Source organism: Microvirga subterranea (assembly GCF_003350535.1).
GTDB classification, from domain to species: domain Bacteria; phylum Pseudomonadota; class Alphaproteobacteria; order Rhizobiales; family Beijerinckiaceae; genus Microvirga; species Microvirga subterranea.
Window position 1 is genome coordinate 55395 of sequence record NZ_QQBB01000004.1, and the last position, 109902, is coordinate 165296.

The following is a 109902-nucleotide window of genomic DNA, read 5'->3' on the forward strand; positions in this document are numbered from 1 at the left end:
CCTGTTCATCTTCCCGGTCGTCCTCACGGCCGCGTGGCTCCTGACGATCTTCGGGCACACCACCCTGCGCCAGCTCCGGATGCTCCGGAACCAGACGGTCGAATTCGCCGTCGCGGGCGCCGTCTCCTTCGTGGTGTTCTACCTCTCCATCGACCGCGCCGTCGCGGCGATGCTCATCGGCCAGTAACTTCGCAACATCAATCAATCCGCCCGTCCTAGGGTCTGGCTACGGAGTGATCCATGCCAAAGACCAAGACGACGACGCGGATTGATTATGGCCGCCGGGTGGCCCGGGTGATGGCCTACATCGCCGACCACCTGGACGACGACCTGTCCCTCGAAACGCTGGCGGAGGTCGCCTGCTTCTCGCCCTGCCACTTCCACCGGATCTACCGGGGAATCGCGGGCGAGACGGCGAGCGACACCATCCGGCGCCTGCGCCTCCACCGGGCCGCGAACGAGCTCGCCCGGTCGGAAAGGCCGATCGAACGCATCGCCCGCCGGGCCGGGTACGGCTCGGTCGAGGCGTTCACGAGGGCCTTCGGGGCCGATCACGGTCTTCCGCCCGCCGCCTACCGGGCAAGGCTCACTCCGTTCCACGTGCCTCTGAACGGAGACGATTCCATGAACCCCGTGACCATCAAGACCTTCCCGGGCGCCCATGTGGCGGCCCTCGATCACCGCGGCGACTATCAGGCCATCGGCCGCCGCTTCGACGAACTCGCCGCCTGGGCGGCCGGCCGCGGCCTGCTGGAGACGCCGCGCCGCTGGTTCGGCATCTATTACGATGATCCGGCGAGCGTGCCTGTGGCCGAGCTTCGCTCGGAAGCCACGATTGAGGTCGATCCGGACACGCCACTCGGCGACGGCATGGTTCGTCGGGAGATTCCGCCGCTGCGTGTGGCGAGCATTCTTCACAAAGGCCCCTATGCGGAGCTGGAGCGCGCCTACCGCCAGCTCTACGGCGAATGGCTCCCGGCGAGCGGCGAGGAGCCGTCCGACCGGCCATGCTTCGAGCACTACATCAACGATGCCCGGACCGTGCCGCCGTCGGAGCTTCTGACCGAGGTGTTCCTGCCCCTGAAGGGCTGAGGATCGTCGCCCCCTTCCGCGTCGTGCGGGAGGGGGCGCCCGCCGTAGCCTGCGCCGAAAGAGCGGCCACGCTCGATCTTTCCGAGTCCCCATGCGTTCTCCCCCGACTTCATTGGAGGACGAGAATGGCCCAGGCGAAAGGTTACGGCGCTCCCGGCGAATACAACGCGCCCCTCAAGACGGACACCTACGTGTTCAAGGACAACGGGCTCATCCCGAATAACACCCTGCCATTGATCGTGCGCCAGGGAGCCATCCGGCCCTCGAACCCGGATCCGGCCAAGGCCTTCGAGAACACGTTCCAGAAGAATGGCTGGACCAATTCGTGGCGCAACGGCATCCACCAGTATCACCACTACCACTCGACCGCCCACGAGGTGCTCGGCATCGCCATGGGGTCCGCGACCGTCCGCTTCGGCGGCGAGGACGGCGAGCTAGTCGGCCTGACGGCGGGCGACGTGGTGGTTATCCCGGCCGGCGTCGGGCACGCGCTGATCAACAGCAACGGCGACCTCCTGGTCGTCGGCGCCTATGCGGACGGCCGGGACTGGGACGAGATCCGCGACGATCCCCATGCCATCGCGGCGGCCCGCCAGCGCATTGCCCAGGTGCCGCTGCCGGACGCCGATCCGGTCGACGGGCCGACCGGACCTTTGATGAAACTGTGGCGCAACGGGTGATGACGCGCCCCTGACGTTCAGCTAGGAGTCTCGCCATGAACTGGCGAGACTACTGGAACCAAGACACGCCGATCTATGTGAGCGAGCGGCACAAGCTCCTGCATTACCGGCTCGTGGCGAACGACATCATCGGCCTGATCCCCTCGGCCGATGCGGCCGTGCTCGATTACGGCTGCGGCGAAGCTCTGTTCGCCGACCGGATCGCGGCGAAATGCGGCCACCTCTATCTCAGCGACGCCGCGCCCCTCGTGCGGGAGCGGCTCGATGAGCGCTACGGCCGCAACGACAGGATCACCGTCCTGGCCCCGGAGGAGATCGCCGGTCTGCCAGACGCCTCCCTCGACCTGATCGTCGTGAACTCGCTGCTGCAGTATCTGTCCCTGGACGAACTGCGCGGGCTGCTGAAGCTCTGGCACGGGAAGCTGAAAGCCGATGGCCGCCTGATCCTCGCCGACGTGATCCCGCCGGATGTGAGCCCGGTCACGGACGCCAAGGCCCTCCTGTCGCTTGCCTGGCAGGGCGGCTTCCTGAAATCCGCGCTCGTGGGCCTCGGCCGCACCGCCTTCTCCGAATACCGCAAAATCCGCGAGGAGATCGGCCTTGCCCAGTACACGGAGGAGGACCTGGCCGACATCGCCGGCGAGGCGGGCTTCGGGATTGAGCGCATGCCCCGCAACCTGGGGCACAACCCAGCCCGCATGACCTTCGAGGCGCGGCCGCTGCGGGAGGACTAGGCGCGCGACCGCCGCTCGCTCGCGACGGACAGAGCCAGGACGCCGAGGCCGCCGACCGCCAGGATCGCACCGACCCAACCGGTCGAGGCGAAGCCGTAGCCCCAGGCGATCGCGAGGCCGCCGAGCCAGGCGCCGAGCGCATTGGCAACGTTGAAGGCGGAGTGGTTGAGCGCCGCCGCCAGGGTTTGGGCGTCGGCCGCTACATCCATCAGGCGGGTCTGGAGGGCGGGCCCGATGGCCACGCTGCAGCCCACGAGGAACACGCAGACCGACAGCAGATAAGGGTTCTCCGCCGTCAGCGAGAGCACCGACATGACGACGACGCTGCCGACGAGGGTGCCGGCGATCGTGCCGATCAGGTTCCGGTCGGCGAACCACGCGCCGACTAGGTTGCCGATGATCATGCCCGAGCCGAACAGGGCCATCATGGCCGGAACGGCGCTTTCCGGCATGCCGGCCACCTGTGTGGCGGTGGAAGCGATGTAGGAGAAGACCGAGAACAGGCCGCCGAAGCCGACGGCGCCGATGCCCAGCGTGTACCAGACTTGGCGGCGTCTGAAGGCGCCGAGCTCCCGCAAGGGGCTCGCCCCGTCCTGCACCTTGTCCTTCGGCAGAAAGAGCCAGATGAGCGCGACCGTGAGCGCTCCGAGGAAGCCCACGACCCCGAAGGCTATGCGCCAGCTCAGGGCCTGCCCGAACCAAGTCGCGATCGGGGTGCCGACGAGGGTCGCGACGGTCAGGCCCAGCATGACGCGAGCCACCGCCTGGGTGCGCTTCTTCGGCTCGACCAGGGACGCCGCCACCAGGGCCGCGACGCCGAAATAGGCGCCGTGCGGCAGGCCGGTCAGGAAGCGCAGGAGCACGAAGGATTCGAAGCCCGGCGCCACCGCACTGACGGCATTGCCCAGGGCGAAGACCGCCATCAGGGCGAGGAGGAGCGTCTGGCGCGCGAGCTTGGCGGCCGCGACCGCGATGATCGGAGCCCCGACCACGACCCCCAGCGCATAGGCGCTGATGGCATAGCCGGCTTGGGGCGTCGTCACCCCGAACTCCTCGGCCACGTTCGGCAGGAGCCCCATGATGGCGAATTCGCCGGTCCCGATCCCGAAGCTGCCGACCGCCAGCGCCAGCTCGATCAGGGCGACCGCAAGACGCGAACGCGGCGCGGCCTTTCTGTCCAGGGCCGACAGGTCGGTCCCTGCCATAGAGATATCGGACATGAAGCCCCCGGCAGTGTGGTTGTTGCGATGCGGTGTTGAAACGGGAATTGGCCCTGGCTCGACCATGGGGGACGAGCGGATGTGACCGGCTTCTATATTGCACTGCAGAAGCCGCCTGAGCACTCCGCCTGGGCGCAGGCCAGGGCTGCACTGAAAACCTGAGCTGCTTAAACTTTTCCGTTGTTGCTTTCCGCTTAGGCAAAGAGCCACGCTTCTTGATCAAGAAGACTCCTTGCCGTCATGATTCCAGTCGCAACAGGTTGCGCCGAAAGACACGGTATCCCGATCGCAACCTGGAGCATCAGCGGGCCCGGATGATCTTCGTGACGGCCGCCAGCCTCCGGAACAAGCGACAGGCTGCGGCCTTATCAGCAGGACAACGGCAAGGCAGCCTCATGCCCCTTCCTTCTGCGGACAAGCCCTCCGAAGACCCTCGACGCGACAGCTTCAACCCTGCCGAAAAGATCCCGGACCTCTCCCCGAAGGAGAAGAAGGCCGTCGAGGGGCAAAGCCGGCCCAATGCGGCCCTGATCCACGAAACCATCCGGGCCGAAGGCGAGAGCGAGCTGGACCGGACGGCCTCCGCCCTGCTCCTGTCTGGCCTCGCCGCCGGCCTGTCCATGGGCTTTTCGCTCGTGGTGGAAGGCGTGCTGCATGCCCATCTGCCCGATGCATCGTGGAAGCCCCTGGTGGCCAGCCTCGGCTATACGATCGGCTTTCTCATCGTCGTGCTCGGACGGCAGCAGCTCTTCACCGAGAACACTCTCACGCCCATCCTGCCCTTGCTGCACAACCGGAACGGACAGACGTTCCTGCGGGTCCTCAAGCTCTGGACCATCGTGCTTGTCGCCAACGTGGCCGCGACCTGGGCCTTCGCGGCCGTCATCGCGCATACGTCCGTCTTTGCCCCCGAGGTGAAGCAGGCCTTCGCGGAAATCAGCCACAAGGCGATTGCGTCGCCGTTCGGCACCACCGTGCTCAAAGCCGTCTTCGCCGGCTGGCTGATCGCCCTCATGGTCTGGCTCCTGCCCGGAGCGGATTCGGCCCGCACGCTCGTAATCCTCATCGTCACCTACGTGGTGGCCATCGGCGGCTTCTCTCATCTGATCGCCGGATCGGTCGACGGTTTCTATCTCGTGGAGACGGGCCAGGCCACCTTGGGCGACTACGGGTTGCGCTTCTTCCTGCCCACCTTCATCGGCAACGTTGTCGGCGGCGTGGCGCTCGTGGCGGTACTGAATTACGGGCAGGTGGTCCCCGAGCTGAGCTGACAGGGCACTTGGCCCGCCTTGCTCAGGCGAAGGTCCACGCCTTGTGGGCGATGAAGCTCCACAGCATCACGATTCCGGTCGTGACGAGCTGGGCCGGCAGGTAGGGCGCGCCGAGCCATTCCACGAAGGCATGCATGAAGATCCAAGTGAGGAAGAACCCGACCAGGGCCACCAGGGCGAAGCGCCAGGTCGCCTCCCGGTGCGGGCGGGTGCTGCGGTACGTGTGGGTCCGGTTGAGCGCGTAGGATACGAGGCCGCCCGCGATGTAGCCGGCGAGCGTCGCCGGGACCGGCGAGGCGAGGCCTCCCTCCACGAGGGCGACGAGGAGACCGTAATGGGCCACGGCCGCGGCGACCCCCACTCCGAAGAAGGCGGCGAACTGCTGAGCGAGGCGCTGGAACGAAGGTATTGCGGTCACAGGCCCTCGATAGCGGCTTCCGGCGCGCCCGTCACCCTCCGCCCTGGAGGAGGCCGGCGATGCGGCGGGTCATGGAGCGGGGGAACACCTTGGCCCCGATGGTGCCGAGAAGGTTCGTCCTTCCGGTGATCACGATGGCCCGACCTCGCTCGTAGCCATCGACGCCGAGCCGCGCCACGTCCGCGGCCGGCATGGCGCCGCCCTTGAAGAGCTTGGAGTTTTCCAGATCCGCCGTGGCCGAGAACTCGCTTTCCGTCGGGCCGGGGCACAGGGCCGTCACCGTGACGCCATGGGGCTTCGCCTCCTCGTGCAGGGCCTCCGACAGGGAGAGCACGAAGGCCTTGGTCGCATAGTAGACAGCCATGTAGGGCCCCGCCTGGAACGCAGCCGTCGAGGCCACGTTGAGGATGCCGCCCCGCCCGCGCTCGATCATGCCCGGCAGCATCAGGCGGCAGAGGGCGGTCAGCGCCGTGACGTTGAGGTCGATCATGGCGATCTGCCGCTCGTGCGGCAGGGTCGCGAAGCGCCCCCGCAGGCCGAAGCCCGCATTGTTGACGAGCGTATGAGGCACGATGCCCCTCTCCCGGAGCATCTCGCAGAGATCCTGCGGCGCCGCGCGGTCCTCCAGGTCGAGGGCCATGACCTCGACCGGAACCCCATGGGCTGCCTGGATCTCCCGAGACAGCGCTTCGAGCCGCTCATGCCGCCTCGCCGCAAGGACGAGAGCAGAGCCACGGGCCGCGAAGGCGCGGGCGAGCTCGGCCCCGATCCCGCTCGAGGCTCCCGTGATCACGGTCCAACGCGGCTCTTTCGTCATGCCATGCTCCCTTCGAAGACCCCGCCGATTCGGCCCGCCCATCATGACGCACGGGCATTCCCCGGTGAAATCGCCGCGCGGGCCTTTGATTTTGCTCAAGCTCCGTGTAAGAGCCTCTCTCAACCTTCAATCTGAACACACGCCAGCTGCGCTCGAAGCGCCGTACCTTTACGGCCGCGCGGCTGGACACGCCTGGGTGGACCTATGCCGAAGCGGACAGACATCTCCTCCATCCTCATCATCGGCGCCGGACCGATCATCATCGGCCAGGCCTGCGAGTTCGACTATTCGGGCACGCAGGCCGTGAAGGCGCTCAAGGAGGAGGGCTACCGAATCGTCCTGGTGAACTCGAACCCGGCGACGATCATGACGGACCCGGATCTCGCCGACGCCACCTATGTGGAGCCGATCACGCCCGAGATCGTCGCCAAGATCATCGAGAAGGAGCGTCCCGACGCGCTTCTGCCGACCATGGGCGGCCAGACGGCCCTGAACTGCGCCCTGTCCTTGAAGAAGATGGGCGTGCTCGAAAAGTTCGGCGTCGAAATGATCGGCGCCACGGCGGAGGCCATCGACAAGGCCGAGGACCGGCAGCTCTTCCGCGAGGCCATGACCAAGATCGGCCTCGACACGCCGAAATCCCGCCTCGCCAACGCGTCCGCCCTCAAGAAGGCCGACCGGGACGCCTATCTCGCCGAGCTCGCCCGCCTGGAGGCCCTCGATCTCCATCCGGGCGACAAGAAGCGGATGGTCGCGGCCTACGAGCTCAAGTGGAACGCGGCCGAGAACGACCGGCGCAAGCGCTACCAGGAGCACGCCATGGGCGAGGCCCTGCTGGCCCTCGCCGAGGTGGGGCTGCCGGCCATCATCCGGCCGTCCTTCACCATGGGCGGCACCGGCGGCGGCATCGCCTACAACCGCGAGGAGTTTCTCGACATCGTCGAGCGCGGCCTCGACGCCTCGCCCACCAACGAGGTGCTGATCGAGGAGAGCGTGCTCGGCTGGAAGGAGTACGAGATGGAGGTCGTCCGCGACAAGGCGGACAACTGCATCATCGTCTGCTCGATCGAGAACATCGACCCGATGGGCGTCCACACGGGCGACTCGATCACGGTCGCACCGGCCCTGACGCTCACCGACAAGGAATACCAGATCATGCGCGACGCCTCCCTGGCGGTCCTGCGCGAGATCGGCGTCGAAACCGGCGGTTCGAACGTGCAGTTCGCGGTCAACCCCGAGAACGGCCGCATGATCGTGATCGAGATGAACCCGCGCGTGTCGCGCTCGTCGGCGCTGGCCTCCAAGGCGACGGGCTTCCCGATCGCCAAGGTCGCGGCGAAGCTCGCCGTGGGCTACACCCTCGACGAGATCGCCAACGACATCACCGGCGGCGCGACCCCGGCCTCCTTCGAGCCGACCATCGACTACGTGGTCACCAAGATCCCGCGCTTCGCCTTCGAGAAGTTCCCCGGCGCCGAGCCGACCCTCACCACCGCCATGAAGTCGGTGGGCGAGGCCATGGCCATCGGCCGCACCCTGCCGGAATCGCTCCAGAAGGCCCTGCGCTCCCTCGAGACCGGCCTCACGGGCCTCGACGAGATCGAGATCGAGGGCCTCGGCAAGGGCGACGACCGGAACGCCATCAAGGCGGCGCTCGGCACCCCGACCCCGGACCGGCTCCTCAAGGTCGCCCAGGCGCTTCGCCTCGGCATCAGCCACGACGAGGTCTACGAGTCCTGCAAGATCGACCGCTGGTTCCTGGAGCAGCTCCAGGCCGTCGTCGACATGGAGGCGAAGGTGAAGGCGCATGGGCTGCCCCGGACCCCGGGCGCCTTCCGCCAGCTGAAGGCGCTCGGCTTCTCCGATGCCCGCCTCGCCGTGCTCTCGGGCCAGACCGAGGCCGAGGTGCGCAAGCTCCGCCGTTCCCTGGATGTGCGGCCGGTCTTCAAGCGCATCGACACCTGCGCGGCCGAGTTCGCCTCGCCGACCGCCTACATGTACTCGACCTATGCGGCCCCCTTCGCGGGCCAGCCGGCGGACGAGGCCCAGCCGTCCGACGCCAAGAAGGTGATCATCCTCGGCGGCGGGCCTAACCGGATCGGCCAGGGCATCGAGTTCGACTATTGCTGCTGCCACGCCTGCTTCGCCCTGAAGGATGCGGGCTACGAGACCATCATGGTCAACTGCAACCCGGAGACGGTTTCGACCGACTACGACACCTCGGACCGGCTCTATTTCGAGCCGCTGACCCAGGAGGACGTGCTCGAGATCATCGAGACCGAGCGCTCCAAGGGGACGCTGCACGGCGTCATCGTCCAGTTCGGCGGCCAGACGCCGCTCAAGCTGGCGCGCGCGCTGGAAGAGGCCGAGGTTCCGATCCTCGGCACCTCGCCGGACGCCATTGACCTCGCGGAGGACCGGGACCGGTTCAAGCGCCTCCTCGACAAGCTGCATCTGAAGCAGCCGAAGAACGGCATCGCCTATTCGGTGGAGCAGGCCCGTCTGATCGCCGCCGATCTCGGCCTGCCCTTCGTGGTGCGCCCGTCCTACGTGCTGGGCGGCCGCGCCATGGCGATCATCCGCGACGAGGCCCAGTTCGAGGACTACCTCCTCGGCACCCTGCCGAGCCTGATCCCGTCCGACGTGAAGGCGCGCTATCCCAACGACAAGACCGGCCAGATCAACACGGTCCTGGGCCAGAACCCTCTCCTCTTCGACCGCTACCTGTCGGACGCGATCGAGGTGGACGTGGACTGCCTGGCGGACGGCAAGGACGTGTTCATCGCCGGCATCATGGAGCATATCGAGGAGGCGGGCATCCATTCGGGCGATTCCGCCTGCTCCCTGCCGCCGCGCTCGCTGGCGCCGGAGATCCTCGCGGAGCTGGAGCGCCAGACCAAGGCCCTGGCCCTGGCTCTCGACGTGGGCGGCCTGATGAACGTCCAGTACGCCATCAAGGACGGCGTCATCTACGTCCTGGAGGTGAATCCCCGCGCCTCGCGCACCATTCCCTTCGTGGCCAAGGTGATCGGCGAGCCCATCGCCAAGATCGCCGCCCGGGTCATGGCGGGCGAGAGCCTCGCCCAGTTCGACCTGACCCCTAAGGAGCTGCCCCATATCGGCGTCAAGGAGGCGGTGTTCCCCTTCGCCCGGTTCCCAGGCGTGGACGTGCTGCTCGGGCCGGAGATGCGCTCGACCGGCGAGGTCATCGGCCTCGACCGGGGCTTCGGGGTCGCCTTCGCCAAGAGCCAGCTCGGCGCCGGCAGCCAGGTGCCGAAGACCGGCACCGTGTTCGTCTCGGTGCGTGACTCGGACAAGCAGCGCATCCTCCCCACGGTCAAGATGCTGGAGGAGATCGGCTTCCGGATCGTCGCCACGGGGGGCACCCAGAAGTTTCTGGTGGAGAACGGCGTCAAGGCGACGCGGCTCAACAAGGTGCTCGAAGGCCGTCCGCACGTGGTGGATGCCATCAAGAACGGCGATATCCAGCTGGTCTTCAACACCACCGAGGGGGCGGGCGCCCTGTCGGATTCTCGCTCGCTACGACAAGCTGCCCTCTTGCATAAGATACCTTACTACACCACTCTTGCAGGAGCGATCGCCGCGGCCGAGGGCATCAAGGCCTATCTGGGCGGCGATCTCGAGGTCCGGGCCCTTCAGGACTATTTCGCCTGAAGCCCGGGCTACAATCGGAACTGCGAAGCTTCACGGAAGTTTTCGTTGACATGCGAGGGCGCTGGAAACGGCGGCCTCGTACCTCTTTTTGGAAGAGACGAATGATGGACAAGGTCCCTCTGACGATCAAAGGTTTCGCGGCGCTCGAGGAGGAGCTCAAGCACCGTCAACAGGTTGAGCGCCCCCGGATCATCCAGGCGATCTCGGAAGCGCGCGCCCTGGGCGACCTGTCGGAGAACGCGGAATATCATGCCGCCAAGGAAGCCCAGTCCCTCAACGAGGGCCGGATCCTGGAGCTGGAGAGCCTGATTTCCCGCGCCGAAATCATCGACATCACGAAGCTGTCGGGCGACCGGATCAAGTTCGGCGCGACCGTGAAGCTGGTCGACGAGGATACGGAAGAGGAAAAGACCTACCAGATCGTTGGCGAGCCGGAGGCCGACGTGCGCTCCGGCCGCGTCTCGGTGTCGTCGCCCATCGCCCGTGCCCTCATGGGCAAGACCATCGGCGACACGGTCGAGGTTGTCACCCCGGGCGGCGGCAAATCCTACGAAGTCGTGGGCGTCCAGTTCGGCTGATCGGCAGAGGGGGCAACGATGAGAGATCAGACCATGTCCCCCCTGACCCGCCGCTCATTCCTGACGGGCCTCGCCTGCTCCGGCCTTGCCGGCGCGGGCTCCAGGCCTGCCCGGGCGCAGGCCTTTCCCCAATACTTCTCGTCCTTTGCGGTCGACGTGAGCGTCCTCAAGGCGAAAGGGCTCGGCCCCTTCGCCGATCTCGTCGCGGCCGCGACCCTGGACGAGTTGCGCCGTTCGTTCGCCGACCGGGTCGACCCGCGCGGGCCGCGCCTCGTCGTGCGTCTCACCGGGATCTTCCTGACGCCCTTCCCCGATGGAGGCGGCGGCGGGGACGACTGGCGGCGCGGAGGCGGCGGAAGTTCCGATTCCCTTGAAGGCGAAGCCCTGGCGGTCGGCCGACGCGGCGAGATCATCGCCCGCCATCCGCAGCTGGCGGTGCTGGACGTGCGCACCAGCATCCTGACGCCGGACGAGCCCGGCCGCGCCGCGGCCGTAGCCCGACACTACGTTCTCTGGCTGAGACGTCAGCTGATCTCTTGATTAAGCCGTTACTTCCGGAACGTCCTCGATCGGCACCAGCGGATCGTCCTTGATGAGGTCGAGGGTCAGCGCCGTGCGCACGTTGCGCACGTTCGGCAGTGAGGTGAGTTCCGAGACGAGCCCCTGGAAGGCCGCGAGATTCGGGGCGACGCATTTCATGATGAAATCGATGTCGCCCGACAGGGTCCAGCATTCGCGGACCATGGACCAGCCCTTGATCAGGTCCTCGAACTCCTTGAGCTCCTTCTTGCCCTGGACGTCGAGCTGCACCATGGCGAAGCAGACGATCTCGAAGCCGAGGCCCTTGGGATCCAGCATGGCTCGATAAGCCTTGATGATCCCGGCACTCTCCAGCGCCCTGACACGACGCAGGCATGGGGGGGCCGACAAGCCGACACGACGGGCCAGCTCCACATTCGTGATGCTGCCGTCGGCTTGCAGTTCCTTCAGAATGGCCCAGTCAATAGAATCGAGGCGTCCGCGCACGTTAACTCCGGGAAAGGCTCGTCTCGGCTGAGTAGACGGTGTAGAGGGTCTGCACAAGAAGGCCGGGCGATTAAGTCGCAACGATCCTTATGCATTCCACAGGCTCATTGATCAAATGTTGCGCAACAACTCAAGCCTGCCCGAACCCGAGGGCCTCACCGCCTGGGTCCTGAGCGACGGCAAGGCGGGAGACGAGTTGCAGGCGCTGAGCGTCGCCGAGGCCTTAGGGGTCGAGCCGGAGATCCGTCGCATCAAGCCGCGGGCGCCCTTCACCTGGGCCATGCCCTGGGGTCCCATCGACCCGCGCGAGCGGCCCGGCGCCCACAACAGCCCGCTAGTCCCGCCCTTTCCGGACCTCCTCATCGCCTCGGGCCGCCGGGCGGTCCCCTATCTTCGTTTCGTGAAGAAGGCCTCGGGCGGGCGCACCTTCACGGCCTTTCTCAAGGACCCCCGCACTGGGCCGGCCACGGCCGACTTCATCTGGTCGCCGTCCTACGACCGCCTGCGGGGCCCGAACGTCCTCAACACGCTCACGCCGCCCCACCGCATCTCGTCCCGGCGCCTGGAAGCGGCCCGCGTCCATCCGGATCCGCGGCTCGCCTCCGTAGCGTCTCCAAGGGTCGCGGTGCTGGCCGGCGGCGACAGCCGCCATCATCGCTTCGCGGCAGACGACGTCGCCCGCTTCGCGGATCGGCTGACGGTCCTTGCGGAGACCGGTGCGGGCCTGATGATCACCGCCTCGCGCCGCACCCCTGCGGCCCTCAGGGATGCCCTCGTGGAGCTGGCCAGGCGCTCCGGCGGCTTCTTCTGGGACGGAAGCGGCGACAATCCCTATATCAGCCTTTTGGCCCTGGCGGATGCGATCGTCGTGACGGCGGATTCCTTCAACATGATCGGCGAAGCGGCCGTGACGGGCGTGCCCATCCTGGTCTTCGAGCCGACCGGCGGGCACCCGAAGCTCAAGGTCTTCCTGGACGAGATGCGGGCCCTCGGGGCTGTGCATCCTTTCCGGGGGCGACTTGAAGGCCAAGCCTATCCGCCTGTAAATTCCACCCCTCGGATCGCGCGCGCCATTGCCGAAGGCCTGAGGCGCCACCGCCGCGTTCTGGGACTTCCCGACGCGGCCCTTTCACTGGAGACTTCCTGATGGCCCAAACCCACGCCAAGCTCATCATCATCGGCTCTGGGCCGGCCGGCTACACGGCGGCGATCTACGCCGCGCGCGCCATGCTGGAGCCTGTCCTGATCTCCGGCTTCCAGCCCGGCGGACAGCTCATGATCACCACCGACGTGGAGAACTATCCGGGCTTCGCCGACGTGATCCAGGGGCCGTGGCTCATGGAGCAGATGCGCCTGCAGGCGGAGCATGTGGGCACCAAGATGGTCTCCGACCACATCGTCAAGGTCGACCTGAACCAGCGCCCGTTCCGCATCGAGGGCGATTCCGGCGACGTCTACACCTGCGACTCCCTAATCGTCGCGACGGGCGCCCAGGCGAAATGGCTCGGCCTGCCCTCCGAGGCCATGTTCCAGGGCTTCGGCGTTTCGGCCTGCGCCACCTGCGACGGCTTCTTCTTCCGGGGCAAGGAGGTCGTGGTGGTGGGCGGCGGCAACACCGCCGTCGAGGAGGCGCTCTACCTTGCCCACCTCGCCTCGAAGGTCACCCTGGTCCATCGCCGGGATTCCTTACGCGCCGAGCGCATCCTGCAGGACCGCCTGCTCAAGCACCCGAAGGTCGAGGTGGTCTGGAACTCCGCCGTCGAGGAGATTTGCGGCAGCCAGAGCCCGACCTCGGTCACGCATGTGCGGCTGAAGAACCTCGTCTCCGGCCAGGTCTCCGAGCTCAAGACCGACGGCGTCTTCATCGCCATCGGCCACAAGCCCTCCACCGACCTCTTCGCCGGCCAGCTCGACATGAAGCCCGGCGGGTACCTGCAGACGAAGCCCGGCACCACCGAGACGAACATCCCGGGCGTCTTCGCGGCCGGCGACGTGGCCGACGACGTGTACCGGCAGGCGGTGACCGCCGCCGGCATGGGCTGCATGGCGGCGCTCGAGACCGAGCGCTATCTGGCCGCGCTGGAGGTCACCCAGCAGGCTGCCGAGTGAAATTATAAACAATTGGTTAGCCTTCGGCTCGGATTCCTATTGCCTCGGACCGACGGCTCATCGGAGATAGGACGACCCGCCAGCAGAGGGAGGCGGATCGTCAGGGGAACGCCGTGGACTGGGACAAAATCCGGATTTTCTATACGGTCGCGGAGGCTGGCAGCTTCACGCGCGCCGGTGACGATCTCGGGTTGAGCCAGTCGGCGGTCAGCCGCCAGATCAGCGCGCTCGAACGGGAGCTGAAGGCCCCCCTCTTCCACCGGCATGCCCGCGGGTTGATCCTGACCGAGCAGGGCGACCTGCTGTTCCGGGCCGCGCGCGACATGCGCATGCGGCTGGAGACCACCAAGGCGCGACTGGTGGAAACGAGCGAGCGTCCTTCGGGCGAGCTGAAGGTGACGACCACGGTCGGCCTGGGCTCCATCTGGCTCGCGCAGCGCATCGCCGAATTCCTCGACCTCTACCCGGACGTGCGGGTCCAGCTCATCCTCAGCAACGAGGAACTCGACCTCGCCATGCGCGAGGCCGACGTGGCGATCCGCCTGCGCCGCCCGGCCCAGCCGGACCTGATCCAGCGGCGCCTCTTCACGGTGCATTTCCACGTCTATGCGTCGAGCGAATATCTCAAGCGCTTCGGCGAGCCCAAGACCCTGGAGGAGCTGGACGAGCACCGGATCGTCTCCTTCGGAGGCGACCAGCCCTCTTACCTGATGGCGGTGCACTGGCTCTCGACTGCCGGCCGGGAGGGGCGCGAACCGCGCCAGTACCATTACGTGGTCAACAACATCACGGCCCTGAAGATCGCCGTCGAAACCGGAGCGGGCATCGCCGTGCTGCCCGACTACACGGTCGTGGGCAATGCGAATCTGGTCCAGATCCTGCGGGACGTGGAGATGCCGTCCCTCGACAGCTATCTCGTCTATGCCGAGGAAATGCGCTCGGTGGCCCGCGTCCAGGCCTTCCGGGACTTCCTCATCACCAAGGCCCAGCGCTGGACCTTCTGAGAACGCCCCTCAAGCCCTCGCTTCGTCTCAGGCCACATCTCGCACATGCGGCATCGCAGTCGCTCGGCCGAAATCCGCACGTTTTCAGCAGCTTGGGCGCCAAAGCTTGACAGTTTCGGAAGATCTTGACGGCTTTGCGACGACAGCCATGCAGTTCGCGCAGCCCTTTCATGAGGCATGTTGCATTGCAAACGAGCGGATTGCCTTCAATATAAGCCTCGGCTGATTTCAACGCGGCATCGCTTTCTTCCTCCCGGCGATGTCGTGTCGGCCGTTCCCTCTGGAAGGTTTTGACGTTTTTGTCGGACCTCTACTTTAGCCGGGCTTCGAGCCCGGCTTTTTTTTGCCTCATGTAGATCGGGCGCGGCACAAAGCGTCAGTGAGGCTGGGTCACCTCGTCCTTCAGCACGCGCCGCAGGACCTTGCCCACGTTGGTCTTCGGCAGCGTCTCGCGGAACTCGATCCGCCGCGGCACCTTGTAGCCGGTGAGCGCCTCGCGGCAGAACTCGCGGAGCTCCTCCTGGGTCAGATTGGGGTCCTTGCGCACCACGTAGGCCACCACGGTCTCGCCGGCATTCGGGTCCGGCAGGCCGATTACGGCCGCCTCGGTCACGCCCGGATGTGTCACGAGCACGTCCTCGACCTCGTTCGGATAGACGTTGAATCCCGACACGAGGATCATGTCCTTCATCCGGTCCACAATCTTCACCTCGCCGTGCGGCAGGACGACCGCCACGTCGCCGGTGCGGAAGAAGCCGTCCGCCGTCATGACCTTCGCGGTCTCGTCCGGACGCTGCCAGTAGCCGGCCATCACCTGCGGGCCCTTCACGCAGAGCTCGCCTCTCTCGCCGAAGGGCAGGACAGCGCCGTCCTGGGCCCGGATCGACACATCGGTCGAGGGCAGCGGATAACCGATCGTGCCGGTGAACTCCTCGATGTCGAGCCGGTTGGCGCAGACCACCGGCGAGGTTTCCGAAAGGCCGTAGCCCTCCACGATCGGCTGCCCGGTGACGGCCTTCCACTTCTTCGCCACCACCGCCTGGGTCGCCATGCCGCCGGAGACGGCGAAGACGAGCTGGGAGAAGTCCACCTCCTCGATGCCGGGCGCGTTGGCGAGCGCGTTGTAGAGCGTGTTGACGCCCGACATGAGGGTGATGCGGCTCTTCTTGAGAATCTTCACGAAGCCCGGAATGTCGCGCGGATTCGCGATGAGAAGCTGGCAGCCGCCGATGCGGGTCATGAGCAGGGCGCAGACCGTCAGCCCGAAGATGTGGTAGAGCGGCAGCGCCGTCACCATCACGTGGTCCGTCCGCTCGCCGAAGAACGGACGCATCCAGGCCTCGCACTGGATCACGTTCGCGGCGACGTTCCGGTGCAGCAGGACCGCGCCCTTGGAGACGCCGGTGGTGCCGCCCGTATATTGCAGGAAGGCGACGTCGTCCGGCGAGACCGCCACCGGTTTAGGGGCCTGCCTTGCCCCTTCCGCGATCACGGACTTGAAGCCGACGGCCCCGGGAAGGCTGTAGGGCTTCACCGCCTTCTTCACGTGCCGGGACACGATGTTGATGACGGAGCCCTTCAGGCCGAGCAGGTCGCCGGGCTTCACCACCACCACCCGGTCGAGCTTCAGGTCGGGCAGCGCCTCCTCGACGGTGCTGCCGAAGTTCTCCAGCACGAATAGGGCGCGGGCGCCGGCATCCTGGAGCTGATGGGTGAGCTCGCGCGGCGTGTAGAGCGGATTGACGTTCACCACCGTGCAGCCGGCGGCGAGAATCCCGAACAGCACGGCCGGATAGGCCATCACGTTCGGCATCATGATGGCGACCCGGTCGCCCTTCCGGAACCCCTGCGACTGGAGCCAGGACGCGACGGCGTCGGCATGGCGGCCCAGCTCCGCATACGTCATCCGCTTGCCGAAGCTCTCCGCGGCGTTGCGCGCTCCATAGGACGTGACGCCCTCGCGGAACATGTCGACCAGCGTGCCGATCCTCTCGACGTTGATCGTCTTCGGCACCTGAGAGGGATAGGAGTTCAGCCAGGGGCGGTCCGCATAGGATTGTGCTGCGCCTGCGGACTCGGCCGCCGGGTTGAGGGCGTTCATCGTTTTCCTCCGCTTCATGGCGAGGTTGCTTTGGGAGATGGCGTCTCCGTCAAAGCTTAACTTGGCGCGGAAGATCACATTTGTCGATGGGATAGTTTAGACCTGAACGATCCGGCCCGATGCGGATCGTCCAGGTCCTTTGGCGTCAATGCGTCTTGTGCAGGATGTGCTCGGCCGGCTTGCCGCTGAGCTCGGCCATGTGGTCGAACCGGGTCGAGAAGGTGCCGACGCCGGCCGTGACGGAGCGAAGCTCCACGATGAGGTCGCCGATCTCGGCTTCCGGGATCGTGGCGCTGATCACGTCCCATCCGTCCCAGCCGGGACGACCGTTATAGCCGAGGATCTGGCCGCGCCGCGCCGTGACGAGGCCGGTGGCCTTGGACAATGCCTCGGTCGGGATAGTGATCTCGGCCGAGAGCACCGGCTCCAGCAGGACGGGCTTCGCCTTGGGAAGAGCCTCCGCGAGCGCCAGCTTCGCGGCCGCCTGGAAGGCCGCGTCGGAGGAATCCACGGTGTGGTAGGAGCCGTCCGTCAGCGTCACCGCGAGATCGACGACGGGAAAGCCGAGCGGGCCGCACCTGATCGCATCCCGCACCCCGGTCTCCACCGACGGGATGTACTGCCGCGGGACCACGCCGCCCGTGATCTTGTCCTGGAACGCGAACCCCTCCCCGCGCGGCAGCGGTGCAATCTCGATCATCACGTCGCCGAACTGGCCGTGCCCGCCGGTCTGCTTGCGGTGCCGCCCCCGGGCGGAGGCATGCCCGCGGATCGTTTCGCGGTAGGCGACCTGCGGCCTGCCGGTTTCGACCCCCACCTGGAACCGGGAGGCCAGCTTCTCGACGGCGACGCGCAGATGCATCTCGCCCTGGCCGAGGATGCGGATCTCGCCCATGTCGGGCCTGGATTCCACCACCAGGGACGGATCCTCCTCGGTGATCTTCGCCAGCGCGCTCGACAGGCGCACGTCGTCCTTGCGATCCTTCACCTTCAGGGCCAGTGCATAGACCGGCTCCGGCGGCGCCACGGACAGGATGGCCTCGGGTCGGGATTTCCCGGACGCGAAGCAGTCTCCGGTCCCGATGCCTTCGAGCCGGCCGAAGCCGACGGTGTCGCCCGCATTGGCCTCCGCGATGCGCGTGGTGCTGCCGCCCGTGACCGCCAGAAGGCTCCCGACGCGGGACTCGGCGCCGCGCGCCCCGATGACGGGATCGCCCTCGTGGAAGGCTCCGCGCAGGACGCGGGCCAGGGAGAGCTTGCCGCCCTGCCCCATATGCAGGGTCTTCAGCACCTGGGCCAGGGGCGGGCCCTCGGCAGGAATTCCGAGACGCACCCGGGTGTCGTCTAGGGTCGGAGCCTCGTGCCTCAGGGCCTTCAGGAGGCGGGTGACCCCATTGCCGCGCTCGGCCGAGCCGATGAAGGCCGGCACTACATGCCGCTCCTTGAGTTCCTTCGCCAAGTCGTCGAACACCCGATCCTTCGGGGGCTCGATCTCGGAGATGAGGTCCTCCATCAGAGTGTCGTCGTAATCGGCCAGGCGCTCCAGCATGGCGAACCGCGCCTCGCGCTCCTGCAGCGTTTCGCCTTCCGGCAGGTCCACCACCTCGCTCGGGGCATGCTCCCGGTAGATGAAGGCGCGCTCCAGGGCGAGATCGATGAAGCCGACCGCGATGCCGTCCTTCCAGATCGGAATCTGGCGGAGCAGCAGCGGCGTCCGCGAGGCGCGCTGCAGCAGGGACAAGGTCTCCTGGACCCGCCGCGACGCCGTGTCGATCTTGTTGATGAAGAGGAAGCGCGGGATGTCGGCCTCCTCGAGCTCCCTCATGATGATTTCGAGGGCGGGAATCTTGCGCTCGTCCGCCTCGCACACGACGATCGCTGCATCGCAGGCCGGTGCGACGTTGCGCATTTCGTGCATGAATTCCGTGGATCCGGGGCAGTCGACGAAGGTCATCCGCTCGCCGAGGAACTCGACCGTCGCCGCGTTGGGCTCGATGCTCATGCCGTGGCTGCGGGCCTCCGCGCTCGCATCGCCCACCGTATCGCCGTTGGCGACACGGCCCGCCCGGCTGATCGCGCCGGTGCGCTCCAGGATCGCCTCGAGGAGGGTGGTCTTGCCGCTCTGGAAGGGGCCGACGATGGCGATGCATCGCGGGCCCGCGGGTCCTCTGCCGTTGGGTGCCATGAGAGTCTCCTTCCCTGCCCCCTTCAGCGCGCTCTTTCCGGCCGCGTTTTTCGATGCTCTGCCTGTCGAGCAGCTTTGGCAAGTGTCCTCTCGAATGGGAGCCGGCAAAAAGGCACGGCCGGGCTTGAGCCCGGCCGCGATCTTCAAGAGATGAAATGCGCTTCGTCAGCGCGCCGGGCGCAGCTCGAGATCGCCCACGCCTAGGGCGAAGTTCAGGCCCGTCTGGCCGCTGACGGACACGGGCTGGAGCGCGACGGACTGCCGGAAGCCGCCCACCAGCACATTGGCGCCGAGTCCCGCCCCGACGGTCGCCTCGGCCGATCCGCCCACGTAGCTGCCGGCCAGCGAGCCGCGCCGCACGGGTCCGGCGGAGAAGACTGCCCAGGTGATCACGCCGCGACGGGTGGCGCCGATGTCCAGGCCGAAGCGGCGGATGACGCCCACATAGCGCTCGTTGGGGCCGCGCCGTGGGTTGAAGGTGCAGACGGTGCTCTTCTGCGACCCGAGAATGAGCCCGACGCCGCCCGAGACGCTGCAGGTGAGCACGCCGACCCGGACACGGTTTTGCGCCTGCGCCTCCGTGGCGCCCAAGGATGCAATGACAGCGAGAGTGGCAAGGGAAGCGGCGGCGCGGAACATCGCGATCTCCTCAGCTTGGCTTTACGAGGCGATCAACGGCACGAGAGGAATATAGTTCCGCAGCGGATCAGGTTCTTAGGAGGGACGTCCCGGCACCGCGGCGGGCTGCGCATCCTGGTGTTCGCCGCGACGGACGACCGTCATGGCCTCGATGGTGACGGGCCCCGCCCGCAGCAGGTTGAGGGCCGAGACGATCATCTCGGCGAGCCGCTCGGGCGTGACGCTGTCGCCCTCGATGTCGAAGAGAAAATCCTTCGCCTCGATGTGTCCGCCATTGGTGAAGTCGACCCGGAAGTCCGACTTCACCCGGTATGGCGATTTCTGGTTGACGCGGTAGGGCGCCGCCTCGGGATCCGGATGGAAGGTCCGAGGCAGGCCGCTCATCGCAAGGAACCGCAGAAGCGCTGGATGCGGTTGCACGCATCCTCAAGCGCCGCGTTGGACGTGGCGTAGGAGATGCGGAAGTTGGGGCCGAGGCCGAAGGCCGACCCGTGCACCGCCGCGACGCCCTCGGTCTCGAGCAGCTCCGACACGAAGTCTTCGTCGGTCTTGAGGACCTTGCCTGACGGGGTGGTCTTGCCCATGGCCTCGGCGCAGGACGGATAGACGTAGAACGCGCCCTCCGGCATCGGGCACTTCAGGTACTTCGACTGGTTCAGCATCGAGACCACGAGGTCGCGGCGCTCCTCGAACGCCTTCTTGAAGACCTTGAGGTGATCCTGCGGCCCGTCGAGGGCCTCCACGGCGGCCCACTGCGCGATGGAGGAAGCCCCGGAGGTCTGCTGGCCCTGCACGAAGTCCATGGCCTTGATCAGGTGCTCGGGGCCGCCCGCATAGCCGATGCGCCAGCCGGTCATGGCATAGGCCTTGGATACGCCGTTCATGGTGAGCGTGCGGTCATAAAGGCCGGGCTCGACCTGAGCCGGCGTCACGAACTCGAAGTCGCCGTAGGTCAGGTGCTCGTACATGTCGTCGGTGAGCACCCACACGTGCGGGTGGCGCATCAGCACGTCCGTGATCGCCTTCATCTCGGCGCGGGTATAGGCCGCGCCAGTCGGGTTCGAGGGCGAGTTGAGGATGATCCACTTGGTCTTCGGCGTGATGGCGCGCTCGAGCGGCTCCGGCTGGAGCTTGAAGTTGTGATCCATCGTGCAGTCCACGAAGACAGGCGTTCCGCCGCACAGGCCCACCATCTCCGGGTACGACACCCAATAGGGCGCCGGGACGATGACCTCGTCGCCCGGGTTCAGGGTGGCGAGCAGCGCGTTGTAGATGACCTGCTTGCCGCCGGTGGACACGATGGTCTGGGATGGCTTGTAGTCGAGGCCGTTCTCGCGCTTGAACTTGCGGGCGATGGCCTCGCGCAGGGGCACGATGCCGGACACGGGCGTGTACTTGGTCTCGCCGCGCCGGATGGCCGCGATGGCGGCTTCCTTGATGTTGTCGGGCGTGTCGAAATCCGGCTCGCCAACGGAGAGGCTGATCACGTCCCGGCCCTGGGCTTTGAGGTCCCGCGCCTTCTGCGTGATGACGATCGTGGCAGACGGCTTGATGCGGGAAAGGGCGTCAGACAAAAAGCCCATGGGAATCCTCCGGTCGGGGCGTTAGAAGGGACCTGTGACGGCGGCGGACCCTAGTCCGCCCGAGCCGTTCAAGCAAGCAAAACAGCCCGTTCCCGACGGGGTTTTTGAGGAGATGCCTCCCCGATGATCACTTCCGTTACCCGCCGCCTCGCGCTCGGCCTTTTCGCCGGCGCGACCCTCATGGCGACCGCCGTCAGCGCCCAGGACTTTCCGAACCGCGTGATCAAGATGGTGGTCCCCTATCCGGCGGGCGGCCCCACCGACGTCATCGCCCGCATCGTGGCCGAGGAGATGGGCAAGAGCCTTGGTCAGAACGTGATCGTCGAGAACCTCGCCGGCGCCTCGGGTGCGGTCGGCACCCGCACGGTCGCCCGCGCGGAGCCCGACGGCTACACGATCGTGTTCGGCAACAACCAGACCCATGGGAACAATATGTTCCTCCTCAAGGAGCCGGGCTACGACGCGATCAAGGATTTCGCGCCGCTCGCCGGCGCGGGCGCGTTCGAGCACGTTTTCGTGGTGCCGAACTCCCTGCCGGTGAAGTCGATGCAGGAGCTCGTCGCCCTCGCCAAGAAGGATCCCGGCAAGCTCAATTACGGCTCGACGGGCGTCGGCTCCGGCTCGCATCTCGCGACCGAGCTCTTCATGACCCGCACGGGCATCAAGATGACCCACGTGCCGTTCCGCGGCGCCGCCCCGCTGGTGACGGAGCTGATGGCCGGCCGCATCGACGTGTCGAACTCGACCCTGCCGAGCGTGCTCGCGCAGTTCCAGGCCGGCGAGATGCGCGCCATCGGCATCGCGAGCCCGCAGCGCAACCCGCAGGCGCCGGACGTCCCGACTCTGCGCGAACAGGGCATCACCGATGCAGACGCGGAATCCTGGGCTGCCTTCTTCGCGCCGGTGAACACTCCGAAGCCCATCCTCGACAAGCTCTCGGGCACGATCATCACGATCCTGAACAAGCCCGACGTGAAGGAGCGCATCACGAAGCTCGGCTTCACGCTCAACGTGCGCGATCCTGAGGCTTTCAAGCCGTATCTGGCCAAGGAGATCCAGACCTGGGCCGACGTGATCAAGACCGCCAACATCAAGGCGGAGTAAGGCACCGACCGTCATCCCCGGTACGCCGGGGATGACCGCCTCCTGTCGCGCTGACGGAGATTCGGACATGCAGTTCCATCAAGGCCGCCTGATCGACCACGTCCACCTCCGCGTCGCCGACCTGGAGGCGAGCCGCCGCTTCTATCGCGCGGTGCTCGAAGCCATAGGCCTCGCGTTCCGGTCGGAAAGCGCGGAGCACTTCTCATGCGATGAACTCTGGGTCGACCAAGCCGACGGTCCGGTCTCCCGCGTGCACCTCGCCTTCCAGGCGAAGGACCGGGATGCGGTACATGCCTTTCACGCGGCCGCTCTCGCGAATGGCGGCCGCGACAACGGCGGGCCGGGCGAGCGCTCCTATCATCCAGGGTACTATGCGGCTTTCGCCCTCGACCCGGACGGCAACAACATCGAGGCCGTCTTCCATGGCCCGGCCGAACGCTCCGCTGCTTCGGTCGTCGTCGAGTCGAGGCGCTGAGGCCAAGCTGCCCAAATGATTAATAACTAGTTAACACGGGCACTTAGCGACCCTTCTAAAAGCAAACTTTCCACCGACATTTGGAACTTTGCGGATTCAGGACTGTTTTTTCAGTACATCCCGCGTTCCTGGTAGGGAAAGTATCCATGACGACCTCCCGCACGAGACATGATCGCCGCGTCGACGCCCGTGCCCACCGTCTCGATCCCAGGCAGGAGAGCCGGTTCTCCCTGGCCCTGATCCTGCTGATGGGTCTTGCGACGCTCTCCGTCATGGCGACGACCCAGATGCTCACCGAGCAAAATCCGGGGACAACATCCCACATCATCCTGCAGTAACACGTGAGTGATTGCCTGCCCGGTTGACGCCCCGCCCCGACAGGCTAGCTCTCCGTCCGTTCGTTGACGGAGAGACCCATGAGAGTTCCCGCCGCCCTTGCCGCCATCCTGATCCTCGGGTTCGGCCCGGCCGCCCTGGCCCAGGACACGCAGCGCGTCCGCACCGACAAGGTCGAGGTGGTCGTCGAGACCGCGGCGCGGGGCCTGGAGCATCCCTGGGGGCTCACCTTCCTTCCCGATGGCCGCATGCTTGTAACGGAGCGCCCCGGTCGCCTGCGCATTGTCTCGCAAGACGGAGCCCTGTCCGATCCGATCAAAGGCCTTCCGGCCGTCGCCGCGCGACGACAGGGCGGCCTTCTCGACATCGCCCTCGATCCGAGCTTCGCCCAGAACCGTCTCGTGTACTTCACCTTCGCTGAAGACCGCGGCAACGGGCAGGCCGGCACCAGCGTCGCACGCGCCCGCCTGAGCGAAGACGGATCAGCCCTCGAGCAGCTTCAGGTGATTTTCCAGCAGCAGCCGTCCTACACCGGCGGCAACCATTTCGGCTCGCGGCTGGTCTTCGACCGCGAAGGCAATCTCTTCATCACCCTCGGCGACCGCTTCGACCTTCGTGATCAGGCACAGAATCTGACGAGCCATATCGGCAAGGTGCTGCGTATCAAGCCTGAGGGAGGAGCCGCCTCCGGCAATCCCTTCCTGAACCGGGACGGAGCTCGACCGGAGATCTGGTCGATCGGCCACCGCAACATCCAGGCGGCGGCCCTGCACCCGACCACCGGGGCGCTCTGGACCGTCGAGCACGGCGCCCGCGGCGGCGACGAGGTCAACATCCCGGAGAAGGGCAAGAACTACGGCTGGCCCGTCATCTCCTACGGGGTCGATTATTCCGGCGCCAAAATCGGTGAGGGCACCAGGAAGGCCGGCATGGAGCAGCCGGTCTTTTACTGGGACCCGTCCATCGCACCGTCCGGGATGGCGTTCTACACGGGCGACAAGTTCCCGGGCTGGCGCGGCAGCATCCTGGTCGGCGCCCTTTCCGGCAAGCTGGTCTCCCGCCTGGAGACGGAGGGCAACCGGGTGACGGGCGAGGAGCGCATGCTGCAGAACCTGGGCGAGCGCATCCGCGACGTGCGCCAGGGACCCGATGGCCTCGTCTATCTCCTGACGGATTCGCCTCAGGGCCGCATCCTGCGGGTGAGGCCGGCCGACTGAGCCGCCTCTTTCCGAGCATCGTGCTCGTCGAGGAACCGGTAGTCGGTTCTAGCGCCCCTGGAAGATGAATGCCGCTCCGGCGGCGATCAGGGCGAAGCCGATCAGGTGGTTCCAGGTCAGGGACTCCTTGAGGTAGAAGACCGAGAAGGCTGCGAAGACCAGCAGGGTGATCACCTCCTGCATGGTCTTCAGCTCCGCCGCCGAATAGACCTGCGATCCGATGCGGTTGGCGGGAACGGCGAACCAGTACTCGACGAACGCGATGCCCCAGCTGGCGAAGACTGCGATCCAGAGGGGCGCCGCCTTGAACTTCAGGTGTCCGTACCAGGCAAAGGTCATGAACACGTTCGAGGCGACGAGCATGGCAATGGGAGCGACGTGGGGATTCATTGGAAGTCCGAGCCGGGTGACATGAGGGCGCCCTGCCCTATTCTTCTCAGCCCTGAAGTCAAGCGGCGGGTTGGCGCAAGCCGATGGATACATCGAGAGAGATCGCAGCGGGACACACCGCTGCCCGACATGGATTGTGGGGTGGCTGGCAGAACGGCATGGCGCGGCTCTGGCAGACCATGTTCGGATCGCCCGACCTCGGCGCGGTCGACTTCGCGACGCTCGAGCGCCGCAGGACGCCCAACGATAGCTTAGCCTGTCCTGCCGATTTCTGTCCTCGTGCCAAGCCGGACCTCGAGCCGCCCGTCTATTCCGTTTCCGCCGAGCGCCTGCGCAGCATCGCCGCGGAGGCGCTCGCACGGGAGCCGGACACGGCGCTCCTGCACTCCGACCCAAACCAGGACCGTTATCTCGTCCGCACGCGGCTCCTCCGCTTCCCGGACACGGTGAACCTGTCGGTGATCGATCTTGGCGAGGGTCGCTCGACCCTCGCCCTCTACTCGCGGAGCCAGATCGGACGCTCCGATCTCGGCGCCAACCAGAGGCGCCTGAGGCGTTGGGTGGACCGGATCAGCAGGTCCGTTGCGGCTGAACCACGCGGCAGCGGGAGCTGAGGCGCTCCAGGACCTGCGCGCCCCCGGCGATCTGCGGATTGGACGGGTCGAATCCCTCCTGCTCCTCGCGCTTGGTGACGAGCCCGCGTGCGGCCTCGAAGGCCCGGTCGAGCCTGGGCTCGCCCCGTACCGCCTTGTTGAAGAACGCGTCGCCGAAATAGGTCCACGTGGCGCCGTCCCGGCAGCCGAACGAGGGCTTGTCGGAAGCGGCCGCCGTGATGACGAGGGTCCTGTCGTCGGCGAGCTCCTTGGCGAAGACGCCGGAATAGCAGGCCGACACGATCACGACCCGATGCTGCGCCTTCGCCTCGTTCAGCAGGAACCGCACGTCCTGCGGCGTCATGAGCTGTCGGGCGCGCCTGGAGACCACCCCGACCCCGTCCGGGCTGCCGTGGGAGGTGAGCACGAACACCACCATGTCCTCCTGCGGATCGACCACCTGCCCCACTGCCCGGGCCGCCGCCAGCATGGCGGCGGGCGTCGCGTCCGAGACCCGCTTGGAGTTGAAGCGCACGATGGTGCGTCCCTTCGAGCCGAACTGACCCTCGAGGATGCGAGCGGCGCCCTTCGCCTCGCTCTCGAAGACGCTCTGCGGCCCCCAGAGCCCGAAGCTCAGGATGTAGGCGTCCGTCTCCCCGGGCCGCTGCGGCTCGAGCCGGAAGGCCGAGCCGCGCGCGCTCTGGCTGGACGCTTCGAGAGGAAAGCCCGCCGAGAGGGCGAAGCCGACGAGGCAGAAGGCGAGGAACCGGCGCATGTTGTTCTCCTGGCGCCGGACCATATTAACCATAACGGAGTTTCATGGCGAGGATCGCGGCCACGAGCACGAACGTCACGCTGTTGGCGAAGATGATCGGCGCGTTCCCGGCGAGAATTCCATAGATCAGCCAGAGACCGACCCCGAGCGTGAAGGCGCTCTGGGTCAGGAGGGACAGGGACTTGGTGTCCTTCGTCCGGAGGGTCCTGAAGGCCTGCGGCAGCCAGCATACGGTGGTCAGGATGGCGGCAACGAAGCCGAGGATTTCAAGTCCGGACATGGTCGAATCGCGAATGGAGCCGATGCACCCTTATCACGCTCCGTCCGACCTCAGCCATGAAATCCATGCGACCCGCATCGTGCCGCGGCGGCACGACCGCCCCGTCCGGCTCTCAAGCTGAACCGAACGCCGCTTTCGGGGTTTCCCTCTCGCAAACGGCAAAAGAGATTTCTCCGAGAGGACTTCCATGGATATCGCGCTCGACAAGGTCTGCGAACTCATCCTCAGGGCAAGGGCTATTGACGTTAAGGAAGGCCTGACGGACCCGGCGTCGGGCTCGAATCCCATCGACGACGGGAGCATCGACTCCCTCACCTCCGCCCCTGACGACGCCACCGAGGACGAATTCCGCGACGTGATCGCCGGATTGAACGACGACGAGCGCGCCGACCTCCTCGCCCTCGTGTATATCGGCCGCGGCGACATGGAGCCCGAGGAATGGGGTGCGGCAGTCCGCTTGGCGCGGGAGCGCGAAGATGCCAGCTCCCTCTCGACCGCAGACTGGCTGCTCGGAATCCCGAACCTCGCCGACCTCTGGGACGAAGGCCTCAGCGCCATGGGCCAAAGCTGCACCTGATCGCGGTGCATTCCGCAACCCGAGCCGTTGCGCGGATCTCCCCCGTTCCCCTATGAATACGGAGGGCGGCGAATTTTGTCGCGGCCTTGCATCCGGGCAGTGGGTTCGGGTGTAGTGACAGCAGACGCATAGGGAGATCACGCGTGAAGGCAGCGCTCGGGGATGTTGCTCCCCCAGCCTTCGACCTGCCCCACGCCCTCGGCCAGTGCGCCAAGGGCGATCGCCTTGCCCTGCGCGCGATCTATGACAGCGAAGCGCCCCGGATGCTTGGCGTCGCCATGCGGCTTCTGCGCCGGCGGGCTCTCGCCGAGGAGGCCGTGCACGACACCTTCGTGCAGGTCTGGCAGAAGGCCGCGAGCTTCGATCCCGCACGGGGCGAGGCCCGCGCGTGGCTCTATGCCGTCCTGCGCAACCGCGCCCTGAATATCCTGCGCGGGGAATCCCGCACGGACCTCGTCGAGGATTTCGAGCCCATGGGGCTCGTCAGCGACGAGGAGGATGCGGAATCCCTCATGCTGCGCCTGTCGGACGCCGGCAGCCTGAAGCGCTGCCTCGAACGCCTCGAGCCCTCGCGGCGCCAGGCGATCACCCTCGCCTACATCCACGGTCTTAGCCATGGCGAACTGGCGGGACGGCTCGGCGTGCCGCTCGGCACGGTCAAGTCCTGGATCCGCCGCTCCCTCGTGTCGCTTCGGGAGTGCATGACATGAGGCGCGACGACTTCGACCGTCTGGCAGCGGAACACGTTCTCGGCCTGCTCGAAGGCGAGGAGCGCGGGGTGGCGGACAATCTGCTCGCGTCGGACGGAGACTTCCGGAACCTCGTGGAGCTCTGGCGGCAGCGCTTCTCCGCCTGGGACGAGACCGCGGACGAGCTTCCCGCGGGCGACGCCCTCTGGGCAAGGATCGAGAGCAGCGTGAGCGCCGCTCCCGTGGCGGCCCCCAGGGCATCGGCGGCATCGCGGCCCGCATCGCCGGGCGTCCTCGAGCGGATCTGGGAGAGCCTGAGCTTCTGGCGCACGGTGGGCCTCGCCGGCGCGGCGGCCGCCTTGCTGATGGGCCTCGGCATGGGCTTCTTCGCCATCAAGGCCTCGCGCCAGCCGGTCATGATCGCCGTGCTCCTGAACGATGCCAACCAGCCCGGCGCGGTGCTCAGCACCTTCGAGGACGGTCGCATGGAACTCGTGCCGCTCGGCGATATGACGATCCCGCACAATCACTCCGTCCAGGTTTGGACCTTCCCGGATCCGGCGGGGCCGCCGGTCTCCGTCGGCGTGCTGCGGGCCGCCCGCACCGCCCGCATGACGATGGACGATCTTCCTCAGCCGCATTCGAACCAGCTCTTCACGATCTCGGTCGAACCGCTCGCGGGATCGCCCACGGGCCTGCCGACCGGACCGGTCGTGATGAAGGGAACAGCGTCGGCAGCGCTCTGAGGCATCGTCCGATCGGACCTGGAGGTCCGCACGATGCTCCAGGCGAAGGTGCCGCAATTGCGACATGGATCGCGCAGACACTACCCAAAACGAGTCAAGGAGGTACCCATGACCCCGCGACAGCCTCATCCGCCGACGCCGGAGAGCGCTCCTCAGAGCGCCGAAACCGGCGAGACGCAGTCCGCATCTGCCCCGAACGAAAAGCCGGAAACCGTCGAGGAGCCATCGGCTTCCGAGGACGACGATCGCGTCGCCGCCTATCTGCGCGGACCGACGGCCTTCACCGCCTGACGATCGAGCCGCTTCACGGACTCGTGAAGCAAACCTTCCGCATCCACTAGCGAACACCCCGTGTAGCCAACCCTGAAGGGTCAGCCTTCGATCCTCGGCCCCGCGCCGGGATCAATCAGCAACCACTTTAGGGATTGAAACGATGACAGTTCGCATCGCCTGCCTTGCCGTCGCCCTCGCGTTCTCCGCCCCCGCTCTGGCTCAGGATGCCGCCAAGACGGTCGGCGGCGCACCGATGTACGCTTCCAAGACCATCGTCGAGAACGCCGTCAACTCGAAGGACCACACCACGCTCGTCGCCGCCGTAAAGGCTGCCGGCCTCGTCGACACGCTGCAGGGCAGCGGCCCCTTCACGGTGTTCGCGCCCACCAACGCGGCCTTCGCCAAGCTGCCGAACGGCACGGTCGACACGCTCCTGAAGCCGGAGAGCAAGGCAGCGCTCACGGGCGTGCTCACCTATCATGTGGTGCCCGGTCGCCTGACCGCACAGGAACTCGTCGCGAAGGTGAAGGAAGGCGGCGGCATGACCACCCTGAAGACCGTGCAGGGCGAGACCCTCACGGTGATGCAGGCGGGCAACGGGCTCAGCATCAAGGACAAGAAGGGCGGCACCTCGACGGTAACGACCTCCGACGTGATGCAGAAGAACGGCGTCATCCACGTGGTGGATTCGGTGCTGCTTCCGGGCTGATGCCTCCTCAACGGATGACCGAGAAGGCGGCCCGCACGGGCCGCCTTTTTCGTCAGGCGACGGCCTCCGCGTGCGTCACGCTCCGGAACATCTCGATGGGCGCCGGCTGGCCGAAGAGATAGCCCTGCGCCTCCCGGCACCCTTCGGCATTGAGGAAGGCGAGCTCGCCGTTCGTCTCGACGCCTTCCGCGATCACCGGCAGACCGAGACCGCGGCCCAGGCCGAGCACCGCGCGCACGATGGCGGCGGCCTGGATGTTGACGTCGATGGCGCGCACGAAGGAGCGATCGATCTTGATCTTGTCGAACGGGAAGTTCCGCAGGTTCGACAGCGACGAATAACCCGTGCCGAAATCGTCCATGGCGATGCTGACCCCGATGGCCTTGAGCTGCGTGAGCGTCTGGAGCGCGCGCTCGGGATCGCGGATCAGCACGCTTTCGGTGATCTCGAGCTCGAGACGCTCGGGAGCAAGCCCGCTCTCGTCCAGGATGGCCTGCACGAGCGTGACGAAGGTCGGATTGTTCACCTGCAGCGCGGACACGTTGACGGCGATCTTGAGCGGCCGGTCCCAGGACGACGCCTCGCGACAGGCTTCGCGCAACACCCATTCGCCGATCCTGAGGATGATGCCGCTCTCCTCCGCGATCGGGATGAAGACAGCCGGCGACATGTCGCCCCGGACCGGATGGTTCCAGCGGAGGAGCGCCTCGAACCCGGTGATCTCCTGCGTGCCGATGCGGGTCTGCGGCTGGTAGGCGATCGCCATCTCGCCCTTTTCGATCGCCAGGCGCAGATCGTGCTCGATCATGCGCCGCTCGCGCACCTCTTCGCTCATCGCGACCTCGAAGAAGCGGTAGGTGCCCCGTCCCTCCTTCTTGGCCCGGTAGAGCGCCGCATCGGCGTTCGACAGCAGCGCGGTGCGACCGGATGCGTCGTCCGGATAGATCGCGATGCCGATGCTGACGGAGATGAGATCGAAGGGACCGCCGTCCTGCTTGCCTTCGAGCGCCTGCAGGAGGCGCTCCGCGAGGCGTCCGGCCTGGACCGGGTCGCGGAGCCCCGGCATGATGACGGCGAACTCGTCTCCGCCCACGCGGGCGAGCATCTGGTCGTCGTCGAGGGCGGCCTTGAGCTTCTCGGCCGCCTTGCACAGCAGATGGTCTCCAGCCGAGTGGCCGAAGATGTCGTTGATTTCCTTGAACCGGTCGAGGTCGAGGCACAGGACCGCGAAGCGCTCCTGCGTCTTGCGGTGCGTCTCGATGTCGAGATCGAGGCGATGATCGAAGCTCGTCCGGTTGGCGAGACCGGTCAGCGCGTCGTGATGAGCCAGGAAGTGGATGCGCGCCTCGGCCTGCTTGCGGTCGCGCAGGTCGCGCACGGCGATCACGTTGTGCGGCTTGTCCGCATAGGTGACGGTGCGCATGATCAGCTCGACCGGGATGACGCCCCCGCCGCTCTGGCGAAGGTCGGCCTCGACGGCCTGATCGGGACAGGCCAGCAGCCGCGCGATCACGTCGGGAAGCGGCAGAAGCGTGCTCAGGTCCGCGCCGACGATGTCGCCCGGCGAGAAGCCCGTGAGCCCCGTGAAGCTGCTGTTGGCCGACACCACGGTTTCGCCGTCGCAGACGAGAAGCCCCTCCACGGCGGCGTTGGCGAGACTGCGCATGCGCTCGATCTCGAGCCTCGCGCGCCGGCGGTCGCGCAGGTCGAGCGCGAGGCCCGCGAAGCTCAGGACCAGGATCGCGAAGCTCGCGAGCGCCACCGCGACGGCGAGCCATTCGCTCGACAGCGCCACGGCCGAAACCTGCCGCGTGGGATCCGGCGCGATGGTCACGGCGCCCATGGCGGTGAAATGGTGGCCGGCGATCGCAAGCGTCAGAAGCACGGCTCCCGCCAGGGCGGACCGCATCCGCCCGTCACGAAGCCCGACGCGCATGGCCGCTGCCCCGAGCACGATGCCGGCCGCAATCGACGTGGCGACGAGGGATCCGTCCCAGCTCAGGCGTCCCGGCACCTGGAAGGCCGCCATGCCGAGGTAGTGCATGGACGCGATGCCGCCCCCCATAACGGCGCCGCCGAGCCATGCCGACCACCGCGAGGCGCCGAGGAGCGCCACGGTCATGCCCAGCCCCATGATGCAGATCGCCGCGAGGAGCGAGAGCGCCGTCAGGCCGATGTCGTATCCGGTGTTCAGGTCCGGCGAGAAGGCCAGCATGCCGATGAAGTGCGTCGCCCAGGTGCCGAACCCGCCCGCGACGGCCGCCACGTAGATCCACACCTGCCGGCTCGGCCCTTCGGAGCGGCGCACATGATTGAGCAGGTTGAGAACCGTGAAGGATGCAAGCGCACAAACGACCGCCGCCAGTGCGACGAGGCGCAGGTCGTGCCGTGTGACGAGGCAGTCATAGACGGTCAGCATCGAGGGTTCCGTTCGAACGCATTCTTTCGGCCCACAGCCATGAACGCCGGATGCCGCTCCCGGACATGCCCCAGGAGAGCGTCTCTTATGGAGAAACTTCCGCCTGTGGCAAAGCGCGGCGCACCGCCACGCGGGAGCAAAGCGCGCGTATCGTTAAAAAGGGAGCACCTTTCCACGATACACCGTTCGTCGAACCTTAACGCCACAGGCGGGATGCATTATCCCTTTCGGCCGACCGACGTGTTTTCCTTCGGAGCGACCTCATGACCGGCGATTGGCGGCAGGCCAACCTGTCGAGCTGGAACAAGCGGGCGGCGATGCACATGCGCGACGCCACCGGCTTCTACGACATCGACGCGTTCCTGGCCGGGCGCGACACCCTGGGCCCCATCGAGGCCGCGGAGATCGGCGACGTGCGGGGCCGGACGCTCCTGCACCTGCAATGCCATTTCGGCCTCGACACCCTGTCGCTCGCCCGCCGCGGCGCCGTCGTGACCGGCCTCGACTTCTCGTCCGTCGCCATCGAAGGCGCACGGGACCTCGCCGGCAAGGCGGGCCTGCCCGCCACCTTCGTGCAGGCGGACCTCTACGATGCGCGTCAGGCGGTCGGCGAGCGCTTCGACATGGTCTATTCGACCTGGGGCACGATCTGCTGGCTGCCGGACATCCGCGCCTGGGCCCGGGTCGTGGCCGACATGCTGAAGCCCGGCGGCCGGTTCTACTTCGCCGATTCCCACCCCTTCGCCCTCGTGCTCGACGAGCGCGACGGCGTGATCCGCCCGACCTACGGCTGGCGCACCCCGAAGGACGCGCCCGACGCCTTCACGGACCAGAAGTCCTACACCGGCGACGCCTTCGCCGAGCCGGTCACCGACTACAACTGGATCCATCCCCTGTCGGACATCGTCACGGGCCTCATCGAAGCGGGCCTGACCCTGGACTTCCTGCACGAGCACGAAACCCTGCCGTCGAAACTGTTTCCCTCGATGGTCCCGGCGGCCGACCGCATGTTCCGCCTCCCTGACGGCGCCGTGCCGATGCCGCTGGCGGTTTCGTTGCGGGCGGTGAAGCGGAGGTGAGTTCGATCCGGCGCGGTTCATAGAATTGCGCCCGCAGAACTTCCGCAACGGCAAGAAACGAGACAGCAGGTTTCGATGAAGTCTGCGCCCAATTCCAGTTGACGAATCGATATATTGTTATGATATCTGCGGGAAATAGGATAATACCCCCGCAATGCTTCTTGCCGCCACCCGAATACTTGCCCTAAGGGCAACCGCGTCGGACCGGCACCTGCTTGCGGGTGCGGCTCGGCGTTTCTGAGCCATGCCGATCCTGCATTGGCTGACGCGGGAGGAGGATACGCGCGCGACGCGCCGCGTGCCCTATCGGCTCCTTCAGGAGGAGCCGTCGCTGAGCTACGGCGACCCGGACTTCCCGAACATGCTGATCCAGGGCGACAACCTGGAGGCCCTGAAGGCGCTGCTGCCCTTCTATGCCGGTCAGGTGAAGTGCATCTACATCGACCCGCCCTACAACACGCGGTCAGCTTTCCAGCACTACGACGACAACCTCGAACACACCCAATGGCTCGCCATGATGTGGCCGCGCCTCGAATTGCTGCGCGATCTGCTTGCGGAGGACGGCTCGATCTGGGTCTCCATCGACGACAACGAGGCGCATTACCTCAAGGTCGTTATGGACGAGGTGTTCGGTCGGAAGAATTTCGTCGCGAATGTTGTTTGGCGAAAAAACTATGCACCCAAATCGAGCGCCAAATATTTCTCGGAAGACCACGATCACATACTCGTTTATGCAAAGGTTCTAAGACTTTGGTCCCCTAATCCTATGCCTCGCCGAGATGGGCAGGACGATATTTACAAGAACCCTGATCATGATCCTCGCGGGCGGTGGCGCCCCGATAATTTATCAGCCCGCAATCCATATAGCCTTGGCACCTATTCCATCACAACGCCTGGCGGTCGAACAATTGGCGGTCCTCCAGCGGGACGATACTGGGCGGTCTCCAAGGAAAAGCTTCAAGCTTTAGACCAAGATGGGCGGATCTGGTGGGGGAAGGACGGAAACAATGTTCCCGCGCTTAAGCGCTTCCTATCGGAGGTTAAGCAGGGTCGAGTACCCCAGACTTTTTGGGATTACGAGGAGGTTGGCCATACGCAGGATGCAAAGAAAGAGAACGTCGAGTTATTCGGTTCGGCCGTCTTTGGGACACCAAAGCCTGAACGACTAATCGAGCGCATACTCCACATCGCCACCAATCCCGGCGACCTCGTCCTCGACTCCTTTCTCGGCTCCGGCACCACCGCCGCCGTCGCGCACAAGGTAGGGCGGCGCTATATCGGCATCGAGATGGGCGATCATGCGGTCACCCATTGCGCGCCGCGCCTTAACAAGGTGATCGAGGGCGAGCAGGGCGGCATCTCGGCGAGCGTCGGCTGGCAGGGCGGCGGCGGCTTCCGCTTCTACAAGCTCGGGCCGCCGGTCTTCGACCAGGATGGGCACGTGCGCGGCGACATCCGCTTCCCGACGCTGGCGGCGCATGTGTGGTTCAGCGAGACGAACGCGCCCTGGAAGGGCAAGGGCCGCTCCCCGTTCCTCGGGCTCCACGACGGGCGCGCCTATGCGCTGCTCTACAACGGCATCCTCGGCGACAAGCGTCCCGACGGCGGCAACGTGCTGACCCGTGCGACGCTCGACATCGTCCGCGAATCCATCGCCCGCAAGGCGCCGTCCTTTGCGGGACCGCTGACGATCTACGGCGAGCAGTCGCGCCTCGGCCCCGCGACGCTGGCGCGCGAGGCGATCACCTTCAAGCAGACGCCCTACGACGTGAAGGCGCGGCGGTGAGGCTTTCCCCATGAAGCTCAAGACCTATCAGGCCGAAACGCTCGACGTCCTGCGCCGCTTTCTCGAAACCGCCCGCATGACGGGACCGGCCCGCGCCTACGACGCCGTCACGCAGGAGCCCGAGCAGTCCAAGCGCCTCGGCCGTTACGTCGGCTCATACAAGGCGCTGGAAGCCCTGCCCGGCACGCCTTATGTGTGCCTGCGCCTGCCGACCGGCGGCGGCAAGACGATCCTCGGCGCCCATACGGTCGCGGTGGCGCGCGACGCCTGGATCGAGAAGGATTTTCCGCTCGTCCTCTGGCTCGTTCCGTCGAACACCATTCGGTTGCAGACGGCCGACGCCCTCAAGAACCCGCGCCATCCCTACCGGCGCGTGCTAGACGAGGCCTTCGATGGACGCGTGCGCGTGTTCGACATCGCAGATTTCACCCATATCCGCCCGCACGACATCCGCGACAACCTCTGCATCGTGGTCGGCACCATTCAGACCCTGCGCGTGTCCAACACGGAAGGCCGCCGGGTCTACGCGCACAACGAGGACATGGAGCCGCATTTCTCCGGCATCTCGCCGCACGCGCACGGGCTGGAGAGGATGGAGAGCGGCAGCATCGCGTTCTCCTTCGCGAACCTGCTGCACGTCCACCGCCCCCTGATGATCGTCGATGAGGCACACAACGCGATCACCGGGCTGACGCGCGAGATGCAGGCACGCGTGAATCCGTGTGCGATCATCGAGTTCACCGCGACGCCCCGCTTCGGCTCCAACATCCTGCACGGCGTGTCGGCGCAGGAGCTGAAGGACGAGGAGATGATCAAGCTGCCGATCGTCCTGGCCGAGCACAAGGATTGGCAGGGTGCCGTGAACGGCGCGATCACGACGCGAGCGCAGCTTGACGAGGCGGCCAGAGGCGAGAACCAGTACCTTCGTCCCATCGTTCTCTTTCAGGCGCAGCCGAAGGACCAGGAGGTCACCGTCGAGGCACTGAAGAAGCACCTGGTCGAGGTGGAGCACATTCCCGAGGACCGCATCGCCATCGCGACCGGCGACCAGCGCGAGCTCGACGGCGTCGACCTGTTCGATCCGCAATGCCGGATCGAATACGTGATCACGGTCGAGGCCCTGAAGGAGGGCTGGGACTGCTCCTTCGCCTACGTGTTCTGCTCCGTCTCGCGCATCCAGAGCGCCATCGACGTGGAGCAGCTCCTGGGCCGCGTGCTGCGGATGCCCTACGCGCAGCGCCGCAAGGCGCCCGAGCTGAACAAGGCCTATGCGCATGTGTCGGAAACGAGCTTCGCGGCGGCCGCCCACGCCCTCGTGGACAAGCTCACCGACATGGGCTTCCGGGAGGACGAGGCACCGGACATGATCGAGGCGGCGCAGGGCCATTTCGACGAAACCGGGCTCTTCGCGCCGCGCGAGAAGCCGAAGCCGACCTTCCGCTACAGCGTCCCGGCCTCCCCTGCCCTCTACGCCGCCGTCAGGGATGCGGCGATCCAGGGCGTCACGCTGAGCGAGACCGAGGGCGGCCGGGTCGAGATTGCCGTAACGGGCCGGATTGCGCCGGACGTGGAGCAGGCCCTTGCCGAGGCGGTGCCCTCATCCGAGCGGACAGGCTTCGCGGAGGCGGCGCGGGCCTACCATGCCGAGATCATGCCGCTCTTGTCACCCGCAGAGCGCGGCGAGGTCTTCACGGTTCCGCGCCTCGTGAGCGAGATCCAGGGCGAGTTGGTCTTCGTCGAGACCGAAACGCTCATGGAGCACCACAAATGGTCGCTCCTCGACCATCCGGCCCGGCTCGACGAAAGGGTCTTCTCCATCCCTGACACGGCTCACGGGTTCGAGATCGACATTATCGACGGCGACCTCAAGCTGCGGAACGCGGACGAGACCAGACAGCTCTCCCTGAACATCGAAGTCGAAGGCTGGACGCCGGAAAACCTGGCCATCTGGCTCGAACGTCGGCTGCACGAGCAGGACATCCACCCTTCCGAGCTTCTCCGTTGGGTGCGCGACTGCATCGGGCACCTGACGGCCGTGCGCGGGATTCCTATCTCGCATCTGATGCGAGCCAAGTTCCTGCTCGGCAGTGCGCTTAAATCGGTGATTGGCGCCGCCCGCCGGGCCGAGCAGGCGAAAGCCTATTCGCACTATCTCTTCGCGCCCGAGGCGAAGGCCAGCATCACCTTCGACACCCCCTTCATCTTCCGGGACGGCATGTTCGGCGACCAGCGGACCTATCGAGGGCGCTGGCGGCCCAACAAGCATTTCCTCGGGCCCGACAACGTGCCTGCCTTCGACGGGACGGAACAAGGTGATGAGTTGAAATGCGCTCAGGCTTTGGATGGCCTCGCTGAAGTCAAATATTGGATCCGGAATGTGAGCCAACATCCGAATGCCTTTTGGCTCCCCCTTGCTTCCGGCAAGTTTTACCCCGACTTCGTGGCTCTGCTGAATGACGGACGGCTTTTCGTCGTTGAGTACAAAGGGGCGCATCTTGCCGACGAAGGCAACAAGAATACCAACGAGAAGCGGACCGTCGGGCGGTTGTGGGAGAGTTTGAGCGGAGGCAAAGGCCTCTTCCTAATGGCCGAGAAGATGATCGACGGAAAAGAGGTCTGGGCGCAAATGCGCACCAAGCTCCTGGGTTAGGCCCAGGAATAGCCCTCCCGATGAAACCCCTCCCCCTCCCGGGGCTTTGTCGCAGGCGGGAGGTTCCTTATAGGTGCTCCCTGAGGACGGCTTGAACAGGAGCACCCATGAGCATCGGGTTGATCGCCCTTCTGGACGACATCGCGGGGCTGGCGAAGGTCGCCGCGGCGTCGCTGGACGACGTGGCGGCGCAGGCCGGCAAGGCGGGCACGAAGGCGGCCGGGATCGTGATCGACGATGCGGCGGTGACGCCGCGCTACGTGGTGGGCTTCGCGGCGAGCCGGGAACTGCCGATCATCGGCAAGATCACCGTGGGCTCGCTCAAGAACAAGCTGCTTTACCTGCTGCCGGCCGCCCTCATCCTGAGCCTCGTGGCCCCCTGGGCCATCACGCCGCTCCTCATGCTCGGCGGCGCCTATCTCTGCTACGAGGGCTCCGAGAAGGTGTTCGAGGCCCTGCTGCCCCATGAGGCGCACGACCACGAGGCCGCGGTGGCCGAGGCCACCCACGCGCCCCGCAGCGTCGAGGACGAGAAGGTCGCCAGCGCCATCAAGACCGACTTCATCCTCTCGGCCGAGATCATGGCGATTTCCCTGGCGACGATCCCTGAGCTCTCGTTCTGGAGCCAGGCCGTGGTGCTGGCCGTGGTCGGCATCGGCATCACGCTCCTGGTCTACGGCGGCGTGGCGCTCATCGTGAAGGCGGACGATGCCGGCATGGCGCTCGCGCGCAGCGACCGGCCGGTCTCCGGCCTCCTGCGCAACGGGGAGCCCTCAGGCCCCGACCGGGCGCTCGCGCCGCTCACGAAGGCGCTGGGACGCGGCCTCGTGAAGGGCATGCCGGTGTTTCTCAAGGTGCTGGGCATCCTCGGCACCGCCGCCATGGTCTGGGTCGGCGGCGGCATCATCATCCACGGGCTCGAGGAGTTCGGCTTCGCCGCGATCGGCCATGGTGTGCACGACGTCGCGGCCACGGCGGGCCACGCGGTCCCAGCCATGGCCGGACTGGTGGAATGGCTCGTGTCGGCGGCCGCCTCCGGCCTCTTCGGGCTCGTGGTCGGCGCCGTGCTGATCCCGCTGGTGCATTACGTCCTCGCGCCCGTCGCGCGGCGCCTGCGGGGCTCGAGCAGGAAAGCCGCGGAGCCGTCCCACTGAACCGCAAAAGGGCCGCCCGGAACGCGGCCCTTCGTTCGCGACGGCAGCAGGCGCTCAGAGCCTGCCGAGGTTGAGGAACAGGGTCTCGCCCGAGGAATCGTCGACGCCGTCGTTGTCGGTGACGATGAAGGCGTTGCCGGCCGCATCCACCGCGAAGCCCTCGACCTTGTCGAGCACGTAGCCCTTCGATCCCTTGAGGTCGGGGAGCAGGTCGCGCAGCTCCGTCTTCCTCACCACCGGCAGCTCGCCCCCGAGCGGCACCGGCTTCATGTCGGCCACCGCGACCGCGTAGAGCTTCTTCACCTTCGCCTTCTCGGCGATCTGGTTGTCGCGCTCGATGACGATCATACGGTCGCCGACGGCCGTGATTTCGGACAGGCCGATCCAGCCGGCCCCGGCCTTGTCGAGCGGATAGCGCACCGCACCCCAGCTCTTGTCGGCGGGCTTGTAGGCGAGGAGCTTCACGAAGCCCTTCGGGTCGTCGGCCCATTCGCGCTGCACCGCGAGCCAGACGGTCTCGTCCGCGCCCGAGCCCGTCACCGTGACGCCCTCGTAGCCGTAGTTCTTCGCACCCTCCTCGAGACCCGCCGGAAGGGGGATTTCCTCGACGATCACGCCGTTCCGGTCGGTGCGGATCAGGAGGTTCTTCAGCCCCTTCTCGGGATTGCCCTCGGAGGCGAGCCAGAAGCCGCCGTCGGACGCGACTGCGATGCCCTCCAGGTCGAGCTTCTCGGCCGCCGCGCCGTTGCGGGTCACGAGGGTCTCGGCCACGATGGTGGCGGGCTTGGCGGTGGCGTCGATGGTGAGGATGCGCGGCGCGGCGCTGTAGACGCTGTCGGTGACCGCGTAGAGCCTTCCGGCCTGGCTCCTGTCGGCCGCGAGCCCGGACAGGGCGCCCCAGGCGATGGGCAGTCCCTTGCCGTCCTTGGCCGCACGGATCGTCGGATAGGCGGGTGCGGGCCGCTCGGCGCGCTCATAGATCATGACGTGGGGTGCAACGCCGCCGTCGCCATGGAGATCCGTCTCGCTGGTCGCCACGAAGAGGTTGCGGCCCGGAATGGCGAGCAAGCCCTCCGGGCCGAGGCCCGTGGGCAGGACCTGGACGAGCTCGGGCGCGGTGCCCGTGTCGCGGTAGACCCCGACGACCGAGCCGCGCTCGGATCCCACGAAGATCAGCCGGTCGCGGCCGAAGGTGCCGACCTCGACGCCCTCGATCTCGACGCCCTTCTTGTTGCGCTTGTCCGGGTAGTGCCCGAGCGCGACGATCTCGTGCTCCAGGCTGGCCCCGGACTCGTAGGCGACGGAGCCGTCCCGGTTGAAGATCGTGAAGCCGCGCGAGCCGCCCTTCCAGTCGCCCTCGTTGGCGGTGACGAAGCGGCTGTTATCGATCCAGTGCACCGCGTCGGGCTCGCGGGCCACCTTGTCCATGGAGCCGGTCAGCTCGATCTTGCCGTCCCGCTTGGTGTCGATGGCCTTGAGATCGACCGCTCCGGCCGGGAAATGCCCCTCGACCTTGCCCGACCTTCCGTCCACCACCAAGACGTGGTTGTCCTCCTGCAGGGTCACGACGACCTTGCCGTCCTCCGAGACGTCGACGAACTCGGGCTCCGGGTCCTCGCTCGCGACCGCTGCGAGGCCGGTCACCGCGACGGTCTTTAGCCCGGCGCAGTCGAGCCGGTCGCCGTCGAGCGTGCCGAGAACCAGGGCGCCGGCGGGAAGCTGCGGCAGGGCGCCGTCGTTCAGCTTCTCGTCGCGCTCGTTCTCGATCGCGATGGCGAGAACGCCCGCATTCGCCGAGACGGAGTCAGGCTGGCCCGGCAGCGGGCACTCGGCCGCGATGGAGCGATCCGCGAGATCGACCAGCACGAGCTTCCCGCCAGGCTTTGTGAAGCTCTCGGAGGTGTTCACCGCCACGAAGGCGCGGCCGCCCACGACCTTCACGGAGGTGGGCTCACCGCCGAGCGCCAGCATGCCGGCGGCCTTCGGCTGCGCCGCGTCGGCGATGTCGATGAAGCCGAGCGCCTTGCGCGGGCTGTCCGTGTAGACGAGGAGCCGGCCGTCCTCACTGGCCGAGATGATCTCGGCCACGGTTTCGCCCTTGGGATCGGCGTCGGCCGGCAGGTTGGCCGTGATGGGGAAGCTGGCGATGCGGTCGAAATACTCGGCCGCGGAGGCGCTCAGCGCCGTGGCGGACAGAAGGGCGGCCAGGGCGCCGGCGGCGAGACGACGGGGCATGGGATCCTCGCGAAGTGATCGGACAAGCGAGGCCGTATTGCGCCGGTCGCATGACGGCCGGATGACGGTTCGTGACGCAGCGGGGCGCCCTTCCCAATCCGGCATCTTTGTACCATATTCGTTCTATGGCCAAATCACCCAAGAAGCCCAAGCTTTCCACCGGGAAGGCGTCCAAACCTGAGCTGAAGCCGCTGGATCCCTATCTGGCCGACCTTCTCAACCCGGCGGTGAACCGGGAGCGGGAGGCCGCGGAGGGCTTCGCGGAGCGCGCGCAGGAGACCTTCGTCCACGGCGACGTGACCGATGTGGATCCGGCGCTGGCCAAGAAGCTCGGCCTCAAGGGTCCCGACGACGGACCGGACGTGGCCGCGGAGCTGGGCGAGAACGGGCCCCTTGGCGTGAACGGCGTCTCGGCCACGGTGGACGCGCTGACGAAGCTGCTGACCGAGGGCGACCCGCGCTTCAAGGACGGCAAGCCCTGGGTGCCGCACCGCCCGCCGCGCCCCGACAAGTCCGAAGGCGGCATCCCGTTCAGGATCAAGTCCGACTTCACGCCCTCGGGCGACCAGCCCCAGGCCATTGCGGAGCTGGTCGACGGCGTGCGCCGGGCCGAGCGCGACCAAGTGCTGCTCGGCGTCACCGGCTCCGGAAAAACCTTCACCATGGCCAAGGTGATCGAGGAGACGCAGCGCCCGGCCCTGATCCTCGCGCCGAACAAGACGCTGGCGGCGCAGCTCTACGGCGAGTTCAAGTCGTTCTTCCCCGACAACGCGGTGGAGTACTTCGTCTCGTACTACGACTACTACCAGCCGGAAGCCTACGTGCCGCGCTCGGACACCTTCATCGAGAAGGAAAGCTCCATCAACGAGCAGATCGACCGCATGCGCCACTCCGCGACGCGCGCACTGCTGGAGCGCGACGACGTGATCATCGTGGCGTCCGTGTCGTGCATCTACGGTATCGGCTCGGTCGAGACCTATACGGCCATGACCTTCTCGGTGAAGGTGGGCGAGCGCATCGAGCAGCGCCAGCTCATCGCCGACCTCGTGGCCCTGCAGTACAAGCGCATCCAGAACGATTTCGCCCGCGGCACCTTCCGGGTGCGCGGCGACGTGATCGAGCTGTTTCCGGCTCACTTGGAGGACCGCGCCTGGCGCATCGGCCTCTTCGGCGACGAGATCGAGTCGATCGTCGAGTTCGACCCGCTCACCGGCAAGAAGACCAACGACCTCTCCTTCGTGAAGGTCTACGCCAACTCGCACTACGTGACGCCGCGCCCGACCCTGCAGCAGGCTGTGAAAGGCATCCAGGACGAGCTGCAGCACCGCCTGCAGGAGCTCGTCCGCATGGGCCGCCTGCTGGAGGCGCAGCGCCTGGAGCAGCGCACGCAGTTCGACCTCGAGATGATCGAGGCTACCGGCGTGTGCAACGGCATCGAGAACTATTCGCGCTACCTCACCGGCCGCAAGCCCGGCGAGCCGCCGCCGACGCTGTTCGAGTACCTGCCCGACAACGCGCTCATCTTCACCGACGAGAGCCACGTCACGGTTCCGCAGATCGGCGGCATGTATCGCGGCGACTTCCGCCGCAAGGCGACGCTCGCCGAATACGGCTTCCGCCTGCCCTCCTGCCTCGACAACCGCCCCCTGCGCTTCGAGGAATGGGACGCCATGCGGCCGCAATCGATCCACGTGTCGGCGACGCCCGGCAAGTGGGAGATGGAGCAGACCGGCGGCGTCTTCGTCGAGCAGGTCATCCGCCCCACCGGCCTCATCGACCCGGTGGTGGAGATCCGGCCCGCGCGCAGCCAGGTCGACGACCTGCTGCACGAGGTGAAGGAGCTGTCGGCGAAGGGCTTCCGCACGCTCGTCACCACGCTCACCAAACGCATGGCCGAGGACCTCACCGAATACATGCATGAGAACGGCGTGCGCGTGCGCTACATGCACTCCGACATCGACACGCTGGAGCGCATCGAGATCATCCGCGACCTGCGCCTCGGGGCCTTCGACGTGCTCATCGGCATCAACCTGCTGCGCGAGGGCCTCGACATCCCGGAATGCGCGCTCGTCGCCATTCTCGACGCCGACAAGGAAGGCTTCCTGCGCTCCGAGACCTCGCTGGTGCAGACCATCGGCCGCGCCGCGCGTAACGTGGAAGGCAAGGCGATCCTCTACGCCGACAACATGACGGGCTCCATGGAGCGCGCCATCGCGGAGACCAGCCGCCGCCGCGAGAAGCAGCTCGCCTACAACGCCGAGCACGGCATCACGCCGCAGAGCGTGAAGCGCAACATCGCCGACATCCTGGAGAGCGTCTACGAGCGCGACCACGTCTCCGTCGATACGGGTCTGGCGAAGGCGGGCGAGACCGTCGGCCACAACCTCAAGGCCGTCATCGCCGATATGGAGAAGCGCATGCGCGAGGCCGCCGCCAACCTCGAATTCGAGGAGGCCGCGCGCCTGCGCGACGAGCTCAAGCGCCTGCAGGCGACCGAGCTCACGCTCAGCGACGACCCCATGGCGCGCCAAGCCGATGTCGAGCGCGATGCGGGCAAGTACGGCGGATCGCGCAAATACGGCCGCAACGCCAACCTGCCGCCGAAGGGACTGCCGCCCTCCGGCGAAGGCGCCAGCGCCGGCGACGAGGATTCGGACGCCTACGGGCCGCTGGGCCAGGGCCGCTCCGATGAAGGCACGCGCATCCGCAAGCCCGGCCTCGACGAGATGGGGCCCGGCACGGACCGGGAGGTGCCGCTCAATTTCCGCGAACGTCCGCTGCCCCGCTCGACCCAAGGCCACGGCGGGCAGAAGCCGAAATACAAGGGACGGAAAGGTCGTTGACCTGTTCCGATCTCATAAGACTGTCAGAAAAAACCTGACAAGAAATGGATGAGTTTCTCTGCTGCCCTCTTACCTGCTTCGCCCAAAGCACTTTTGCCGAAAGCAGAAGCGATCCATTGGAGTGGATTAATTAAAAGATAACTGACCAATTGCGGTGATGGCCTTTTGCTTTTAAGCCACGATATACCTTCGTCCAAACTATTCAGAATACCTTCTCTTTGCGCTGGATATTGAGCAGCAAAGCCATTGTCACTACGAATGACTTCATATGATTCCTCAAGCACCTTAAGAGTTTCTTTGAAATCTGGGCTTTCGTAATCAATCTGAAGTGGAGACCAGGATTCTACGTCTTGGCGCTCTTCGGGCGTATAGAAAATGCCTTCGAAACCGGCAATTTCGTCGAGAAACGCATCAGGTCTATTATATAAGTAAGCTGCTACAGAGTCTCGCCTATTCAGTGAACGCTCGACCTGTAATATTCCGTATGTGGTAATAGAATATGTATGATTGCCAGTCTTTCCAAATTTCTTTACAGGCTTTCCTCTGTCATAAGTATCTCCTACGAGAAAATCTAAAGCAGTTAAAACGAGATTTCTAGAAACATTCTCTATGAACATTTCGCAAATATCTGATAATGAGTATCTAGATTTATCATCATCGTTGACGTGCGCTTGATATAACTTATAGAGTATACACTCTGATAGTGGGACTAAGCGGTATGGCTTACGATTACTGTTCATCTTATCTGATTCATTCCACGTCATCAGCTCTTCACAGCGGCAAGCTCAACGAGCAGCGCAGCCCGTCCGGCTGGAAGCGCATCTCCAGCAGGCCGCCGAGTTCGTCGCGGATGCTGCGCTCGATCAGGCGCGAGCCGAAGCCGAGGCGCTTGGGGGGCTCGACGGCGGGGCCGCCCTGCTCGACCCAGTCGACCGCGAGCCGCGTCTGGCCCATCGCATCGTGAAAAGCGTGCCAGGAGATGTCGAGCCGCCCGTGCGGCACCGAGAGCGCGCCGTATTTCGCCGCGTTCGTGGCCAGCTCGTGCAACGCGAGGCCGAAGCCCAGCGCCTGCTGGGGCTTGAGCCGGATCGGCTCGCCGGACACGCTCACGCGGCCGTTGTCGAGGCCGCCATAGGGGATCATCTCGGCGTTGAGGATGTCCTGGAGCGAGGCGCTCTCCCACAGCTCCCGGGTTAGGATGTTGTGGGTCGCGGAAAGCGCCAGGAGGCGCGCTTCGAAGGCCTCGTGGAACCCGTCGAGGTCCCGGCTGCCGCGCTTGGTGTGCCGCGCCAGCGACTGCACCACGGAGAGCGTGTTCTTCACCCGGTGGTTCAGCTCCTGCACCAGAAGCGCCTGCCGTTCCTGGGCACGCTTGCGCTCGGTGATGTCGAGGCAGGCGCCGACCATCAGGGCCGGTCCGCCCTTAGCGTCGCGCAGGAGGCGGCTGCGGGTGTACATCCAGCGCTGGGAGCCGTCCGGTAGGGTGGCCCGGAACTCGTAATCGGCCGTGCCGCCGCTCTCGATGGCCTCCTCGATGGCGCGGTTGATCTGCTCCTGGTCGTCGGGATGCACATAGCGGCGGAAATCCATCCGCTTGCGCGGCGCCTTGGCCGGATCGAGGCCGAAAAGGCGTACCAGCGCCGGGTCCCAGTCCACCTCGTTGGCGCGGAAATCCCAGCGCCAGGTGCCGGCGCCCGAAGCCTCGAGGGTCGCCACCAGCCGCTCCTGCGCCACCTCGAGCCGCGCCGCGGCCGCCCGCAGGGAGGCCGCAGCCGCCACCGAAAGCCCGCCCCCGAAGAGATACAGCGCGAGCCCCGTGAAGGAGCCCGGGCTAAACGGCGCCGGGCCGTGGGCCAGCGCCAGGAACCCGAACGACGCCGCCGCCCCGAGCAGCAGAGCCCCCATCCCGGCCCCGCCCCCGGCCACGATGGCGGTGATCAGCACCGCCGGGTAAAGCGTGATGTAGGGCAGTTCGTCCCCGAGCAGCGGATCGAGCACATAGCGCACGAGCATTGCCACCCCCACGGCCGCCATGGCGGCGAGGCACGCAACGGTCCGGGAGACGGGAGTGAGCGAGGTGAAGCGGGTCAGCAAGCGGGGCCTTTTTTGGTTACGCTTGATATATCATTGCATTCTGTTGGATTCTACACGAGGATTGGGCTTCAGGCCGTTAAAATGCTTGGCCGGGGGACGTTTCCTCGGCTCGCCGTGATCTGGATCCAAGCCTGGACGGTAGGTCTTCACTGTCGCTCTGCAGCAGCTCATAGGCGCCAGGGGAAACTCGGCCGCGGTGCCTGCTCAGCCCCCTCTAAGGAGGTCTAGAAGCGATGCCGGAACGACGCCGATGACGTCGGCCACGGCCAAAAACTCGATCACATCAAGCCGCCGCTCGCCGCCTTCGTACTTCGCAACGAAGGATTGCGGCTTTCCGAGCCGCTCTGCCACCTCGACCTGGGTAAGTCCCGCCTTCTTCCGTGCTTCGATCAGAAGCTCGCACAGACGCTGGTGCTGTTGCGTGTAGATGGATTTCTGCATCGGCTGCCCTGCCCCGACAGCCGAATTATTTTTGGTTTCAAATTATCCCGTTTTAGGATATTAGGGATCAGCTCACTGCCCTTCCGCTCATCCTCCCATGCCCCAATCCTGGAAACGCTCCCGCAATGCCGCTCTCTGGCGCCGGCTCGATCCGGTGCAGGCCGTGCGGGTGATGGCGGACTGCTATGGGGAGGAGGCCGGGGCCGAGGCGCTGCTGCGGGCTTTTCTCGAGGAGCGGGACATGAACCCCGACGCGGCGCGGTTCTGGCTCCGGGTCTACGAGGCGCTTCGTCCCGTGGCGGCCACGCCGGTCAGCCGCCAGCGATCCGGGAGAGCGTGAAGGCGGCGAGGAAGCCGGCGACGGTGATCAGGCCGGCGAAGTCGTGGGCGGTCTCGAAGGCCTCCGGGATCATGGTGTCGGTGAGCATGGCGAGGATCGCGCCCGCCGCCACGGCTGTGACGGCGGAGATCAGGGCCGGGCTCGTGCCCGCGAAGGCCACGTTCCCGACGAGCGCCGCGACGCCCGACGCCAGGGCGATGCCGCCCCAGATGCCGAAGATGTAGGCGGGCGAGCGCCCGGCCTTGCGCATGCCGGCGGCGCTGGACAGGCCCTCCGGCAGGTTGGACAGGAAGACGGCCGCCACGGCCACGATGCCGACCCCCTGCCCGGTCAGCAGGCTGACGCCGATGACGATGGATTCGGGAATGCCGTCGAGAAGGGCTCCGAGCGCGATGGCGACGCCGCTGCCCTCGTCCGAGGCCTGCTTGGCGTCGGGCGCGTGGCCCGAGCGCTTGCGGTGCTTCGCGCCCCGGCGCGACACGATCATGTTCGCGCCCGTATAGACCGCGGCTCCCGCCAGGAAGCCCGCCGACGTGGCGAGGATGCCGCCCGTGCGGTAGGCCTCGTCCATGAGGTCGAAGGACAGGGCCGAGATGAGGACGCCGCTGCCGAAGGCCATCACGGCCGCGATGAGGCGCTGCGGCAGGTGCACGAAATAGGCGATCAGCGCTCCCAGCACGAGGGCCGAGCCGCTGAGCAGGCCCCACAATCCCGCCTGAACCGCCATCGGCATGAGGCATCCTCCCGATGGGAGAACGTGGACCGGGTCGGCGGGTTCTTGCACGCCGCGGTTCCCGGCGTCCGGACAAGAAAAAAGGTCGCGTCCGGTCTTTTTGCTGCTGACCGTATCCGCGACCTTTGGCTCACTCTGCCCCCGTGAGCAGGACCGTTTTACGCAACGCTCTACCGCTGCGTAACTCCCGGATCAGGGAGGGTAACGATATTTTTTTGCCGTGGCGGAACATTATCGCCCCGAATGAATTTATAACTCACGTCGGTCCTTCTGCCCCTTTGACCGAACACCTTCATAAAGCGCCCCTCGGGGGCGCTTTCTTTTTGCCCGGAGCATCGCGCGTGGGGAGAATCCGAGGGCGAGCGGTAGCAGCGGAATGAAACGATAGTGCAGATGACGACCGAACGGCCGAGCGGACGGTCAAAAGAGAAAGGGCCGCGTCCGGCCTTTGAAAACGACCGTGTCCGCGACCCTGCAGCCCATTTCTGCCCCATGGGATGGTTCATGCCTATACGATTTGGGAACGCACCCGCAAGTGATAATGTTGCGTTAACAGAGAATTAAAATATTTTTTTTGACCTTGACCGGAACCAAGTCCCAAAACAGGCGTTGATACACAACTTCGGCCTTTCTGCCCCCATGGCCGAACACCTTTAAAAGCGCCCCTCGGGGGCGCTTTCTTTTTGAGTCGGGCTTAAATGGGGCTGACCGGCGAACCCGCCACCCGCGAGGGACCAGCGGGTGGCGGGAGTCTCGCCCTGCACACGCTCTCAGGACAAGGGCCCCTGCCGTGTTGGCCGCCCGACAGGGACCCCGAGAGGCTAGGTGCGTTTCCGGGCCAGGGATGTGCGACGCAGCACGCCCTGCCGGATGAGGGCTCCGGCGGCCCGGGAAACGGAAATGGCCGGGACATGCCCGGCCATTCGGTTCAACACGCTTTCCGATGAATGGTCAGATCCGACCCATCAGCAGAAGAACGATGAGGATGAGCAGGATCACGCCGAGCACGCCGCTCGGCCCGTAGCCCCAGCCGCGGCTGTAGGGCCAAGCCGGAACGGCGCCCAGAAGCAGCAGGATGACGATGATGAGAAGAATGGTGCTCATGGCGATAGATTGTCCTTGTTGTCTTACGCGGGGTTGCCCTCCCGCCGGCTCGTCCATCACTCCGGCCGCCCGTCCGGGTAGCCAGAGAGGCGCCCCGTCCCGGAGAGGCGAGGAGCCGTCGAAGAACGCAGAGCGCTCGGCCGGCGGCCCCTTCTCAAGGGGCAAGGTTGTCTCTTCGGGAGAAACTTGGCGGTAAGGATTAAGTTCCCCCGCACGCCGGGTCGTAGACCTGCGACAAACGGGAACATCGGACCAGGGATCGCGTTGATCCCTCGGCGATCGGGCGCCGCCGTCAGCGCGACCCTGATGACAGGTCGTCAGCCCTTATGGATCCGGATGACCCGATGGCAAGTAAGAGTCCCAAGAACATGTCTCACGCCGATCCAGATCCGGTCCCGGGTCTCGAGAAGTCTCCCGCGCTCACCAGAACCGTCCAGGCCCAGCTCGGCCAGCGGTTGCGCCAGTTCTACGAGTCGCTGTCGCTCGGAGAGCAGCCGGTGCCGGATCGCTTCATCGAGATCATCAACCGCCTCGAAGAGGAGCGGCCGGAGAAGAAGCAGTCATGACCATCGACGTCACCCTCCGGGATTCCATCCTCAAGGCGACGCCCAACCTCCGAGCTTTCGCGATCTCCCTCACGAACAACGTCGACCGTGCCGACGATCTCGTGCAGGAGACCCTCGTGCGGGCGATCTCCAACATCCATCGTTTCCAGCCCGGGACGAACATGCAGGCGTGGCTCTTCACCATCCTGCGCAACCTGTTCCATTCCGAATACCGCAAGCGCCGCCGCGAGGTGGAGGATGCGGACGGCAAGTACGCCGCCACCCTCTCGGTCGAGCCCGACCAGATGCCGCATCTCGATTTCGAGGACCTGCAGAAGGCGCTGACCCGGCTGCCGCACGACCAGCGCGAGGCGCTTCTCCTCGTGGGCGCTTCCGGCTTCTCCTACGAGCAGGCTGCGGAGATCTGCGGCTGCGCCGTGGGGACCATCAAGAGTCGCGTCAACCGTGCCCGCAACCGGCTGGCCGAGCTGATGCATTTCACCGATCTGGACGAGGATCTCGGCGCCGACCGCCTCACGCGGTCCGTGATGAAGGCAGTCGCCTGAGGGAAAACCGGGCGGCGCTCGGCGCATCATGCGACCAAGCGGATTCCGGTTTTCTGCGTTCAACGATGCTCGCGCCCAAAGAGAGCATCGGATCGATCCCAAAAGTGCAGGCCCACTTTCGGGTCCGATGCCTTTAACGCCGCCGAAACTGCTGGCCGCCGCGCTGCGGGGGACGCGGGCCTGTGGGGGCGTTCGAATCCTTATGGCGGAAAATGAGGCGGCCCTTCTCGAGGTCGTAGGGCGACATTTCCACGGTCACACGGTCGCCGGCCAGGGTCTTGATGCGGTTCTTCTTCATCTTGCCGGCCGTGTAGGCGATGACCTCATGCCCGTTGTCGAGCTGCACGCGATAGCGCGCGTCGGGCAGAATTTCGGTCACAAGTCCTTCGAACGTGATGAGTTCTTCCTTTGCCATGCAAAGCCTTCCGTATCCTAATAAAAAAGCCGTCCCTCGACCGGAACGGCTGATCAACGAGAGGGCGCGCCGGGCACGCCCTCAAGCATCAAACCTTACGCGTTCTGCAGGTTGACTGCAGAGGTGCGGCCGGTGCGCTGGTCGGTCTGAAGCTCGTAGGAGAGCTTCTGTCCTTCCCGAAGGCCACGCATGCCAGCCCGCTCCAACGCGGTCGCGTGCACGAACACGTCCTTACCGCCGTTGTCGGGCTGAATGAAACCATAGCCTTTGGTTTCGTTGTACCACTTCACGGTTCCCGTTTCCATGGGAAATCCTTTCACTGTCGTTTGCACGTGGGCGGAGCAAGGCGCCCGTCAGTCGATATTGGTAGAGAGAAGCAACGTGCGCTCGGCAGTGCCAAAGCGGAGTAGACTAGTCGTCCGGCCAAATGTCGATGCAAATTAAGTAAGGGACCCCTGCCGAAAAGGCAAGGTTTCGGCCTTACGCCTCATTGAGTACCTCCCGCTCTGATTGCATCGTTCAGCTGGACTTCAGGCGTTCGATCACACCGCGCAAGGCATCTTCGCCCTGGCTCGTGAAACGGATCTCGTCATCGTCCGCCTCGATCAGCCCACGCTCCCGAAGCTCCGCGACGGCCGCGTCGCTCGCCTTGTGGCCGACGCCGTCGCGGCGGGCAACGCTGCGCACGCTCTGGCCGCTGGAGAGCTGGTGGTAGGCCGCAAACGCGAAGACGGCGAGCGCATCGTCGCTCAGGCTGGACAGGTTCTGGGTCATGGGATCTCGGCTTTCGGTTGCGGCTGCGGTCGATCGTGCAAGCCCGGGGTCAATGCGGCCCGCGCGCTCCCGTTCAAGCGCAACCGTTGAAAAAGCGCGGCTTTCCGCTCCGCCGGGCCTCAGGAACCGGCCTCCTCGTCCTCACGTTGGTCCGGACGACCGCACGAAGACGGGCGGCTTTTCTTCACCACCATCGAGGAGCGATGCCATGGCGAACGATCGTTATCGCTACGAGCAGGAACGCTATCGCGGCCGCGAGGGCGGCTGGCGCGACGAGGATCGTTTCGATCGCGACCGCCGGGGAGCGGGCTACGATCGCGGCGACGACGGCTACATCGCGCGGCGTGGATTCGGCAACCAGTCCGCCGGCTATGATCGCGGCCGCGGCTACGACGAGCCGCGGGAGCGCGACTTCGGCGATTCCGCCGGTTACGGCACGGGGGGCTCCGCCCTCGACTGGCGCGACGTCGTGGGCGAGGACCGCCGCCGGAGCGGATCATCCTCCGGCATGGACTACGGGCGGGATCGCTCGAGGGGCCGCTACGGCTCGTCCTACGGCCGCGAGAGCGACCGCTACGACACTGGCACCTTCGGCCGCGGATCGCGCGACTACAGCGAGGATCGCGGCTTCTTCGAACGTGCCGGCGACGAGGTCAGGTCCTGGTTTGCCGACGAGGACGCCGACCGCCGCCGCGACATGGACATGCGCCGCGCCGAGCAGCAGCATCGCGGGCGCGGACCCAAGGGCTACCAGCGCTCCGACGAGCGCATCCGCGAGGACGTGAACGATCGCCTCACCGACGATCCGCATATTGACGCCTCGGAGATCGAGGTCTCGGTGTCGAGCCGGGAGGTCACCCTGTCGGGGACCGTCAACAGCCGGTTCGAGAAGCGCCACGCCGAGGACCTGGCGGAATCGGTCTCCGGCGTCGCCCACGTCCAGAACAACCTGCGGGTTCAGCAGCAGGCCGATGCCGGCATGGGAGGCAGCATGCTGTCGGGCCAGGGCTCGCAGGCGACCCTGGGCGAACCCGGCTCCGCCCGCCGCCGCTCGACCAGCTCGTCCTCCACCTGAGGCAAGCCCGGGGGCTCTCCGGCTGGAGCCCCCGCCCCTTCCGGGACAAGTGGACAGAGCGGGCGACCGCCTTCAAAAGCTCTTGCCTTTCCATCGCCGGCTTGCAACCCCATATCTGGCGAGGAGGATGAGCACGACAATGGCAGGTATTTCCGTCACGCTCGAGGGCGACAACATTCAACTCGCGTTCCAGAAGGGCGAGCAATCCACGGCCGTGGTCATGGATCCACAGGCGGCGCGCTCCCTCGTGAAGGCCGTGAGCCAGCTTCTGATGGCGATCGGCGAAGGCAGCGAAGACATCGGCGAGAACCCGGAGGAGATGGTCGACGTGACCTCTCCGACCATCGATATCGGCATGGACGAGAACGGAATGGCGGTCGTCGCCCTCCAGGCCGGCCTGCTGCCGCCCTTCATGCTGCGCCTCAAGGACGACGAGGCCAGGCACATCGCCAACAGCCTGACGGAGATCCTGAACAGCCCGCGGGACGTCCGCCAGTCCCTGGGCGGCCATTGATCCTTTAGCAGACATAATCAGAGAAATGTCACCAGCGAGCTTGAGAATTCGCGGGTTGGTGAAGTCGCCTCAAGGAACTTCGTAATCGCCATGCGGTTGTCGAACGCGGACCAAGGCGGTCGCGCTTCGGACAAGGCTGATGACGATTCACACCCCTGACTTCGCCCCCACAGAGCATCCGGGCGTCCCGATCTTCGACGCGAAGGCGGAGCCGACGCTGACTCATCCGGAATCGGAAGCCTTCTATGCAGAGGCCCTCAGGGAGCTCAACCAGCTCGGTCTGCCCTACCTTCTGGCCGGCACCTATGCCCTGTCCGCCTACACGGGCATCACGCGTCCGACGAAGGATCTCGACATCTTCTGCAAGGCCGGCGACTACACCCGCGTCCTCGCGCACTTCAAGAATCTCGGCTACGCGGTCGAGATCGAGGACGACCGCTGGCTCGGCAAGGTCTACAAGGGCCAGTACTTCTTCGACGTGATCTTCGCCTCCTCGAACGGCACGATGCCGATCGGCGATCCGTGGTTCGAAAACGCGCGCCAGATCGAGGTGTTCGGCACTCCCGTGAAGATCGTGGGGCCGACGGAGCTCGTCTGGTCGAAATGCTTCATCCAGCTGCGCCACCGCTACGACGGCGCGGACGTGGCCCACACAATCCTCAAGGCCCACAACGAAATCGACTGGCACCGGCTGCTGGCCTACATGGAAGTGCACTGGGAAGTGCTGCTGATGCACCTCCTGAACTTCCGCTGGATCTATCCCACGGAGCGGGACAACGTCCCTCGCTGGGTCATGGACGAGCTGCTCGACCGGCTGGCCAAGCAGCTCGACCTGCCGCCGCCGCAGATGAAGGTCTGCCGCGGGCGCATGTTCTCCCGTGTGGATTACGAGATCGACGTGAAGGAGTGGGGCTTCGCCGACGTAGGCGGCGAAGGTGAATGGCGGAATGACTGAAGCGCATGCAACCTTGAAGGTCGCCGCGATGGGCGACCTTCACGTTCGTGAGGACAACGCGGAAACCTACCGCGACCTGTTCGGAGAGATTTCGAGGGAAGCGGACGTTCTGGTCCTGACCGGCGACCTCACCGATCTCGGCAAGCCGAAGGAGGCCGAGCTTCTCGCGCAGGATCTCAAGGCCTGCTCGATCCCCGTGGTCGGCGTGCTCGGCAACCACGATTACGAGTGCGGCGCTCACGAGGAGGTGTCCCGCATCCTGCGCGACGCAGGCATGAAGCTTCTCGACGGCCAGTCCTGCGAGATCGACGGCGTGGGCTTCGTCGGCGTGAAGGGCTTCGCAGGAGGCTTCGGCCGACGCATGCTCGGCTCCTTCGGCGAACCTGCCATCAAGCAGTTCGTGAGTGAGGCCATGAACGAGACCCTGCGTCTTGAAAACGCCATGCGGCAGGTCCGCGCCAAGCGCACGATGGTCATCCTGCACTATGCGCCCGTGACCGACACGATCGAGAGCGAGCCTCTCGAGATCTACCCGTTCCTGGGCTCGTCGCGCCTGGCCGAAACCATCGACCGCTTCAAGGTCAGCGCCATCGTGCACGGCCACGCCCATCGGGGGCGCTTCGAGGGACGCACCCCGGGCGGGCAGCCGGTCTACAACGTGGCACGCCACATCGAGAAGCCGAACGGGAAACCCTACGCGATCCTTGAGATCTGACGCATCCGGCGGCTGCGAGCGGACCCGGCCTCGGCGGTCGTCCGGTACCTCGCAAGAATGACGCCGTCCCACCGGATTGATCCCACAGCGCCGCGAGAGAGGTGTATCATCCCTTTGCCTGCAAGGCAGGCGCAGCGGGGCCTGTTCGGGACAGCGGCTCCCAACCTGGAGGATTGCGGTCATGGTCCGGATCTTCCCACTGGCGATCGCCTGCATCGTCACGCTGACATCGGGCGCAGACGCCGCCCCGCGCGGCAAGCGCTTCTCGCAGGAGCGCGCGCAATCCACCCAGCCCGCCCAGGAGCAGGATGAATTCCGGGCCTGCGACGTGTCGGTGCGCGATTTCGTCCAGGGACGGAAGGAGGCGACGGCGCTACCGGTCAAGGACGTCGAGGTGGACGGGCTGAGGATGACGCTGAACTTCGTCCATCCCTACGGCGAGAGCGGAGACACGCCCCCCAACCTCGCATTCACGCGAGGGGAATCGATCGAGGAGCGCCGCAAGAACCTGAACGAGACGAAGCAGCGCATCCGGACCCTCGTCGAAGCGGCGAAGACCGGCAATGTCTGGTACGTCGTCGCCTTGAACAAGGACAACCCCGACGGCGGCGACATGAGGCGTAGCCCCGTCAACGCTCAGCCCGTCGAGGATCGTCCATCGGCTTCCGCCGTGGTCATGGCGAGCATCGAAGGCAAATGCATTACCGTGGCCGACTACAAGGCGGTCCCTCTCACCAGCCTGGGAGATGAGCTGCGCCGGATCCTGGGCGATAGAAGCCTCGGACCGCCGCCCGTCGCCGATTCGACGCCTCCGCCCTGATGGCGACTGTGCCTTCGTCGGTTTCGTGGTGCGTCCTCAATACCGGGTGCCCGGATCGGTCGGGTTGCCGGGAAGGTAATCGGGCTCGGAGCCGGGCCCCTTCGGATCCGTGATCCCGGGGTCGTTGACCGGATAGGGCGTTCGCGGACCGGTGGGGCCGGTGTCGGGCGTCTCGTCCGGAGGACGGCGCGGCGGCACGTCGCTCGGGATGTTGCCGCCGGGGATCGGCTCGTTCGTCGGGTTGCCGGGATTGACCATCCTTCACTCCTCGTTCGCTCAACCATTTTCAGGTCAACAGAACGCGAGTGCGGGGGTTCCGAGAGTCGCAGGCCGGAACTGTCCGGCTTTCCGCCCGTTCCCACGGCATTCCCTCGAACAATGGAGAGCGTCATGCCTGACATCAAACAGGCCAGGATCCTGATCATGGCAACGGACGGCTTCGAGCAATCGGAGCTGATGGTCCCCCAGGAGAAGCTTTCGGATGCGGGCGCAACGGTCGAGGTCGCGGCGCCGAAATCGCGCATGAAGTCCGGCAAGATCTACGGCTGGGACGAGAACGACTGGGGCAAGACCGTCTCGGTCGACAAGGACATCGAGGACGTAAACCCGGCCGATTACGACGCGCTCGTTCTGCCGGGCGGCCAGATCAATCCCGACAAGCTGCGCGTGGAGCCGAAGGCGATCGAGATCATCCGGGCCTTCTACTCGTCCGGCAAGACGGTGGCGGCCATCTGCCACGCGCCCTGGCTCCTCATCGAGGCCGGCATCATCAAGGGCCGGAAGTGCACCTCCTACCACTCGATCAAGACCGATGTGATCAATGCGGGCGGCGAATGGCGCGACGAGACGGTCGTCACCGACAAGGGCCTCATCACCAGCCGCAATCCCGGCGATCTCGACGCCTTCGTGGCCAAGATCATCGAGGAGGTGCGCGAGGGCACCCATTCCGGACGGCGGCAGGCAGCCGAGTAGCGCCTGCGGATTTGGCAACAAAAAAGCGGCCGGATTGTCCGGCCGCTTCGTCGTTTCTGGAGCTGTTGCCAGCGTCAGTTCTGCTGGATCGCCGAGAGCTTCCAGGGACCGCCCTGATCCCTGCGGAAGGTCCACGTCTCGATCGCCTCGGCCGGCTTCGTCGGATCGCCTTCGATCACGTTGCCGGTGGCCTTGTCGACCGTGACGTCCGTCAGCGCATAGCGCATGGCCACTGTCGCGTAGTCCGTGGCGCCCTCGCGCCAGGCCTCCGCGAGATCGCCCTGGAGCAGGCGTACGTCGGAAACCGTGTTCCTCACGCCACGCGACGCGTTGTCGTTCAGCTCCTCCTGGATGTATCCAGCCATTTCGGGCGTCGCCAGCGACCAGAGCTTGGCGACGTCGTTGCGGGAATACGCGTCCTGCACCTCGATCAGCGACCGCTCGAAAGCCGCAAAGTCGCTCTCTCCGATGCCGATCTCGTCGCGCACGCCCGGCCGTGCCTGATGCGTCTGCGTGCCCTGTCGGCCAAGGCCGCCGAGGGCGCTGCCGAGGCCGCCGAGGCCGGCGCCCGTGCGGCTGCCGCCGTTGAGCGGGCCGTCGCCCGGCATGGAGCGGGCGTAGCCCTGCCCTGCGGTGCCGTAGGCCGGCTGCTGCCGGCGGCGGAACCAGCTCATGGCGAACCGCACCAGCAGGACGATCAGGCCGATCTGGAGCAGAAGGCCCAGGAACGAGCCCAAGCCTGCGAGGCCGCCGAAGAAGCCGTTGCCCATCAGCAGGCCGAACAGGCCCGCGCCGAAGAGGCCGGCCATCAGGCCCGTGCCGAAGCCGAAGCGGCGCGGCTGAGCGACGTTCGGGGCCGGTGCGCCGGGACGGTTATAGGCAGGACCCTGGTTCGGAATCTGAGAGCGCTGAATCGGCGCGGCCGTGCCCGGCGCCGTGTTCGTGCTCGGCGGAGCGCTCCAGGTCCGCGCGCCGCGCGAGCCGAAGCTGCCCCCTCCCCGGCCGACGCGAGCCTCAGCCGCACTTCCGGCGAAGACCAAGGCGGCCGCCAGGGCGATCATGACGCGGCTTCGGCGAGAAGCAATTTTCATCATCTCTACGTTCATCCCTTGGAGCCTGATGCTCCCGATACTTCATATGGTGACGGCAGCATCCGTGCAAAAGGGATTGCCTGGCGAAGCGTCCATCCAAGGTAAAAAATTCGAGAGATCCCGACATCGTTCCTGACCCGTGGTGGATTCGCCGCCGGATGCCCCCTGAATCTCTCCTGTTAGGTAAGGTCTCATATTGTTCGCGGGATGTTCCCCTACCGGAACAACGGGGCTCTACTGCCGGTCCTGCATGAAGAAACTTGTCTGGCGCGGATTCAGCCATCCCCGTTATCCACAGGAGTGCGCCTCGACATGCCGCCAAGCTCATGTTCTTGTTTTGTTCAAGTAACGGGAAGGTGGTCGAGCGATGCGCAAGCCGGATGGTCTGGAACGGCTCTATGTCGATTTCGACTCGTTCTTTGCCAGCGCGGAGCAGCATCTCCAGCCCCGGCTCCGGGGCAGGCCGGTGGGCGTCATCCCGATCGATTCGGAGCATACGGGCCTGATCGCCGTCAGCCGGGAAGCCAAGGCCCTCGGAATCAAGCGCGGCGCCTTCGTGCGCGACGTGCGGCGGCTGTGCCCGGATCTCGTGCTGGTGACGGCCCGGCACGAGCGCTACGTGGACCTGCATCGGAACATCATAGCGGCCATCGGGACGGTGCTCCCGGTCAAGGCCGTCTGCTCCATCGACGAGATGGTCTGCGCGCTGACCCCGTCCGAGCAGCGTAACGCCCTGGCGCTCGGTCGTCGGGTCAAAGCGGTCATCGCCGCCGAGATCGGCCCTTCCCTCACCTGTTCCGTGGGTCTGGGGCCGAACGAGCTCCTGGCCAAGATCGCCGCCGAGATGGAGAAGCCCGACGGCCTCGTGGCCCTCCACCCGAAGGATCTGCCGGGCCGTCTCCTCTCCCTTCCCTTGGCCGACATTCCCGGGATCGCCAAGGGCAACGCCGCGCGGCTCACCCGGGCGGGCGTCGGCGACATGGCGGCCCTCTGGCGGCTCCAGCCCAAGGAGATGCGCCGCCTGTGGGGTAGCGTCGAGGGAGAGCGTCTCTGGATGGGTCTTCACGGCTATGCGGTCGAGCGACCGGAGACCCAGCGCCGGATGTTCGGCCATGGACGGGTCCTCCCGTCGGACTGGCGCCATCTCGGCGGCGCCTATGCCTGCGCCCGGGTTCTCCTGGCGAAGGCCGCCAACCGCATGCGGCGCGCCGGGTTCGCCGCGCGGGCGTTGGCCCTGTGGCTGACGGATCGGAAAAGCGCGGGCTGGTACGCGGAGGAACGCCTTCAGCCGACCTGGGACGACCCCTCCCTGCTCGCCAGCCTGGCCCGCCTCTTCGATCATGCGGAGCGCGAATTGCCGCCGCGAACGACCCACCGGAGCGTCCATGTCACGCTGCATGACCTCGTCAGGCTGAAGGACATCGAAGAGGATCTGTTCGGGCATACGGCCGAGGCGCAACTCAAGCGCCGGCTCGAATATCTCTCGCTTCTGGCGGATCGGATGAATGCCGGATACCGACGCACGCTCCTGCATTGGGGGCCCTGGACCACCATCCCGGGCGGCTACGCGGGCGCGAAGATCGCCTTCAACAGGATTCCCGACGCGGAGGACTTCTGAGGTCCCTCCGCGTCGGGGATAGTCGGTGGATGTCAGGCCGCCACGGCCTTCCGGGGCTGGACCTCGGCCTCGTAGTCTTCCATAAGAGTCCTGGTCATGTTGCCCGGCTTGTAGATATGAGGACCAACCTCCGACACCGGCGTCACCTCGGCGGCGGTGCCGGTGATGAAGCACTCGTTGAAGCTAGGCAGCTCCTCCGGCATGATCCGCCGCTCCTGCACCTCGAAGCCGCGGCGCTTGGCGAGATCGATCACGGTGCGGCGGGTGATGCCGTCGAGGAAGCAATCGGCGATCGGCGTGTGAACGGCGCCGTCCCGGATGAAGAAGATGTTGGCGCCGGTGCACTCCGCCACGCGGCCCTGCCAGTCGAGCATGAGGGCGTCGGCATAGCCGCGCCGCTCGGCCCGGTGCTTCGAGATGGTGCAGATCATGTAGAGGCCTGCGGCCTTGGCGGCCGAGGGCGCCGTCGCCGGATCGGGACGGCGGTATTCGGCCATGTCGATCCGGATGCCCTTCATCTTCTCGGCCGGGTCGAAGTAGCTCGGCCAGTCCCAGCTCGCGATGGCGAGATGGATCTGGTTGGCCTGAGCGGCCACGCCCATCATGTCCGATCCGCGCCAGGCGACCGGGCGCAGATAGGCATTGGTCTGGCCGTTCCGCTCGATCACGAGCCGCTTGGCCGCGTCGATCTCGGCCACCGAATAAGGGATTTCGAAGTCGAGGATCTCGGCCGATTTCCTCAGGCGCTCCGAATGCTCGGTGGACTTGAAGATCTCGCCGCCGTAAGCCCGCTCGCCCTCGAACACGCTGGACGCATAATGCAGGCCGTGGGAGAGAACATGGAGCTTGGCGTCCTTCCAGGGTACAAGCTGTCCGTCGTACCAGATCCATCCATCACGTTGATCGAAGGGGGTCGCGGACATCGTTCTTCTCCTCAAGGGCAGCCATGGCGAACATCGGGGCTGCGTAATTTCCGATGCGCTTCCGATGCGTTTGAGGTTCATTCATTTCGCGGAAGCGCCTTGACGAGTAACAATCGTCCTGAGATATGTCAACAAGGCTGACTTAAAATGGATGAGCACGGTGCCTGACGCAATCCCGGCTATGAGACCTCCGCAGCTCGGCAGCGACATCCTGCCCGAGACTCCGGCCTACGACCTGATCGAGCTCCTCTTCTTCGCCTACCGGGACTTCGTCAGCGACCCGGACAGGATTCTCGACGAGTACGGGTTCGGCCGGGCGCACCACCGGGTGCTGCACTTCGTCGACCGCCAGCCCGGCCTGACGATCGCGGAGCTCCTCGACATCCTGCGGATCACCAAGCAGAGCCTGAACCGGGTCCTGAAGGAGCTGATCGAGAAGGACTTCATCGAGAGCCGCACCGGCACCTCGGATCGCCGCCAGCGGCTGCTGTTCGCGACCGAGCAGGGCCACGATCTGGCCGTGAAGCTCGCCAATCTGCAGACCCGCCGGATCATGCGGGCGCTGGCGGACCTCGATCTGGCCTCGAAGGACCATGTCAGCCGCTATCTGCTGCGCCTGATCGACCCGGACGACCGTGCCCACGTGGAGCGGCTCGTTTTCGGGGCGAAGAAAAGCTGATAAGGCGGGATCGGCGACCTCAGAACCTCGGACCCGATGGAACCCACACGCGTCGACATTCCCGATCATGCGCCCCACGTCCTCGTGGTTGACGACGACCGCCGGCTGCGCGACCTGCTGGCGCGGTTCCTGACCGGGTCGGGCTACCGGGTCACCACGGCCGCCAGCGCCGCCGAAGCACGCGCGAAGACCGAGAACCTGGTCTTCGACGCCCTGGTTCTCGACGTGATGATGCCCGGCGAAAGCGGCTTCGACTATGCCCGCAGCATCCGCGAGACCTCCCAGGTTCCGATCCTGATGCTGACCGCCCGCGCGGACGCGGCCGACCGGGTCACGGGCCTCGAGATCGGCGCGGACGACTACCTGTCGAAGCCCTTCGAGCCCCGCGAACTGCTGCTGCGCCTCGGCAACATCCTGAAGCGGAACGCCGCACCGGCCGGCAACGGCGATGCGAGCGGCGACCTGCCGGAGGTGATCCGCTTCGGCCCCTTCTCCTTCCGCTTCGACCGGGGCGAGCTGCGGCGCGACGACGACCTCATCCGCATCACCGAGCGGGAGCGGGAGATCCTGACCATCCTGGGCGCCCGGGCCGGCGACCACGTGGCCCGCGAGGAGCTGGCCGGGATCGGAGCCGCCGCCAACGAGCGCACCGTCGACGTGCAGATCAACCGCCTGCGCCGCAAGATCGAAACGGACCCGGCCAATCCCCTCTTCCTCCAGACCGTGCGCGGCATCGGCTACCGCCTCGTCATCGATCGATGAAGCTCAGCGCGGCCCTGAAGCGTTCTCCCGTCGACTGGGCCGCGCGTTGGCTCAGCCGATACCTGCCGAAGGGGCTCTATGCCCGTTCGCTGATCATCATCATCGCGCCGGTGGTGCTGCTCCAGTCCATCGTGGCCTATGCCTTCATGGAGCGGCACTGGCAGCTCGTCACCCGCCGCCTCTCCTCGGCCGTCACGGCCGACATCGCGGCGCTCATCGACATCTACGAGAGCTATCCGCAGGACAAGGAAGCATCGACCCTCGTGCGCATCGCGTCGGAGCGCCTCCAGCTCGACGTGGACATCCTCCACGACGCGGACCTGCCGCCGCCGGGACCAAAGCCTTTCTTCTCCATTCTCGACGAGACGCTGGCCGAGGAATTGCGCCGCCAGATCGACCGGCCGTACTGGTTCGACACGGTCGGGCGCTCGAACTACGTGGAGATCCGCGTCAAGCTCGACCAAGGCAGCGTCATGCGTGTCCTGGCCCGCCGCAGCCAAGCCTATGCGTCGAACTCCCACATCTTCCTGGTCTGGATGGGCGGCTCGTCCTTCGTACTGCTCGGCATCGCCATCCTGTTCCTGCGCAACCAGATCCGGCCGATCCTGCGCCTGTCGGAGGCGGCGGAGGCGCTCGGCAAGGGCCGGGAGATCGAGTTCCGTCCGCGCGGTGCGCGCGAGGTCCGGCAGGCGGGCCACGCCTTCCTGGAGATGAAGCGCCGCATCGAGCGCAGCATGGAGCAGCGCACCACCATGCTGAACGGCGTGAGCCACGACCTGCGCACGATCCTCACCCGCTTCAAGCTCTCGCTGGTCTTCCTCGACCAGACGCCGGAGGTCGAGGACCTCAAGCGCGACGTGGACGAGATGAGCCGCATGCTCGAAGGCTACCTCGCCTTCGCCCGCGGCGATGCGGGCGAGCAGGCGGTCGAGACCGACCTGCGCCTGCTGCTGCAGGAACTGCAATCGGATGCGGAAAGGCAGGGCTACGGGCTGGCCCTCGACATCATCGGCGACCCGATCGTCACCGTTCGCCCCGACGCGTTCCGCCGACTGCTGTTCAACCTCGTGGCCAACGCGGCGCGGCACGGGGACCGGGTCGAGATCTCCGCCAACCACGAGACGCGCTGGCTGGTGCTGCATGTGGACGACGACGGGCCGGGCATCGCGCCGGAGATGCGCGAGGAGGTGTTCAAGCCCTTCGTGCGCCTCGACGAGGCCCGCAATCAGGACGAAGGCGGCTCGGGCCTCGGGCTTGCGATCGCCCGCGACATCGCCCGCTCCCACGGCGGCGACATCACGCTGAGCGAGAGCCCGCTCGGCGGCCTGCGCGCGACGGTGCGGCTGCCGGCCTGATTAGTAGAGGCGACCGCCAAGTGGCACGTCACGGTCCGGGCGGATGAGCATGACCTCGCCCTTGTCGTCCGGCACCCCGAGGGTGAGGACCTCCGACATGAAGGGGCCGATCTGGCGAGGCGGGAAGTTCACGACCGCCAGGACCTGCTGGCCCACGAGATCGTCCAGCGTGTGATTGACGGTGATCTGGGCCGACGACCGCTTGATCCCGATCTCCAGCCCGAAATCGATCGTCAGCTTGAAAGCGGGCTTGCGCGCCTGCGGAAAAGGTTCAGCCGCAACGATCCGGCCGACCCGGATATCCACCTTCAGGAAATCGCCGAACGCGATCTGCTCCGCCGTCGAACTCGTCTGATCCATCGTGCCCCCTCGATTATCGTGTCAGATCGCCGCCGCGGGATTCTCCGCCTCGCCTTCTTCCTGCGGCCGCCGACGCTCCCGGCGGGACGGCCGGCGGCCTTCGAGCAGCGCACGCCCGATGGCCCGGAACGGCGCCGTGAAGCGGCGCACATCCTCGGCCTGTTCGAGGATCCGCTCGCCGCGACGCAGCTCCCGGTCGAGGCGCGCCATGGTGCGGGCGAGCGTCGGGTCGTCGTCGTCGAACCATGTCCGCATGGTGTTGGCCCAGACCAGAACCGCGCCCTGGAGCTTCAGGGCTCCGAGCGGGCCTTCCGTCGAGATGCCGGCCGCCGCCAGCATGAAGCGCTGCGAGTTGAGCGCGACCTGGTTGAGCGCTGCGAGCGAGGCCGGATCGTAACGCAGGTCCTGCGAGATCCGGCGCAGCGCCTCCCTGTAGGGTGCAAGCGCATCGAAGCGGCGCATGAACACGTCGAAGATGCGTTCGCGTGCCGGCTCGCCCGCGAGGTCGTCCGTCGTGCCTTCGAGGACCTGCTTGTCGATCTTGCGGGAGAGCGCACCGAGCACCGCGCCCTTGGACGGGAAGAGGTCGCGGAACTCGGCGAGCGACACATTCGCCGCCTTGGCGATGTCCTTGATCTCGATGCTGTTCCACGAGCGCCGGGATGCGAGATCCATGAGAGCATCGACGATCGCTTGGCGTTTGTCGGTTGAAGCTTCCGCCGGCATGGCATTCTCCTGACTGTGGCTCAGCAGCCTTATTTAGGAACGCATCGCTCCAGGAACACCGTCCTTCAGCCGGACAGTTCCCCGGCACGCCGCTTTGCCGCAGCGACCGCCTCGCGCATCAGCGCCTTCAAGCCTCGCTCCTCCGCCATCAGAACCTCGAGCGCCGCCGCCGTCGTGCCCCCGGGCGACGTGACGTTCTGCCGGAGCGTTGCGGGCGGAAGGTCGCTCTGGAACAGGAGTTCGCCTGCCCCGGTCACGGTCGCGCGCGCAAGGCGCTCGGCGAGTTCGGGCGGGAGGCCCGCCGCGGCGCCGGCCTCGGCCAGGCACTCGACCAGATGGAACACGTAGGCCGGACCCGAGCCCGACAGGGCGGTCACGGCGTCGATCAGGTCCTCGCTGTCGAGCCATTCGACGATGCCGTTGCTGCGCAGGAGCGCATCCGCCATCCGACGCTGCGCGTCGGTCACCTCGGGACTGGCGGCTGCGCCCGTCGCGCCCCGCCCGATGCTGGCCGGAAGGTTCGGCATGGCGCGAACGATGGCGGTCGCGCCCGGAAGGCGGCTGCGCAGGTCGCCCATGGTCTTGCCGGCGAGAATGGACACGATGAGCGTCTGCGGCCCGACGAGCCCATTCAAGCTGGGGGCGGCCTGGTCGAGCATCTGCGGCTTGATCGCGAGCACCAGCACGTCGGGCGCGGACGGATGGGCGGGATTGAGCGCGATGCCGCGCTCTGCGCAGAAGCGCACCATCTGGTCGGACGGACGCGGATCGATCACCGTCACGCCCTCGGGCTTCATGCCGACCGCAAGCCATCCTTCCAGCATGGAGCCACCCATCTTTCCGGCTCCGACGAGAACGAGGGATGAAGGAAGAGAACGGGCGTCGATGGACATGGAGACCTGGACCGGGCTGATGAAGGAGGCCGCACTCTAGAGCATCGGGCTCAAAAGTGGAGACCACTTTTGAGGTCTTCCCGATGCGTTCTGAACGAAGCGGCCCGCTCCGGTCCTGTCGAGGCCGGTTTTTAGGCCTCGCCTTCGGTTTCGAACAGCACGCTGTCGAGCGCCTCGCGCGCCGACTTGCCGGCCCAGATCACGAACTGGAACGCCTGGAAGTAGCGCTCGCAGGCCTCGACCGCGACGCGCAGCATGGTCTCGCACTGACCGTGCGTCGGATCGGCGCCGCCCGCGAGCAGGAGCGCGTGGCGGAACATCACCACGTTCTCCGAGCTCCAGAGGTCGAAATGGCCGACCCAGAGCTGCTCGTTGATCCGGGAGATGAGCTGAAGGACTTCCTGCCGGCGCCGCTCGGGCACCTTGAGATCGAATGCGCAGGCCACATGCAGGGCTTCCACGTCCTCGATCCACGTGAACGCGATATGATAGTCCGCCCATTGTCCGGAGACGGACACGGACATCTCGTCCGTCGCCGCGCGATCGAAGATCCATTGACGCAGAGACGCGAGCCGCTCGACGACATCGAGCGGATGTTCCATGCGATCAATTTCGAAGTGAAGTTGCGACATATCGATCCAAAGGGCTTGGACGCTGAATACTGGAACATATTCAGGCAATAGCGTTACGTAGATTCAGGGATAAGCCAGATCGAACGCCGCTGAATACGTTGCATATTCAGCAGCCTTTCCGCCCCAACCACGAATCAGCTCATGAATCGACAGTCTTAGATTTTGGCCTGAGCCACAATGCGTCCGGTTGACCTGTCCACAACAGGCCTCCGAGCCTGAGGGAGTAATGCGTGCGGGCTGCTTCAGGCGGAGGCCGCCGGGGTGGATGAGCCCCCCTGCTCCAGCTTCGCTTCGAGAGCCTTGATGCGGGCCTCCAGGCGCTCGTTCTCCTCGCGGGCGGCGACGACCATGTCGCGCAGGACCTCGACCTCCTCGCGGGTGGCGATGTCCATCTCCTTCACGAGACGCTCGATCTGGGTCCGGACCACGGTCTCGACCTCGCGGCGGACCCCCTGGGCGGCGCCGGCCGCATCGGTGGCGAGGCGGGCGAGTTCGTCGAAGATCCGGTTGGAAGATTGAGTCATGATGCAGTCCAAAGGTCCGTCAGGGAAGGCTCTCGCCCGGGCACCCACATGTGGTCGCATTCGGTCGAAACTGCAACAGGGTTGACGGGTCGCGCCCCGCGGGTCCAATGGCAATCGTTCCGAACAAGGCGTGTCGATGGCTCTTCCTGCCCTTCCCTTCCCTCTCATCGATCCGGTCGCGATCAGCATCGGCCCCTTCGCGATCCGCTGGTATGCGCTCGCCTATGTGGCGGGGCTGCTGGGAGGCTGGTTCTACGCCAAGCGGCTCGCCGCCCGCGCCGACGCCTGGGCTCCCTCGCCGCAGCCGAAGCCTGTGGACATCGACGACCTGATCGTCTGGGTTGCCCTCGGGGTCGTGCTCGGCGGCCGCCTCGGCTACGTCCTGTTCTACAATCTCGGCTCCTACCTGGCCCATCCGCTGGAGATATTCGCAGTCTGGCGCGGCGGCATGTCGTTCCACGGCGGCTTCACCGGGGCGGTGCTGGCCATCGTGCTGTTCTCCCGCTCGCGCGGCCTCAATCCGCTGGCGATGCTCGACATGGCGGCCGTCGTGACGCCGATCGGGCTGTTCTTCGGGCGCATCGCCAACTTCATCAACGGCGAGCTCTGGGGCCGGCCGGCGCCGGACTTCCCCTATGCGGTCGTCTTCCCCCATGCCGGACCGGTGCCGCGGCATCCGAGCCAGCTCTACGAGGCCTTCGCGGAGGGCCTCGTGCTGTTCGTCATCATGGCCTTCGCGGCCCGTCGCTTCGGATTCCGCCGCCCCGGCCTCCTCGGCGGCATCTTCGTCCTCGGCTATGCGGTCGCCCGCATCATCTGCGAGTTCTTCCGCGAGCCGGACGAGCAGCTCGGCTTCCTGTTCGGCTCGTCGGTCCAGGCGCTCGGCGGCGGCATCACCATGGGCATGCTCCTGTCGCTGCCGATGGCGGTGGTCGGCGCCGTCTTCATCTGGATGGCGGCGCGGGGCTACACGCGCCCGGCGCCGCGGCCCGAGCCCGCGTGAGGCCCCTCATCGACCAGCTGCGCGACCTGATCGCCCTTGAGGGGCCGATCACCGTCGAGCGCTACATGGATCTATGTCTGCGTCACTACTACGCCAGCCGCGACCCGCTCGGCCAGGCTGGCGACTTCACCACGTCGCCCGAGATCAGCCAGATGTTCGGGGAGCTGATCGGCCTGTGGATGCTGGAGGTCTGGCACGCCATGGGCCGGCCGAACCCCTGTCGCGTGGTCGAGCTGGGCCCCGGACGAGGAACGCTCATGGGGGATCTGCTGCGGGCGACGCGGCTCCTGCCCGACTTCCGCGAGGCCGCTTCGGTCCACCTCGTCGAGACGAGCCCGACCTTGCGGGAGCGGCAGCGGACGACGCTCGCCCCATCCGGGCACCGGGTCGAATGGCATGACAGCCTCGCCGACGTGCCACCGGGCCCAATGCTCCTCGTCGCCAACGAGTTCTTCGACGCCCTGCCGGTCCGCCAGTTCGTCGCCACGGAGCGCGGCTGGTGCGAGCGCCTCGTCGGGCTCGACGCGGACCGCCTGGTGTTTGGCCTCCGGGGCGAGCCTCAACCCGGCCTGCCGAACCCGCTGCGCCCCGGCGACGTGTTGGAGCTACCGGTCGTCTCGCTGGGGATTGCAAGGGAGCTTGCGGCCCGTCTCGCGGCGACCGGCGGCGCCGCTCTCGTGATCGACTACGGCTATTGGGGTCCGGCCTTCGGCGATACGCTGCAGGCGCTCAAGGCGCATGCCTTTGTGGATCCGCTGGCGGAGCCCGGCGAGGCCGACCTGACGACGCATGTGGATTTCCATCAGCTCGCGCAGGCCGGACGCGCCAGCGGGGCGCGGATCCACGGACCGGGCACCCAGGCCGATTTTCTCCTGACCCTCGGGATCGAAGCCCGGACCGCGAATCTCAAGCAGCGGGCGACGCCCGCCCAGGCCGCCGATCTCGACCGTGCCCTGGCACGCCTGACGGAGCGGGGAGACAAAGGCATGGGTGAGCTCTTTAAAGTTTTGGCGCTAACCCATAATGACCTCGAGGCGGTCCCCGGACTGCCAGCCTCCTCTTCCCTCCCGGCGAACCCTGGAAGCCATGTTCATCGAAGCCCCTGAACTCGCCTCTTACCCCAACCTGCATCATGCGTTCTTCACCCGCCGGGGCGGCGTGTCGGAGGGCATCTATGCTTCGCTGAACGGCGGCCTAGGCTCGTCTGACGATCCCGCGAAGGTCGCCGAGAACCGGCGCCGCATGACGGAGGAGCTGGGGCTCGCGCCCGAGGCCCTGATCAGCGTGTATCAGGTCCACTCGGCGGACGCCGTGATCGTCGAAGGTCCATGGATCGGCGAGCGTCCGCGGGCGGATGGCATGGCGACTTCCGTTCCAGGCCTGGCGCTGGGGATCACCACGGCCGATTGCGGGCCGGTGCTCTTTGCGGATCCGCATGTGGGCGTGATCGGAGCGGCGCATGCAGGCTGGCGCGGGGCCGCGAACGGCGTTCTCGAATCCACCATCGAGGCGATGGAGCGGCTCGGCGCCCGCCGCAACAAGATCGTGGCCGTGCTGGGTCCCACCATCAGCCAGGCGGCCTATGAGGTTGGCCCAGAATTCGTCGCGAACCTGACGTCACTCGATGCGGAGAACGAGCGCTTCTTCCAGCCGGGCGAGCGGGAGGGGCACGCCATGTTCGACCTGCCAGGCTATATCGGAATGCGCCTGGAGGCCGCCGGCATCGGCGAGTTCGCCAATCTCGGCCTGTGCACCTATTCCGACGAGGAACGCTTCTTCAGCTATCGCCGCACGACCCACCGCGGAGAGCCCGATTACGGCCGGCTGATCTCCGCCATCGCGTTCACTCCCTGATCCCGACCACGTCGGGCGTCTCCCAGGCCAAGTGCTGACCGCCGTCCACGGCGATCATCTGGCCCGTGACGCTGCGCGCCCGCGCGAGGTAAAGGACCGCCTCGGCGATCTCGTCCGGCGTTCCGCCATGACCGAGCGGGACAGCCCTGCTCTGCCGGCCGAAATCCTCCTCCGCCTGCCGCTCGTTGGCGAGCGTCGGTCCCGGCCCGACCGCATTGGCGCGGATGCGCGGCGCCAGCGCCTGCGCCATGGTCCGGGTCGCGGCGAACAGGGCGGCCTTGGTCAGGGAGTAGGAGAAGAACTGCGGGGTCGGCTTCCAGACCCGTTGATCGACGATGTTGACGATGCAGCCCTCGGCACTCTCCGGCAGCTGGCGGGCGAAATCCCGCGCCAGGAATGAGGGAGCCCGCAGGTTGATCGCAAAATGGCGCTCCCATGCGTCATGGGAGAGCGAGGTCAGCTCGTCGGGCTCGAAGATCGAAGCGTTGTTCACGAGCAGTGTCAGAGGACCGAGGGCTGCCGAGGCCGCCGCCACGAGACCTTCGACAGCGGCGCCGTCCGCGAGATCGGCCTTGACCACGGCAGCCTGTCCACCCGCGGAGCGGATGCGTGTCGCGACCTCCTCCGCCTCGCGTGAGGAGCGGTTGCAGTGAATGGCGACCGCATAATCCTCCCGGGCGAGCCGCTCCACGATGTGGCGGCCGATCCGACGGGCGCCTCCGGTGACGAGTGCCGCCTGCCTCATTGTTTCGCTCCTCCGGGCCATGTAATTTCGTCTAATTGGGGCGCCGCCTGGAAAAAAACATTTTTTGGCTCGCGGGTCGAACCATTGCTCAGCTTGTGCGTTGTGAGTCCCAGCGATGCCAAAGGGGAACAGCACGCAAAGCAACCGCCACAATGCCGCCACAGTAGCTCGACGCGCTGTGGTTGCCATGTCACAGCCCTCGTGAGGCCGTCGCTCTATAAAGAACGTGTTGTCTGATTTGGCCTGGGAGCCTCCCAGGTCGGGTAGGCCAGGATACTGATAGGAAAGAAACCATGAAGAAAATTCTTCTCGCCAGTGTTGCACTGTTCGGCTTCGCCGGCGCTGCCTCGGCTGCTGACCTTCCGGTTCGCGCGGCTCCTCCGGCGCCGATCGTGGCGGCGGTTCCGATCTTCACCTGGACCGGCTTCTATGTGGGCGTGAACGCCGGCTACGGCTGGCAGGACAGCAACAGCAACGGCACGGTCTTCGTCCCGGCCGGCACCGTGACCCCGACCGCTCCGGCCGGCACCATCGTGTTCGGTGACAACAACGGCGACGGCTTCGTCGGCGGCGGCCAGATCGGCTACAACTACCAGATCGGCTCGTTCGTGCTCGGCATCGAGGCCGACCTGCAGTGGGCCGATCTCGGCGGTTCCAGCGGCATCGCCATCGTGCCCCCGGCTTATCTCGCCGCCGGCTTCGTCCCGGCCGGCACGGCTGGCGGCATCGACTGGTTCGGCACCGTGCGCGCCCGCGCCGGTGTGGCCTTCGACCGCGCCCTTGTCTACGCCACCGGCGGCTTCGCCTATGGCGGCGCTGACGACAACAACGGCTTCGGCGGCTTCAACGGCTTCGTCAACGACGACGACGTGCGCACCGGCTGGGTGCTGGGTGCGGGCTTCGAGTACGCCTTCACCAACAACCTGACCGCCGGCATCGAAGGCCTGTGGGTCAGCCTCGACCGCTCCAACAACGGCGCCTTCATCGGCACCGTGCCGACGATCGGCGGCGGCGCGGCTCCGGTCTACGTGGCCGGCCGCGACGAGGGCGACAACGACTTCTTCGTTGCCCGCGCCAAGCTCAACTTCAAGTTCGGCACCTACTAAGCCGAGCCGACATACCCGAACGACAAAGGCCCGGGATTTCTCCCGGGCCTTTTTGTTGGAGCCGGCTTCGGCGTCAGGCGGCCACCCGCGTCTTCGCGTAGGCCGGAACCCGGGCCTCGAAATCGGCGAGCCAAGCCACGAGCTTCGGATAGCCCTCCCGCCAGCGTCCGCCCATGCGAAGATCGAGATAGCCGAGCGCGCATGCCAGGGCGATGTGGCCGATGTGGAGGGTCTGCTCGGGCGTCGAGAGGTGGGCCTCCGCATGATCGAGGCCGCGCTGAACCTTGCCTACCTGATGCTCGACCCATTTCGGCTCGTGCCGGTCCGCCGGACGGAAACGCCCCTCGTAGACCTGCAGCAGGGCCGCATCCATGATGCCGTCCGCCAGAGCCTGCTGGCGCAGGGCGGCATAGCGCTCCCATCCGGTCGGGATGATGCGCCCGCCGCCGGCCAGATGATCGAGATAGTCGACGATCACGCGGGAATCGTAGAGGGTCTCGCCGTTCTCCAGGATCAGGGTCGGGATCTTGCCCAAGGGGTTCTGCTGCCGCAGCGTGTCGGCCGGATTGGTGGTGTCGGCTTCGACGATCTCGATCCGGTCCAGGAGACCGAGGAGGGAGGCGGACAGCTTGACCTTGCGGCCGAAGGGCGATGCGGGAGAGGTGCGGAGCGTGAGCATGCGGGAAATCCTAGGACTGGAACGGCACCTTTCTTGAACCTCGCGAAGCCTGACCGCAACGGGATTTATGCCGAGGGCCCGAACGGCTCACAGCGATAGCCGCCGTAGCGCCCGCGGGATAGGCGCTCCGCCAGCGCGGGCAGAAGGAGTTCCGCTTCCTGCCGCAAGGACCAAGGCGGGTTGATGACGAAGAGGCCGCTGCCGTTCAGGCGTGCGGGATCGGCCGGGTCGTCTATCAGAAGCTCCAAGCGCAGGCCCGGTCGCGGGCATTGCTCATGGAGACGGGCCGCGACCGCATCCACCGGCTCCAGCGCCTTGATCGGATACCAGCTGGCATAGACGCCTGTCGGCCATTTCTTCAGGGCCTCCAACAGTTCCGTGCCGAGGCGCTCCAGCTCGTTCGGCTTCTCGTAGGGCGGATCGATCAGCACGAGGCCGCGACGTTCTTTTGGCGGAATCAGCGCATGCAGCGCGGTCCATCCGTCGAGATGCATCACCTTGAGATTGGCGACCTGGTTGAAAGCCTCGCTCAGGACCGCATGGTCGGCCGGGTGCAGCTCGTTGAACACTCCCCGGTCCTGCCGCCGCAGCAGCTCGCGCAGGATTCCCGGCGAGCCCGGGTAGATCGTGTCCCCGTGGCGCGCCCGCACGTCGGCGACGACCTTGCGGTATGGAGCCAGGATCTCCTCGACCTCGGGCGCGAAGGGCTCGTCGAGACGGCCGATCCCGTCGACCCATTCGCCCGTACGCTCCGCCTCGTCCGCCGCGAGATCGTAGAGCCCGATCCCCGCATGGGTGTCGATCACCCGCAGGGGGGTCTCCTTGCGCTGGAGATAGACGAGGATGCGCACCAGTAGCGCGTGCTTCATGACGTCGGCGAAATTGCCGGCGTGAAATGCATGTCGATAATTCATTCTCTTGCCTTATCGGACCGCCGGTATCGTAACCTCGCCGGCGCGGCATCCGTTGCGGTCGACCTCGGGACATTGGCGGAAGCCGCGCAGGTCCTTGTCGAGGCAGATCCGGATCTCCTGCAGGATGCGGCGCCCGCAGGACAGGGCGATCATGTCGGGCCGCAGGCCCGGATTGGCCGCCATGAAAGCGCGCTCGAGCTCGAGCGGCATCACCTTGGACTCAGTGGTCAGGTTCTTGAACCCGTCCGGGATGCGCACGAGGTCCCGGGCCCGCTGGACGGCGCGGAAATAGCCGCTGGGACTTTCGCCGGTGCAGGTCCCATGTTTGCGCCACTGGTAGCGCGCGAGATTGTCGTCGGGGAAGAGACCGGCCGCATCCTGGAGGGCCGCCCGCGGAACGAAGCGCCCGCCCGGCTCGCAGAAACTGGGATAGCCCTGCTCGTTCTGGGGCCAGAGGCCGTGGACCACGAAGCCGAGCCCGCTCCCGGTCTCGCACTGCGCACGCCGGTCGCGGCTGCCGTCCGCTTCGCAGAAGCCGGGCGACCATGACAGGGCCAGCACGTAGAAGTCGAAGGCGCCGGCCGGAGCCCCCCTCGCCTCCCGCACGGGCTGGGCCCAGGCAGGCAGGGCCGAGAGGCAGAAGGCGCCCGTCAGGATCAGGCGCCGGGCAAGCCTCAAGGTAGGGCCTGCTTGCAGTGCGGCGCGAAGGAATAGTGGCGGTCAAGGCCGTCCACGCACCACTCGGTGCCCCAGCCGATCCCGATGAAGCCCAGCTTCTCGCGGATCGAGTAGTTGATGCGCCGCTTGTAGCCGTCCGACACGATCACGGTGCCCGAGCAGTAGCGGCGCGGAATGTAGTCGAGCCCCCACGGGCGCCAGGCGACCTGCTGCACCCGCTCGAACCCGACGATCTCCAGGCTCGAGTTCCAGAACCGGCTCTCGCGGGTCGAGAAGGTCGAGGTGATGTCCTGGAGCACGGACGGGTCCTCGCAGCCGGGAAGGTTGGCATTGTAGGAATGATCCCGCCGCTCGGCCGGGGTGATCTCACGTGCCAGCGCGGGTGCGCTCACCATCACACAGGTGATCAATGCCGCCAGCCACTTCATCGTCATGCTCCAACAGATTGGTTGCCCTCATGGTGGACCATGTGGGCGACCGGCGGCAACGTCAAGGCTCCGCTTGCGCGGCTTTAGTAGATTCCACCGCCACCCAGGGCCAGCGGCTGGCCGGCGGAGGGCCTGGCATAGCCTGGCGGCGCATAGGTCTGGGCCGGCGCCTGGACCTGGAGTGCCCTGCCGTAGCCGGCACTGGATCCCGGAAGATCGGCCGCGTATCCGCCGCTGGCGACGGGCCGCGAGGCCGGCGGGATCGACGCCGAAGGCGCAGGGCCCTGGCCGTGCGGGGCCGAGGCATAATCCTCGGCAGGCGCCCCCTCCTCCTCCATGTCGATCGGAGCGAGATCGGCCGAGGGCGCCGCCGCCTGATAGGCCTGCTGCGCCTGCTCCGGGTCGATCCGGGGCGCGAACTTCAGGATCGGCTTGCAGATCCGGCGCTGGCCGCGCGGATCGTGGCGCGCAAGATCGATATGCAGGTGGTCGTAGTGGAAGGCGTCCGAGCCCGGGCCGAGAACGGTCGTGAAGTAGCGGCATGCGCCGACGAAGACCTCCCGCAGGAATTCCTGCTCGGCCGGGCTGCCCTTCCAGCCCTTCACGACCGAGACGTCGCGCCCGTCCGCAAGGGCAAAGCCCATGACGTCGAGGGCGTTGCCGAAGGCATGCTCGGAATATTTCGCGCCCCTCTGGTTGTTCCGCGGACGGCAGGAATAGGAGCCCGCCTTCAGGTCCGCGAGCGGCACGCCGAAATACAGGAGCGCCGCGGGCTTCACGATCTCGTCGAGCCACGTGTCGATGCGCGGGATGATGGGACAGGCGAGCGTCACCTTGGATTTCAGGCCGACGGCGCCGTTGTTGAAGGCCGCGACCTTGAACGGATAGTCCATGCCGCAGACGCCCGGGCCGTCGATCTTCGGCGACAGGGCCATGTAGGCGGAAGGCTGAACCAGCCGCTGCGACAGGCAGGCCTCCTCGGCCTGCGCACGCCAGGGCTCGCGCTGCTCGAACCGAAACAGCCCGCACCCGGTAAGCCCAAGCCCGACAAGCGATAGGGCGAAAAACGCAACTAACCCACGACGCATGGGCACAGCCTAGGCGCCGCCCGTAAACATCCCGTCAACACGTGCCGCCCAGCCGCGGCGAAGTTCCCGCCGGCCGACCTCCGCGCGCCGATTCGCCGACGCGGGGCCCCCCTCGTTCATGTAATCGTTTCCAAGACCGAAGAGCCTCAGGCGCGGCGTCTCCGGGGCGGTCTGACGTCAAAAAATTTTACTGGGGCGATCGGGAGCGGACTTCTTCGTCAGTACAAAGGGTTAACACATTGTTAACCATTTCGACCATTTCCGCATGCCCCCTCGACTAGCTCGAAAGGCCTTTTCTACCCCCTCTCGTTTTGTTAGCGTCCTCTCTATTCAGACAGGGGATTGCCATGAACCTGACGTCGAGCGTGAACTGGGTGTACGGTTTGAACGTTGCGGCGGCGTGCGTTTCGTTGAGCTTCATCTGTGCCGTCGTGGTCGGGGTTTTCTGATCGAGGACGATCGTCGGAACTCGGAAGCCCGGTTCAACCGTTTCCACACTCTCAAGCTGATCTGTCTGTCGGAAGTGCTCAGGTCATGTCTCAGGACATGGGGTCTCGGTGATGCGCCATGACATGACGTTGATCTCCATGCCGCACTGGGCGAGGCGCGGCCCGCTCGCGGTCCGCAGGCAGACCTTCTCGCCGGGCGCGAACATCCGCCCTTCCGCGCGGCAATAGCAGTCAAGGGGATTGTGGCCGGGCGCCTGGATGCGATGCATCAAGGGATCATCGAGGGCGCCGGCCGGCGCCGCAAGTCCCAGACCCAGAAGAACGACGACGCTGCGCATGGCGCATCTCCGCTTGTCGCCCCTCGAAAATGGTCCTCCCGGCGTCCGTTTCGGTCAAGCGCTCTTCAGAGCCAGCGTTGCGCGGCCTCATCGTCCAGGTCCTTCGCCTCGACCCACTCACCAGCCGTCCCGTCCTTCAGGTGCTCACGCTTCCAGAACGGCGCCCGGGTCTTGAGGTAGTCCATCAGGAAATCGGCGGCCTCGAAGGCGGCGCGGCGGTGGCTCGAGGCCGCGAGCACCAGCACGATCGGGTCTCCCGGAAGAACCTTCCCGAACCGATGGATGATCGTCAGGCCAAGGAGGGGCCAGCGATCCTGCGCCTGCGCGGCAATGTGGGCGATCTCGGCCTCCGCCATGCCGGGATAATGCTCGAGCTCGAGGGCCGTCAGCCTTCCGCCCTCGTCCCGGCACAAGCCCGTGAAGGCGACGACGGCGCCGATATCGGCGCGTCCCTCCGTCAAGGCCGCCGTCTCGGCCGCGACGTCGAAGGCCTCGGCCTGAATCCGGATCGAGACGGTCATCGGCCCAGCTCTGGCATCGAGATTAGCCCCCGGTCATCGGCGGGAAGAAGGCGATCTCGCGCGCTCCCGCGATGGCAGCCTCGGGCTTTGCATGCACATGGTCGATGGCGGCGCGGACGACTGCCTCGTTCTCGAAGGCGTATTCGTATTCCTCGCCCCGCGACTTCAGCCAGCGAACGAGATCGGCGACCGTCTCGATCCCGTCGGGAAGCTCCACGTCCTCGTCCGTCCGGCCGACCCGCTCGCGCACCCAGGCGAAGTAGACGAGCTTCATCCGATCAGCCCTCATCGATCATGTGGTGGATGCCGGTCTTGAGATAGTCCCAGCCGGTGTAGATCGTCAGGATCGCCGAGGCCCACAGGAGGACCGTGCCGATCAGGACCGTGCCGGGCAGGACGGTCTCGCCGGCGGGCCCGGCGATCAGGAAGCCGAGCGAAACCAGCTGGAATGTGGTCTTCCACTTGGCGACCCGGCTCACCGGCACGCCGACCTTGAGCTCGGCCAGGAACTCCCGCAGGCCCGAGACCAGGATCTCGCGGCACAGGATCACGATGGCGGCCCAGAGCGCCCAGCCATGGATGGTTCCGTCCGCCACGAGCATGAGCAGGCAGGCCGCCACGAGGAGCTTGTCGGCGATCGGGTCGAGCATGCGGCCCAGGGCCGATTGCTGGGCATAGGTGCGGGCCACGTAGCCGTCGAGGTAGTCGGTGATCGCCGCGAGCGCGAAGATTCCAAGCGCAAACCAACGCGACCAGTGATCCTCCGGCCAGAAGAGCAGCGCCACGACGGCCGGCACGGCTGCGAGCCGGCCGTAGGTCAGCAGGTTGGCGAGGTTGAAGGCCTTGGACCGGCGCATGGAGGGAGCAGTGCTCATAGCTTCGGCAGGAAGCACGCCGGGGGTTGGTCCGTCAACCTGACCGCGCAGGCGGGACATCGTTTGGTCGCATGGAACGAGGTTCTCATTTTTACCCCCGCTCGTGGAAGAAGTCGAACACGGCCCGGGCCGTGGCGGCGTTCACGCCCGGTGCCTTCATGAGGTCTTCCAGCGCCGCGCGCTGGATGGCCTTCACCGTTCCGAAATGGTGCAGGAGCGCCCGTTTTCGAGTCGGGCCGATGCCCTGGATCTCGTCGAGGGGGTTCTTCACGAGCTCGCGCTTGCGCTTCGCCCGGTGCGCTCCGATCGCGAAGCGGTGGGCCTCGTCCCGCAGGCGCTGGACGAAATAGAGGGCCGGGTCCCGCGGCGGCATCTTGAACGGCGCCTCGCCCGGCTTGAAGAAGGTCTCGCGGCCGGCGTCGCGGTCGCGCCCCTTGGCGATGCCGACAAGCGCCACGTCGTTCTCGCTGACGCCCACCTCCGCGAGCGCCTGGCGGGCCGCCTCGAGCTGCCCCTTGCCGCCGTCGATCAGCACGAGATCGGGCCAGGCCGGGAAGCTGTCGTCGTCTTCCCTAAGGGGCTCGGCATCGGCGGGCTCGGACGAGCGCGGCTCCTCCTTCACGAGACGGGCGAAGCGGCGCTGGAGCATCTCGCGCATCATGCCGTAATCGTCACCGGGCTTCAGGTCCTCAGACTTCATGTTGAAGGTGCGGTAATGCTGCTTCATGAAGCCGTTCGGCCCGGCCACCACCATGGCGCCGACCGCGTTGGTGCCCATGATGTGGGAGTTGTCATAGACCTCCACGCGGCGCGGGGCCTTCGAGAGCCCGAAGGCCTGGCCGAGGGACACGAGGAGCTTCTGCTGCGAGGCGGTGTCCGCGAGCCGCCGGCCCAAGGCCTCCTTGGCGTTGCGCAGGGCATAGTCGATGAGCTGGCGCCGCTCGCCGCGCTGCGGCGCATGGATCTCCACCTTGGCCTCGGCCCGGGTCGAGAGCGCCGCCGCCATCAGGTCGGCATCCTCGATCTCGTGGGAGAGCAGGATCGTCCGCGGAGCCGGCTTGTCGTCGTAGAACTGGGCCAGGAACGAGGTCAGGACCTCTTCCGGGCTCATGGACTTGTCGGCCTTGGGAAAGTAGGCGCGGTTGCCCCAGTTCTGCCAGTTGCGGAAGAAGAAGACCTCGACGCAGAACTGACCTGCCTGCTCGTCGAGGGCGAACACGTCCGCCTCCTCGATCGATTGGGTGTTGATGCCCTGCACGCCCTGGATGGCCGAGAGCGCCGCGAGCCTGTCGCGGCAGCGCGCGGCGCGCTCGAATTCCAGCTCCTCGGCCGCCTGCTGCATCTCCTCGGTGATGCGCGCCTTCACGGCGTTGGACTTGCCCGACAGGAAGGCCCGCGCCTCGGCCGCGAGGTTCGCGTATTCCTCGTGCGAGATCTCCTTCGTGCAGGGGCCCGAGCAGCGCTTGATCTGGAACAGCAGGCAGGGCCGGGTCCGGTTCTCGTAGTAGCTGTCGTTGCAGGAGCGCAGCAGGAAGGCGCGCTGGAGGGCGTTGATGGTGCGGTTCACGGCCCAGACGCTCGCGAAGGGGCCGTAATAGTCCCCCTTCCGCTTGCGCGCGCCGCGGTGCTTGACGAGCTGCGGCGCCTCGTGGTCGGCCGTGAGCAGGATGTAGGGGAGCGACTTGTCGTCCCGCATCAGCACGTTGTAGCGGGGCTTGAGCTGCTTGATGAGATTGGCCTCGAGCAGCAGCGCCTCGGTCTCCGTCGCCGTGGTGACGAACTCCATCGAGGCGGTCTCGCCGATCATCCGGGCGATGCGATTGGAATGGGCCTGCCCCCGCGCATAGGAGCCGACGCGGGCCTTCAGGCTCTTGGCCTTGCCCACATAGAGCACGTTCCCCTTGGCATCGAACATGCGGTAGACGCCCGGCGCATTGGGCAGGGTCGTCCAGAACCGCCTGATGACCTCGGTCCCGCGCTGGACGGAGCCCGGATTGGCCTCGAGGTCGAACTCGACGTCCGAGCCGCTCTCCAGGGCAACGGCATCGTCGTCCTCTTCGTCGGTCAGGATGTCCGGGGGAACGTCGTTGTAGGTGTTGCGACTCATAGGCGAGATTTAAGGTCTCGCGATTCCCGGGGGAAGGGCCTGCGCGAACTAGCCTCGGGATGGAGTTCGGTCTAAACCGCCAAGCTCCCGCCTCTGCCGGAGCCTCCCGAGATGCGCCTGTCGATCGTCACATCCGCCGTGGTCGCGGCCCTGGTCGGGTTCGGCAGCACGATCGCGCTCATCATCGCGGCGGCGAACGCGGTCGGGGCCGATGCGGCACAGACCACCTCCTGGGTGGCGGCCCTGTGCCTGAGCATGGCGGCCACGAGCGGCATCCTGAGTGTCCGCTACCGCATCCCGGTCGTGACGGCCTGGTCGACGCCGGGCGCGGCGCTGATCGCCGCTTCCAGCGGAATCTCCATCCAGGCGGCTGTCGGGGCCTTCCTGCTCGCAGGCGCCCTCATCGTGCTCGCGGCCTCCGTCAAGCCGTTCGGGCGGCTGATCGAGCGCATCCCCGCCTCTCTCGCGGCCGCAATGCTGGCCGGGGTGCTGATCCGCTTCGTTATGGCGGTGTTCGAGAGCGCCCAGGGCGCGCCCGGGCTCGTGCTCCCGCTCGTCGGCGTGTTCCTGCTGGTCCGGCTCTTCAATCCGGCTCTCGCGGTCCTGGCTGTGCTGTTCGTCGGCCTGGTCATCGCCTTCGGGGGCGGCCTCGCGCAGCCCCTCCCATCGGACCTCTCCCTGTCGTCCCTCACCTTCATCGCGCCGGTCTTCGAGCCCACGGCGCTGATCGGATTGGGGCTTCCCCTGTTCCTGGTCACGATGGCGTCCCAGAACCTGCCGGGCTTCGCGGTGCTGCGCGCCTCGGGCTACACGCCCCCGTCCCGGCCGATCCTGGCAGTCACCGGGCTGGCCTCCGTGGTGACCGCCTTCTTTGGGGCTCACACGAGCAACCTCGCGGCGATCTCGGCGGCGATCTGCACCGGGCCCGACACGCATCCGGATCCGTCGAAGCGCTGGATGGTCGGGCCGTTCTACGCCCTCAGCTACCTGATCTTCGCGGCCTTCAGCGCCGCCCTGATCGGCCTGATCGGCGCCCTCCCGCCGGAGCTGATCAAGACGGTGGCGGGCCTTGCCCTGATGGGCGCCTTCGCGGGGGCGCTGGGCTCCGCCCTCTCCGATCAGGCCAAGGTCTTCCCGGCGGTCCTGACCCTCGCCGTGACGGCCTCGGGACTGACCCTCTTCGGCATCGGCTCCGCCTTTTGGGGCCTGGCGGCCGGGCTCGTGGCGCTCGCCCTTGATGCCGCCATGTCGCGCATTCGCCGTCCCTGATCTGGACGAAACCTCCCGTTAAGCTTAAAACTTCGTTACAGAACACGAGGAAGCGGGGGCATCATGGGTTCGATACGGCGGAAGGGGTGGCTCGGCGCCGCCTTGATGGCGGTTTCGCTCGGCGCATGCCAGGGCGGCTCGTTCAGCGGATCGCCGGAGGGAGTGCCGATCGCCCTCGAGAGCATCGACGGCGCACCCGCCCCCGTCCGCACGGCCCTGATCGACGAGCTCAGCACCGCGGCCTCCGACCGCAAGGTCGAGCTCGTCGGCGCCAGCGCCGAGGCGCGCTACCGGGTGCGGGGCTACCTGTCCACCGAGACGAGCGAGGGCAAGACCAAGGTGTCTTATGTGTGGGACGTGTTCGATTCCCAGAAGCGCCGGGCCAAGCGCCTCGCCGGCACGAGCCCGGTGCCGGTCCCGTCCGCCTCGCTCACCAATCTTGACAAGGAGACCCTGGCCAAGCTCGCCAGCGCCAGCATGGACGAGATTGCCGAATTCCTGAGCGCCGCGAGGGACGAGGCGCCGTTCCAGACCGCCGAGGCCTCCGCCGACGAGGCTTCCGTCGCCCAGTGACCCCGACGAAAGTCCAAAAAAGCCGCACCTTGACGGCACCGCACGTATTGTGACGGTTTCCCAACGCTGCTAAGACCCAACCGCCTTGCCGCACTTGAGCGCCGATATCGCGCGGCGGGCTCCATAGGTCACAGGTAGAGCCAAAGTTGCTTTCATGAAGCTCGTCGCGGGAAATTCCAACCGTCCGCTGGCGGAGGCCATCTCCGCCTACCTCAACGTTCCGCTCGCCAAGGCCCAGGTCAAGCGCTTCGCGGACATGGAGGTCTTCGTCGAAATCCAGGAGAACGTGCGCGGCGAGGACGTGTTCGTCATCCAGTCGACCTCGTTCCCGACGAACGACCACCTGATGGAACTCCTCATCATCACGGACGCCCTGCGCCGCGCCTCCGCGCGCCGCATCACGGCAGTGATCCCCTATTTCGGCTACGCCCGCCAGGACCGGAAGCCGGCCGCCCGCACGCCGATCTCGGCCAAGCTGGTCGCCAACATCATCGCCCATGCGGGCGTCGACCGCGTGCTGACCCTCGACCTCCATGCGGGCCAGATCCAGGGCTTCTTCGACATCCCGACCGACAACCTCTTCGCCGCGCCGATCCTCGCACGAGACATCAAGGAGCACCTGGACGGCGGAAACCGGATGGTGGTATCGCCGGACGTTGGCGGCGTGGTGCGCGCCCGCGCCCTCGCCAAGCGCATCGACGCCCCGCTTGCCATCGTGGACAAGCGCCGTGAGCGCCCCGGCGAGTCCGAGGTGATGAACATCATCGGCGACGTCTCGGGCCGGTCCTGCATCCTGGTGGACGACATCGTCGATTCCGGCGGCACCCTGGTGAACGCCGCGGACGCGCTGCTGGCCAACGGCGCCCGGGAGGTCTACGCCTACATCACCCACGGGGTGCTCTCGGGCGGTGCGGTCGCCCGCATCGCCGGGTCCAAGCTCAAGGAACTCGTCATCACCGACTCGATCATGCCGACCGAGGCCGTGAAGGTGGCGCACAACATCCGGGTCATCAGCATCGCGCCCCTGATGGGCGAAGCCATCGGCCGTACGGCCACCGAAAGCTCGGTTTCGAGCCTGTTCGACTAAGACACTTCCCGGCCCGCTCAGACGCGGCAGGCCCTGCGGCGGGATTTGTTGCATTTCCCGCCTTCTTTCTCTATAAGCCGCCTCGCGCCCGCTCGACACCCTTGGAGGCACGGGCGCGGACCTCATGGCCGCCGGCAGGTTTCTCAGGAAACCCGGGCGGCCATCGGTTTTTAAAATCCAATTCTGAAGGACCACGACCATGAGCGATATCAAGCAAATCAAGGCCGTGGCGCGCGACCGGGCCGGCAAGGGGGCCGCCCGGGCCGTTCGTCGCCAAGGCCAAGTTCCTGCCGTCATCTACGGCGCAGGTCAGCCCGCCCAGACGATCTCCCTCGACTTCAATCAGACCAAGCAGCTGATCTTCGCCGGTCACTTCCTGACCACGATCTTCGAGATCGACGTGGACGGCAAGAAGACCCGCGCGATTCCGCGCGACTACCAGCTCGACCCGGTCCGCGACTTCCCGGTCCATATCGACTTCCTGCGTCTCGCGGAAGGTCAGGCCATCAAGGTCGTCGTGCCGGTGCACGTGGTCGGCCAGGAGAAGTGCCCGGGCGTGAAGCGCGGCGGCACGCTGCAGATCGTCGAGCACTCGGTGGAGCTCATGGTTCCGTCCGACGCGATCCCGGACTACGTGGAGGCTTCGGTCGACGGTCTCGACATCGGCTCCTCGGTCCACCTCAACGACATCAAGCTGCCGAACGGCGCCAAGGCGACCTCCACCGAAAACGTGACGCTGGTCACGGTCGTGGCTCCGTCGGGCATGAAGGAAGAGGAAGCCGCTCCGGCCGCCGCTCCTGCTGAAGGCGCTGCTGCGTAATCCACCTTCATCGGGCGTTTGAGCCCTTTGACCGGCTTCGACGCTCCGACCGCAAGGCCGGAGCGTTTCTTATGAGAATGCCAAACGATGCGCCTTTTCGTCGGCCTCGGTAATCCCGGACCCCGCTACGCCAGGAACCGCCACAACATCGGCTTCATGGCCGTGGACGAGATCGCGCGCATCCACAATGCCGACCCGTGGCGGCGGCGCTTCCAGGCGGAGACCGCCGAGGCCGCTATCGGGTCCGAGAAGGTTCTGCTCCTCAAGCCGCAGACCTATATGAACGAGTCCGGACGGGCGGTGGCCGAGGCCCAGCGCTTCTTCAAGATTCCGCTGTCGGACGTGACGGTCTTCTACGACGAGCTCGACCTGCCGCCCGCCAAGGTGCGGGTGAAGGTGGGCGGCGGCAATGCCGGGCACAACGGCCTGCGCTCGATCACGGCCCATTGCGGCAACGAGTATCGCCGCGTCCGCCTCGGCATCGGGCATCCCGGCCACAAGCCCCTGGTGCAGAGCCATGTGCTCGGGGATTTCGCCAAGGCCGAGGAGGCGTGGGTCGAGGACCTGTGCCGGATCCTGGCCGACAACGCCCCCCTGCTCGCCAAGGGCGAGGACGGGAGCTTCCAGAACAAGGTCCACCTCGCCATGGAGGCGAAGGGCTGGACGGACGTGAAACGGCCCGGCGAGAGGGCCGGCACAGAAAAGGAGTAAGGCCATGGGCTTCAAGATGGGCATCGTCGGCCTGCCGAACGTGGGCAAGTCCACCCTCTTCAACGCGCTGACGCAGACGGCGGCCGCGCAGGCGGCGAACTATCCGTTCTGCACCATCGAGCCCAACGTGGGCGACGTGGCCGTGCCGGACGAGCGTCTCGACGCGCTCGCGGGCATTGCCGGCTCGGCTCAGATCATCCCGACCCGCCTCACCTTCGTGGACATCGCCGGCCTCGTGCGCGGCGCCTCCAAGGGCGAAGGCCTCGGCAACCAGTTCCTGGCCAATATCCGCGAGGTCGACGCCATCGCCCATGTGGTGCGCTGCTTCGAGGACACGGACATCACCCACGTCGAAGGCAAAATCGACCCGATCGCCGACATCGAGACCATCGAGACCGAGCTGATGCTGGCCGACCTCGACAGCCTTGAGCGGCGCGTCACGGCGCTGGAGAAGAAGGCCAAGGGCAACGACAAGGAGGCGAAGGAAACCCTCGACCTCGTCAACCGCTCCCTGGTCCTGCTGCGGGAAGGCAAGCCCGCCCGCCTCGTGGAGCGGAAAGTCGAGGAGGAGCGCCTGTTCCAGATGCTCGGCCTCCTCTCGTCGAAGCCTGTTCTCTACGTCTGCAACGTCGAGGAGGCCTCGGCCGACCAGGGCAACGAGTATTCCGCCCGGGTCTTCCAGCGCGCGAAGGAAGAGGGCGCCAAGGCCGTGGTCGTGTCGGCCAAGATCGAGAGCGAGATCGCCGTCCTCGACGCCGCCGAGCAGAAGGACTATCTCGACGCCATCGGCCTCGCCGAGCCGGGTCTGAACCGGGTGATCCGCGCCGGCTACGAGCTCTTGGGCCTCATCACCTATTTCACGGTCGGCCCGAAGGAGGCTCGCGCCTGGACGATCACCAAGGGCACCCGCGCTCCCCAGGCCGCCGGCGTGATCCACACGGATTTCGAGAAGGGCTTCATCCGCGCCGAGACCATCGCGTATGCGGATTACGTGTCGCTGAAGGGCGAGGCGGGCGCGCGCGACGCCGGCAAGCTGCGCCTGGAAGGCAAGGAATACACCGTGCAGGACGGCGACGTGCTGCACTTCCGCTTCAATACCTGAACCTAAAGGTTTGCTGAACGCCACCTTGGCGGCCCGTTCAGCCACCCTGTCGCATATGTCCTGCATGGAGGTTTGGGGCCATGCAGGACTCTCTCGAAAACATCGTTCAGACCCTTGTGTCGCCGGGTCTCGGCAGCGCGGAGCTCGTGCTGGCGGCGCTCGTCGCCTGCGGGTTCCTGTTCAGCACGATCTACTCGCTCTTCGTGAAGGGCGATTCCAGCCTGGAATGGTGGGAACGGTAGCGCCCACCACCGTCACGCAAGCCGCAGCGCTTTCGGGCCGATTCCGAGGCCGATCTGCAGGCTCTCCGCGATGCGCTGCGCCCGGTCGATGAAGAAGGCGGCCACGTCCGGCTCGCACACCTCCCGGGCCGTTTCCTCGAACAGCGTCAGCCAGCGCCCGAACAGCTCCGGCGTCAGATCGAGGCCCATATGGGCCACATGGGGCTTGCCGCCGTAGCGGCCGGTCCTGAGGGCGATCGACGACCAGAAATCCACCATGATCGACAGATGGGCGTCCCAGCGCTCCGACAGGGCCTGCCGAAAGATCGGCCCGAGGTCCGGATCCTGGAGCACGCGACCGTAGAAGGTCTCAACGAGGCGGCGGATCAGCGGCTCGGTGACGCCGCGGGCGGGCCCGATGATCTGGATGCTGCGGTTCGTCGTCGGTGAATGGGCCACGATCGGCCTCCCTTTGTCGCGCCGAAGGGACGAAAGCGAAAGCTCTCGTCCCTCTGTTTGTTTCCTTAGCCCATTCTCAGCGGTGAGCGTGAGTTCCCTGAGGAAGGTGCGGGTGCTCCCGGTTCGGGGAATGGGTGGTGAGCTCCGTCGGCTGTCCCGTCACCGCATCGACCCCGTAGAAGGCTCCGTGCAGGCCCCAATAGCCCGAGACCAGGACCACCAGGGCGACCGCCAGGCCGGCAGGCACGAAGGCCAGGGTGCCGAGGCGGGGCAGAGCCCGGGGCATCTTCTCCACCACGGCCGCACCGGTCTCCCGGCAAGGATCGGCGGCGACGACGAAGAGGACCGCCATGATCATGGCATGACCGACGAGGTCGATGCGTCCGAACGGATAGACGGCCGTGAAGAAGATCAGCAGCAGGGCCGCGGCCGACAGGCGGCGCACCAGGGGCGTCCAGAGGAGGCCGAAGCCGAGGGTGAACTCCGCCACGCCCGCCATCGGGATGAACACGTCCCGCGGCATGCCGAAGGTCAGGAAGGGCTTTTCCTCCACGAGCGGATAGAACCAGTTCGGATAGGCGAACTTCTCGAGGCTCGACCACATCAGGGCGATCGCCACGCCCCAGCGCAGGACCAGGAAGCGCCGCTCGCGCCATTTGGGATCGTCCATCGATGCCAGCAGCAGATAGGCGGCGACGCCGACGCCCAGCGCCAGGTAGTCCAGCAGGTGGAAGAGGTCGTATTCCCGCAGGGCCACGACCCATAGGGTGATGATGCCCGCGGCCGCGATCGGCATCGTGCGGCGCGAGAAGATGCAGGCCGCGATCAGGAGCTGCGCCCAGGAAACAAGCTCGGAATCGGTCTTCAGGTCCGGCGTGAGATAGATCCCGCCGACCGCGAAGATCGCCACGAAGAAGGCGCCGATGCACACCCGCAGGAAGTCGTCGGAGCGGCTCCAGAGAGGCGCGCTGATCCGGTCGAGACCGGAGAGCACCATCTGGCCCGGAGCCCTGCGCTCGACCGTGAGCGTCGCCAGGAAGAAGGCGAGCACGAGACCGATGCCGGTCCAGAACCAGGGGTTCGTCAGGGTGGCGCCGATCGGCTGCGGCGCGGCGTCGACGATATAGGGGGCGAACCACTTCACATGGGCCTGCGCCGGCAGCGCCCAGGCGGAAGCGCCGAGCGCCGCCAGGCCGGCGGCGGCCCGTCTGACGATTTGCGATTGGGTTGTTCTTGGCTCACGCGGCCCGTTGGCTTGTGTGGCGAGCACCGGTTTCATGTTGTCCTCGCGTCTGCAACTCATTGTTCGACGGTGCGGGTATAGGCGCGGGGCACATGGACCGAAATTCAGATCCTTCCCCTAAGGAATTCTCCTGATCCCGCCGCCGCTTAGCAGCATTGCGCGGGGCGCAGGCCTCGCCGAAGCTTGGCCCTTGGGGATCGTTCCCCTGTCTGAAACGTTGAGGCTCACGTCACATCGCTGCCCATCATGCATCTTCATCACCGACATCGCTGGGACCTCTCCCCCGCACAGGCCGTCTCCCTCCAGAAGGAACTGCGCGCCGAGGTGGTCTCCGACCGGCCCATCGACCTCGATGCGGTCAAGCTCGTGGCCGGGGTGGATGTGAGCGTGAAGAACGAGCAGTCCCAGGCAGCCGTCGTGGTGGTGACCTACCCGGGCTTCCTGCCGGTCGAGACGGTCCTGGCCCGGCGTCCGACCCCGTTCCCCTATATTCCGGGCCTTCTGAGCTTCCGGGAAGGTCCGGTGCTGGAGGAGGCGTTCGAGAAGCTCAAGGCGGAGCCCGACGTGTTCCTGTTCGACGGCATGGGAATCGCCCATCCGCGCCGGATCGGGATCGCCAGCCACTTGGGCCTGTGGCTCCAGCGGCCGACCATCGGCTGCGGCAAGACGCTCCTGTGCGGGCGCTACAAGGACCTGGCCGAGGAGAAGGGCGCAGCCGCGCCGCTCGTCGACAAGGGCGAGGCGATCGGCGTCGCCCTGCGCACCCGGACCGCCAAGAACCCGATGTTCATCTCGCCGGGCCATCTGGCCGATATTCCGACCGCCGCCGAGCTGGTGCTGCGCTGTTCCCCGAAATATCGCTTGCCCGAGCCGATCCGCCTGGCGCACAACGCCGCCGGGCAGTTCGCCCCCTGACCTTACCTTCCGCTCCTGCCGTTTCCTGCCGCGAGTCGCGCCGATGCCCCGTTTCGCTTTCGAAGACTTCGTCCCCGGAACCACCGAGATTCTCGGGCCCGTCACCGTCTCGAAGGACGACATCCTGGCCTTTGCCCGCGAATACGACCCGCAGCCCTTCCACGTGGACGAGATCGCCGCGCGGGACAGCTTCGTCGGCACCCTGATCGGATCAGGCTGGCACACGGCCTGCATCAACATGCGCCTCCTGGCCGATGACAAGATCCTCGATTCCACTTCCATGGGCGCGCCGGGCATCGACGAACTGAAGTGGCTCAAGCCCGTCCGGCCGGGCGACACCCTTCGTTCGCGAATGACGGTGGTGGATGCCCGCGCTTCGAAGAGCCGTCCCTCGATCGGCCTCGTCCAGTTTCAGTTCGCGCTCGTGAACCAGAACGACGAGACGGTCATGACGCAGGCGAACTGGATCATGTTCGGCCGCCGGGACGCCGAGCCCGTCCCTGCCCTAGCGCGCCCCGCGCCTGCGGAGGCGGCCGCCGCTCCGATCGGCACGGACGCGGTCGAGGGGCCGCGCTTCTCGGCCAACCCCTATCTCGACGACCTCGTGGCCGGGGACACGGAGGAGTTGGGCTCGTACACGTTCGCGACGGACGAGATCATCCGCTTCGCCCGGCAGCACGACCCGCAGCGTTTTCATGTGGACCCTGACGCCGCCAAGCACAGCCTGTTCGGGGATCTTTGCGCCTCCGGCTGGCACACGGCGGCTGTGTGGATGAAGCTGATGATCGCCCACCGCGAGGAGATTCGGGTCCAGGCGCTGGCCCGCGGCGAGCGCCCGGCCCGGCTCGGCCCCTCTCCGGGCTTCACGAACCTGAAATGGCTGAAGCCCGTCTATGCGGGCGATACGGTCACCTATCGCTCGACCCTGACGGGCGCCCGCGCCTCCGCGTCCCGCCCCGGCTGGGGCCTCGCCTTCCACCACAACACGGGCGTGAACCAGCACGGCGAGGAGGTCTTCTCCTTCGACGGCATGGTGTTCTGGGAGCGGCGGCCGGAGCGGTAAGGAACCCTCTGGAGCCTAATGCCCCTCGAAGCTCACGAGGCTACGGACCTCGACGCCGAGGTCACGCAGCTTTTGGGCGCCGCCGAGATCCGGCAGGTCGATGATGAAGCAGGCCGCCACGATGTTGGCGCCCATCTGGCGCAGGAGCTGGGTGGCGGCCACCGCCGTGCCACCGGTGGCGATAAGGTCGTCCACGAGGATGACCCGCTCCTCCTGGCCGATGGCGTCCGTGTGGATCTCCATCTCGTCGACGCCGTATTCGAGCGAATAGGCGATGCGCACCGTCTCGTGGGGCAGCTTGCCCTTCTTGCGGATCGGCACGAAACCGGCCGAGAGCTGATGGGCCACGGCCCCGCCGAGGATGAAGCCCCGCGCCTCGATTCCCGCCACCTTGTCCACGCGCCCGCCCGCGAAGGGATGGACGAGCTCGTCCACGGCGCGGCGGAACGCCCGCGCATCGCCGAGCAGCGTCGTGATGTCCCGGAAGACGATGCCCGGCTTCGGATAATCCGGAATGGAGCGGATGGCCGCTTTGAGGTCGGTGGCGAAGCGCTGGTCCATGGAATCGCTCTTCTCTTGAGGGCGCGACCTTATCGGCAACACGGCCCGGACGCTACTTTCCAGTGCTGTGCAGGATGCGGCCCGCAACCGCGTCGAGCTTCTTCAGAAGCTCGGGATCGCGGGCGGAGGGCGCCGTCATGATGGCGCCGTCGAGGGCGCGGTCGGAGCCGCGCGGGCACGGCTCGCGCTCGGCCGGGAAGTCGCGCGCGATGCGGGCGATGAGCCCTGCCACCTTGCGGGCATTCTGCTGCGCGACGGCTACGACGGAGGCTACGTCGACCTCGTCATGCTCCGGGTGCCAGCAGTCGTAATCCGTCACCATCGCGACGGTTGCGTAGGTGATCTCCGCCTCCCGGGCGAGCTTGGCCTCGGGCATGGCCGTCATGCCGATCACGTCGTAGCCGTGGCTCTGGTAGGTGATCGACTCCGCATAGGTGGAAAATTGCGGCCCCTCGATGCACACATAGGTGCCGCCGAGGGTGAACGGGATGTTCTCCGCCACCGCCGCATCGGCGATGCGCTGCTGCAGGACGGGACCGACCGGATGCGCCATGGGCACATGGGCAACGCAGCCTCGGCCGAAGAACGACGTCTCGCGCCGGAAGGTCCGGTCTACGAACTGATCCACAAGCACGAAGAAGCCCGGATAATACTCGACCTTGAACGAACCGCAGGCCGAGACCGAGATCAGGTCCGTGACGCCGGCCCGCTTCAGGACGTCGATATTGGCCCGGTAGTTGATGTCGGACGGCGAGTAGCGGTGGCCACGGCCGTGGCGCGGCAGGAAGACCACTTCGGTTTTGCCGATGCGCCCGAACCTCAGGGCGTCCGACGGTTCGCCCCAGGGCGACGCGATGCGCTCCTCGCGCACATCCTCCAGGCCCGGCAGGTCATAGATGCCCGATCCGCCGATGATTCCCAAGACCGCCTTCGCCATCGCCAACCTCCCGCCATCGGATCAAGTGAACGTCGCCCGATCCTTCCTAAGGGCGCGGCCCGAACATTGCCAAGATGGCTCCTTGCCATCGGGTGTGGGAAGAGCAAGGCTCCCCTCGAGGGTCGCAGCAAGCTCCTCTGAGCCGGCTCCTCAGGTCCCGAGCGCGATGCCGCCATACCCCATGAGATCCGCGAAGATGGCGGCTGCGGTTCCGACCGCCACGAGGATCAGGCCGGCCAGGAAGATGCGGATCGCGCGATTGTAGCGACTGAGGACAAGGGATTGCACGGAGAGGAGGTCCGCCAGCGCCTTGATCTGGAGCACGATCCCAATCGTGATGGCGAAGACCGCCAGCAGGTCGGAGCGTGACCAGTCACCCGGGAGGCCTGCCCAGCGGCTCAGGAAACCCAGCGAGAATCCAACCACGACCCCGATGGCCGTGAGAGAACCGTTCCGGAACGTGGAGTCGATCCGGGCGATCTCGGGAGCAGCCTCGCTCGACCTGGATCTGTCCTCCGTCATGTGGGCATCCCGAACTCGGGATGAAGTCTAGCCGATAAAGTCCGGGCGCCCCATGTCGCGTCGGGATTAGGCCCGGTGCGAACCGCCCTGCAGCTGTGGCCCCAGGGGAAATCCGGCCAGTTCCTCGCCGACGAGGCAGGGGAAGATCGTTTCGCGGAAGATTTTCAGGCGCGCAACCCGAACGGGAAGGTCGACCGGCCCGGCCTCGATCCGCCGCACCACCTCCTCCGGCATCGGGCGGGCTTCCGCGAACCGCGCCAGGGTGGTGTGGACGAGGTCGTAATGCCGGTGCTCGAGGCCCGGCGGGGGCGGAACGGTTTCGAGGATCCGCCTCCGAATCCGGTCGATCAGGCCGCTTGCGTCGTCCGCCACGGCGATGATGCCGACGGGGGTGACCTTCAGCCCGTGGAACCTGAGGTCGAGGGGCGGCGCCCCGGCGCACAGCTCCTCGACGAGCCTGAGGCTCGGCTCGGCAATGCGGCTCCAGTAGGTTTCCTTGTCGAAGCCTTCCGTGGTCGGAACGAGCGGGTAGATGGTGACGTGGAACGCATGAGGCGGCGCCTCGTGGAAAGCCCCGGCCCAATGGGCGACGGCCGCCTGCTGGAGGGCGCGAAGCCCTGCCTGTGCCTGCGCCTCGAGATGCGGCTGCACGTGAACCGCGAGGCAAGGCTTGCCGAACAGGGTGTCGACGACCGGAAGGAGGGAATTCACGGGAGCTCCGCTGTCTGGACCGGGACGCAGGTCCCTCACGGGTCTTGCCGCGCCTTCTCCCAAAAGAAAAGGCCCCGGAAACCGGGGCCTTTCGGAGACCGTCAGGGATTGTGCGTCATCGGCGGGGTCGCGTGACCCTCGACCTCGCCGCCGACCCGGGCCCAGATCTTCTTCTTGGTGAAGTAGAGCAGGACCGACAGGACGAGGAGGAACAGCATCGCCTGGAAGCCGAGGCGCTTGCGGGCCTCGAGGTGGGGTTCCGCCGTCCAGGTCAGGAAGGCCGTGACGTCGCGGGCATACTGGTCCACGGTCTCGGGCGCCTGCGGCTGGCCGGCCTCGTTCTTCGGGTACTCGACCTGGCCGTCGCTCAGCGGCTTCGGCATCGCGATCACGTGGCCCGGATAGTAGTGGTTGTAGTGACCGCCCTCCGGCACGGTGAAACCCTGTGGGGCCTCCTCGTAGCCGTTGAGCAGCGCCGTCACGTAGTCGGCGCCGTTCTCAGAGTACTGGCGGAACACGTCGATGATGAACCAGGGGAAGCCGCGCTCGTAGGTGCGGGCCTTGGGCATCAGGGACAGGTCCGGGGGAGCCTTGCCGCCGTTCGCCGCCGCGGCGGCATTCTCGTTCGGGAACGGCGACGGGAAGCGGTCGGCTGCACGGCCGGGACGCTCGAACATGTCGCCGGCCTCGTTCGGGCCGTCCTGAATCTTGTACTCGGCCGCCAGCGCGCGGACCTGCGCCTCGGAGAATTCCGGGCCGCCGGGCTGCGATAGGTTGCGGAACGACACATAGCTCAGGCCGTGGCAGGAGGCGCAGACCTCCCGGTAGACCTTGAAGCCGCGCTGGAGCTGGGCCCGGTCGAACTTCCCGAAGGGGCCCTGGAAGCTCCACTTGAGCTGCGGCGGGACGGGCGTCTCGCCGGCCGCATAAGCGGGAGCCGAAAGGCCAAGGAGGGCCGCGGCGATGAGAAGGGTACGCTTCATCATGTTCTTGTTCCTCAACGCTCGCTTCAGCCCTTGGACTGCGGCTCGGCATTGGCGCCAGCCGGCATGCCCGCGCCGCCCTTCTGCACGCCCATCACGGACTCGAGGATCGAGTTCGGCAGCGGCAGGGGACGCTCGACGAAGCCGAGCACCGGCAGGATCACCAGGAAGTGGATGAAGTAGTACGCGGTGGCGATCTGCGAGACGACCACGTACCAGCCCTCCGCAGGCTTCGAGCCGAGCCAGCCGAGCAGGACGCAGACGGCGACGAAGACCCAGAAGAACTGCTTGTAGAGCGGACGGTAGGCGGTCGAGCGGACCTTGGAGGTGTCGAGCCACGGCATCAGGAACCACACGGCGATGGCCGAGAACATGGCGATGACGCCGCCGAGCTTGTCCGGGATCGCGCGCAGGATCGCGTAGAACGGCAGGAAGTACCATTCGGGCACGATGTGCGACGGCGTCACGGCCGGGTTCGCCGGGATGTAGTTGTCCGCATGGCCGAGGTAGTTCGGCATGTAGAACACCCAGTAGCCGAAGAACAGCATGAACACGACGACCGCGAAGATGTCCTTGATCGTGGCGTAGGGGGTGAACGGAACCGCGTCCTTGCCCGACTTGATCGGGATGCCGGTCGGGTTGTTCTGGCCCGGCACGTGCAGCGCCCAGACGTGGAGGATCACCACGCCGAAGATCATGAAGGGCAGCAGGAAGTGCAGGGAGAAGAAGCGGTTGAGCGTCGGGTTGCCGACCGAGTAGCCGCCCCAGAGGAAGCTCACGATGGTCTCGCCGACGACCGGGATCGCCGAGAAGAGGTTCGTGATCACGGTGGCGCCCCAGAAGCTCATCTGGCCCCAGGGAAGCACGTAGCCCATGAAGGCGGTGGCCATCATTAGCAGGAAGATGATGACGCCGAGGATGTAGAGGACCTCGCGCGGCGCCTTGTAGGACCCGTAGTAGAAGTTACGGAAGATGTGGATGTAGACCGCCACGAAGAACATCGAGGCGCCGTTGGCGTGCAGGTAGCGCAGCAGCCAGCCGTAGTTCACGTCGCGCATGATGTGCTCGACGGACTGGAACGCCATCGCGGCGTTCGGCGTGTAGTACATGGCCAGGAACACGCCGGTCACGATCTGCGCGACGAGCATGAACACCAGGATGGCGCCGAACGTCCAGAAATAGGTCAGGTTCCGCGGGACCGGGAACGCGATGAAGGACGAGTGGACGAGGCTGGCGATCGGCAGCCGGCTCTCGAACCATTTACCGAAGGCGCTCTTAGGGACGTAGGTTGTTGCGTGCTGACTCATGGGTATCGCCTGACCGCAGTGATCGTCGCGGGAAAATTACGCCGTGGCTTCTTGGCCGATCACGATCTTCGTGTCGGACGTGAAGGTGTAGGGCGGGATCGGCAGGTTGATCGGCGCCGGGCCGCCGCGGACACGGCCGGAGGTGTCGAAGACCGAGCCATGGCACGGGCAGAACCAGCCGTGGTACTCGCCCTGCTGGCCGAGCGGCACGCAGCCCAGATGGGTGCAGTTGCCGTAGACGATCAGCCACTGGGCATGGTCCGGCTTCACGCGGGCCGAGTCGGGCTGGGGATCACGCAGGGTGGCGACGTTCACGTCCTGCGCGGCCTTGATCTCCTCGGCCGTGCGGTGACGGACGAAGATCAGCTTGCCGCGCCAGAAGACCTTGACGATCTGCCCTTCGGCGATGGGGCCCAGGTCGACCTCGACCGGCGCACCGGCCGCCACGGTCGCCGCGTCGGGCGCCAGGGACTGGATGAACGGCCACACCAGGGTTGCACCGCCGACGGCAGCGGCCGCGCCCGTGGCGATAAAGAGGAAATCGCGCCGTGTCGGCTCAGCGACGTGAGTGGTGGTCTCGGCCACTTGGCTCTCCAGCATCCGTTAAAAACGAGAACCGCGCGTTTGATGATGTTCCGGCAACCCGGACACCGGCGCGATGCTTGATGGAACAAACATACGCGCCAACGCGCGCGCAATGCGACTGGGCGTCGCCGCGCGCAGGCTCTTTGGCACGGTCAAGCCCGCCTGTCCATAGCCGGATTGGAGATGTTCCAGCCTGGAATGCTCAGTTTGCCGCAGTTTCGTCGGCTCCCAGGAAGCCCCCGGACTGGCGCCGCCAGAGCCGCGCATAGAGCCCGCCTCGGGCGAGGAGTTCCCTGTGGCTCCCCTCCTCGACGATGCGCCCGCGGTCGATGACCACGAGGCGGTCGAGGGCCGCGATCGTCGACAGCCGGTGGGCGATGGCGATCACGGTCTTGCCCTCCATGAGGGTCGAGAGCGATTCCTGGATTGCGCCCTCCACCTCCGAGTCCAAGGCCGAGGTCGCCTCGTCCAGGACGAGGATCGGGGCGTCCTTCAGGATCACCCGGGCGATGGCGATGCGCTGCCGCTGGCCGCCGGAGAGCTTCACGCCCCGCTCGCCCACATGAGCGTCGTAGCCCCGCCGGCCCCGGTGGTCCTCGAGCTGCATGATGAAGTCATGAGCATGGGCGAGCCTCGCGGCCTGCTCGACCTCCCGCTGCCGCGCCCCGGGGCGGCCATAGAGAATGTTGTCCCGGATCGACCGGTGCAGGAGGGACGTGTCCTGCGTCACCATGGCGATGGAGGCGCGCAGGGAATCCTGGCTGACCCCGGCGATGTCCTGCCCGTCGATGAGGATCCGGCCGCTCTCCAGGTCGTGAAGGCGCAGCAGGAGGGACGTGATCGTGGTCTTGCCGGCCCCGCTCGTGCCCACGAGCCCGACCTTCTCGCCGGCCCGGATCGTCAGGTCGAGGCCCTCAATGATGCCCTCCTCGCGGCCGTAGTGGAAGGAGACGTTCTCGAAACGCACCTCTCCTTGCGTCACTTCGAGCCCGGGAGCGGAGGGAGCATCCACCAGGCCGTGGGGCCGCGCGATCGTCTCCATGCTCTCCTGGACCACGCCGATGTTCTCGAACACGTCCCTGACCGTGTGCATGACCCAGCCGGACATGGCCAGGATCCGCATCACGAGAGACAAGCCGGTCGCCGTCTCGCCTGTCGTCATCAGCCCCTGCCGCCAGAGGACGATCGACAACCCGCCGGTCGCCACGAGGAGCGCGCTGTTCATGAAGGCCAGGAGCCCGCCGACGCCCGTGTTGAGCCGCATGGAATCGAGAAAGGCGTGCGTGTTGGCCGCCAGGGACTCGCTCACGGCAGAGCGCTCCTCCGCCGCCCGGGCGAAGAGCTTGACCGTGAGGATGTTGGTGTAGCTGTCGACCACGCGGCCCACCAGGGCCGAGCGCGTGTCGGCCACCTTCAGGGACCGCTCCTTGGCGCGAGGGACGAAGAAATAGAGCAGAACCACATAGCATGCGATCCACAGGCCCATTGGCAGCGCGAGCCAGGGACTGACGCTCGAGAACACCCCGAGGGCCGTGAAGGCGAAGATCGCGACGTAAAGGAGCGTGTCGAGAAGCGTGACCGCGATGCTGCGGATGGCCCCGCCCGCCTGCATGATCCGGTTGGCGAGCCGCCCAGCGAAATCGGCCTGGAAATAGCTCACCGAATGGCCGAGCGTGTAGACGTGCGTCCGCCAGCGGATCATGTTCGTGCTCTGCGGCACGATGAGCTGGTTCGACACCAGTCCATGCAGGAAATGCAGAATCGGCCGCACGAACAGCACCAAGGCGCCGACCAGCAGCAGGGCATTCCCATGCTCGGCCCAGATCCGGTCCGGAGCCGACCGGGTGAGGAGATCGACGATCCATCCGATCAGGATGTAGAGCGAGGCCTCGAAGAGCCCGACCACAAGCGCAATGACGAAGAGCAGCAGGAACCAGTGCCGGATCGGCCTGAGATAGTACCAGGCGAAGCCGCTGACGGACTTGGGAGGGGTCTGGGTCTCGTCGAACGGGGCGAACGGATCGATCTGCTTTTCAAACCAGCCAAACATCCCTGTCCCCAGTTCCTCATCCGACGGCTGGCGAAGCCCCGACTTGACGTCGGGGCCTCCTGCCCCGATGACGCATCTATGCCCCGTCTCGCCATCTACCAGCCCGATATCGCGCAGAACACCGGCACCATGCTGCGCCTCGCGGCCTGCCTCGGCGTCCCGGTCGAGATCATCGAGCCTGCGGGCTTCGACGTCTCGGACCGGAACCTGCGCCGCTCGGGCATGGACTATCTGGAGCGGGCGGCCGTCACCCGCCACGTCTCCTGGCGGACTTTTGAAGACTGGCGCCGGACCGGCGGCGGGCGGCTGATCCTCGCCACCACGAAGGGCGCCGTGCCCTATACGGCCTTCGGGTTCGCACCGGACGACATCATCCTGGTCGGGCGGGAATCGGCCGGCGTGCCCGACGAGGTCCACGAGGCGGCCGATGCCCGGGTCGTGATCCCGATGCGGCCAGGCCTGCGTTCCCTCAACGTCGCCGTCACGGCGGCCATGATCCTCGGCGAAGCCCTGCGGCAGACCGGGACGTTTCCCCTTCCAGCCCCCTTGGAGCCTGATCACCCATGACCGACACCGCCGCCGTCGCGCGCCTTCAAAGCGAGGCCCCCGCCTGGTTCGCTACCCTCAGGGACCGGATCTGCTCCGCCTTCGAGGCCATCGAGGACGAGGTGACGGCCCCGCTCCCGCCCGAGGCTTCCGAGGCCGGCCGCTTCGAGCGTAAGCCCTGGGAGCGCAAGGATCACAACGGCAATCCCGGCGGCGGGGGCGTCATGTCGATGATGCGCGGCCGGGTGTTCGAGAAGGTGGGCGTGCACGTCTCCACAGTCCATGGGGAGTTCGCGCCTGAATTTCGCGGCCAGATCCCCGGCTCCGACCAGGATCCGCGCTTCTGGGCGGCCGGCATCTCCCTGATCGCCCATCCCTGGAACCCGAACGTGCCGACCGTGCACATGAACACCCGCTTCGTGGTGACGACCAAGCCCTGGTTCGGCGGCGGAGCGGACCTCACCCCCGTGCTCGACCGGCGCCGGACCCAGGAGGACCCCGACACGGTCGCGTTCCACGAGGCCCTGCGGCATGCCTGCGACCGGCCCTCCGTGGACTATGCCAGGTACAAGGCCTGGTGCGACGAGTACTTCCACCTCAAGCACCGCAACGAGCCCCGCGGCATCGGCGGCATCTTCTACGACTATCACTGGACCGGCGACCCGGAGGCGGATTTCGCCTTCACACGCGACGTGGGCGAGGCATTCCTGAGAATCTATCCCGAGATCGTCCGCCGCAACGTCCGAACCGAATGGACGGTGGCCGACCGGATCGAGCAGCAGGTGCGGCGCGGGCGCTACGTGGAGTTCAACCTCCTCTACGACCGCGGCACGATCTTCGGGCTGAGGACCGGCGGCAACATCGAGTCGATCCTCTCGTCCATGCCGCCCACGGTGCGCTGGCCCTAGGGGCATTGTTCGGCGAAGTGGTTCCGGTTCGCCGTTAAGAAATGCGGCATGACAAAGGAGAGAGCTGATTCCATGCAAGTGGAAACAGCTCTAAGCCCTCGCCTGCTCGAGGACGCGGCGCAGCAGGTCCTGCGCATAGCGCCCGTCGGTCGGGCAGCCTTCGGCCAGCCAGGCCTGCCGGGCGAGCCCCATCAGCTCGCCCACCCGGGGTCCCTTGGGAATGCCGCCTTGGACGATATCCGCGCCACGCAGGGGAAAGGCCGGGACCTCCTCCTGACCGCTTCGGAACCTCGCAAGAGCCTCCTGCCCTTCAGGCAGGAGAACCGGGAGCGGCTCGCCCGCGGTTGCGGCCAGAACCACGCCGAGCGCCTCGACCTCGTGCTCGGCCGCGAGGCGGCGGATGGCGAGCGCGTCGAGCGGCAGCAGCCGCGTCTTCACGATCGCGAGAAGCCGGGCATAGGCGGCGAGCCTGCGGTGCTCGTCGTTGGAGAGCCTCAGCCGCTCCCGCAGGCGGTCCGCATCCTCCTCGACCAGGACTGCAAGCGACGCGAGGCGCCAGATCGGCACGGGAGTCTCCCGATCAGCAGCCACCACCCGGCCGAAGCGCCCGAGTTCGGCCACGCCGTCCAGGATCCAGGTCAGGAACCCGTGTTCCGCAAGGATGTGGATCGTGTCCTCGGCCCGCTGCGCGACCACGAGCTTCATGAGTTCGTGCCTGATCCGCTCCCGCGAGAGGATCGACAGCCCCCGCCTCTCGGATCCCGCTGCGGCAAGACCTTCGGGGTCGGGATCCCCTTCCGCGTACTCCGCATAAAACCGGAAGAACCGCAGGATCCTCAAGTAATCCTCGCGAATGCGCTTATGCGCGTCGCCGATGAAGCGGACGCGCCGCGCCGCGAGATCGGTGACGCCGCCGGTATAGTCATGGAGGTGGCCGTTCAGCGCGACCGACAGGGCGTTGATGGTAAAGTCGCGCCTCTTAGCATCGGCGTCGAAGTGACGGCCGAAGCGCACAACCGCGTAGCGCCCGTCCGTCTCCACATCCTCGCGCAGGCTCGTGACCTCGAAGGGCTCGCCGTCGACGATCACCGTGATCGTGCCGTGGTCGATCCCCGTGGGGACCGCCTTGAAGCCTGCCTCCTCCGCAAGGCGCAGGATCGCATCGGGAACGGCCGTCGAGGCGCAGTCCACCTCCGTGACGGGCCGGCCCAGGAGCGCGTTGCGCACGGCGCCGCCCACGATGCGCGTCTCCTCCCCGTCGCGATTAAACGCGATGAGCAGCCGGCGCAGCGGACCGCGCTGGAGGAGGCCCGCAAGGGCCTCTCGGTCGAGGGATTGGATCACCTGAACTGCCCCGGAACCACGCGCCCGTTTTCCACGTGCGACGGAACGTAGGCCCCAGTCTGGCGGTCCGCAAGAAGACCCGCCGACACGAGGGAGATCACCACGAAGGCCAGCCCGGCGATCACGAGCCAGACGGACTGGTTGCTCCAGTGCGACCAGAGAAGAGGATTGCGGCGGCGGATGAGGAGGTAGAGGGCGAAGGCGACGAAGGGCAGGAGAAAGAGGACCAACTCCTGAAGGATTGCCCGTGTCATTTACTATAGAGCCTCTCGTACAGATTGCGGATGATGCCGGCCGTCACACCCCAGATGTAGCGTCCCTCGTAGGGAATTGCATAGTAGCGCCGCTGCCGGCCCTGCCACTCGCGGGAATGAAGCTCGTGATGGGCCGGATTCATCAGAAAGCCGAGCGGCACCTCGAAGGCGTCGGCCACCTCGTGCGGATTGAGGCTGAGGCTGTAGGACGGGTCGACCCGGGCCACGAGAGGCATGACCAGATAATTGGTTGTGGACAGATAGGCATCGAGAAAGCCGAGCGGGCTGATGAACCGGCCGTCGAGGCCGATCTCCTCCTCGGCCTCCCGGTAGGCTGCCGCCTCAACGGAGGCATCGGTCGGATCGACCCGGCCGCCCGGAAAGGCGATCTGGCCCGAATGCTGGCGCAGATGGGCCGATCGTTCCGTGAAGAGCAGGGTCGGCTCCGCGCGCATGACGACCGGGACCAGAACCGCAGCCGTCTTCGGATCGAGGGGCCGGACCAACGGCACGTCGTCGAGGCTGTGATCTCCCCGCGGATTGGCAAGCGCGTCCGTGCGATCGGGAGGCTCGCGCCGCAGCCGTTCGGCCGCGAGAGCCAGGAACTCGGACGCATCGGGTCGGATGACGGTCATGAGAGGTCGCCGAGGGCCGAAACAGGCGCGATGGGAAAGAAGGCCCCGTCGACCGAGACGCCGAACCGGGTCTCACCGTCCTCGTCGCGCTCCTCGCCGAGCGCCACCAGATCCAGTGCAAGCGCCCGGGTCAGCCGGGCCCAAAGACCGCCTCTCACCAGCACGTAGGGCCGCACCCCGTCCTGCGCATCGCGCTCGAAGCGCAGCGGGTGGCCGGCGTCGACCTGGACCACATCGTCCACGTTGGTGCGGAAGGCGATCTGCCGCCCGTCCCCCTCCCCTTCGACGGCCATCTCGACGGCCAGGAACGGTACGTCCTCGACCGTGATGCCCACCCGCTCCACCGGCGTGACGAGGACGTAGCGCTCGGGGTCCTTGCGCAGAACGGTCGAAAACAACCGCACCAGGGCCGGGCGGTTGATGGGCGTGCCCATGTAATGCCACGTTCCGTCGGCAGCGATGCGCATGTCGATCTCGCCGCAATAGGCCGGGTTCCAGCGCTCGACCGGAGGCGGTCCCTTGCGGCTGGCATCCGGGCCGAGCGCCTCGACAAGCCGGCTCAAGGCGCTTCCTGGGGCTGGGGCGGGCTCGATCATGACGTGGGCGTGAACAAGAACGTGAACAAGAAAATGTCTTTCGAGGATCGACGAACGGCCGGGATCGGCTACTTCCTAGAGCATAGTGTCATCAACTGCGCCGTCCAGTTCGCCCATCCCAAGCTGCGTCGGATCGACCCGCTTGCATAAGGATGTCGAGAAAAGGCAGATTAGCCAGGGGGGCGGATGCGAACGAGTGGAGAGAACCACATGACGGCCGGCATCGCTCAAGCGCCCACCGCACTGGACGACGCGATCATTCGGAATGCGGAGGCGACGCTTGAGACGGTCGGGCGGGCCCGCGAAGCCATCCACACGGTCATCTTCGGCCAGGAGGACGTGGTTGACCTGACCCTGATCACGCTCCTGGCGGGCGGCCACGGCCTGCTTGTGGGCGTTCCGGGCCTTGCGAAGACGAAGCTCGTCGAAACCTTGGGCATCGTGCTCGGCCTCGACGCGCGGCGGGTGCAGTTCACGCCCGACCTGATGCCCTCCGACATCCTCGGTTCCGAGATTCTCGACGAGGGCGCGGACCGGCGCCGCTCGTTCCGCTTCGTCAAGGGACCGATCTTCACCCAGCTCCTGATGGCGGACGAGATCAACCGCGCGAGCCCGCGCACCCAGTCGGCATTGCTCCAGGCCATGCAGGAGCACCACGTGTCCGTGGGCGGCGAGCGGCACGATCTGCCCCAGCCCTTCCACGTGCTGGCGACCCAGAACCCGATCGAGCAGGAGGGCACCTATCCCCTGCCCGAAGCCCAGCTCGACCGTTTCCTCCTCGAGATCGACGTCGGCTATCCCGACAGGGCCGCCGAGCGGCGCATCCTGGTCGAGACGACGGGCGCCGAGGAGCGCAAGCCCGCTGCTGCGATGACCGCCGAGGGACTGATGAACGCCCAGCGCCTCGTGCGCCGTCTCCCGGTCGGCGAGAGCGTGGTCGAGGCCATCCTCGATCTGGTCCGGAGCGCCCGTCCCGAAAGCGACCGGGTCGAGGGCGTCACCGACAAGCTCCTCTGGGGGCCGGGCCCCCGCGCCAGCCAATCCTTGATGCTGGCGGTCCGCGCCCGGGCGCTGATCCAGGGACGGGTCGCACCGTCCGTCGCCGACGTGATCGCGCTGGCTGAGCCGGTTCTGAAGCACCGCATGGCGCTCACCTTCTCGGCCCGCGCGGACGGCGAAACGGTCAAGAGCATCATCGGCCGCCTCACGGCGCGGCTGGCGGGCTAGGATTTCCGTCATGGCCCGTGTCCGGGTCCTCTCCGAAGAGGCACGCCTTCCTGGCCGCACCGAGACCGAGGCCGCGCTGACGCTGGCCCAGCGCATGCCGCGCCTCGTGCTCGAGGCCCGGCGTGTCGCCGCGAGCCTCTCTCACGGCATCCACGGCCGGCGGCGCGCCGGCGTGGGCGAGAGCTTCTGGCAGTTCCGGCCCTTCGTGGCCGGAGAGGCGGCGCAGCGCATCGACTGGCGCAGGTCAGGACGCGACGACCGCCTCTATGTGCGCGAGCGCGAGTGGGAGACGGCCCAGACCATCTGGTTCTGGATCGATCGCTCCGCCTCCATGGGCTACGTGTCGGATCTGGCCCAGGCCTCCAAGAGCGAGCGCGCCGTCGTGCTCGGGCTTGCCCTCGCGGACTGCTTCGTCGAGTCGGGAGAACGGGCCGGGATGCTCGGCCTCATGCCGCCGCGCGCCACACGGCGCATCGCCGAAGTGATGGCGGAAACCATGGTGGCCGATCGCAGCTCGCTCGAGGAGGATCTGCCGCCGCAGGCGCCGATCGCGCCGCTGCACGAGGCGATCCTGATCAGCGACTTCCTGTCCCCCGTGCGCGACATCTCGGCGGCCGTCGAAGCCATCTCCAGCCGGGGGGCGCGCGGCCATCTCGTGATGATCGTCGACCCCGTCGAGGAGACCTTCCCGTTCCAGGGCCAAGCCATGCTCCATGATCTGGAGGACGGGATTTCGCTACGGATCGGCGATGCCGTTTCTTGGGGCCGCGCGTACAAGGAGCGCATCGCGCAGCATCGGGGCGAGCTCGAGGACCTTGCCCGCCGCCGCGGCTGGTCGATGACCATTCACCGGACCGACAGGCCTGCCAGCGAAGCGGCCCTCCGCATCATGACCCTCGTCACCGCATCGCGCGGCGCCAATCCCGGAGGTCGCTAGCGCATGCTCGGTCTCCCCCTCACCTTCACGGTCCCGCTCGTTCTGACGGCGCTCGCGGCGCTGCCCGCGATCTGGCTCCTGCTGCGCATCACCCCGCCGCAGCCCAAGCGCGTGGACTTCCCGCCCCTCAAGATCCTCGCCGACCTGCGCCCCGAGCGCGAAACCCCGGCGCGCACGCCCTGGTGGCTCCTGCTGCTGCGCCTGCTGCTCGCGGCCTTCCTCATCCTCGCGGCGGCAGGCCCGATCTGGAACCCGATGGCGGCGGACAGCAGCCGCGCGCCGCTCCTGCTCATCCTCGACAACGGCTTCGCCTCTGCGCACGACTGGCGCGAGCGCATGAGCCTCGCTTCCGAACGCATCGAAGCCGCGGGCCGCGAGGGCCGCGTCGTGGCGCTCGTGGCAGCCGCCGACGAGCCTGCGGCCGTCGAGCCGACGAATCCGGGCGCGGCCATGGAGCGCCTACGCTCCATCAAGCCGCAGCCGCATCTGCCCGATAGGCAGTCTCATCTCGACTCCATCCGCCGATATCTCGAGGCGACGCCCGATGCCGACATCGTGTGGATCAGCGACGGGGTCGCAGGCGTTGACGGACAAGGCTTCGTCGATGGCTTGGCGCAGATGTCGAACGGGCGGCGCATCACGGTCCTGAAGGCCGAGAGGGCGACCGCCCTCGCCCTAGCCGGCGTCGAGAACGCGGTCGGGCAGCTGAAGGTTCAGGTCGTCCGCCCCGAGGTGAACGGCCGCGATTCCGGCACCGTGCGGGCGCTCGATCTCAAGAACCTGCCCCTCGCGGATGCGCGCTTCACCTTCGACGCGAACGCGACCGAGACGACCGCGAGCTTCGATGTGCCGACCGAGATCCGCAACGCCATCGCGCGCATCGAGATCCTCGGCGAAGGCTCCGCCGGCGCCGTCAGCCTCGTCGACGAGCGCGGCAAGCGCCGCCGGGTCGGCCTTGTCTTTGGCGGCACGTCCGACCAGGCCCAGCCGCTTCTGTCGCCGCTCTACTACATCGAGCGTGCCCTCTCCCCCTATAGCGAGATCCGGCAGGGACGCGGGGCCGTGGCCGACGCGGTGACCCAGCTCATCGACGAGCAGGTCTCCGTTCTGGTGCTCGCGGATGTCGGCGGGCTCGATCGCGAGACCCTGGGCCGCGTCACGGCCTTCGTGGAGAACGGGGGCCTGCTCCTTCGCTTCGCCGGCTCGCGGCTGGCGGCCGGCAACGACGAGCTCGTGCCGGTGCGTCTGCGACGTGGCGGACGCAACCTGGGGGGCACCCTGTCCTGGGATACGCCGAAGACCTTCGCGCCCTTCACGCGCGAGAGCCCGTTCTTCGGCCTGAACGTGCCCGAGGAGATCGGCGTCCGGCGCCAGATCCTCGCGGAGCCCGACGGCGACCTCGCCGGCAAGACCTGGGCATCGCTCTCCGACGGCACGCCGATCGTCACCGCGGACAAGCGGGGAGACGGGCTCATCGTGCTGTTCCACGTGACTGCGGACACGACGTGGTCGAACCTGCCTCTGTCGGGCCTCTTCGTCGACATGCTGCGCCGGATCGCGGCTCTCGCAGGCGCGCCGAACGAGGCGAATGCGGAAGCCCGCAATGCCGAGAACCAGACCGTCGCACCGCGCCTCACCCTCGACGGCTACGGCATCTTCACGTCGCCCCCGCCGAACGCCCGCGCGGTCACCCGCAACTACGCGGAGCGCGCCACGGCCGAACATCCGCCAGGCTTCTACGGCCCCGTCGATTCGAGCCTTGCGGTCAATGCGCTCGTTTCTGGAGACAGGCTCGCTCCCTTGAACTTTGCCCCGCTCAATGCCCGGATGGCCGGGCTCGTGGGAGCGCGCACCGTCGACCTGCGTGCGCCGCTCCTGACCATTGCGGTCGTCCTCCTCCTGATCGACACGCTCGCGTCGCTCTGGCTCGGCGGGCACCTGGCGAGCGTCTTCGGCCGCGCCCGCCGCGCGGGCGCAGGTGCAGCGATCGTTCTCGCGGCCATCCTGATCATGGACCCGGGCTCCGGCCTCCAGGCCCAGGAGCGCAAACCTGCGGTCCCCAACAGCGACTCCGCCCTCGTGACCCGCCTCGCCTATGTCATCACGGGCGATTCCCAGATCGACGAGACCAGCCGGGCGGGCCTGGCGGGCCTCACCCAGGTTCTCGGTCAGCGCACGGCTCTCCAGCCAGGCGAGCCGATCGGCATCGATCCGGCTAGGGACGAGATCGCCTTCTATCCATTGATCTACTGGCCGATCGTGGCGAGCAGGCCCATCCCGTCCGACGCGGCGATCCGGCGCCTCGATGCGTTCATGAAGGGGGGCGGCACGGTCATCTTCGACACCCGCGACGCCTTCAGCACCCAGCCGGGCGGAGCGGTGAGCGCGGAAGCCCAGCAGCTGCGCCGCATGCTCGCGACCCTCGACATCCCGGAACTCGAGCCGGTGCCGGCAGATCACGTGCTGACGAAGACCTTCTACATCCTCGACAGATTCCCGGGCCGCTATGCCACGGGCCAGACCTGGGTCGAGGCGCTGCCGCCCCAATCGCAGGAGGAAGGCAACCGTCCGGCGCGCTCCGGCGACGGCGTGTCGCCGATCATCATCACGTCCAACGATCTCGCGGCCGCCTGGGCGGTCGGGCCGCGCGGAGAAGCTCTCTTCCCTGTGGTCGGCAGCGACACACGGCAGCGGGAGATGGCCTATCGCGGCGGCGTCAACATCGTCATGTACGCGCTGACGGGCAACTACAAGGCCGACCAGGTCCACGTGCCGGCGCTCCTCGAGCGGCTGGGGCAGTAGCCCGAGGAGATATCCGTGCTCTCGATCAGCTTCTCTCCCCTCATTCCCGCCTATGCACTGTGGGCCGTGGCCGGCGTCGCTGCCCTGTTCGCCATCCTGGCGCTGATGACCCGCGGCCCCGTCGCCATCCTGCGGGCCGTGGCGCTCGCGCTGGTTCTCCTGGCTCTCGCCAACCCGGCCCTCGTGCAGGAGGACCGGGAGAAGGTGAAGGACATCGTGGCGGTGGTCGTCGACCGCTCGACCTCGCAGACGCTCGGCGACCGGCAGGCCATGACCGACCAGGTGCGCTCGGAGCTGGAACGCCGCTTCGGAACGCTGACGGATGTGGAGCCGCGCTACATCGAGGCGGACGACGGTTCGGGCGACGACGGCACGCGCCTTTTCGCGGCGCTTTCCAACGGCCTCGCCGACGTTCCGCCGGACCGGCTTGCGGGCGTGATCTTCGTCACGGACGGCGTGGTTCATGACATTCCGCCGAATGTCGAAAGCCTGGGCTTCAAGGCCCCGCTCCACGCGCTCATCACGGGACGGCCCGACGAGCGCGACCGGCAGATCAAGCTCATCGAGGCACCCCGTTTCGGCATCGTCGGCAAGGATCAGACCATCCGGGCCCAGGTGATGGAACGCGGCGGCACGGGCTCCGCGCTCGTGACGGTGCGGCGGGACGGCCAGATCCTGACGCGCCAGCAGGTGCGCGCCGACACGCCCTTCTCGATCCAGGCACGCATCGAGCACGGCGGCACCAACGTGGTCGAGCTCGAGGTCGAGGGCCTTCCGGGAGAGCTGACCCAGGCGAACAACCGCGCCGTCGTCCCGATCGAAGGCATCCGCGAGAAGCTGCGCGTCCTGCTGGTCTCCGGCGAGCCCCATGCGGGCGAGCGGACCTGGCGCAACCTGCTCAAGTCGGACGCGAACGTGGACCTCGTCCATTTCACCATCTTGCGCCCGCCGGAGAAGCAGGACGGAACGCCGATCAACGAGCTGTCGCTCATCGCCTTCCCGACCCGCGAGCTGTTCCAGCAGAAGATCAAGGATTTCGACTTGATCATCTTCGACCGCTACGCCAACCAGAGCGTCCTGCCGTCGAGCTATTTCGAGAACATCGTGCGCTACGTGCGCGACGGCGGCGCAGTCCTGGTCGCGGCCGGCCCGGAATTCGCCAGCTACGGCAGCCTCGCCCAGACGCGGCTTGCGCCTATCATTCCCGGCACGCCGGACGGCCGGATCGTCGAAGAACCATACAAGGCCAGCATCACGCCGACCGGGGAGCGCCACCCCGTGACCCGCGACCTGCCCGGCTCGGAGACCCAGCCCCCGGCCTGGGGCGAATGGCTGCGGATCATCGGCTCCCAGGTCCAGTCGGGGGCCACCGTGATGTCGGGCGCCAACGACCTTCCGCTGCTGGTCCTGCGCCGCGAGGAGAAGGGACGCGTCGCCCTCCTCCTCTCCGACCACGCGTGGCTCTGGGCGCGTGGCTACAACGACGGCGGGCCGCATCTCGACCTGCTGCGCCGCCTCTCGCACTGGCTCATGAAGGAACCCGCCCTGGAAGAGGAGGCATTGCGCGCTTCCGTTTCAGGGCGGGACATCCGCATCGAGCGCCAGACAATGAGCGACCAAGCCGATCCCGTCACGCTCATCACCCCAAGCGGGCAGGAAAGCAGCGTCGACCTGACCGAGAGCCGCCCCGGTCTCTTCACCGCGCAGGTCGCGAGCCGTGAGCTCGGACTGCATACGGTCCGGTCGGGCGACCTCATCGCCTTCGTCAGCGTCGGCCCCGCCAACCCGCGGGAGCTCACGGACGTGTTCAGCAATACGGAATCCCTAGGCTCCATCGCCGAGGCGACCGGCGGCTCCGTCCGGCGCGTGGCCATGGCGGGGGATCAGGGCATCACCGTGCCGCGCATCCTGGCGGTGCGGTCGGGCTCGCGCTTCTCGGGCGGGGACTGGATCGGGATCAGGCCCAGCGAGAGCGCGATCGTGCGCGGCGTCTCGGTCTTCCCCCTGGCCCTCGGCTTCCTGGGCCTCGCGCTCCTGATCGGCGCGACTCTGGCCGCATGGCTGACGGAAGGCCGGCGCCGGGCCTGAGCCGGTCAGCCCGAAATCGGCAGGGGCGACACGAGCCCTTTGGCACGCGCGAGCGCCCCTTCCGCGAGTTCCAGCGCAAGGAAGCGGTCGGGATTGACCGGTCCGGGAAGCTCCAGGTGGCGGAGTGGAATCCGCTTGAAGCCGAAGCGCCGGTAATAGGGCTCGTCGCCCACGAGCAGCACCAGGGTATGGCCCTTGTCGCGGGCAGAGTCGAGCGAACGCCGCATGAGCGCAGCGCCGATCCCGCGGCTTTCGAAGGCCGGCTCCACCGTCAGAGGGCCGAGCATGAGGGCACGCTCCTCTCCGGCGCGGATAGGGGTCATGCGGACCGAGCCGACGAGCAGCGTGCCGACGAGTGCCGTGAAGGAGAGATCGAGCAGATGGGGCGCACCCTCCCGCAGCCGCGACGCGGTGCGGGCGAAGCGGCCGGGCCCGAAGGCGCGCTCGTGCAGGCGCTCGATGGCGTCGGAATCGATAGGCTGTTCGGAGCGAATGATCAGGGAGAGCTCGGTCATGAACGGACTCGGGGATCTGGCGACGGAAATGATGGCGGCGTGACGGAGGTCAGCCGTTTCGTCGTCGCAGGATCCTGATCCGGTTCATGTGGCTTTACGTGTTCCCTTGGGATTTCCTGGCCATAGCAGCGCCCGGGGCGCGGCGCAAATGGTTCTCACCAGGTCTTTGATGCCGGCTGACCGGAAAGGATCTCCGCAAGGCGCCGGCGCGTCGCCTCTGTGGTGCCCTCAGGCAGGGCCTTCACCGGAAAGAACCCGGCCTCGGCAATCTCGCGGTCGGGCTGTTTCGGCCCGGTGACGGTGAAGTCCCGCACCACATAGACGAGGACGTGATCCCGCCGCGACACCCGGGCATTGAAGAAGATGCCGAACAGGGTCGGATCCACGCCGATCTCGATGCTGGCCTCCTCGCGCACCTCGCGCCGCAGGGCCTCGAGCGCCGTCTCGGCCGCCTCCACGCCGCCGCCCGGCAGGTGCCAGCCCGGGACATAGGTGTGCCTGATCAGGAAGACACGATCCTCCCGGTCGAGAATGACGCCGCGCACCCCGAGGGTCAGGCCGCGCGTCACGCGCCAGTACCGGTGCAGGCTCCATTGCAGGAGACGGAAGGGAAGGCTGGGCGCAGACGAGTCGGACATTGAACGAGGAGAACACAACAAGATTACAGAATTCTGAACGAAGCCCATCAAATAATGCATAGCTGAGGCGCTATCTTCGCGCGTGACCTGCACTCAGCACAGGGCTATGACAGCGCCAGAAAAAGGTGTTCCAATGTTTCTCTCGCTCCTCCTCTCCTGGCTCAATCGATCCTCCCGCTTCGCCTGGTCCCCGGCCCTGAACCTCGACGATCGCGCGATCTACTCGACGCTGAACCCGGGCGCCCAGTACTGAACTGAGGTCCGCCGGATCCATCCTGCCCTCCTCGCTGAGCAAAGCCTGGCGGGGTGTCGGACAAGATGCGCCTCAGCCGTCCGGAATGTCGTCACGGAGGGCAGCCGACCCACGGCTGCCCTCCGTCGTATTTAGGGATCATGCCCCGGAACTTCCGTTCCCGCCGCTTGACGTAGCGACATAGCTCGACGAACTGTGATCCGGTCTCCAGAATAGGCCGTTATGTTTCGTCTCGCACATCTGACAGACCCCCATGTCGGACCGCTGCCGCGGCCGAAGCTCAGGCAGCTTCTGAGCAAGAGGCTGACGGGCTGGTACAACTGGCACCGGAGCCGCCGCGGCCTTCACGACATGGAACTCCTGGCGGAGCTCGTCGCCGACATCCATGAGCAGAAGCCCGATCACATCACCTGCACGGGCGACACCTGCAACATCGGCCTTCCCAGCGAGTGGCAGACCTCCCGCGTCTTTCTCGAAGGCCTCGGCGATCCTTCCCGGGTCAGCTTCGTTCCGGGCAATCACGATGCCTATGTGATGGGCTCGCTGGAGGGTCTCCTTAAGGAAATCGCCCCCTGGACGCGCGGCGACGACGGCAGCCAGGGCGTCTTTCCGTTCCTGCGCCGCTACGGCCCGATTGCCATGGTCGGCCTATCCTCGGCGATCCCCACCCTGCCCTTCGTGGCAAGCGGTCGTGTCGGATCGACACAGCGCAAGGCAGCCGAAGAAATTCTTGGCGAGCTCGGCAAGGACCCGTCCTGCTTCCGGATCGTGCTGATCCATCACCCGCCTCACGTCGGCGGTGCGCAGCCCGGACGCAACCTGACCGATGCGCCCAAATTCGAGGACATGATCCGGCGTGTCGGGGCTGAACTCGTCCTTCACGGGCACAATCACGTCGGCTCCCTGGCGCATCTCGAGGGACCACGCGGTCCGGTCCCGATCGTCGGTGCGCCCTCGGCTTCGGCCCGGGCCGGAACGCTGACCCACACGGCCGGATATCACCTCTTCACGATCGATCAGGACGAGACCGGCTTCCTTCTTAAGGCCGAGCTGCGGGGCCTGCGGCCGGACGGGAGCGTCGGCGGCATGGGCATGCTGTCCCTCAGCCGGATCCGGCAGCCGCAGAAGGACTCCTGAAAACTTCCCGTGCGGCTGTCTGCCGGCGCATGGAGGTAGGCAGATCCACGGAATGACTGGGATCGTCGTTCCGGCCAAGAAACCTTTCAGTCAAGCCAAGCTGTCGCTGAGGATATGGCCACAGCAAGCAAGTCGATTCCTATATTGGAACCGCCCAGATGCTTCGTCGTTGACGGGGTGCAGCAGCCACCTATGCGTTTTGCGAGCCCCTTCGACTCGCCACGGTGTTCTGCACCCCAGAAACAGGAGCTCTTCCGATGAAGAAATATCTTGCCTTTGCTGCTCTGGCCGTGTCGATGTCGGCTCCCGCCGTCGCCCAGACCATGGACAGCCAGACCTACCGCACGATGGCGATGCAGTCCGACGCGTTCGAGATCGCGTCGAGCCGCCTCGCTCTCGAGCGTTCCCGCAATCCGGCCGTGCGCGCTTATGCGCAACAGATGATCCGCGACCACAGCATGACCAGCGAGGCCCTCAATGGCGGCCGCGCCGTCTATTCGGCCACCGGCGAGATGGTTCCCGGCGCCGTGTCCGGCACGCTGGCGGGCGCGGGCATCGGCGCGCTCGTGGGTGGTCCGGTCGGCGCAGCGGTCGGTGCCGGTATCGGCGCCACGGCAGGCGCGACCGCGGGTGCGGCCCGCGACGTCCAGGCTACGGGCGCGATCTCCACGATGCAGCTCCCCGTTCAGCTCGACCCCGAGAAGTCGGCCATGCTGAACCAGCTCGCCTCCACCAGCGGTCCTCAATTCGACCGTCTCTATGGTCAGGCCCAGCGCATGGGTCACCAGCAGGCCCTGGCGCTGCATCAGTCCTATGCCCAGGCCGGCACCGACCCGGCGCTTCGCCAGTTCGCCGCCTCGGTCGTCCCGCATATCGAGCATCACGCCATGGAGGCCCGCCGGCTTCCCGGCGCAACCGCCCCTCGTCGTCGCTAAGCGGGATTATTGATTGCTGGAATTTCGTCGGCGGGCCTCACGGCCCGCCGTTTTGTTTGTCAGCCCTTCGCGAGGAAGGCCTCCACGTCGGCGCG

At 66.6% G+C, this 109902-nt stretch carries 118 protein-coding genes (2 of these 118 running past the window's edge); 60 read left to right on the top strand and 58 right to left on the bottom strand.

Annotated features, from left to right (window positions below; all coding sequences use genetic code 11):
- The 4 genes from DES45_RS10945 to DES45_RS10960 form a co-directional block, all read left to right on the top strand.
- Positions 1-187, top strand: the 3' portion of a protein-coding gene (locus DES45_RS10945; RefSeq protein WP_114770052.1) for a hypothetical protein. Its footprint begins 188 nt before the window's first position; 187 of the gene's 375 nt are visible here — the last part of the coding sequence; its start codon lies off the left edge, out of view; its stop codon occupies positions 185-187.
- Positions 188-240: 53 nt separating this feature from the next.
- Complete coding sequence (locus DES45_RS10950; protein WP_114770053.1) at positions 241-1092, top strand: AraC family transcriptional regulator; 852 nt, start codon at positions 241-243, stop codon at positions 1090-1092.
- 125 nt (positions 1093-1217) lie between these two features.
- Complete coding sequence (locus tag DES45_RS10955) at positions 1218-1772, top strand: cupin domain-containing protein (RefSeq protein ID WP_114770054.1); 555 nt, start codon at positions 1218-1220, stop codon at positions 1770-1772.
- Positions 1773-1807: 35 nt separating this feature from the next.
- Positions 1808-2506: a class I SAM-dependent methyltransferase gene (locus tag DES45_RS10960; protein ID WP_114770055.1), complete on the top strand. Its 699-nt coding sequence runs from the start codon at positions 1808-1810 to the stop codon at positions 2504-2506.
- Here the strand turns inward: DES45_RS10960 and DES45_RS10965 are convergent.
- Positions 2503-3711 carry an MFS transporter gene (locus DES45_RS10965; RefSeq protein ID WP_245571706.1) on the bottom strand — a complete coding sequence of 403 codons (1209 nt, stop codon included), beginning with the start codon at positions 3709-3711 and terminating at the stop codon, positions 2503-2505. The two genes, DES45_RS10960 and DES45_RS10965, sit on opposite strands and share 4 nt — an antisense overlap.
- A 410-nt stretch (positions 3712-4121) precedes the next feature.
- Between DES45_RS10965 and DES45_RS10970 the strand changes: the two genes are divergently transcribed.
- Positions 4122-4997: a formate/nitrite transporter family protein gene (locus tag DES45_RS10970; protein ID WP_114770469.1), complete on the top strand. Its 876-nt coding sequence runs from the start codon at positions 4122-4124 to the stop codon at positions 4995-4997.
- 22 nt (positions 4998-5019) lie between these two features.
- Here DES45_RS10970 and DES45_RS10975 read toward each other — a convergent pair whose 3' ends face one another.
- The gene (locus DES45_RS10975; protein ID WP_114770057.1) at positions 5020-5415 is read right to left on the bottom strand and encodes a GtrA family protein; all 396 of its coding nucleotides are present in this window, start codon (positions 5413-5415) and stop codon (positions 5020-5022) included.
- A gap of 31 nt (positions 5416-5446) precedes the next feature.
- Positions 5447-6232 carry an SDR family NAD(P)-dependent oxidoreductase gene (locus tag DES45_RS10980; RefSeq protein ID WP_114770058.1) on the bottom strand — a complete coding sequence of 262 codons (786 nt, stop codon included), beginning with the start codon at positions 6230-6232 and terminating at the stop codon, positions 5447-5449.
- A 204-nt stretch (positions 6233-6436) separates the two neighbouring features.
- Between DES45_RS10980 and carB the strand changes: the two genes are divergently transcribed.
- From carB to DES45_RS10995, 3 genes are all read left to right on the top strand, one after another.
- Positions 6437-9907, top strand: a complete 3471-nt coding sequence (gene carB / locus DES45_RS10985; protein ID WP_114770059.1) for a carbamoyl-phosphate synthase large subunit — start codon at positions 6437-6439, stop codon at positions 9905-9907.
- Between the two features lie 104 nt (positions 9908-10011).
- Positions 10012-10485 (top strand): transcription elongation factor GreA, encoded by a 474-nt coding sequence (gene greA / locus DES45_RS10990; protein WP_114770470.1) that lies wholly within the window; start codon positions 10012-10014, stop codon positions 10483-10485.
- An 18-nt stretch (positions 10486-10503) separates the two neighbouring features.
- Positions 10504-11025 carry a hypothetical protein gene (locus DES45_RS10995; RefSeq protein WP_147282387.1) on the top strand — a complete coding sequence of 174 codons (522 nt, stop codon included), beginning with the start codon at positions 10504-10506 and terminating at the stop codon, positions 11023-11025.
- Here the strand turns inward: DES45_RS10995 and DES45_RS11000 are convergent, their stop codons facing one another.
- Positions 11026-11511, bottom strand: coding sequence for an Lrp/AsnC family transcriptional regulator (locus DES45_RS11000; RefSeq protein ID WP_114770061.1), 486 nt, complete (start codon positions 11509-11511; stop codon positions 11026-11028).
- 115 nt (positions 11512-11626) lie between these two features.
- Between DES45_RS11000 and DES45_RS11005 the strand changes: the two genes are divergently transcribed.
- The 3 genes from DES45_RS11005 (at position 11627) to DES45_RS11015 (ending at position 14624) form a co-directional block, all read left to right on the top strand.
- The gene (locus tag DES45_RS11005) at positions 11627-12658 is read left to right on the top strand and encodes a mitochondrial fission ELM1 family protein (protein WP_114770062.1); all 1032 of its coding nucleotides are present in this window, start codon (positions 11627-11629) and stop codon (positions 12656-12658) included.
- Entirely contained in the window at positions 12658-13620 is a 963-nt protein-coding gene (gene trxB / locus DES45_RS11010; protein ID WP_114770063.1) for a thioredoxin-disulfide reductase, read from the top strand. The genes DES45_RS11005 and trxB overlap by 1 nt, the downstream gene beginning before the upstream one ends.
- A 113-nt stretch (positions 13621-13733) precedes the next feature.
- Positions 13734-14624 carry a LysR family transcriptional regulator gene (locus DES45_RS11015; RefSeq protein WP_114770064.1) on the top strand — a complete coding sequence of 297 codons (891 nt, stop codon included), beginning with the start codon at positions 13734-13736 and terminating at the stop codon, positions 14622-14624.
- Between the two features lie 376 nt (positions 14625-15000).
- On the opposite strand, the gene DES45_RS11020 is transcribed toward DES45_RS11015, so the two are convergent.
- The 5 genes from DES45_RS11020 to DES45_RS11040 form a co-directional block, all read right to left on the bottom strand.
- A complete protein-coding gene (locus tag DES45_RS11020; protein ID WP_114770065.1) occupies positions 15001-16725 on the bottom strand; it encodes an AMP-binding protein in 1725 nt (574 codons plus the stop codon).
- A 145-nt stretch (positions 16726-16870) separates the two neighbouring features.
- Positions 16871-18910, bottom strand: a complete 2040-nt coding sequence (locus DES45_RS11025; RefSeq protein WP_114770066.1) for an elongation factor G — start codon at positions 18908-18910, stop codon at positions 16871-16873.
- A 165-nt stretch (positions 18911-19075) separates the two neighbouring features.
- On the bottom strand, positions 19076-19549 hold the full coding sequence (locus DES45_RS11030) for a DUF992 domain-containing protein (protein ID WP_114770067.1): 474 nt from the start codon (positions 19547-19549) through the stop codon (positions 19076-19078).
- A gap of 75 nt (positions 19550-19624) precedes the next feature.
- Entirely contained in the window at positions 19625-19933 is a 309-nt protein-coding gene (locus DES45_RS11035) for a hypothetical protein (protein ID WP_114770068.1), read from the bottom strand.
- Positions 19930-21132: a pyridoxal phosphate-dependent aminotransferase gene (locus DES45_RS11040; protein WP_114770069.1), complete on the bottom strand. Its 1203-nt coding sequence runs from the start codon at positions 21130-21132 to the stop codon at positions 19930-19932. The genes DES45_RS11035 and DES45_RS11040 overlap by 4 nt, the downstream gene beginning before the upstream one ends.
- Positions 21133-21255: 123 nt before the next feature.
- On the opposite strand from DES45_RS11040, the gene DES45_RS11045 reads away from it, so the two are divergent.
- From DES45_RS11045 to DES45_RS11060, 4 genes are all read left to right on the top strand, one after another.
- Positions 21256-22236 carry a Bug family tripartite tricarboxylate transporter substrate binding protein gene (locus DES45_RS11045; protein ID WP_114770070.1) on the top strand — a complete coding sequence of 327 codons (981 nt, stop codon included), beginning with the start codon at positions 21256-21258 and terminating at the stop codon, positions 22234-22236.
- A gap of 67 nt (positions 22237-22303) precedes the next feature.
- A complete protein-coding gene (locus tag DES45_RS11050) occupies positions 22304-22711 on the top strand; it encodes a VOC family protein (protein WP_114770071.1) in 408 nt (135 codons plus the stop codon).
- 146 nt (positions 22712-22857) lie between these two features.
- On the top strand, positions 22858-23049 hold the full coding sequence (locus DES45_RS11055) for a hypothetical protein (protein ID WP_114770072.1): 192 nt from the start codon (positions 22858-22860) through the stop codon (positions 23047-23049).
- A 78-nt stretch (positions 23050-23127) separates the two neighbouring features.
- Positions 23128-24264, top strand: a complete 1137-nt coding sequence (locus tag DES45_RS11060; RefSeq protein WP_114770073.1) for a PQQ-dependent sugar dehydrogenase — start codon at positions 23128-23130, stop codon at positions 24262-24264.
- 48 nt (positions 24265-24312) lie between these two features.
- On the opposite strand, the gene DES45_RS11065 is transcribed toward DES45_RS11060, so the two are convergent.
- Positions 24313-24654 carry a DMT family protein gene (locus tag DES45_RS11065; RefSeq protein ID WP_114770074.1) on the bottom strand — a complete coding sequence of 114 codons (342 nt, stop codon included), beginning with the start codon at positions 24652-24654 and terminating at the stop codon, positions 24313-24315.
- A gap of 83 nt (positions 24655-24737) precedes the next feature.
- On the opposite strand from DES45_RS11065, the gene DES45_RS11070 reads away from it, so the two are divergent.
- Complete coding sequence (locus DES45_RS11070) at positions 24738-25268, top strand: DUF1499 domain-containing protein (protein WP_114770075.1); 531 nt, start codon at positions 24738-24740, stop codon at positions 25266-25268.
- Here DES45_RS11070 and DES45_RS11075 read toward each other — a convergent pair.
- Positions 25225-26022, bottom strand: a complete 798-nt coding sequence (locus DES45_RS11075) for a C13 family peptidase (protein WP_114770471.1) — start codon at positions 26020-26022, stop codon at positions 25225-25227. The two genes, DES45_RS11070 and DES45_RS11075, sit on opposite strands and share 44 nt — an antisense overlap.
- 25 nt (positions 26023-26047) lie before the next feature.
- Positions 26048-26302: a SemiSWEET transporter gene (locus DES45_RS11080; protein ID WP_173949326.1), complete on the bottom strand. Its 255-nt coding sequence runs from the start codon at positions 26300-26302 to the stop codon at positions 26048-26050.
- A 187-nt stretch (positions 26303-26489) separates the two neighbouring features.
- Here DES45_RS11080 and DES45_RS11085 point away from each other — a divergent pair, with 187 nt between their 5' ends.
- The 5 genes from DES45_RS11085 to DES45_RS11105 all read left to right on the top strand — a co-directional run bounded on the left by DES45_RS11085 (position 26490) and on the right by DES45_RS11105 (position 29296).
- Positions 26490-26879, top strand: coding sequence for a DUF3775 domain-containing protein (locus DES45_RS11085; RefSeq protein ID WP_114770077.1), 390 nt, complete (start codon positions 26490-26492; stop codon positions 26877-26879).
- Positions 26880-27022: 143 nt separating this feature from the next.
- The gene (locus DES45_RS11090) at positions 27023-27589 is read left to right on the top strand and encodes a sigma-70 family RNA polymerase sigma factor (RefSeq protein ID WP_245571686.1); all 567 of its coding nucleotides are present in this window, start codon (positions 27023-27025) and stop codon (positions 27587-27589) included.
- The gene (locus tag DES45_RS11095; RefSeq protein WP_114770078.1) at positions 27586-28314 is read left to right on the top strand and encodes an anti-sigma factor; all 729 of its coding nucleotides are present in this window, start codon (positions 27586-27588) and stop codon (positions 28312-28314) included. Before DES45_RS11090 ends, DES45_RS11095 begins: the two co-directional genes overlap by 4 nt.
- 108 nt (positions 28315-28422) lie before the next feature.
- Positions 28423-28605: a hypothetical protein gene (locus DES45_RS11100; protein ID WP_114770079.1), complete on the top strand. Its 183-nt coding sequence runs from the start codon at positions 28423-28425 to the stop codon at positions 28603-28605.
- Between the two features lie 142 nt (positions 28606-28747).
- Positions 28748-29296 (top strand): fasciclin domain-containing protein, encoded by a 549-nt coding sequence (locus DES45_RS11105; RefSeq protein WP_114770080.1) that lies wholly within the window; start codon positions 28748-28750, stop codon positions 29294-29296.
- Between the two features lie 52 nt (positions 29297-29348).
- Here the strand turns inward: DES45_RS11105 and DES45_RS11110 are convergent, their stop codons facing one another.
- Positions 29349-31715, bottom strand: coding sequence for a bifunctional diguanylate cyclase/phosphodiesterase (locus tag DES45_RS11110; RefSeq protein WP_114770081.1), 2367 nt, complete (start codon positions 31713-31715; stop codon positions 29349-29351).
- Positions 31716-31978: 263 nt separating this feature from the next.
- On the opposite strand from DES45_RS11110, the gene DES45_RS11115 reads away from it, so the two are divergent.
- From DES45_RS11115 to DES45_RS11130, 4 genes are all read left to right on the top strand, one after another.
- On the top strand, positions 31979-32794 hold the full coding sequence (locus DES45_RS11115) for a class I SAM-dependent methyltransferase (RefSeq protein ID WP_114770082.1): 816 nt from the start codon (positions 31979-31981) through the stop codon (positions 32792-32794).
- A gap of 244 nt (positions 32795-33038) precedes the next feature.
- On the top strand, positions 33039-34580 hold the full coding sequence (locus DES45_RS11120; RefSeq protein WP_114770083.1) for a site-specific DNA-methyltransferase: 1542 nt from the start codon (positions 33039-33041) through the stop codon (positions 34578-34580).
- 10 nt (positions 34581-34590) lie between these two features.
- Entirely contained in the window at positions 34591-37230 is a 2640-nt protein-coding gene (locus tag DES45_RS11125; RefSeq protein ID WP_114770084.1) for a DEAD/DEAH box helicase, read from the top strand.
- Positions 37231-37337: 107 nt separating this feature from the next.
- Positions 37338-38384, top strand: coding sequence for a DUF808 domain-containing protein (locus DES45_RS11130; protein ID WP_114770085.1), 1047 nt, complete (start codon positions 37338-37340; stop codon positions 38382-38384).
- Positions 38385-38438: 54 nt separating this feature from the next.
- Here the strand turns inward: DES45_RS11130 and DES45_RS11135 are convergent, their stop codons facing one another.
- Positions 38439-40619, bottom strand: a complete 2181-nt coding sequence (locus tag DES45_RS11135) for an esterase-like activity of phytase family protein (protein ID WP_114770086.1) — start codon at positions 40617-40619, stop codon at positions 38439-38441.
- Positions 40620-40744: 125 nt separating this feature from the next.
- Here DES45_RS11135 and uvrB point away from each other — a divergent pair, with 125 nt between their 5' ends.
- A complete protein-coding gene (uvrB, locus tag DES45_RS11140) occupies positions 40745-43462 on the top strand; it encodes an excinuclease ABC subunit UvrB (RefSeq protein ID WP_114770087.1) in 2718 nt (905 codons plus the stop codon).
- A 23-nt stretch (positions 43463-43485) separates the two neighbouring features.
- Here the strand turns inward: uvrB and DES45_RS24765 are convergent, their stop codons facing one another.
- The 3 genes from DES45_RS24765 to DES45_RS11150 all read right to left on the bottom strand — a co-directional run bounded on the left by DES45_RS24765 (position 43486) and on the right by DES45_RS11150 (position 45997).
- Positions 43486-44226 (bottom strand): hypothetical protein, encoded by a 741-nt coding sequence (locus tag DES45_RS24765; protein WP_147282388.1) that lies wholly within the window; start codon positions 44224-44226, stop codon positions 43486-43488.
- Positions 44227-44233: 7 nt separating this feature from the next.
- Positions 44234-45556, bottom strand: a complete 1323-nt coding sequence (locus tag DES45_RS11145; RefSeq protein WP_114770088.1) for a sensor histidine kinase — start codon at positions 45554-45556, stop codon at positions 44234-44236.
- A 204-nt stretch (positions 45557-45760) separates the two neighbouring features.
- The gene (locus DES45_RS11150; protein ID WP_114770089.1) at positions 45761-45997 is read right to left on the bottom strand and encodes a helix-turn-helix domain-containing protein; all 237 of its coding nucleotides are present in this window, start codon (positions 45995-45997) and stop codon (positions 45761-45763) included.
- 97 nt (positions 45998-46094) lie between these two features.
- Here DES45_RS11150 and DES45_RS11155 point away from each other — a divergent pair, with 97 nt between their 5' ends.
- Positions 46095-46337, top strand: coding sequence for a hypothetical protein (locus DES45_RS11155; RefSeq protein ID WP_114770090.1), 243 nt, complete (start codon positions 46095-46097; stop codon positions 46335-46337).
- On the opposite strand, the gene DES45_RS11160 is transcribed toward DES45_RS11155, so the two are convergent.
- On the bottom strand, positions 46309-47070 hold the full coding sequence (locus DES45_RS11160; protein ID WP_114770091.1) for a ZIP family metal transporter: 762 nt from the start codon (positions 47068-47070) through the stop codon (positions 46309-46311). The two genes, DES45_RS11155 and DES45_RS11160, sit on opposite strands and share 29 nt — an antisense overlap.
- Before the next feature lie 951 nt (positions 47071-48021).
- Entirely contained in the window at positions 48022-48174 is a 153-nt protein-coding gene (locus DES45_RS11165) for a DUF3309 family protein (RefSeq protein WP_173949327.1), read from the bottom strand.
- Between the two features lie 344 nt (positions 48175-48518).
- Here DES45_RS11165 and DES45_RS11170 point away from each other — a divergent pair, with 344 nt between their 5' ends.
- On the top strand, positions 48519-48740 hold the full coding sequence (locus DES45_RS11170; RefSeq protein WP_147282389.1) for a NepR family anti-sigma factor: 222 nt from the start codon (positions 48519-48521) through the stop codon (positions 48738-48740).
- Positions 48737-49285, top strand: a complete 549-nt coding sequence (locus DES45_RS11175) for a sigma-70 family RNA polymerase sigma factor (protein WP_114770093.1) — start codon at positions 48737-48739, stop codon at positions 49283-49285. The genes DES45_RS11170 and DES45_RS11175 overlap by 4 nt, the downstream gene beginning before the upstream one ends.
- 133 nt (positions 49286-49418) lie before the next feature.
- Here the strand turns inward: DES45_RS11175 and infA are convergent, their stop codons facing one another.
- From infA to DES45_RS11190, 3 genes are all read right to left on the bottom strand, one after another.
- Positions 49419-49700: a translation initiation factor IF-1 gene (gene infA / locus DES45_RS11180; RefSeq protein ID WP_114770094.1), complete on the bottom strand. Its 282-nt coding sequence runs from the start codon at positions 49698-49700 to the stop codon at positions 49419-49421.
- A gap of 95 nt (positions 49701-49795) precedes the next feature.
- Entirely contained in the window at positions 49796-50005 is a 210-nt protein-coding gene (locus DES45_RS11185; RefSeq protein ID WP_114770095.1) for a cold-shock protein, read from the bottom strand.
- A gap of 214 nt (positions 50006-50219) precedes the next feature.
- Positions 50220-50474 carry an SMC-Scp complex subunit ScpB gene (locus tag DES45_RS11190; RefSeq protein WP_114770096.1) on the bottom strand — a complete coding sequence of 85 codons (255 nt, stop codon included), beginning with the start codon at positions 50472-50474 and terminating at the stop codon, positions 50220-50222.
- A gap of 208 nt (positions 50475-50682) precedes the next feature.
- Here DES45_RS11190 and DES45_RS11195 point away from each other — a divergent pair, with 208 nt between their 5' ends.
- From DES45_RS11195 to DES45_RS11215, 5 genes are all read left to right on the top strand, one after another.
- Positions 50683-51549 carry a BON domain-containing protein gene (locus tag DES45_RS11195; protein ID WP_114770097.1) on the top strand — a complete coding sequence of 289 codons (867 nt, stop codon included), beginning with the start codon at positions 50683-50685 and terminating at the stop codon, positions 51547-51549.
- 139 nt (positions 51550-51688) lie between these two features.
- The gene (locus tag DES45_RS11200; protein ID WP_114770098.1) at positions 51689-52063 is read left to right on the top strand and encodes a hypothetical protein; all 375 of its coding nucleotides are present in this window, start codon (positions 51689-51691) and stop codon (positions 52061-52063) included.
- A gap of 139 nt (positions 52064-52202) precedes the next feature.
- On the top strand, positions 52203-53018 hold the full coding sequence (locus DES45_RS11205) for a nucleotidyltransferase family protein (RefSeq protein WP_114770099.1): 816 nt from the start codon (positions 52203-52205) through the stop codon (positions 53016-53018).
- The gene (locus DES45_RS11210) at positions 53011-53733 is read left to right on the top strand and encodes a metallophosphoesterase family protein (protein WP_114770100.1); all 723 of its coding nucleotides are present in this window, start codon (positions 53011-53013) and stop codon (positions 53731-53733) included. The genes DES45_RS11205 and DES45_RS11210 overlap by 8 nt, the downstream gene beginning before the upstream one ends.
- 181 nt (positions 53734-53914) lie before the next feature.
- On the top strand, positions 53915-54553 hold the full coding sequence (locus tag DES45_RS11215; protein WP_114770101.1) for a hypothetical protein: 639 nt from the start codon (positions 53915-53917) through the stop codon (positions 54551-54553).
- Positions 54554-54589: 36 nt separating this feature from the next.
- Here the strand turns inward: DES45_RS11215 and DES45_RS11220 are convergent, their stop codons facing one another.
- Complete coding sequence (locus tag DES45_RS11220; RefSeq protein ID WP_114770102.1) at positions 54590-54811, bottom strand: hypothetical protein; 222 nt, start codon at positions 54809-54811, stop codon at positions 54590-54592.
- A gap of 132 nt (positions 54812-54943) precedes the next feature.
- Here DES45_RS11220 and DES45_RS11225 point away from each other — a divergent pair, with 132 nt between their 5' ends.
- Positions 54944-55525: a type 1 glutamine amidotransferase domain-containing protein gene (locus DES45_RS11225; protein ID WP_114770103.1), complete on the top strand. Its 582-nt coding sequence runs from the start codon at positions 54944-54946 to the stop codon at positions 55523-55525.
- Positions 55526-55599: 74 nt separating this feature from the next.
- Here DES45_RS11225 and DES45_RS11230 read toward each other — a convergent pair whose 3' ends face one another.
- Positions 55600-56619, bottom strand: a complete 1020-nt coding sequence (locus DES45_RS11230) for a Tim44 domain-containing protein (protein WP_114770104.1) — start codon at positions 56617-56619, stop codon at positions 55600-55602.
- Between the two features lie 364 nt (positions 56620-56983).
- Here DES45_RS11230 and DES45_RS11235 point away from each other — a divergent pair, with 364 nt between their 5' ends.
- Complete coding sequence (locus tag DES45_RS11235) at positions 56984-58234, top strand: Y-family DNA polymerase (protein ID WP_114770105.1); 1251 nt, start codon at positions 56984-56986, stop codon at positions 58232-58234.
- 32 nt (positions 58235-58266) lie between these two features.
- On the opposite strand, the gene DES45_RS11240 is transcribed toward DES45_RS11235, so the two are convergent.
- The gene (locus tag DES45_RS11240; RefSeq protein ID WP_114770106.1) at positions 58267-59157 is read right to left on the bottom strand and encodes a branched-chain amino acid aminotransferase; all 891 of its coding nucleotides are present in this window, start codon (positions 59155-59157) and stop codon (positions 58267-58269) included.
- Positions 59158-59308: 151 nt separating this feature from the next.
- Here DES45_RS11240 and DES45_RS11245 point away from each other — a divergent pair, with 151 nt between their 5' ends.
- Genes DES45_RS11245 through DES45_RS11255 form a run of 3 tightly spaced genes read left to right on the top strand, consistent with a single transcriptional unit; the run spans position 59309 to position 61953 of the window.
- Positions 59309-59836 (top strand): MarR family winged helix-turn-helix transcriptional regulator, encoded by a 528-nt coding sequence (locus tag DES45_RS11245; protein WP_114770107.1) that lies wholly within the window; start codon positions 59309-59311, stop codon positions 59834-59836.
- Positions 59837-59872: 36 nt separating this feature from the next.
- Complete coding sequence (locus tag DES45_RS11250; protein WP_114770108.1) at positions 59873-60598, top strand: response regulator; 726 nt, start codon at positions 59873-59875, stop codon at positions 60596-60598.
- Complete coding sequence (locus tag DES45_RS11255) at positions 60595-61953, top strand: ATP-binding protein (protein ID WP_114770109.1); 1359 nt, start codon at positions 60595-60597, stop codon at positions 61951-61953. The genes DES45_RS11250 and DES45_RS11255 overlap by 4 nt, the downstream gene beginning before the upstream one ends.
- Here the strand turns inward: DES45_RS11255 and DES45_RS11260 are convergent, their stop codons facing one another.
- The 5 genes from DES45_RS11260 to DES45_RS11280 form a co-directional block, all read right to left on the bottom strand.
- Entirely contained in the window at positions 61954-62313 is a 360-nt protein-coding gene (locus DES45_RS11260; protein WP_114770110.1) for a tRNA-binding protein, read from the bottom strand.
- Positions 62314-62334: 21 nt separating this feature from the next.
- A complete protein-coding gene (locus DES45_RS11265; RefSeq protein WP_114770111.1) occupies positions 62335-63039 on the bottom strand; it encodes a TetR/AcrR family transcriptional regulator in 705 nt (234 codons plus the stop codon).
- A gap of 65 nt (positions 63040-63104) precedes the next feature.
- The gene (proC, locus tag DES45_RS11270) at positions 63105-63932 is read right to left on the bottom strand and encodes a pyrroline-5-carboxylate reductase (RefSeq protein WP_114770112.1); all 828 of its coding nucleotides are present in this window, start codon (positions 63930-63932) and stop codon (positions 63105-63107) included.
- Positions 63933-64063: 131 nt separating this feature from the next.
- A complete protein-coding gene (locus DES45_RS11275) occupies positions 64064-64564 on the bottom strand; it encodes a type III secretion system chaperone family protein (protein ID WP_114770113.1) in 501 nt (166 codons plus the stop codon).
- A gap of 242 nt (positions 64565-64806) precedes the next feature.
- Positions 64807-65088, bottom strand: coding sequence for an accessory factor UbiK family protein (locus tag DES45_RS11280; RefSeq protein ID WP_114770114.1), 282 nt, complete (start codon positions 65086-65088; stop codon positions 64807-64809).
- 136 nt (positions 65089-65224) lie between these two features.
- Between DES45_RS11280 and lgt the strand changes: the two genes are divergently transcribed.
- Genes lgt through pgeF form a run of 3 tightly spaced genes read left to right on the top strand, consistent with a single transcriptional unit; the run spans position 65225 to position 67945 of the window.
- Complete coding sequence (gene lgt, locus DES45_RS11285) at positions 65225-66091, top strand: prolipoprotein diacylglyceryl transferase (RefSeq protein WP_114770115.1); 867 nt, start codon at positions 65225-65227, stop codon at positions 66089-66091.
- Positions 66088-67197, top strand: coding sequence for a class I SAM-dependent methyltransferase (locus tag DES45_RS11290; protein WP_245571687.1), 1110 nt, complete (start codon positions 66088-66090; stop codon positions 67195-67197). The genes lgt and DES45_RS11290 overlap by 4 nt, the downstream gene beginning before the upstream one ends.
- A complete protein-coding gene (gene pgeF, locus DES45_RS11295; RefSeq protein ID WP_114770116.1) occupies positions 67178-67945 on the top strand; it encodes a peptidoglycan editing factor PgeF in 768 nt (255 codons plus the stop codon). The genes DES45_RS11290 and pgeF overlap by 20 nt, the downstream gene beginning before the upstream one ends.
- Here the strand turns inward: pgeF and DES45_RS11300 are convergent.
- Complete coding sequence (locus tag DES45_RS11300; protein WP_114770117.1) at positions 67935-68690, bottom strand: SDR family oxidoreductase; 756 nt, start codon at positions 68688-68690, stop codon at positions 67935-67937. The two genes, pgeF and DES45_RS11300, sit on opposite strands and share 11 nt — an antisense overlap.
- 293 nt (positions 68691-68983) lie before the next feature.
- On the opposite strand from DES45_RS11300, the gene DES45_RS11305 reads away from it, so the two are divergent.
- Positions 68984-69796 carry an outer membrane protein gene (locus tag DES45_RS11305; protein WP_114770118.1) on the top strand — a complete coding sequence of 271 codons (813 nt, stop codon included), beginning with the start codon at positions 68984-68986 and terminating at the stop codon, positions 69794-69796.
- Positions 69797-69869: 73 nt separating this feature from the next.
- Here the strand turns inward: DES45_RS11305 and DES45_RS11310 are convergent, their stop codons facing one another.
- The 10 genes from DES45_RS11310 to uvrC all read right to left on the bottom strand — a co-directional run bounded on the left by DES45_RS11310 (position 69870) and on the right by uvrC (position 77873).
- Entirely contained in the window at positions 69870-70475 is a 606-nt protein-coding gene (locus tag DES45_RS11310; protein WP_114770119.1) for a glutathione S-transferase family protein, read from the bottom strand.
- A gap of 65 nt (positions 70476-70540) precedes the next feature.
- On the bottom strand, positions 70541-71389 hold the full coding sequence (locus DES45_RS11315; RefSeq protein WP_114770120.1) for a 23S rRNA (adenine(2030)-N(6))-methyltransferase RlmJ: 849 nt from the start codon (positions 71387-71389) through the stop codon (positions 70541-70543).
- Between the two features lie 9 nt (positions 71390-71398).
- Entirely contained in the window at positions 71399-72067 is a 669-nt protein-coding gene (locus DES45_RS11320; RefSeq protein ID WP_114770121.1) for a ribonuclease T2 family protein, read from the bottom strand.
- Positions 72064-72495 carry a hypothetical protein gene (locus DES45_RS11325; protein ID WP_114770475.1) on the bottom strand — a complete coding sequence of 144 codons (432 nt, stop codon included), beginning with the start codon at positions 72493-72495 and terminating at the stop codon, positions 72064-72066. The genes DES45_RS11320 and DES45_RS11325 overlap by 4 nt, the downstream gene beginning before the upstream one ends.
- A gap of 83 nt (positions 72496-72578) precedes the next feature.
- Entirely contained in the window at positions 72579-73583 is a 1005-nt protein-coding gene (locus DES45_RS11330; protein WP_114770122.1) for an extensin-like domain-containing protein, read from the bottom strand.
- A gap of 532 nt (positions 73584-74115) precedes the next feature.
- Entirely contained in the window at positions 74116-74370 is a 255-nt protein-coding gene (locus tag DES45_RS11340; protein WP_114770124.1) for a hypothetical protein, read from the bottom strand.
- A 65-nt stretch (positions 74371-74435) separates the two neighbouring features.
- Complete coding sequence (locus tag DES45_RS11345; RefSeq protein ID WP_114770125.1) at positions 74436-74891, bottom strand: molybdenum cofactor biosynthesis protein MoaE; 456 nt, start codon at positions 74889-74891, stop codon at positions 74436-74438.
- Positions 74892-74913: 22 nt separating this feature from the next.
- Positions 74914-75165, bottom strand: coding sequence for a molybdopterin converting factor subunit 1 (gene moaD / locus DES45_RS11350; RefSeq protein ID WP_114770126.1), 252 nt, complete (start codon positions 75163-75165; stop codon positions 74914-74916).
- A 4-nt stretch (positions 75166-75169) separates the two neighbouring features.
- Positions 75170-75748 carry a CDP-diacylglycerol--glycerol-3-phosphate 3-phosphatidyltransferase gene (gene pgsA, locus DES45_RS11355; RefSeq protein WP_245571688.1) on the bottom strand — a complete coding sequence of 193 codons (579 nt, stop codon included), beginning with the start codon at positions 75746-75748 and terminating at the stop codon, positions 75170-75172.
- A 109-nt stretch (positions 75749-75857) separates the two neighbouring features.
- Positions 75858-77873, bottom strand: a complete 2016-nt coding sequence (uvrC, locus tag DES45_RS11360) for an excinuclease ABC subunit UvrC (protein ID WP_114770127.1) — start codon at positions 77871-77873, stop codon at positions 75858-75860.
- Positions 77874-77984: 111 nt separating this feature from the next.
- Between uvrC and DES45_RS11365 the strand changes: the two genes are divergently transcribed.
- From DES45_RS11365 to DES45_RS25145, 7 genes are all read left to right on the top strand, one after another.
- Positions 77985-79142: a benzoate/H(+) symporter BenE family transporter gene (locus DES45_RS11365; RefSeq protein WP_114770128.1), complete on the top strand. Its 1158-nt coding sequence runs from the start codon at positions 77985-77987 to the stop codon at positions 79140-79142.
- A 63-nt stretch (positions 79143-79205) separates the two neighbouring features.
- Positions 79206-79715 carry a hypothetical protein gene (locus DES45_RS11370; protein WP_147282390.1) on the top strand — a complete coding sequence of 170 codons (510 nt, stop codon included), beginning with the start codon at positions 79206-79208 and terminating at the stop codon, positions 79713-79715.
- Between the two features lie 154 nt (positions 79716-79869).
- The gene (locus DES45_RS11375) at positions 79870-80802 is read left to right on the top strand and encodes a ribose-phosphate pyrophosphokinase (RefSeq protein ID WP_114770130.1); all 933 of its coding nucleotides are present in this window, start codon (positions 79870-79872) and stop codon (positions 80800-80802) included.
- A 199-nt stretch (positions 80803-81001) separates the two neighbouring features.
- Positions 81002-81622, top strand: coding sequence for a 50S ribosomal protein L25/general stress protein Ctc (locus tag DES45_RS11380; protein ID WP_114770131.1), 621 nt, complete (start codon positions 81002-81004; stop codon positions 81620-81622).
- Between the two features lie 87 nt (positions 81623-81709).
- Positions 81710-82333: an aminoacyl-tRNA hydrolase gene (gene pth / locus DES45_RS11385; RefSeq protein WP_114770132.1), complete on the top strand. Its 624-nt coding sequence runs from the start codon at positions 81710-81712 to the stop codon at positions 82331-82333.
- Between the two features lie 4 nt (positions 82334-82337).
- Positions 82338-83435 carry a redox-regulated ATPase YchF gene (ychF, locus tag DES45_RS11390; RefSeq protein WP_114770133.1) on the top strand — a complete coding sequence of 366 codons (1098 nt, stop codon included), beginning with the start codon at positions 82338-82340 and terminating at the stop codon, positions 83433-83435.
- Between the two features lie 80 nt (positions 83436-83515).
- Positions 83516-83677: a hypothetical protein gene (locus DES45_RS25145; RefSeq protein WP_170151464.1), complete on the top strand. Its 162-nt coding sequence runs from the start codon at positions 83516-83518 to the stop codon at positions 83675-83677.
- 12 nt (positions 83678-83689) lie between these two features.
- On the opposite strand, the gene DES45_RS11395 is transcribed toward DES45_RS25145, so the two are convergent.
- Together DES45_RS11395 and DES45_RS11400 are read right to left on the bottom strand one after the other, a co-directional pair.
- The gene (locus DES45_RS11395) at positions 83690-84115 is read right to left on the bottom strand and encodes a group III truncated hemoglobin (protein WP_114770134.1); all 426 of its coding nucleotides are present in this window, start codon (positions 84113-84115) and stop codon (positions 83690-83692) included.
- A 76-nt stretch (positions 84116-84191) separates the two neighbouring features.
- Positions 84192-85394 carry a hypothetical protein gene (locus tag DES45_RS11400; RefSeq protein ID WP_245571689.1) on the bottom strand — a complete coding sequence of 401 codons (1203 nt, stop codon included), beginning with the start codon at positions 85392-85394 and terminating at the stop codon, positions 84192-84194.
- A gap of 210 nt (positions 85395-85604) precedes the next feature.
- Between DES45_RS11400 and nfi the strand changes: the two genes are divergently transcribed.
- Together nfi and DES45_RS11410 are read left to right on the top strand one after the other, a co-directional pair.
- Complete coding sequence (gene nfi / locus DES45_RS11405; RefSeq protein WP_114770135.1) at positions 85605-86273, top strand: deoxyribonuclease V; 669 nt, start codon at positions 85605-85607, stop codon at positions 86271-86273.
- A gap of 43 nt (positions 86274-86316) precedes the next feature.
- A complete protein-coding gene (locus DES45_RS11410; protein ID WP_114770136.1) occupies positions 86317-87336 on the top strand; it encodes a MaoC family dehydratase in 1020 nt (339 codons plus the stop codon).
- 15 nt (positions 87337-87351) lie between these two features.
- On the opposite strand, the gene DES45_RS11415 is transcribed toward DES45_RS11410, so the two are convergent.
- The 8 genes from DES45_RS11415 to DES45_RS11450 form a co-directional block, all read right to left on the bottom strand.
- Complete coding sequence (locus tag DES45_RS11415) at positions 87352-87897, bottom strand: adenine phosphoribosyltransferase (RefSeq protein ID WP_114770137.1); 546 nt, start codon at positions 87895-87897, stop codon at positions 87352-87354.
- 52 nt (positions 87898-87949) lie between these two features.
- Entirely contained in the window at positions 87950-88834 is an 885-nt protein-coding gene (locus DES45_RS11420; RefSeq protein WP_114770138.1) for an S-methyl-5'-thioadenosine phosphorylase, read from the bottom strand.
- A gap of 150 nt (positions 88835-88984) precedes the next feature.
- Positions 88985-89356, bottom strand: coding sequence for a hypothetical protein (locus DES45_RS11425; protein WP_114770139.1), 372 nt, complete (start codon positions 89354-89356; stop codon positions 88985-88987).
- 66 nt (positions 89357-89422) lie between these two features.
- The gene (locus tag DES45_RS11430) at positions 89423-90067 is read right to left on the bottom strand and encodes a 2'-5' RNA ligase family protein (protein WP_170151465.1); all 645 of its coding nucleotides are present in this window, start codon (positions 90065-90067) and stop codon (positions 89423-89425) included.
- 101 nt (positions 90068-90168) lie between these two features.
- A complete protein-coding gene (locus DES45_RS11435) occupies positions 90169-91053 on the bottom strand; it encodes a cytochrome c1 (protein ID WP_114770141.1) in 885 nt (294 codons plus the stop codon).
- Positions 91054-91076: 23 nt separating this feature from the next.
- Positions 91077-92357: a cytochrome b gene (locus tag DES45_RS11440; protein WP_114770142.1), complete on the bottom strand. Its 1281-nt coding sequence runs from the start codon at positions 92355-92357 to the stop codon at positions 91077-91079.
- A gap of 36 nt (positions 92358-92393) precedes the next feature.
- Positions 92394-92942: a ubiquinol-cytochrome c reductase iron-sulfur subunit gene (gene petA / locus DES45_RS11445; protein ID WP_425374279.1), complete on the bottom strand. Its 549-nt coding sequence runs from the start codon at positions 92940-92942 to the stop codon at positions 92394-92396.
- Positions 92943-93144: 202 nt separating this feature from the next.
- A complete protein-coding gene (locus DES45_RS11450; RefSeq protein ID WP_114770144.1) occupies positions 93145-94992 on the bottom strand; it encodes an ABC transporter ATP-binding protein in 1848 nt (615 codons plus the stop codon).
- A gap of 78 nt (positions 94993-95070) precedes the next feature.
- Between DES45_RS11450 and DES45_RS11455 the strand changes: the two genes are divergently transcribed.
- Positions 95071-95559 carry a tRNA (cytidine(34)-2'-O)-methyltransferase gene (locus DES45_RS11455; protein WP_114770145.1) on the top strand — a complete coding sequence of 163 codons (489 nt, stop codon included), beginning with the start codon at positions 95071-95073 and terminating at the stop codon, positions 95557-95559.
- Positions 95556-96446 (top strand): oxygen-dependent coproporphyrinogen oxidase, encoded by an 891-nt coding sequence (gene hemF, locus DES45_RS11460; RefSeq protein WP_114770146.1) that lies wholly within the window; start codon positions 95556-95558, stop codon positions 96444-96446. Before DES45_RS11455 ends, hemF begins: the two co-directional genes overlap by 4 nt.
- Positions 96447-96536: 90 nt before the next feature.
- On the opposite strand, the gene DES45_RS11465 is transcribed toward hemF, so the two are convergent.
- The 4 genes from DES45_RS11465 to DES45_RS11480 are packed head-to-tail and all read right to left on the bottom strand — an operon-like array spanning position 96537 to position 99275.
- Positions 96537-97790 (bottom strand): CCA tRNA nucleotidyltransferase, encoded by a 1254-nt coding sequence (locus tag DES45_RS11465; protein WP_114770147.1) that lies wholly within the window; start codon positions 97788-97790, stop codon positions 96537-96539.
- Positions 97787-98044 carry a DUF6111 family protein gene (locus DES45_RS11470; RefSeq protein WP_114770148.1) on the bottom strand — a complete coding sequence of 86 codons (258 nt, stop codon included), beginning with the start codon at positions 98042-98044 and terminating at the stop codon, positions 97787-97789. Before DES45_RS11470 ends, DES45_RS11465 begins: the two co-directional genes overlap by 4 nt.
- Positions 98041-98679: a CoA pyrophosphatase gene (locus tag DES45_RS11475; protein WP_114770149.1), complete on the bottom strand. Its 639-nt coding sequence runs from the start codon at positions 98677-98679 to the stop codon at positions 98041-98043. The genes DES45_RS11470 and DES45_RS11475 overlap by 4 nt, the downstream gene beginning before the upstream one ends.
- On the bottom strand, positions 98676-99275 hold the full coding sequence (locus tag DES45_RS11480) for a DUF1285 domain-containing protein (RefSeq protein ID WP_114770150.1): 600 nt from the start codon (positions 99273-99275) through the stop codon (positions 98676-98678). The genes DES45_RS11475 and DES45_RS11480 overlap by 4 nt, the downstream gene beginning before the upstream one ends.
- A gap of 210 nt (positions 99276-99485) precedes the next feature.
- On the opposite strand from DES45_RS11480, the gene DES45_RS11485 reads away from it, so the two are divergent.
- Genes DES45_RS11485 through DES45_RS11500 form a run of 4 tightly spaced genes read left to right on the top strand, consistent with a single transcriptional unit; the run spans position 99486 to position 106329 of the window.
- On the top strand, positions 99486-100502 hold the full coding sequence (locus tag DES45_RS11485) for an AAA family ATPase (protein ID WP_114770151.1): 1017 nt from the start codon (positions 99486-99488) through the stop codon (positions 100500-100502).
- 10 nt (positions 100503-100512) lie between these two features.
- Positions 100513-101439, top strand: a complete 927-nt coding sequence (locus tag DES45_RS11490; RefSeq protein WP_114770152.1) for a DUF58 domain-containing protein — start codon at positions 100513-100515, stop codon at positions 101437-101439.
- A gap of 3 nt (positions 101440-101442) precedes the next feature.
- Positions 101443-104241, top strand: a complete 2799-nt coding sequence (locus DES45_RS11495; RefSeq protein ID WP_114770153.1) for a DUF4159 domain-containing protein — start codon at positions 101443-101445, stop codon at positions 104239-104241.
- A 15-nt stretch (positions 104242-104256) separates the two neighbouring features.
- Positions 104257-106329 carry a hypothetical protein gene (locus DES45_RS11500; protein ID WP_114770154.1) on the top strand — a complete coding sequence of 691 codons (2073 nt, stop codon included), beginning with the start codon at positions 104257-104259 and terminating at the stop codon, positions 106327-106329.
- Positions 106330-106334: 5 nt separating this feature from the next.
- Here DES45_RS11500 and DES45_RS11505 read toward each other — a convergent pair whose 3' ends face one another.
- The gene (locus tag DES45_RS11505) at positions 106335-106844 is read right to left on the bottom strand and encodes a GNAT family N-acetyltransferase (protein ID WP_114770155.1); all 510 of its coding nucleotides are present in this window, start codon (positions 106842-106844) and stop codon (positions 106335-106337) included.
- A 155-nt stretch (positions 106845-106999) separates the two neighbouring features.
- The gene (locus DES45_RS11510) at positions 107000-107482 is read right to left on the bottom strand and encodes an NUDIX domain-containing protein (protein ID WP_114770156.1); all 483 of its coding nucleotides are present in this window, start codon (positions 107480-107482) and stop codon (positions 107000-107002) included.
- Positions 107483-107957: 475 nt separating this feature from the next.
- Here DES45_RS11510 and DES45_RS11515 point away from each other — a divergent pair, with 475 nt between their 5' ends.
- Positions 107958-108872: a metallophosphoesterase family protein gene (locus DES45_RS11515; protein WP_114770157.1), complete on the top strand. Its 915-nt coding sequence runs from the start codon at positions 107958-107960 to the stop codon at positions 108870-108872.
- 257 nt (positions 108873-109129) lie between these two features.
- Complete coding sequence (locus tag DES45_RS11520) at positions 109130-109807, top strand: DUF4142 domain-containing protein (protein WP_114770158.1); 678 nt, start codon at positions 109130-109132, stop codon at positions 109805-109807.
- A gap of 59 nt (positions 109808-109866) precedes the next feature.
- Here DES45_RS11520 and DES45_RS11525 read toward each other — a convergent pair whose 3' ends face one another.
- Positions 109867-109902, bottom strand: the 3' end of a protein-coding gene (locus DES45_RS11525; protein ID WP_114770159.1) for a sugar kinase. The gene runs 891 nt beyond the window's last position; only the last 36 of its 927 coding nucleotides appear in the window; the start codon falls outside the window, past its right edge; the stop codon is at positions 109867-109869.

Bases quoted from the DNA above. Each gene is read 5' to 3' on its own strand.
- DES45_RS11300 (WP_114770117.1), bottom strand. From the start codon at position 68,690: ATGAGGCAGGCGGCACTCGTCACCGGAGGCGCCCGTCGGATCGGCCGC.
- DES45_RS11265 (WP_114770111.1), bottom strand. From the start codon at position 63,039: ATGCCGGCGGAAGCTTCAACCGACAAACGCCAAGCGATCGTCGATGCT.
- DES45_RS11280 (WP_114770114.1), bottom strand. From the start codon at position 65,088: ATGACTCAATCTTCCAACCGGATCTTCGACGAACTCGCCCGCCTCGCC.
- DES45_RS11195 (WP_114770097.1), top strand. From the start codon at position 50,683: ATGGCGAACGATCGTTATCGCTACGAGCAGGAACGCTATCGCGGCCGC.
- DES45_RS11420 (WP_114770138.1), bottom strand. From the start codon at position 88,834: ATGGCGAAGGCGGTCTTGGGAATCATCGGCGGATCGGGCATCTATGAC.
- DES45_RS11330 (WP_114770122.1), bottom strand. From the start codon at position 73,583: ATGCGTCGTGGGTTAGTTGCGTTTTTCGCCCTATCGCTTGTCGGGCTT.
- greA (WP_114770470.1), top strand. From the start codon at position 10,012: ATGGACAAGGTCCCTCTGACGATCAAAGGTTTCGCGGCGCTCGAGGAG.
- DES45_RS11225 (WP_114770103.1), top strand. From the start codon at position 54,944: ATGCCTGACATCAAACAGGCCAGGATCCTGATCATGGCAACGGACGGC.
- DES45_RS11475 (WP_114770149.1), bottom strand. From the start codon at position 98,679: ATGACCGTCATCCGACCCGATGCGTCCGAGTTCCTGGCTCTCGCGGCC.
- DES45_RS11150 (WP_114770089.1), bottom strand. From the start codon at position 45,997: ATGCAGAAATCCATCTACACGCAACAGCACCAGCGTCTGTGCGAGCTT.
- DES45_RS11110 (WP_114770081.1), bottom strand. From the start codon at position 31,715: ATGCTGACCGTCTATGACTGCCTCGTCACACGGCACGACCTGCGCCTC.
- DES45_RS11170 (WP_147282389.1), top strand. From the start codon at position 48,519: ATGGCAAGTAAGAGTCCCAAGAACATGTCTCACGCCGATCCAGATCCG.
- DES45_RS11100 (WP_114770079.1), top strand. From the start codon at position 28,423: ATGACCCCGCGACAGCCTCATCCGCCGACGCCGGAGAGCGCTCCTCAG.
- ychF (WP_114770133.1), top strand. From the start codon at position 82,338: ATGGGCTTCAAGATGGGCATCGTCGGCCTGCCGAACGTGGGCAAGTCC.
- DES45_RS11210 (WP_114770100.1), top strand. From the start codon at position 53,011: ATGACTGAAGCGCATGCAACCTTGAAGGTCGCCGCGATGGGCGACCTT.
- DES45_RS11050 (WP_114770071.1), top strand. From the start codon at position 22,304: ATGCAGTTCCATCAAGGCCGCCTGATCGACCACGTCCACCTCCGCGTC.
- DES45_RS11030 (WP_114770067.1), bottom strand. From the start codon at position 19,549: ATGTTCCGCGCCGCCGCTTCCCTTGCCACTCTCGCTGTCATTGCATCC.
- DES45_RS11415 (WP_114770137.1), bottom strand. From the start codon at position 87,897: ATGGACCAGCGCTTCGCCACCGACCTCAAAGCGGCCATCCGCTCCATT.
- nfi (WP_114770135.1), top strand. From the start codon at position 85,605: ATGCATCTTCATCACCGACATCGCTGGGACCTCTCCCCCGCACAGGCC.
- DES45_RS11440 (WP_114770142.1), bottom strand. From the start codon at position 92,357: ATGAGTCAGCACGCAACAACCTACGTCCCTAAGAGCGCCTTCGGTAAA.
- DES45_RS11040 (WP_114770069.1), bottom strand. From the start codon at position 21,132: ATGGGCTTTTTGTCTGACGCCCTTTCCCGCATCAAGCCGTCTGCCACG.
- DES45_RS24765 (WP_147282388.1), bottom strand. From the start codon at position 44,226: ATGACGTGGAATGAATCAGATAAGATGAACAGTAATCGTAAGCCATAC.
- DES45_RS11155 (WP_114770090.1), top strand. From the start codon at position 46,095: ATGCCCCAATCCTGGAAACGCTCCCGCAATGCCGCTCTCTGGCGCCGG.
- DES45_RS10995 (WP_147282387.1), top strand. From the start codon at position 10,504: ATGAGAGATCAGACCATGTCCCCCCTGACCCGCCGCTCATTCCTGACG.
- uvrC (WP_114770127.1), bottom strand. From the start codon at position 77,873: ATGAGTCGCAACACCTACAACGACGTTCCCCCGGACATCCTGACCGAC.
- carB (WP_114770059.1), top strand. From the start codon at position 6,437: ATGCCGAAGCGGACAGACATCTCCTCCATCCTCATCATCGGCGCCGGA.
- DES45_RS10955 (WP_114770054.1), top strand. From the start codon at position 1,218: ATGGCCCAGGCGAAAGGTTACGGCGCTCCCGGCGAATACAACGCGCCC.
- DES45_RS10950 (WP_114770053.1), top strand. From the start codon at position 241: ATGCCAAAGACCAAGACGACGACGCGGATTGATTATGGCCGCCGGGTG.
- DES45_RS11055 (WP_114770072.1), top strand. From the start codon at position 22,858: ATGACGACCTCCCGCACGAGACATGATCGCCGCGTCGACGCCCGTGCC.
- DES45_RS11130 (WP_114770085.1), top strand. From the start codon at position 37,338: ATGAGCATCGGGTTGATCGCCCTTCTGGACGACATCGCGGGGCTGGCG.
- DES45_RS11095 (WP_114770078.1), top strand. From the start codon at position 27,586: ATGAGGCGCGACGACTTCGACCGTCTGGCAGCGGAACACGTTCTCGGC.
- pgeF (WP_114770116.1), top strand. From the start codon at position 67,178: ATGTTCATCGAAGCCCCTGAACTCGCCTCTTACCCCAACCTGCATCAT.
- DES45_RS11115 (WP_114770082.1), top strand. From the start codon at position 31,979: ATGACCGGCGATTGGCGGCAGGCCAACCTGTCGAGCTGGAACAAGCGG.
- DES45_RS11435 (WP_114770141.1), bottom strand. From the start codon at position 91,053: ATGATGAAGCGTACCCTTCTCATCGCCGCGGCCCTCCTTGGCCTTTCG.
- DES45_RS11325 (WP_114770475.1), bottom strand. From the start codon at position 72,495: ATGAAGTGGCTGGCGGCATTGATCACCTGTGTGATGGTGAGCGCACCC.
- proC (WP_114770112.1), bottom strand. From the start codon at position 63,932: ATGTCCATCGACGCCCGTTCTCTTCCTTCATCCCTCGTTCTCGTCGGA.
- DES45_RS11340 (WP_114770124.1), bottom strand. From the start codon at position 74,370: ATGCGCAGCGTCGTCGTTCTTCTGGGTCTGGGACTTGCGGCGCCGGCC.
- DES45_RS11240 (WP_114770106.1), bottom strand. From the start codon at position 59,157: ATGTCCGCGACCCCCTTCGATCAACGTGATGGATGGATCTGGTACGAC.
- DES45_RS10980 (WP_114770058.1), bottom strand. From the start codon at position 6,232: ATGACGAAAGAGCCGCGTTGGACCGTGATCACGGGAGCCTCGAGCGGG.
- DES45_RS11410 (WP_114770136.1), top strand. From the start codon at position 86,317: ATGCCCCGTTTCGCTTTCGAAGACTTCGTCCCCGGAACCACCGAGATT.
- DES45_RS11025 (WP_114770066.1), bottom strand. From the start codon at position 18,910: ATGGCACCCAACGGCAGAGGACCCGCGGGCCCGCGATGCATCGCCATC.
- DES45_RS11045 (WP_114770070.1), top strand. From the start codon at position 21,256: ATGATCACTTCCGTTACCCGCCGCCTCGCGCTCGGCCTTTTCGCCGGC.
- lgt (WP_114770115.1), top strand. From the start codon at position 65,225: ATGGCTCTTCCTGCCCTTCCCTTCCCTCTCATCGATCCGGTCGCGATC.
- DES45_RS11470 (WP_114770148.1), bottom strand. From the start codon at position 98,044: ATGACACGGGCAATCCTTCAGGAGTTGGTCCTCTTTCTCCTGCCCTTC.
- DES45_RS11005 (WP_114770062.1), top strand. From the start codon at position 11,627: ATGTTGCGCAACAACTCAAGCCTGCCCGAACCCGAGGGCCTCACCGCC.
- pth (WP_114770132.1), top strand. From the start codon at position 81,710: ATGCGCCTTTTCGTCGGCCTCGGTAATCCCGGACCCCGCTACGCCAGG.
- DES45_RS11035 (WP_114770068.1), bottom strand. From the start codon at position 19,933: ATGAGCGGCCTGCCTCGGACCTTCCATCCGGATCCCGAGGCGGCGCCC.
- DES45_RS11255 (WP_114770109.1), top strand. From the start codon at position 60,595: ATGAAGCTCAGCGCGGCCCTGAAGCGTTCTCCCGTCGACTGGGCCGCG.
- DES45_RS11190 (WP_114770096.1), bottom strand. From the start codon at position 50,474: ATGACCCAGAACCTGTCCAGCCTGAGCGACGATGCGCTCGCCGTCTTC.
- DES45_RS11480 (WP_114770150.1), bottom strand. From the start codon at position 99,275: ATGATCGAGCCCGCCCCAGCCCCAGGAAGCGCCTTGAGCCGGCTTGTC.
- DES45_RS11260 (WP_114770110.1), bottom strand. From the start codon at position 62,313: ATGGATCAGACGAGTTCGACGGCGGAGCAGATCGCGTTCGGCGATTTC.
- DES45_RS11075 (WP_114770471.1), bottom strand. From the start codon at position 26,022: ATGCGCCGGTTCCTCGCCTTCTGCCTCGTCGGCTTCGCCCTCTCGGCG.
- DES45_RS11305 (WP_114770118.1), top strand. From the start codon at position 68,984: ATGAAGAAAATTCTTCTCGCCAGTGTTGCACTGTTCGGCTTCGCCGGC.
- uvrB (WP_114770087.1), top strand. From the start codon at position 40,745: ATGGCCAAATCACCCAAGAAGCCCAAGCTTTCCACCGGGAAGGCGTCC.
- DES45_RS11375 (WP_114770130.1), top strand. From the start codon at position 79,870: ATGAAGCTCGTCGCGGGAAATTCCAACCGTCCGCTGGCGGAGGCCATC.
- DES45_RS10965 (WP_245571706.1), bottom strand. From the start codon at position 3,711: ATGGCAGGGACCGACCTGTCGGCCCTGGACAGAAAGGCCGCGCCGCGT.
- DES45_RS11065 (WP_114770074.1), bottom strand. From the start codon at position 24,654: ATGAATCCCCACGTCGCTCCCATTGCCATGCTCGTCGCCTCGAACGTG.
- DES45_RS11160 (WP_114770091.1), bottom strand. From the start codon at position 47,070: ATGCCGATGGCGGTTCAGGCGGGATTGTGGGGCCTGCTCAGCGGCTCG.
- DES45_RS11125 (WP_114770084.1), top strand. From the start codon at position 34,591: ATGAAGCTCAAGACCTATCAGGCCGAAACGCTCGACGTCCTGCGCCGC.
- moaD (WP_114770126.1), bottom strand. From the start codon at position 75,165: ATGAAGCTCGTCTACTTCGCCTGGGTGCGCGAGCGGGTCGGCCGGACG.
- DES45_RS11070 (WP_114770075.1), top strand. From the start codon at position 24,738: ATGGATACATCGAGAGAGATCGCAGCGGGACACACCGCTGCCCGACAT.
- pgsA (WP_245571688.1), bottom strand. From the start codon at position 75,748: ATGCGCCGGTCCAAGGCCTTCAACCTCGCCAACCTGCTGACCTACGGC.
- DES45_RS11450 (WP_114770144.1), bottom strand. From the start codon at position 94,992: ATGTTTGGCTGGTTTGAAAAGCAGATCGATCCGTTCGCCCCGTTCGAC.
- DES45_RS11175 (WP_114770093.1), top strand. From the start codon at position 48,737: ATGACCATCGACGTCACCCTCCGGGATTCCATCCTCAAGGCGACGCCC.
- DES45_RS10970 (WP_114770469.1), top strand. From the start codon at position 4,122: ATGCCCCTTCCTTCTGCGGACAAGCCCTCCGAAGACCCTCGACGCGAC.
- DES45_RS11235 (WP_114770105.1), top strand. From the start codon at position 56,984: ATGCGCAAGCCGGATGGTCTGGAACGGCTCTATGTCGATTTCGACTCG.
- DES45_RS11105 (WP_114770080.1), top strand. From the start codon at position 28,748: ATGACAGTTCGCATCGCCTGCCTTGCCGTCGCCCTCGCGTTCTCCGCC.
- DES45_RS11085 (WP_114770077.1), top strand. From the start codon at position 26,490: ATGGATATCGCGCTCGACAAGGTCTGCGAACTCATCCTCAGGGCAAGG.
- DES45_RS11185 (WP_114770095.1), bottom strand. From the start codon at position 50,005: ATGGAAACGGGAACCGTGAAGTGGTACAACGAAACCAAAGGCTATGGT.
- infA (WP_114770094.1), bottom strand. From the start codon at position 49,700: ATGGCAAAGGAAGAACTCATCACGTTCGAAGGACTTGTGACCGAAATT.
- DES45_RS11515 (WP_114770157.1), top strand. From the start codon at position 107,958: ATGTTTCGTCTCGCACATCTGACAGACCCCCATGTCGGACCGCTGCCG.
- DES45_RS11245 (WP_114770107.1), top strand. From the start codon at position 59,309: ATGAGCACGGTGCCTGACGCAATCCCGGCTATGAGACCTCCGCAGCTC.
- DES45_RS11215 (WP_114770101.1), top strand. From the start codon at position 53,915: ATGGTCCGGATCTTCCCACTGGCGATCGCCTGCATCGTCACGCTGACA.
- DES45_RS11250 (WP_114770108.1), top strand. From the start codon at position 59,873: ATGGAACCCACACGCGTCGACATTCCCGATCATGCGCCCCACGTCCTC.
- trxB (WP_114770063.1), top strand. From the start codon at position 12,658: ATGGCCCAAACCCACGCCAAGCTCATCATCATCGGCTCTGGGCCGGCC.
- DES45_RS11490 (WP_114770152.1), top strand. From the start codon at position 100,513: ATGGCCCGTGTCCGGGTCCTCTCCGAAGAGGCACGCCTTCCTGGCCGC.
- DES45_RS11165 (WP_173949327.1), bottom strand. From the start codon at position 48,174: ATGAGCACCATTCTTCTCATCATCGTCATCCTGCTGCTTCTGGGCGCC.
- hemF (WP_114770146.1), top strand. From the start codon at position 95,556: ATGACCGACACCGCCGCCGTCGCGCGCCTTCAAAGCGAGGCCCCCGCC.
- DES45_RS11505 (WP_114770155.1), bottom strand. From the start codon at position 106,844: ATGACCGAGCTCTCCCTGATCATTCGCTCCGAACAGCCTATCGATTCC.
- DES45_RS11080 (WP_173949326.1), bottom strand. From the start codon at position 26,302: ATGTCCGGACTTGAAATCCTCGGCTTCGTTGCCGCCATCCTGACCACC.
- DES45_RS11275 (WP_114770113.1), bottom strand. From the start codon at position 64,564: ATGTCGCAACTTCACTTCGAAATTGATCGCATGGAACATCCGCTCGAT.
- DES45_RS11205 (WP_114770099.1), top strand. From the start codon at position 52,203: ATGACGATTCACACCCCTGACTTCGCCCCCACAGAGCATCCGGGCGTC.
- DES45_RS11485 (WP_114770151.1), top strand. From the start codon at position 99,486: ATGACGGCCGGCATCGCTCAAGCGCCCACCGCACTGGACGACGCGATC.
- DES45_RS11060 (WP_114770073.1), top strand. From the start codon at position 23,128: ATGAGAGTTCCCGCCGCCCTTGCCGCCATCCTGATCCTCGGGTTCGGC.
- DES45_RS11425 (WP_114770139.1), bottom strand. From the start codon at position 89,356: ATGACGGAGGACAGATCCAGGTCGAGCGAGGCTGCTCCCGAGATCGCC.
- DES45_RS11365 (WP_114770128.1), top strand. From the start codon at position 77,985: ATGCGCCTGTCGATCGTCACATCCGCCGTGGTCGCGGCCCTGGTCGGG.
- DES45_RS11380 (WP_114770131.1), top strand. From the start codon at position 81,002: ATGAGCGATATCAAGCAAATCAAGGCCGTGGCGCGCGACCGGGCCGGC.
- DES45_RS11520 (WP_114770158.1), top strand. From the start codon at position 109,130: ATGAAGAAATATCTTGCCTTTGCTGCTCTGGCCGTGTCGATGTCGGCT.
- DES45_RS11345 (WP_114770125.1), bottom strand. From the start codon at position 74,891: ATGACCGTCTCGATCCGGATTCAGGCCGAGGCCTTCGACGTCGCGGCC.
- DES45_RS11370 (WP_147282390.1), top strand. From the start codon at position 79,206: ATGGGTTCGATACGGCGGAAGGGGTGGCTCGGCGCCGCCTTGATGGCG.
- DES45_RS10960 (WP_114770055.1), top strand. From the start codon at position 1,808: ATGAACTGGCGAGACTACTGGAACCAAGACACGCCGATCTATGTGAGC.
- DES45_RS11455 (WP_114770145.1), top strand. From the start codon at position 95,071: ATGCCCCGTCTCGCCATCTACCAGCCCGATATCGCGCAGAACACCGGC.
- DES45_RS25145 (WP_170151464.1), top strand. From the start codon at position 83,516: ATGCAGGACTCTCTCGAAAACATCGTTCAGACCCTTGTGTCGCCGGGT.
- DES45_RS11200 (WP_114770098.1), top strand. From the start codon at position 51,689: ATGGCAGGTATTTCCGTCACGCTCGAGGGCGACAACATTCAACTCGCG.
- DES45_RS11400 (WP_245571689.1), bottom strand. From the start codon at position 85,394: ATGAAACCGGTGCTCGCCACACAAGCCAACGGGCCGCGTGAGCCAAGA.
- DES45_RS11495 (WP_114770153.1), top strand. From the start codon at position 101,443: ATGCTCGGTCTCCCCCTCACCTTCACGGTCCCGCTCGTTCTGACGGCG.
- DES45_RS11020 (WP_114770065.1), bottom strand. From the start codon at position 16,725: ATGAACGCCCTCAACCCGGCGGCCGAGTCCGCAGGCGCAGCACAATCC.
- DES45_RS11230 (WP_114770104.1), bottom strand. From the start codon at position 56,619: ATGATGAAAATTGCTTCTCGCCGAAGCCGCGTCATGATCGCCCTGGCG.
- DES45_RS11315 (WP_114770120.1), bottom strand. From the start codon at position 71,389: ATGAATTATCGACATGCATTTCACGCCGGCAATTTCGCCGACGTCATG.
- DES45_RS11220 (WP_114770102.1), bottom strand. From the start codon at position 54,811: ATGGTCAATCCCGGCAACCCGACGAACGAGCCGATCCCCGGCGGCAAC.
- DES45_RS11510 (WP_114770156.1), bottom strand. From the start codon at position 107,482: ATGTCCGACTCGTCTGCGCCCAGCCTTCCCTTCCGTCTCCTGCAATGG.
- DES45_RS11135 (WP_114770086.1), bottom strand. From the start codon at position 40,619: ATGCCCCGTCGTCTCGCCGCCGGCGCCCTGGCCGCCCTTCTGTCCGCC.
- DES45_RS11310 (WP_114770119.1), bottom strand. From the start codon at position 70,475: ATGCTCACGCTCCGCACCTCTCCCGCATCGCCCTTCGGCCGCAAGGTC.
- DES45_RS11120 (WP_114770083.1), top strand. From the start codon at position 33,039: ATGCCGATCCTGCATTGGCTGACGCGGGAGGAGGATACGCGCGCGACG.